Annotated in this window: 117 protein-coding genes, 1 tRNA gene and 1 rRNA gene (1 of these 119 only partly in view); 60 read left to right on the top strand and 59 right to left on the bottom strand. The window is 73.1% G+C overall.

Translation table 11 applies throughout. From position 1 onward, the window contains the following. Window positions 1-193 carry the 5' portion of a diguanylate cyclase CdgB gene (gene cdgB, locus ACFYNX_RS15010; RefSeq protein ID WP_365542747.1) on the bottom strand. 1508 nt of this gene lie to the left of the window's left edge, so only the first 193 of its 1701 coding nucleotides appear in the window; its start codon is at window positions 191-193; its stop codon lies off the left edge, out of view. A 239-nt stretch (window positions 194-432) separates the two neighbouring features. On the opposite strand from cdgB, the gene ACFYNX_RS15005 reads away from it, so the two are divergent. Beyond that, window positions 433-1035 (top strand): flavin reductase family protein, encoded by a 603-nt coding sequence (locus ACFYNX_RS15005; RefSeq protein WP_388662546.1) that lies wholly within the window; start codon window positions 433-435, stop codon window positions 1033-1035. 28 nt (window positions 1036-1063) lie between these two features. Here the strand turns inward: ACFYNX_RS15005 and arfB are convergent, their stop codons facing one another. After that, the gene (gene arfB, locus ACFYNX_RS15000; protein WP_053643594.1) at window positions 1064-1501 is read right to left on the bottom strand and encodes an alternative ribosome rescue aminoacyl-tRNA hydrolase ArfB; all 438 of its coding nucleotides are present in this window, start codon (window positions 1499-1501) and stop codon (window positions 1064-1066) included. Window positions 1502-1617: 116 nt separating this feature from the next. On the opposite strand from arfB, the gene ACFYNX_RS14995 reads away from it, so the two are divergent. Then, window positions 1618-2193, top strand: a complete 576-nt coding sequence (locus ACFYNX_RS14995; protein ID WP_030221799.1) for a TerD family protein — start codon at window positions 1618-1620, stop codon at window positions 2191-2193. A 131-nt stretch (window positions 2194-2324) separates the two neighbouring features. Here ACFYNX_RS14995 and ACFYNX_RS14990 read toward each other — a convergent pair whose 3' ends face one another. Beyond that, a complete protein-coding gene (locus ACFYNX_RS14990; protein WP_388661711.1) occupies window positions 2325-3731 on the bottom strand; it encodes a M1 family metallopeptidase in 1407 nt (468 codons plus the stop codon). A 95-nt stretch (window positions 3732-3826) separates the two neighbouring features. Further along, window positions 3827-4366, bottom strand: a complete 540-nt coding sequence (locus ACFYNX_RS14985; protein WP_388661709.1) for a heme-binding protein — start codon at window positions 4364-4366, stop codon at window positions 3827-3829. 302 nt (window positions 4367-4668) lie between these two features. Between ACFYNX_RS14985 and ACFYNX_RS14980 the strand changes: the two genes are divergently transcribed. The 4 genes from ACFYNX_RS14980 (at window position 4669) to ACFYNX_RS14965 (ending at window position 8439) form a co-directional block, all read left to right on the top strand. Further along, a complete protein-coding gene (locus ACFYNX_RS14980) occupies window positions 4669-5820 on the top strand; it encodes a sensor histidine kinase (protein ID WP_388661707.1) in 1152 nt (383 codons plus the stop codon). Window positions 5821-5875: 55 nt separating this feature from the next. Then, window positions 5876-6499: a response regulator gene (locus tag ACFYNX_RS14975; RefSeq protein WP_388661705.1), complete on the top strand. Its 624-nt coding sequence runs from the start codon at window positions 5876-5878 to the stop codon at window positions 6497-6499. 116 nt (window positions 6500-6615) lie between these two features. Continuing rightward, window positions 6616-7833: an FAD-dependent monooxygenase gene (locus tag ACFYNX_RS14970; protein ID WP_388661703.1), complete on the top strand. Its 1218-nt coding sequence runs from the start codon at window positions 6616-6618 to the stop codon at window positions 7831-7833. 105 nt (window positions 7834-7938) lie between these two features. Next, window positions 7939-8439 carry a hypothetical protein gene (locus ACFYNX_RS14965; RefSeq protein WP_388661701.1) on the top strand — a complete coding sequence of 167 codons (501 nt, stop codon included), beginning with the start codon at window positions 7939-7941 and terminating at the stop codon, window positions 8437-8439. A gap of 55 nt (window positions 8440-8494) precedes the next feature. Here ACFYNX_RS14965 and ACFYNX_RS14960 read toward each other — a convergent pair whose 3' ends face one another. Further along, window positions 8495-9184 carry a pentapeptide repeat-containing protein gene (locus tag ACFYNX_RS14960; protein WP_388661699.1) on the bottom strand — a complete coding sequence of 230 codons (690 nt, stop codon included), beginning with the start codon at window positions 9182-9184 and terminating at the stop codon, window positions 8495-8497. A gap of 112 nt (window positions 9185-9296) precedes the next feature. On the opposite strand from ACFYNX_RS14960, the gene ACFYNX_RS14955 reads away from it, so the two are divergent. Continuing rightward, window positions 9297-10460 (top strand): NAD(P)-binding protein, encoded by a 1164-nt coding sequence (locus tag ACFYNX_RS14955; RefSeq protein ID WP_388661697.1) that lies wholly within the window; start codon window positions 9297-9299, stop codon window positions 10458-10460. A gap of 242 nt (window positions 10461-10702) precedes the next feature. Next, on the top strand, window positions 10703-11713 hold the full coding sequence (locus ACFYNX_RS14950) for a zinc-binding dehydrogenase (RefSeq protein ID WP_388661696.1): 1011 nt from the start codon (window positions 10703-10705) through the stop codon (window positions 11711-11713). A 16-nt stretch (window positions 11714-11729) separates the two neighbouring features. Here the strand turns inward: ACFYNX_RS14950 and ACFYNX_RS14945 are convergent, their stop codons facing one another. The 3 genes from ACFYNX_RS14945 to ACFYNX_RS14935 all read right to left on the bottom strand — a co-directional run bounded on the left by ACFYNX_RS14945 (window position 11730) and on the right by ACFYNX_RS14935 (window position 13645). Then, the gene (locus ACFYNX_RS14945; protein ID WP_388661694.1) at window positions 11730-12179 is read right to left on the bottom strand and encodes a hypothetical protein; all 450 of its coding nucleotides are present in this window, start codon (window positions 12177-12179) and stop codon (window positions 11730-11732) included. A gap of 9 nt (window positions 12180-12188) precedes the next feature. Next, window positions 12189-12671, bottom strand: coding sequence for a GNAT family N-acetyltransferase (locus ACFYNX_RS14940; RefSeq protein ID WP_365542723.1), 483 nt, complete (start codon window positions 12669-12671; stop codon window positions 12189-12191). An 80-nt stretch (window positions 12672-12751) separates the two neighbouring features. Continuing rightward, a complete protein-coding gene (locus ACFYNX_RS14935) occupies window positions 12752-13645 on the bottom strand; it encodes an aminoglycoside phosphotransferase family protein (protein WP_388661691.1) in 894 nt (297 codons plus the stop codon). A gap of 178 nt (window positions 13646-13823) precedes the next feature. Between ACFYNX_RS14935 and ACFYNX_RS14930 the strand changes: the two genes are divergently transcribed. Next, on the top strand, window positions 13824-15212 hold the full coding sequence (locus tag ACFYNX_RS14930) for an NAD(P)/FAD-dependent oxidoreductase (protein WP_388661690.1): 1389 nt from the start codon (window positions 13824-13826) through the stop codon (window positions 15210-15212). Between the two features lie 58 nt (window positions 15213-15270). Here the strand turns inward: ACFYNX_RS14930 and ACFYNX_RS14925 are convergent, their stop codons facing one another. The 3 genes from ACFYNX_RS14925 to ACFYNX_RS14915 all read right to left on the bottom strand — a co-directional run bounded on the left by ACFYNX_RS14925 (window position 15271) and on the right by ACFYNX_RS14915 (window position 18210). Further along, the gene (locus tag ACFYNX_RS14925; RefSeq protein WP_388661688.1) at window positions 15271-16701 is read right to left on the bottom strand and encodes a PA14 domain-containing protein; all 1431 of its coding nucleotides are present in this window, start codon (window positions 16699-16701) and stop codon (window positions 15271-15273) included. A gap of 133 nt (window positions 16702-16834) precedes the next feature. Beyond that, complete coding sequence (locus ACFYNX_RS14920; protein ID WP_388661686.1) at window positions 16835-17059, bottom strand: cold shock domain-containing protein; 225 nt, start codon at window positions 17057-17059, stop codon at window positions 16835-16837. A gap of 110 nt (window positions 17060-17169) precedes the next feature. Then, window positions 17170-18210: a hypothetical protein gene (locus tag ACFYNX_RS14915; RefSeq protein WP_388661684.1), complete on the bottom strand. Its 1041-nt coding sequence runs from the start codon at window positions 18208-18210 to the stop codon at window positions 17170-17172. Window positions 18211-18333: 123 nt separating this feature from the next. On the opposite strand from ACFYNX_RS14915, the gene ACFYNX_RS14910 reads away from it, so the two are divergent. The 3 genes from ACFYNX_RS14910 to ACFYNX_RS14900 all read left to right on the top strand — a co-directional run bounded on the left by ACFYNX_RS14910 (window position 18334) and on the right by ACFYNX_RS14900 (window position 20175). After that, window positions 18334-18570: a hypothetical protein gene (locus tag ACFYNX_RS14910; protein ID WP_388661682.1), complete on the top strand. Its 237-nt coding sequence runs from the start codon at window positions 18334-18336 to the stop codon at window positions 18568-18570. A gap of 214 nt (window positions 18571-18784) precedes the next feature. Beyond that, window positions 18785-19318, top strand: a complete 534-nt coding sequence (locus ACFYNX_RS14905; protein WP_125661182.1) for a hypothetical protein — start codon at window positions 18785-18787, stop codon at window positions 19316-19318. A gap of 317 nt (window positions 19319-19635) precedes the next feature. Then, window positions 19636-20175, top strand: coding sequence for an SMI1/KNR4 family protein (locus tag ACFYNX_RS14900; protein ID WP_388661680.1), 540 nt, complete (start codon window positions 19636-19638; stop codon window positions 20173-20175). A gap of 156 nt (window positions 20176-20331) precedes the next feature. Here ACFYNX_RS14900 and ACFYNX_RS14895 read toward each other — a convergent pair. Then, window positions 20332-20408: transfer RNA gene (locus ACFYNX_RS14895), tRNA-Thr, on the bottom strand. Between the two features lie 182 nt (window positions 20409-20590). Here ACFYNX_RS14895 and ACFYNX_RS14890 point away from each other — a divergent pair. The 3 genes from ACFYNX_RS14890 (at window position 20591) to ACFYNX_RS14880 (ending at window position 23249) form a co-directional block, all read left to right on the top strand. After that, complete coding sequence (locus tag ACFYNX_RS14890) at window positions 20591-21688, top strand: ABC transporter ATP-binding protein (RefSeq protein WP_125661162.1); 1098 nt, start codon at window positions 20591-20593, stop codon at window positions 21686-21688. A 237-nt stretch (window positions 21689-21925) separates the two neighbouring features. Further along, window positions 21926-22336 carry a hypothetical protein gene (locus ACFYNX_RS14885; protein WP_365548864.1) on the top strand — a complete coding sequence of 137 codons (411 nt, stop codon included), beginning with the start codon at window positions 21926-21928 and terminating at the stop codon, window positions 22334-22336. A gap of 196 nt (window positions 22337-22532) precedes the next feature. Beyond that, window positions 22533-23249: a nucleotidyltransferase family protein gene (locus tag ACFYNX_RS14880; protein WP_125661157.1), complete on the top strand. Its 717-nt coding sequence runs from the start codon at window positions 22533-22535 to the stop codon at window positions 23247-23249. Window positions 23250-23378: 129 nt separating this feature from the next. On the opposite strand, the gene ACFYNX_RS14875 is transcribed toward ACFYNX_RS14880, so the two are convergent. From ACFYNX_RS14875 to ACFYNX_RS14850, 6 genes are all read right to left on the bottom strand, one after another. Continuing rightward, window positions 23379-25046: a DoxX family protein gene (locus ACFYNX_RS14875; protein WP_388661678.1), complete on the bottom strand. Its 1668-nt coding sequence runs from the start codon at window positions 25044-25046 to the stop codon at window positions 23379-23381. 117 nt (window positions 25047-25163) lie between these two features. Then, the gene (rlmB, locus tag ACFYNX_RS14870) at window positions 25164-26120 is read right to left on the bottom strand and encodes a 23S rRNA (guanosine(2251)-2'-O)-methyltransferase RlmB (RefSeq protein ID WP_125661152.1); all 957 of its coding nucleotides are present in this window, start codon (window positions 26118-26120) and stop codon (window positions 25164-25166) included. Between the two features lie 76 nt (window positions 26121-26196). Next, window positions 26197-27594 carry a cysteine--tRNA ligase gene (gene cysS / locus ACFYNX_RS14865; protein WP_388661675.1) on the bottom strand — a complete coding sequence of 466 codons (1398 nt, stop codon included), beginning with the start codon at window positions 27592-27594 and terminating at the stop codon, window positions 26197-26199. A 73-nt stretch (window positions 27595-27667) separates the two neighbouring features. Further along, window positions 27668-28198, bottom strand: a complete 531-nt coding sequence (ispF, locus tag ACFYNX_RS14860; RefSeq protein ID WP_388661673.1) for a 2-C-methyl-D-erythritol 2,4-cyclodiphosphate synthase — start codon at window positions 28196-28198, stop codon at window positions 27668-27670. Next, on the bottom strand, window positions 28188-28937 hold the full coding sequence (ispD, locus tag ACFYNX_RS14855) for a 2-C-methyl-D-erythritol 4-phosphate cytidylyltransferase (RefSeq protein WP_365548849.1): 750 nt from the start codon (window positions 28935-28937) through the stop codon (window positions 28188-28190). The genes ispF and ispD overlap by 11 nt, the downstream gene beginning before the upstream one ends. 290 nt (window positions 28938-29227) lie before the next feature. Then, on the bottom strand, window positions 29228-29710 hold the full coding sequence (locus ACFYNX_RS14850; protein ID WP_003953493.1) for a CarD family transcriptional regulator: 483 nt from the start codon (window positions 29708-29710) through the stop codon (window positions 29228-29230). A gap of 651 nt (window positions 29711-30361) precedes the next feature. Between ACFYNX_RS14850 and ACFYNX_RS14845 the strand changes: the two genes are divergently transcribed. Next, complete coding sequence (locus tag ACFYNX_RS14845; RefSeq protein ID WP_365548846.1) at window positions 30362-31006, top strand: DUF461 domain-containing protein; 645 nt, start codon at window positions 30362-30364, stop codon at window positions 31004-31006. A 92-nt stretch (window positions 31007-31098) separates the two neighbouring features. Here the strand turns inward: ACFYNX_RS14845 and ACFYNX_RS14840 are convergent, their stop codons facing one another. Both ACFYNX_RS14840 and ACFYNX_RS14835 read right to left on the bottom strand, forming a co-directional pair. Further along, a complete protein-coding gene (locus ACFYNX_RS14840) occupies window positions 31099-31779 on the bottom strand; it encodes a response regulator transcription factor (RefSeq protein ID WP_017242433.1) in 681 nt (226 codons plus the stop codon). After that, window positions 31776-33002, bottom strand: coding sequence for an ATP-binding protein (locus tag ACFYNX_RS14835; protein WP_365548843.1), 1227 nt, complete (start codon window positions 33000-33002; stop codon window positions 31776-31778). The genes ACFYNX_RS14840 and ACFYNX_RS14835 overlap by 4 nt, the downstream gene beginning before the upstream one ends. 355 nt (window positions 33003-33357) lie before the next feature. On the opposite strand from ACFYNX_RS14835, the gene phoU reads away from it, so the two are divergent. Continuing rightward, window positions 33358-34038 carry a phosphate signaling complex protein PhoU gene (gene phoU / locus ACFYNX_RS14830; protein ID WP_030221245.1) on the top strand — a complete coding sequence of 227 codons (681 nt, stop codon included), beginning with the start codon at window positions 33358-33360 and terminating at the stop codon, window positions 34036-34038. A gap of 167 nt (window positions 34039-34205) precedes the next feature. After that, a complete protein-coding gene (locus tag ACFYNX_RS14825; RefSeq protein WP_202527725.1) occupies window positions 34206-34358 on the top strand; it encodes a hypothetical protein in 153 nt (50 codons plus the stop codon). Between the two features lie 48 nt (window positions 34359-34406). On the opposite strand, the gene ACFYNX_RS14820 is transcribed toward ACFYNX_RS14825, so the two are convergent. After that, a complete protein-coding gene (locus ACFYNX_RS14820) occupies window positions 34407-34931 on the bottom strand; it encodes a GNAT family N-acetyltransferase (protein WP_388661670.1) in 525 nt (174 codons plus the stop codon). Window positions 34932-35098: 167 nt separating this feature from the next. Between ACFYNX_RS14820 and ACFYNX_RS14815 the strand changes: the two genes are divergently transcribed. Beyond that, complete coding sequence (locus ACFYNX_RS14815; RefSeq protein ID WP_388661668.1) at window positions 35099-36241, top strand: endonuclease NucS domain-containing protein; 1143 nt, start codon at window positions 35099-35101, stop codon at window positions 36239-36241. Window positions 36242-36380: 139 nt separating this feature from the next. Here the strand turns inward: ACFYNX_RS14815 and ACFYNX_RS14810 are convergent, their stop codons facing one another. Continuing rightward, window positions 36381-37400 carry a tetratricopeptide repeat protein gene (locus ACFYNX_RS14810; protein ID WP_388661666.1) on the bottom strand — a complete coding sequence of 340 codons (1020 nt, stop codon included), beginning with the start codon at window positions 37398-37400 and terminating at the stop codon, window positions 36381-36383. A 564-nt stretch (window positions 37401-37964) separates the two neighbouring features. Between ACFYNX_RS14810 and ACFYNX_RS14805 the strand changes: the two genes are divergently transcribed. After that, complete coding sequence (locus ACFYNX_RS14805) at window positions 37965-38150, top strand: hypothetical protein (protein ID WP_388661664.1); 186 nt, start codon at window positions 37965-37967, stop codon at window positions 38148-38150. 386 nt (window positions 38151-38536) lie between these two features. Here the strand turns inward: ACFYNX_RS14805 and ACFYNX_RS14800 are convergent, their stop codons facing one another. Further along, window positions 38537-39298: a phosphoglyceromutase gene (locus ACFYNX_RS14800; RefSeq protein ID WP_388661662.1), complete on the bottom strand. Its 762-nt coding sequence runs from the start codon at window positions 39296-39298 to the stop codon at window positions 38537-38539. Window positions 39299-39422: 124 nt separating this feature from the next. Between ACFYNX_RS14800 and ACFYNX_RS14795 the strand changes: the two genes are divergently transcribed. Beyond that, window positions 39423-40772 (top strand): MDR family MFS transporter, encoded by a 1350-nt coding sequence (locus tag ACFYNX_RS14795; RefSeq protein WP_388661660.1) that lies wholly within the window; start codon window positions 39423-39425, stop codon window positions 40770-40772. A 78-nt stretch (window positions 40773-40850) separates the two neighbouring features. Here ACFYNX_RS14795 and ACFYNX_RS14790 read toward each other — a convergent pair whose 3' ends face one another. The 4 genes from ACFYNX_RS14790 to ACFYNX_RS14775 all read right to left on the bottom strand — a co-directional run bounded on the left by ACFYNX_RS14790 (window position 40851) and on the right by ACFYNX_RS14775 (window position 44006). Then, window positions 40851-41771 carry an MBL fold metallo-hydrolase gene (locus ACFYNX_RS14790; RefSeq protein WP_388661658.1) on the bottom strand — a complete coding sequence of 307 codons (921 nt, stop codon included), beginning with the start codon at window positions 41769-41771 and terminating at the stop codon, window positions 40851-40853. Between the two features lie 84 nt (window positions 41772-41855). After that, entirely contained in the window at window positions 41856-42380 is a 525-nt protein-coding gene (locus ACFYNX_RS14785; protein ID WP_365548796.1) for a YbjN domain-containing protein, read from the bottom strand. Beyond that, window positions 42373-43740, bottom strand: coding sequence for a D-inositol-3-phosphate glycosyltransferase (gene mshA, locus ACFYNX_RS14780; RefSeq protein WP_125668452.1), 1368 nt, complete (start codon window positions 43738-43740; stop codon window positions 42373-42375). The genes ACFYNX_RS14785 and mshA overlap by 8 nt, the downstream gene beginning before the upstream one ends. Window positions 43741-43874: 134 nt before the next feature. Further along, window positions 43875-44006, bottom strand: coding sequence for a hypothetical protein (locus ACFYNX_RS14775; RefSeq protein WP_388661656.1), 132 nt, complete (start codon window positions 44004-44006; stop codon window positions 43875-43877). 94 nt (window positions 44007-44100) lie between these two features. Between ACFYNX_RS14775 and ACFYNX_RS14770 the strand changes: the two genes are divergently transcribed. The 3 genes from ACFYNX_RS14770 (at window position 44101) to ACFYNX_RS14760 (ending at window position 47983) form a co-directional block, all read left to right on the top strand. Continuing rightward, window positions 44101-44895 carry a class I SAM-dependent methyltransferase gene (locus tag ACFYNX_RS14770; protein ID WP_388661654.1) on the top strand — a complete coding sequence of 265 codons (795 nt, stop codon included), beginning with the start codon at window positions 44101-44103 and terminating at the stop codon, window positions 44893-44895. A gap of 239 nt (window positions 44896-45134) precedes the next feature. After that, entirely contained in the window at window positions 45135-46205 is a 1071-nt protein-coding gene (locus tag ACFYNX_RS14765) for an NlpC/P60 family protein (protein ID WP_388661652.1), read from the top strand. Between the two features lie 542 nt (window positions 46206-46747). Beyond that, the gene (locus ACFYNX_RS14760; RefSeq protein ID WP_365548786.1) at window positions 46748-47983 is read left to right on the top strand and encodes a fused response regulator/phosphatase; all 1236 of its coding nucleotides are present in this window, start codon (window positions 46748-46750) and stop codon (window positions 47981-47983) included. A 42-nt stretch (window positions 47984-48025) separates the two neighbouring features. Here the strand turns inward: ACFYNX_RS14760 and ACFYNX_RS14755 are convergent, their stop codons facing one another. The 3 genes from ACFYNX_RS14755 to ACFYNX_RS14745 form a co-directional block, all read right to left on the bottom strand. Beyond that, on the bottom strand, window positions 48026-48364 hold the full coding sequence (locus tag ACFYNX_RS14755; protein WP_365548783.1) for a DUF2516 family protein: 339 nt from the start codon (window positions 48362-48364) through the stop codon (window positions 48026-48028). 89 nt (window positions 48365-48453) lie between these two features. Then, a complete protein-coding gene (locus ACFYNX_RS14750; RefSeq protein ID WP_365548780.1) occupies window positions 48454-49068 on the bottom strand; it encodes a hypothetical protein in 615 nt (204 codons plus the stop codon). Window positions 49069-49099: 31 nt separating this feature from the next. Further along, the gene (locus tag ACFYNX_RS14745; RefSeq protein ID WP_125668136.1) at window positions 49100-49513 is read right to left on the bottom strand and encodes a helix-turn-helix domain-containing protein; all 414 of its coding nucleotides are present in this window, start codon (window positions 49511-49513) and stop codon (window positions 49100-49102) included. Window positions 49514-49637: 124 nt separating this feature from the next. Between ACFYNX_RS14745 and ACFYNX_RS14740 the strand changes: the two genes are divergently transcribed. Beyond that, window positions 49638-50576 (top strand): endonuclease/exonuclease/phosphatase family protein, encoded by a 939-nt coding sequence (locus ACFYNX_RS14740; RefSeq protein ID WP_388661649.1) that lies wholly within the window; start codon window positions 49638-49640, stop codon window positions 50574-50576. A gap of 61 nt (window positions 50577-50637) precedes the next feature. Here the strand turns inward: ACFYNX_RS14740 and ACFYNX_RS14735 are convergent, their stop codons facing one another. After that, entirely contained in the window at window positions 50638-51237 is a 600-nt protein-coding gene (locus ACFYNX_RS14735; protein WP_388661647.1) for an HAD domain-containing protein, read from the bottom strand. A gap of 138 nt (window positions 51238-51375) precedes the next feature. On the opposite strand from ACFYNX_RS14735, the gene ACFYNX_RS14730 reads away from it, so the two are divergent. From ACFYNX_RS14730 to ACFYNX_RS14715, 4 genes are all read left to right on the top strand, one after another. Beyond that, window positions 51376-51726, top strand: coding sequence for a helix-turn-helix transcriptional regulator (locus ACFYNX_RS14730; protein WP_388662544.1), 351 nt, complete (start codon window positions 51376-51378; stop codon window positions 51724-51726). A gap of 78 nt (window positions 51727-51804) precedes the next feature. Beyond that, window positions 51805-52224 carry a VOC family protein gene (locus ACFYNX_RS14725; protein ID WP_365548773.1) on the top strand — a complete coding sequence of 140 codons (420 nt, stop codon included), beginning with the start codon at window positions 51805-51807 and terminating at the stop codon, window positions 52222-52224. Window positions 52225-52284: 60 nt separating this feature from the next. Next, window positions 52285-52998, top strand: a complete 714-nt coding sequence (locus ACFYNX_RS14720; RefSeq protein ID WP_388661645.1) for a DUF5710 domain-containing protein — start codon at window positions 52285-52287, stop codon at window positions 52996-52998. A 72-nt stretch (window positions 52999-53070) separates the two neighbouring features. After that, window positions 53071-53556, top strand: a complete 486-nt coding sequence (locus ACFYNX_RS14715; RefSeq protein WP_388661643.1) for a MarR family winged helix-turn-helix transcriptional regulator — start codon at window positions 53071-53073, stop codon at window positions 53554-53556. A 144-nt stretch (window positions 53557-53700) separates the two neighbouring features. Here the strand turns inward: ACFYNX_RS14715 and ACFYNX_RS14710 are convergent, their stop codons facing one another. Genes ACFYNX_RS14710 through ACFYNX_RS14700 form a run of 3 tightly spaced genes read right to left on the bottom strand, consistent with a single transcriptional unit; the run spans window position 53701 to window position 57629 of the window. Then, a complete protein-coding gene (locus tag ACFYNX_RS14710) occupies window positions 53701-55839 on the bottom strand; it encodes a HelD family protein (RefSeq protein ID WP_388661641.1) in 2139 nt (712 codons plus the stop codon). A 48-nt stretch (window positions 55840-55887) separates the two neighbouring features. Continuing rightward, a complete protein-coding gene (locus ACFYNX_RS14705) occupies window positions 55888-56673 on the bottom strand; it encodes a TetR/AcrR family transcriptional regulator (protein ID WP_388661639.1) in 786 nt (261 codons plus the stop codon). After that, entirely contained in the window at window positions 56670-57629 is a 960-nt protein-coding gene (locus ACFYNX_RS14700) for a TetR/AcrR family transcriptional regulator (protein ID WP_388661637.1), read from the bottom strand. The genes ACFYNX_RS14705 and ACFYNX_RS14700 overlap by 4 nt, the downstream gene beginning before the upstream one ends. Before the next feature lie 179 nt (window positions 57630-57808). Here ACFYNX_RS14700 and ACFYNX_RS14695 point away from each other — a divergent pair, with 179 nt between their 5' ends. Further along, on the top strand, window positions 57809-58786 hold the full coding sequence (locus ACFYNX_RS14695; protein WP_388661635.1) for an ATP-binding cassette domain-containing protein: 978 nt from the start codon (window positions 57809-57811) through the stop codon (window positions 58784-58786). Next, complete coding sequence (locus ACFYNX_RS14690; protein ID WP_388661633.1) at window positions 58779-59540, top strand: ABC transporter permease; 762 nt, start codon at window positions 58779-58781, stop codon at window positions 59538-59540. Before ACFYNX_RS14695 ends, ACFYNX_RS14690 begins: the two co-directional genes overlap by 8 nt. Before the next feature lie 33 nt (window positions 59541-59573). Here ACFYNX_RS14690 and ACFYNX_RS14685 read toward each other — a convergent pair whose 3' ends face one another. Together ACFYNX_RS14685 and ACFYNX_RS14680 are read right to left on the bottom strand one after the other, a co-directional pair. Next, window positions 59574-60818, bottom strand: coding sequence for a GNAT family N-acetyltransferase (locus tag ACFYNX_RS14685; protein WP_388661631.1), 1245 nt, complete (start codon window positions 60816-60818; stop codon window positions 59574-59576). A gap of 84 nt (window positions 60819-60902) precedes the next feature. After that, entirely contained in the window at window positions 60903-61502 is a 600-nt protein-coding gene (locus tag ACFYNX_RS14680; RefSeq protein WP_365548749.1) for an ABC transporter substrate-binding protein, read from the bottom strand. 129 nt (window positions 61503-61631) lie between these two features. On the opposite strand from ACFYNX_RS14680, the gene dtd reads away from it, so the two are divergent. Beyond that, the gene (dtd, locus tag ACFYNX_RS14675; RefSeq protein WP_388661629.1) at window positions 61632-62057 is read left to right on the top strand and encodes a D-aminoacyl-tRNA deacylase; all 426 of its coding nucleotides are present in this window, start codon (window positions 61632-61634) and stop codon (window positions 62055-62057) included. Window positions 62058-62061: 4 nt separating this feature from the next. Here the strand turns inward: dtd and ACFYNX_RS14670 are convergent, their stop codons facing one another. The 6 genes from ACFYNX_RS14670 to ACFYNX_RS14645 form a co-directional block, all read right to left on the bottom strand. Then, window positions 62062-63042 carry a YgfZ/GcvT domain-containing protein gene (locus ACFYNX_RS14670; protein WP_388661627.1) on the bottom strand — a complete coding sequence of 327 codons (981 nt, stop codon included), beginning with the start codon at window positions 63040-63042 and terminating at the stop codon, window positions 62062-62064. Window positions 63043-63109: 67 nt separating this feature from the next. Further along, window positions 63110-63556 carry a Fur family transcriptional regulator gene (locus ACFYNX_RS14665; RefSeq protein ID WP_125667067.1) on the bottom strand — a complete coding sequence of 149 codons (447 nt, stop codon included), beginning with the start codon at window positions 63554-63556 and terminating at the stop codon, window positions 63110-63112. A gap of 55 nt (window positions 63557-63611) precedes the next feature. Continuing rightward, the gene (locus ACFYNX_RS14660; RefSeq protein ID WP_365548739.1) at window positions 63612-64184 is read right to left on the bottom strand and encodes an FABP family protein; all 573 of its coding nucleotides are present in this window, start codon (window positions 64182-64184) and stop codon (window positions 63612-63614) included. A gap of 229 nt (window positions 64185-64413) precedes the next feature. Next, window positions 64414-65280, bottom strand: a complete 867-nt coding sequence (locus ACFYNX_RS14655) for a hypothetical protein (RefSeq protein WP_388661625.1) — start codon at window positions 65278-65280, stop codon at window positions 64414-64416. Further along, window positions 65277-66065: a hypothetical protein gene (locus tag ACFYNX_RS14650; protein ID WP_388661623.1), complete on the bottom strand. Its 789-nt coding sequence runs from the start codon at window positions 66063-66065 to the stop codon at window positions 65277-65279. The genes ACFYNX_RS14655 and ACFYNX_RS14650 overlap by 4 nt, the downstream gene beginning before the upstream one ends. Beyond that, a complete protein-coding gene (locus ACFYNX_RS14645) occupies window positions 66062-66859 on the bottom strand; it encodes a hypothetical protein (protein ID WP_388661621.1) in 798 nt (265 codons plus the stop codon). The genes ACFYNX_RS14650 and ACFYNX_RS14645 overlap by 4 nt, the downstream gene beginning before the upstream one ends. A gap of 103 nt (window positions 66860-66962) precedes the next feature. On the opposite strand from ACFYNX_RS14645, the gene ACFYNX_RS14640 reads away from it, so the two are divergent. Next, complete coding sequence (locus ACFYNX_RS14640; RefSeq protein WP_388661619.1) at window positions 66963-67325, top strand: DsrE family protein; 363 nt, start codon at window positions 66963-66965, stop codon at window positions 67323-67325. A gap of 22 nt (window positions 67326-67347) precedes the next feature. On the opposite strand, the gene ACFYNX_RS14635 is transcribed toward ACFYNX_RS14640, so the two are convergent. From ACFYNX_RS14635 to ACFYNX_RS14605, 7 genes are all read right to left on the bottom strand, one after another. Beyond that, entirely contained in the window at window positions 67348-67647 is a 300-nt protein-coding gene (locus ACFYNX_RS14635) for a DUF3099 domain-containing protein (RefSeq protein ID WP_388662542.1), read from the bottom strand. 81 nt (window positions 67648-67728) lie between these two features. Continuing rightward, entirely contained in the window at window positions 67729-68016 is a 288-nt protein-coding gene (locus ACFYNX_RS14630; RefSeq protein WP_030220952.1) for a DUF1416 domain-containing protein, read from the bottom strand. Window positions 68017-68068: 52 nt separating this feature from the next. Then, window positions 68069-68914 (bottom strand): sulfurtransferase, encoded by an 846-nt coding sequence (locus ACFYNX_RS14625; protein ID WP_365548721.1) that lies wholly within the window; start codon window positions 68912-68914, stop codon window positions 68069-68071. A 150-nt stretch (window positions 68915-69064) separates the two neighbouring features. Continuing rightward, window positions 69065-69145: an Ms5788A family Cys-rich leader peptide gene (locus tag ACFYNX_RS14620; RefSeq protein ID WP_351229977.1), complete on the bottom strand. Its 81-nt coding sequence runs from the start codon at window positions 69143-69145 to the stop codon at window positions 69065-69067. A gap of 211 nt (window positions 69146-69356) precedes the next feature. Then, window positions 69357-70043, bottom strand: a complete 687-nt coding sequence (locus tag ACFYNX_RS14615; RefSeq protein WP_365548718.1) for a DUF2993 domain-containing protein — start codon at window positions 70041-70043, stop codon at window positions 69357-69359. 148 nt (window positions 70044-70191) lie between these two features. Further along, complete coding sequence (locus tag ACFYNX_RS14610) at window positions 70192-71442, bottom strand: hypothetical protein (protein ID WP_388661616.1); 1251 nt, start codon at window positions 71440-71442, stop codon at window positions 70192-70194. Between the two features lie 11 nt (window positions 71443-71453). Continuing rightward, window positions 71454-71708, bottom strand: coding sequence for a MoaD/ThiS family protein (locus ACFYNX_RS14605; protein ID WP_365548712.1), 255 nt, complete (start codon window positions 71706-71708; stop codon window positions 71454-71456). A 443-nt stretch (window positions 71709-72151) separates the two neighbouring features. On the opposite strand from ACFYNX_RS14605, the gene ACFYNX_RS14600 reads away from it, so the two are divergent. The 5 genes from ACFYNX_RS14600 to ACFYNX_RS14580 all read left to right on the top strand — a co-directional run bounded on the left by ACFYNX_RS14600 (window position 72152) and on the right by ACFYNX_RS14580 (window position 77517). Next, window positions 72152-72961, top strand: a complete 810-nt coding sequence (locus ACFYNX_RS14600) for a response regulator transcription factor (protein WP_365548709.1) — start codon at window positions 72152-72154, stop codon at window positions 72959-72961. Window positions 72962-72985: 24 nt separating this feature from the next. Next, window positions 72986-74047, top strand: a complete 1062-nt coding sequence (locus tag ACFYNX_RS14595) for a LacI family DNA-binding transcriptional regulator (protein ID WP_365548707.1) — start codon at window positions 72986-72988, stop codon at window positions 74045-74047. A gap of 124 nt (window positions 74048-74171) precedes the next feature. Further along, window positions 74172-75278: a S1C family serine protease gene (locus tag ACFYNX_RS14590; RefSeq protein ID WP_388661614.1), complete on the top strand. Its 1107-nt coding sequence runs from the start codon at window positions 74172-74174 to the stop codon at window positions 75276-75278. Window positions 75279-75298: 20 nt separating this feature from the next. Then, window positions 75299-76021, top strand: a complete 723-nt coding sequence (locus ACFYNX_RS14585; protein ID WP_388661612.1) for a response regulator transcription factor — start codon at window positions 75299-75301, stop codon at window positions 76019-76021. A gap of 80 nt (window positions 76022-76101) precedes the next feature. Further along, entirely contained in the window at window positions 76102-77517 is a 1416-nt protein-coding gene (locus ACFYNX_RS14580) for an ATP-binding protein (RefSeq protein WP_388662540.1), read from the top strand. Here ACFYNX_RS14580 and ACFYNX_RS14575 read toward each other — a convergent pair. After that, window positions 77482-78336, bottom strand: coding sequence for a phosphatidylinositol-specific phospholipase C domain-containing protein (locus ACFYNX_RS14575; RefSeq protein WP_388661610.1), 855 nt, complete (start codon window positions 78334-78336; stop codon window positions 77482-77484). The genes ACFYNX_RS14580 and ACFYNX_RS14575 overlap by 36 nt on opposite strands. A 107-nt stretch (window positions 78337-78443) precedes the next feature. Next, on the bottom strand, window positions 78444-80273 hold the full coding sequence (locus ACFYNX_RS14570; RefSeq protein ID WP_388661608.1) for a bifunctional metallophosphatase/5'-nucleotidase: 1830 nt from the start codon (window positions 80271-80273) through the stop codon (window positions 78444-78446). Window positions 80274-80430: 157 nt separating this feature from the next. Between ACFYNX_RS14570 and mshD the strand changes: the two genes are divergently transcribed. The 11 genes from mshD (at window position 80431) to pstB (ending at window position 92201) form a co-directional block, all read left to right on the top strand. Then, entirely contained in the window at window positions 80431-81357 is a 927-nt protein-coding gene (gene mshD / locus ACFYNX_RS14565; protein ID WP_388661607.1) for a mycothiol synthase, read from the top strand. Window positions 81358-81446: 89 nt separating this feature from the next. Further along, window positions 81447-81845: a GntR family transcriptional regulator gene (locus ACFYNX_RS14560; protein WP_388662538.1), complete on the top strand. Its 399-nt coding sequence runs from the start codon at window positions 81447-81449 to the stop codon at window positions 81843-81845. After that, complete coding sequence (locus ACFYNX_RS14555) at window positions 81842-82681, top strand: ABC transporter ATP-binding protein (RefSeq protein WP_388661605.1); 840 nt, start codon at window positions 81842-81844, stop codon at window positions 82679-82681. Before ACFYNX_RS14560 ends, ACFYNX_RS14555 begins: the two co-directional genes overlap by 4 nt. Further along, window positions 82678-83646: a hypothetical protein gene (locus tag ACFYNX_RS14550; protein ID WP_388661603.1), complete on the top strand. Its 969-nt coding sequence runs from the start codon at window positions 82678-82680 to the stop codon at window positions 83644-83646. The genes ACFYNX_RS14555 and ACFYNX_RS14550 overlap by 4 nt, the downstream gene beginning before the upstream one ends. 208 nt (window positions 83647-83854) lie before the next feature. Then, window positions 83855-86083: an RNA degradosome polyphosphate kinase gene (locus ACFYNX_RS14545; protein ID WP_365548687.1), complete on the top strand. Its 2229-nt coding sequence runs from the start codon at window positions 83855-83857 to the stop codon at window positions 86081-86083. Then, a complete protein-coding gene (locus ACFYNX_RS14540) occupies window positions 86070-87053 on the top strand; it encodes a CHAD domain-containing protein (protein ID WP_365548684.1) in 984 nt (327 codons plus the stop codon). The genes ACFYNX_RS14545 and ACFYNX_RS14540 overlap by 14 nt, the downstream gene beginning before the upstream one ends. Then, window positions 87050-87463 (top strand): NUDIX hydrolase, encoded by a 414-nt coding sequence (locus ACFYNX_RS14535; protein ID WP_365548682.1) that lies wholly within the window; start codon window positions 87050-87052, stop codon window positions 87461-87463. Before ACFYNX_RS14540 ends, ACFYNX_RS14535 begins: the two co-directional genes overlap by 4 nt. A gap of 639 nt (window positions 87464-88102) precedes the next feature. After that, on the top strand, window positions 88103-89245 hold the full coding sequence (gene pstS, locus ACFYNX_RS14530; protein WP_388661600.1) for a phosphate ABC transporter substrate-binding protein PstS: 1143 nt from the start codon (window positions 88103-88105) through the stop codon (window positions 89243-89245). A 110-nt stretch (window positions 89246-89355) separates the two neighbouring features. Next, window positions 89356-90330 (top strand): phosphate ABC transporter permease subunit PstC, encoded by a 975-nt coding sequence (gene pstC / locus ACFYNX_RS14525; protein ID WP_053643406.1) that lies wholly within the window; start codon window positions 89356-89358, stop codon window positions 90328-90330. After that, window positions 90327-91400, top strand: coding sequence for a phosphate ABC transporter permease PstA (gene pstA, locus ACFYNX_RS14520; protein WP_365548676.1), 1074 nt, complete (start codon window positions 90327-90329; stop codon window positions 91398-91400). Before pstC ends, pstA begins: the two co-directional genes overlap by 4 nt. 24 nt (window positions 91401-91424) lie before the next feature. Then, window positions 91425-92201, top strand: coding sequence for a phosphate ABC transporter ATP-binding protein PstB (gene pstB, locus ACFYNX_RS14515; protein ID WP_365548673.1), 777 nt, complete (start codon window positions 91425-91427; stop codon window positions 92199-92201). A gap of 108 nt (window positions 92202-92309) precedes the next feature. Here pstB and ACFYNX_RS14510 read toward each other — a convergent pair whose 3' ends face one another. Next, window positions 92310-93308 carry an inorganic phosphate transporter gene (locus ACFYNX_RS14510; protein WP_365548670.1) on the bottom strand — a complete coding sequence of 333 codons (999 nt, stop codon included), beginning with the start codon at window positions 93306-93308 and terminating at the stop codon, window positions 92310-92312. 6 nt (window positions 93309-93314) lie between these two features. After that, on the bottom strand, window positions 93315-93935 hold the full coding sequence (locus ACFYNX_RS14505) for a DUF47 family protein (protein ID WP_365548667.1): 621 nt from the start codon (window positions 93933-93935) through the stop codon (window positions 93315-93317). A 192-nt stretch (window positions 93936-94127) separates the two neighbouring features. Between ACFYNX_RS14505 and ACFYNX_RS14500 the strand changes: the two genes are divergently transcribed. Continuing rightward, entirely contained in the window at window positions 94128-94562 is a 435-nt protein-coding gene (locus ACFYNX_RS14500; protein WP_388661596.1) for a metal-sensitive transcriptional regulator, read from the top strand. A gap of 29 nt (window positions 94563-94591) precedes the next feature. Here ACFYNX_RS14500 and ACFYNX_RS14495 read toward each other — a convergent pair whose 3' ends face one another. The 4 genes from ACFYNX_RS14495 to ACFYNX_RS14480 all read right to left on the bottom strand — a co-directional run bounded on the left by ACFYNX_RS14495 (window position 94592) and on the right by ACFYNX_RS14480 (window position 98034). After that, window positions 94592-94777 carry a hypothetical protein gene (locus ACFYNX_RS14495; protein ID WP_365548662.1) on the bottom strand — a complete coding sequence of 62 codons (186 nt, stop codon included), beginning with the start codon at window positions 94775-94777 and terminating at the stop codon, window positions 94592-94594. 139 nt (window positions 94778-94916) lie between these two features. Further along, a complete protein-coding gene (locus tag ACFYNX_RS14490; RefSeq protein WP_388661594.1) occupies window positions 94917-95759 on the bottom strand; it encodes a hypothetical protein in 843 nt (280 codons plus the stop codon). Window positions 95760-96136: 377 nt separating this feature from the next. Further along, on the bottom strand, window positions 96137-96868 hold the full coding sequence (locus ACFYNX_RS14485; protein WP_388661592.1) for a phosphatase PAP2 family protein: 732 nt from the start codon (window positions 96866-96868) through the stop codon (window positions 96137-96139). 206 nt (window positions 96869-97074) lie between these two features. Then, window positions 97075-98034: a bifunctional lytic transglycosylase/C40 family peptidase gene (locus tag ACFYNX_RS14480; RefSeq protein ID WP_365548882.1), complete on the bottom strand. Its 960-nt coding sequence runs from the start codon at window positions 98032-98034 to the stop codon at window positions 97075-97077. Between the two features lie 458 nt (window positions 98035-98492). Here ACFYNX_RS14480 and ACFYNX_RS14475 point away from each other — a divergent pair, with 458 nt between their 5' ends. The 6 genes from ACFYNX_RS14475 (at window position 98493) to ACFYNX_RS14450 (ending at window position 105782) form a co-directional block, all read left to right on the top strand. Then, window positions 98493-98801, top strand: a complete 309-nt coding sequence (locus tag ACFYNX_RS14475) for a hypothetical protein (RefSeq protein ID WP_024757447.1) — start codon at window positions 98493-98495, stop codon at window positions 98799-98801. Between the two features lie 116 nt (window positions 98802-98917). After that, window positions 98918-99754, top strand: coding sequence for a hypothetical protein (locus tag ACFYNX_RS14470; protein ID WP_388661590.1), 837 nt, complete (start codon window positions 98918-98920; stop codon window positions 99752-99754). After that, window positions 99744-101072 (top strand): hypothetical protein, encoded by a 1329-nt coding sequence (locus ACFYNX_RS14465; protein WP_388661588.1) that lies wholly within the window; start codon window positions 99744-99746, stop codon window positions 101070-101072. The genes ACFYNX_RS14470 and ACFYNX_RS14465 overlap by 11 nt, the downstream gene beginning before the upstream one ends. Further along, window positions 101069-102622, top strand: a complete 1554-nt coding sequence (locus ACFYNX_RS14460) for an SCO6880 family protein (protein WP_388661586.1) — start codon at window positions 101069-101071, stop codon at window positions 102620-102622. The genes ACFYNX_RS14465 and ACFYNX_RS14460 overlap by 4 nt, the downstream gene beginning before the upstream one ends. 20 nt (window positions 102623-102642) lie before the next feature. Then, window positions 102643-104037, top strand: a complete 1395-nt coding sequence (locus ACFYNX_RS14455) for an ATP-binding protein (RefSeq protein WP_125668401.1) — start codon at window positions 102643-102645, stop codon at window positions 104035-104037. 47 nt (window positions 104038-104084) lie between these two features. Continuing rightward, window positions 104085-105782 (top strand): type VI secretion protein, encoded by a 1698-nt coding sequence (locus tag ACFYNX_RS14450; protein ID WP_388661583.1) that lies wholly within the window; start codon window positions 104085-104087, stop codon window positions 105780-105782. A gap of 7 nt (window positions 105783-105789) precedes the next feature. Here the strand turns inward: ACFYNX_RS14450 and ACFYNX_RS14445 are convergent, their stop codons facing one another. Continuing rightward, entirely contained in the window at window positions 105790-106365 is a 576-nt protein-coding gene (locus ACFYNX_RS14445; RefSeq protein WP_388661581.1) for a GNAT family N-acetyltransferase, read from the bottom strand. A 163-nt stretch (window positions 106366-106528) separates the two neighbouring features. On the opposite strand from ACFYNX_RS14445, the gene ACFYNX_RS14440 reads away from it, so the two are divergent. The 4 genes from ACFYNX_RS14440 to ACFYNX_RS14425 are packed head-to-tail and all read left to right on the top strand — an operon-like array spanning window position 106529 to window position 110199. Further along, the gene (locus tag ACFYNX_RS14440) at window positions 106529-107458 is read left to right on the top strand and encodes an ABC transporter ATP-binding protein (RefSeq protein WP_388661579.1); all 930 of its coding nucleotides are present in this window, start codon (window positions 106529-106531) and stop codon (window positions 107456-107458) included. After that, window positions 107455-108246 carry an ABC transporter permease subunit gene (locus ACFYNX_RS14435; RefSeq protein WP_388661577.1) on the top strand — a complete coding sequence of 264 codons (792 nt, stop codon included), beginning with the start codon at window positions 107455-107457 and terminating at the stop codon, window positions 108244-108246. The genes ACFYNX_RS14440 and ACFYNX_RS14435 overlap by 4 nt, the downstream gene beginning before the upstream one ends. Before the next feature lie 13 nt (window positions 108247-108259). Beyond that, entirely contained in the window at window positions 108260-109534 is a 1275-nt protein-coding gene (locus tag ACFYNX_RS14430) for a sensor histidine kinase (protein ID WP_388661575.1), read from the top strand. After that, entirely contained in the window at window positions 109531-110199 is a 669-nt protein-coding gene (locus ACFYNX_RS14425; RefSeq protein ID WP_388661573.1) for a response regulator, read from the top strand. Before ACFYNX_RS14430 ends, ACFYNX_RS14425 begins: the two co-directional genes overlap by 4 nt. Before the next feature lie 77 nt (window positions 110200-110276). On the opposite strand, the gene rrf is transcribed toward ACFYNX_RS14425, so the two are convergent. Further along, window positions 110277-110393, bottom strand: a 5S ribosomal RNA gene (gene rrf / locus ACFYNX_RS14420). Window positions 110394-110523: the final 130 nt, after the last annotated feature.

Here is a 110523-nt window from a genome sequence, read left to right as displayed (position 1 = left end):
CGGCGACGACGAGGTCACCGTCGGGGCGCACGAGGTTGACGCAGGCGAGTTCGTAGTTGAGACCGGCGACCACGCCGTCCGCGACGGTCTGCAGGGTGTCCGCCAGGCTGCGGGCGGTGTTGAGGTCCGTCACGACCTGGTGCAGTTGCCGCAGGGTCGAGAGACGGACGTAGGGCTCCGACTCGGTCTCCATCGCTCGCTCTCCCCGAGACCTCGACAGCAACTCCAGGGTTCTGATCGGCTTCCTGTTGCACGTTCGCGTGTGACTGTGGACTGTTCTTGCCACTGAATCACAGTGAGCTGCGCACCCGGTACACAGGGTCAGCAAATACTGGCCGCTGTGACTCAAGTCACAGCAGGTCATGGCGGGTCGGCCGGGCTTCCGGCGGGGTCCTAGGACCGGCGGGGGTGGAGGGCTGGTCCCCGCGCCCGATGCGGCCCCCGGGGAGCCGTCCTAGCGTCGGGAGGGTGCTGCAGAAGACCACCTCCCCGCCCCCCGTGACCGACCTGGCGATCCCCCATGCTGAGGGGGTGAGCAACGAAGAGTTCCGGGCGGCGATGTCCCGCCTCGCGTCGGGCGTGGTCCTGGTGACCGCGCACGACCCCGACGACGGCCCGCGCGGCGAGGACGTCGGCATGACGGCCACCGCCTTCGCGTCGGTCTCCCTCGACCCGCCCCTGGTCCTGATCAGCCTCCGCAACGGCTCCCGCATGGACGACCTGCTCGCCGAGGTCCCCGTCTGGGCGGTCTCGATCCTCTCCGAGAACCAGCGGCACGTCGCCGGGCGCTTCTCGATGAAGAACCGCGTCAGCGACCGGCTCCTCTTCGCCGACCTGCCGTACACGCGCGGCGGGGCGAGCGGCGCCCCGCTCGTGGGCGGCGCGCTCTCGGTCCTGGAGTGCCGCACCGAGAACCGCGTCGTGGCCGGCGACCACACGCTCGTGGTGGGGCGGGTCCTGACGGCGGGGGTGTCCCCGGCGGACGGCAGCGGGCCCCTGACGTACTTCCAGGGGAAGTACCGGCACCTGGGCTGACGGCCGGGCACGACCCGTCGGCGGCCGGTCAGCCCCAGTCGCGGGACTGCCGGGTGCGCTTGGTCTCCGAGCGCTGCTTCTTCTCCCGCAGCCGCCGCTCGTTGATGCCGCGCGGGATCTTCGTGGGCCGGCGGGGCTTCGGCGGCGGGGCCGTCGCCTCGGCGAGGAGGGCGGCCAGGCGGACCGCCGCCGTCTCCCGGTTGCGCCACTGCGAGCGGTGCTCCGAGGCCCGTACGGTCACGACGCCGTCGACCAGGCGGGAGGCGAGGCGCTCCAGGGCGCGGGCCTTCCACACCTCGGGGAGCGCGTCGGTGGCCGCGAGGTCGAAGCGGAGCTCGACCCGCGAGTCGCTGGTGTTGACGTGCTGTCCGCCCGGGCCCGACGAACGCGAGAAACGCCACTGGAGCTCGGCCTCGGGGAGCGAGACGGAGCCGCGGATGGGATACGGACCGGACATGCCCCCCATGTTCCCCGTACCGGGCCGTCGGAGTCATCCTCATTTCCGTCCGGACCGGAACGGGAACCGCCGGGGGGCCGCGCGCGTTCCTCCAGACGACGACACCACGATGAAAGGGACTTTCCATGGCTGTGAGCCTGTCCAAGGGCGGCAACGTCTCCCTGACCAAGGAGGCCCCGGGCCTCGCCGCCGTCACCGTGGGCCTCGGCTGGGACGTCCGCACCACCACCGGCACCGACTTCGACCTCGACGCCTCGGCGATCGGCGTGGACGCCGCCGGGAAGGTCGCCTCCGACGCCCACTTCGTCTTCTTCAACAACAAGTCGACGCCGGACCAGACCATCGTCCACACCGGTGACAACCGCACCGGCGAGGGCGGCGGCGACGACGAGCAGATCAACGTCAACCTCGCGGCCCTCCCGCCGAACGTCGACAAGATCGTCTTCCCGGTCTCCATCTACGACGCGGTCTCCCGCTCGCAGAACTTCGGCCAGGTCCGCAACGCGTACATCCGCATCGTGAACCAGGCCGGCGGCGCCGAGCTCGCCCGCTACGACCTCTCCGAGGACGCCGCCACCGAGACCGCCATGGTCTTCGGCGAGCTGTACCGCAACGGCGCGGAGTGGAAGTTCCGCGCCGTCGGCCAGGGCTACGCCTCGGGCCTGGAGGGCATCGCCCGCGACTTCGGCGTCAACCTCTGACGGACGCGGCGGACCGCTGATCCCGAGAGCCCCGGCGGACCCCCGCCGGGGCTCTCCCCTTGCCGCGCGATCGCCGAAGCCCTCGCCCCCGAGGCCCTGGTGGTGCTGCGCAAGGAGCTGACGGACGGGTCCTAAGGGCCGTCGGGCCTCTCGTCGCCGTACAGCCAGACGTCCCACAGGTCGTCGAGGTCCTCCCCCGCCGTCTCCTCCGCGTAGGCGGTGAAGTCGGCGGTGGTGGCGTTGGCGTGGCGGCGCTCCTCGGGCCAGCCGCGCAGGATCTCGTCGAAGGTCTCGTCCCCGACCGTCTCGCGCAGCTTGTGCAGGACCATCGCGCCCCGCTGGTAGACCGGCGGGTCGAAGAGGTTCCCGGCGGCGGGCGGGGCGGCCGGCGGGAAGGCCCAGTTGGCCTTCTCCCGGAAGGCCCGCTCGAAGGCGGTGCGGGCGGGGACGTCCCCGTACTCCTCCGCGTACAGCCACTCCGCGTACGTCGCGAAGCCCTCGTTCAGCCACAGGTCGCGCCAGGTGGCTGGCGTCACCGAGTTGCCGAACCACTGGTGGGCCAGCTCGTGGACGAGGGTCGTCCGGTCGAAGGAGGAGGCCGGGAAGACGGGCCGGGTCTGGGTCTCCAGGGCGTAGCCGAGGGTCCCGTCCTCCGTGACGACCGCCCCGGCCGCCGAGAAGGGGTACGGGCCGAAGCGTCGCACCTGCCGGGCGAGGACCGCCGGGACCTCGGCCCGCAGCGCGGCGCTCTCCGCGGCGACCTCCGGCTCGGCGGCGGTCAGCACGGGCACGGTGCCGAGGGCGGTCGCCGTCCCCGTCTCGTACCGCCCGATCGCGACCGTCGCGAGGTAGCTCGCCATCGGTTCGGACGTGTGCCACACGGTGGTGACGCGGCCGTCCTCCTCCGTCCGCCGCTCGGTCCCGACGCCGTTGGCGAAGGCGTCGGTCCCGGCGGGGACGGTGAGGGCGATGTCGTACGCGGCCTTGTCGGAGGGGTGGTGGTTGCCGGGGAACCAGGTCGTGGAGCCGGCCGGTTCGCCGACCGCGACGACCCCGCCGCCGTCGTCGTCGCGCAGCCAGCCCTCCTCGGAGCCGTCCGCGTCCACGAGCGGCTCGGGCACGCCCGCGTACGTGACGGTGGCGCGGAACTCCGCGCCCTTCCGGATCTCCTCGCGCGGGCGGAGCGTCAGCTCGCCCCCGGCCCGGTTGTACGCGGCGGGGACGCCGTCCACGCTCGCGCCGCCGACCGTGAGCCCCGACAGGTCGAGGTTGAAGGCGCTGAGGTCCTGGGTGGCGCGGGCGGTGATCTCGGCGGTGCCGTCGAGCCGCCCGGTGTCCGGGTCGTACGCCAGGGAGAGGGCGTAGTGCCCCACGTCGTAGCCGCCGTTCCCGAGCTTCGGGAAGTACGGGTCGCGGAGCCCGGCGGCCCCCGGGGTGCCCCGGACCCCGCCGGTGGCGCCGGTGCAGCCGCCCGCGAGCACCACGAGGGCGACGAGGGCGGCGGCGGCTCCGGTCCGGGTCCGGTGAAGGTGTGTCACGCACCGATCGTAAGCAGACGGGAGGGTTCGTACGGAAAAGACGGTGGAGCCCGGCGGGGGTCCGGGCGCCACCGCCGATCGGGGGCGGCGCGGCCTTACCGGCCGAGGGAGGCGACGCCGGCCCGGGCGAACTTCTCGTCGAGGTCGCCGGAGGGGGCGCCGGCGACGCCGATGCCCGCGACGGGGGCGCCCTTGGCGGTGACGGGGGCGCCGCCGGCGAGGAAGAGGGTGTTCGGGATGTCCTTGAGCGTGGGGGCGTTGGTCAGGCGCTTGGCCAGCTCGGAGGTCGGGGCGTTCCAGGAGACGGCGGTGTACGCCTTCTTCACGGCCGACTCGTAGGACTGCGGGCCGGCGCCGTCGCCGCGCAGGGTGACGATCGTGGTGCCGTTGCGGTCGACGACGGCGACCGAGACGCGCTGGTTCTCCTTCTCGGCGGCCTTCAGGGCGGCCTGCGCGGCCTTCGTCGCGGCCTCGACCGTCAGGTGCGTCGACTGCTGGAGGTTGCCGTTCGAGGCGTCGGCGCGGACGGCGGCGGCGGGGGCGGCGGCCGGGGAGGAGGCGTTCGCGGAGACCACGCCGAAGGTGCCGGCGGCGATGACGGCGGCGGCGGTGGCGCCGAAGAGGATCTTCTTCATGGAGAGCTCCGTGGGATGAGTGGTCCGTGGGACGAGGGGGCCGTGGGACGAGTGGTTCGTGGGGTGAGGGGGGCGAGGGAGGGCGCGGGGCCCCGGGCCGGGCGGTCCGTGCGTCCGTCTCGCTCCGTCATCCATCCTGTGGCCGCTCCCGGGGCCTCCCGGTCCACGGTCCGGCTGCCCTCCGGGCGCGGACCGGTGGACGGCCGGGTCAGCCGATCGGCTGATGCCGGACCGGTCCCACCGGGCCAGGATGAAGGGGTGTGCGCAGGTCGGAACAGCGAGCGGACCAGAAGGACCACGACATGGAGCAGGACCCGGACGCCCGCCGGCTGGCGCGGATCATGCACACCACGTTCTTCCTGCTGCTCGGCGCCTCGCTCGCCCGCTTCCTGCTGCGGCACGACTGGGAGGCCCGCAGCCCCTGGATCGTCGCCCTCACCGGCGCCCTCGCCTCCCTCTACCTCCTCGGCCCCGTCATCGGAACCCGCGCCACTCCGCGCCGGATCGCCTGGCTGGGCACGGTCGTCGCCGTCTGGGTGCTCCTCGTCGTCCTCGCGCCCAGCTTCGCCTGGTGCGCGGTGCCGCTCTTCTACACGGGCCTGCGCACCCTCCCGCCGCGCGCCGCGCTCGGCCTGGTCGCCCTGCTCACCGCCTTCGTGGTCTTCGCGCAGGTCCGGCTCGCGCACGGCGGCTGGGACCCGAACCTGATCGTCGCCCCGCCGGCCGTCGCCGCCCTGGCCACCGGGGTGTTCGTGTACGCGGACCGGCAGGCGGCGCGCCAGCGGGCCCTGATCGACGACCTGATCCGCACCCGGCGCGAGCTGGCCGCGACCGAGCGCCGCGAGGGGACGCTCGCCGAGCGGCAGCGGCTCTCCATGGAGATCCACGACACCCTGGCGCAGGGCCTGTCCAGCCAGCGGATGCTGCTCCAGGCGGCGGACCGCACCTGGGACGGCGACCCGGAGACGGCCCGCCGGCACGTCCGTACCGCCGCGTCCATCGCCGAGCGCAACCTCGCGGAGGCCCGCCGCTTCGTCCACGACCTCGCGCCGGCCGATCTGGCGGAGGGCGGCGGCCTGGAGGAGGCCCTGCGGGGGCTCGCCGCCCGGGAGTCGGCGGCGTTCCGGGTCGACGGGGCGCCGGTGGCGCTGCCCGACCGGGCGCAGTCGGCGCTGCTGCGGATCGCGCAGGGCGCCCTGGCGAACATCCGCGAGCACGCGGGCGCGGCCTCGGCCGCCGTGACCCTGACGTACCTCGACGACCAGGTGGTCCTGGACGTCGCCGACGACGGGCGCGGCTTCGACCCGGCGGACCGGCCGGGCGGGGTGCGCGGCCACGGGCTGCCCGCGATGCGGGTGCGGGCCGAGCAGCTCGGTGGCACCCTGGCCGTCGAGTCCGTCCCGGGCGAGGGCACGGTGCTCTCCGCCGCGATCCCGCTGGACCCGGAGCCGTGACGCCCCTGCCGCTCCCCTCCCTGCCCCCGCCCCTCCCGCTCTCCCTGGAGTCGTGATGCCCTCCGTACGGATCCTGCTCTGCGACGACCACGCGGTGGTCCGCGCCGGGCTGCTCGCCCTCCTCGGCAGCACCCCCGACATCGACGTCGTGGGCGAGGCGGGCAGCGGCGAGGAGGCCGTCGCCCTGGCGGCGAAGCTGAGGCCGGACGTCGTCCTCATGGACCTCCAGCTCGGGTCCGGCATCGACGGCGTGGAGGCGACCCGCCGGATCGCGCCCACCGGCGTCCACGTCCTCGTCCTCACCACGTACGACACGGACGCCGACATCACACGGGCGATCGAGGCGGGCGCCACCGGCTACCTCCTGAAGGCCGAGCGGCCGGAGGAGCTGTTCGCGGCCGTCCACGCGGCCGCGCAGGGCCGCACGGCCCTCTCGCCGCCGGTCGCCGGCCGGGTCATGGACCGGATGCGGGGCGCGGCGGCCCCGAGCCTCACCGACCGGGAGCGGGACATCCTCGGGCAGCTCGGGCGCGGCCTCGGCAACCGCGAGATCGCGCGGGCCCTGTTCATCAGCGAGGCGACGGTGAAGACCCACCTGGGCCGGATCTACGCCAAGCTCGGCGTGGACACGCGGGCGGGCGCGGTGGCGGTGGCGAAGGAGCGCAGGCTGCTGCCGTAGGAACTCCCCTTCCGTACGCCTTCGTACGGTCTTTGCCCCCACCCCTCTCCCTCCACTGCTACCGTACGTTACTCCCCCACCGCACGGTGTCACGAACCAGTCCCAGTGGAGCGCACGTGAAGCTCGCGATCGTCGGCGGCGGTCCCGCCGGCCTCTACCTCTCGGTCCTGCTGAAGCGGCGGAACCCGTCGCACGAGATCACGGTGTACGAGCGGAACCCGGAGGGCTCCACGTACGGCTGGGGCGTCACGTACTGGGCCGGGCTGCTCGGCAAGCTGCGCGCGGGCGACCCGGAGTCCGCGCGGGCCGTCGCCGACGCGTCCGTGACCTGGACCGACGGGGTCGCGATCGTCCGCGACGAGCGGACCGTCCACCGGGGCGACGCGGGCTTCGGCATCGGGCGCCGGCGGATGCTGGCGCTGCTCGCGGACCGCGCCCGCGACCTGGGCGTGCGGATCGAGTTCGAGCACGGCGTGAGCGGCCCGGACGCGCCCGAGCTCGCGGACGCGGACCTGGTCGTCGCCGCCGACGGGGTGAACAGCGCGCTGCGCGAGGCGTACGCGGACCACTTCGGCAGCGAGGTCACGAGCGGCCGCAACCGGTACGTCTGGCTCGGCACGACCAAGGTCTTCGACTCGTTCAGCTTCGCCTTCAAGGAGACCGGGCACGGCTGGATCTGGTGCTACGCCTACGGCTTCAGCGGCGAGCGCTCCACCTGCGTCGTCGAGTGCTCCCCGGAGACCTGGACCGGCCTGGGCCTGGACGCGCTCGGCGAGGCCGACAGCCTGAACCTCCTGGAGAAGCTCTTCCACGACCTGCTCGACGGGCACGAGCTGATCGGCCGGGACCGGGCCGGGGAGCCCGCCCAGTGGCTCGCCTTCCGCACCCTCACCAACCGCGTCTGGCACCGGGGCAACCTGGTCCTCCTCGGGGACGCCGCCCACACCACGCACTACTCGATCGGCGCGGGCACCACCCTGGCCCTGGAGGACGCGCTCGCCCTCGCGGACGCCCTGGACGCCCCCGGCTCGCTCCAGGACCTCGACACGGCCCTGACCCTGTACGGGAAGCGGCGCCGCGCCGAACTCGTCGCCGCCCAGAGCGCCGCCCGCTACAGCGCCCGCTGGTACGAGAACCTGCCCCGCTACATGAGCCTGGAGCCGGCCCGCATGTTCGCCCTGCTCGGCCAGCGCCACTCGCCCCTGATGCCCCACGTCCCGCCCCAGCTCTACTACCGCCTCGACCGCGCCGCCGGCTCCCTGGAACCCCTCCGCCGCCTCAAGCGCTGGCTGGGCCCCCGGGTGGCGAGGGCGGTGCACGGACGCGGCCGCTGAGCTCCCCGTACGGACCGGGCCCGGGACCACGAAGTCCGGAGCCGCGAGGCCCGGAGCCGTGAGGCCCGGGACCGCGAGGTCCGGAGCCGTGACACCATCGACCCCGTGCTCGACATCGGCTACTCCCTCTCGCGTCGCTTCCCCGACCCCCCGCAGACCGACTACCGCCGCGCGGACGTCCACGCGCTGCGGCACGACCTGTTCTGCGGGGACGTGTACCTCGCGGACACCGAGTCCGACCGGGAGGTGTCCACGGCCTGGGGGTGGGTGCCGGTGCTCGACTTCGCGTGGGCGCTCTGCGACATCGTCGAGCGGCTCGACCGGGACCCGCGCGGGAGCCGGGCCGCGCAGCCGCAGTACGCGGAGCTCGACTTCACCGAGTCCACGGACCGGATGCTGTTCGAGCGCCGCTTCGGCTGGGTGGACGTCGAGGCCGACTGGATGCCGGGCGACGAGCCGCCGGTGACCTTCGGCCACGCCGAACTGCGCCGCGAGGCCCGCGACTTCCTGCACGACCTGATCGCGGACCTCACCGACATGCACGAGGGCCTCGCCGACAACCCGGCCGTCTGGTCCCTCCAGGCCCGCTTCCCCCGCCTGCCGTGACCGCGGACCAGGGCCACCTGCCCGACCCCGGTCCGGCCCGGTCGACAAGGCATCCCTAGCCCTCCTCCACCCGCACCCCCATCTGCGCCGCGAGCACCGGCGCCAGGTCGAAGAGCTGGGACGTCGAGATCACGGCCCCCGCCAGGGACTCCACCCCGCGCGCGATCTCCAGGCGCTGGACGCCCCTCAGGTCCACGTCCCGCAGTCGCGCCCCCGAGAAGTCGGCCCCGGTCAGGGCGCAGTCCACGAACTCGACCCGTTCGAGGACCGCGCCCCCGAAGTCCGGCTCGCTCAGCACGCACCCCTCGAAGACGACGTCCTTCAGCTTCGCGGACCGCAGGTTCAGGTAGTCGATCTTGCCGCCCCGGACCACGACCCGCTCCAGGACGGCGCCGTGCAGTTGCGTCCCGCCGAGCCGCGCCTCCACGACCTCCACGTCCCGCAGTTGCGCCCCCGCCAGGTCCGTCCCCACCCCCCGCACCCCGCTCAGGACCGAGTCCAGGAACCGCGCGCTCGTCAGCCGCGCCCCGTCGAGGCCGCACTCCCGCAGCGCGCAGTCCAGGAACCGGGCCCCCTCCCCCGACTGCCCGGACAGGTCGAGCCCGGACAGCTCCAGGCCGTCGTAGTCCCCGTCCGCCTCCAGACCGCCCCCGTACGGCTCCAGGGGCGGCAGCCGCACCTCCGGCCGCCGGGCCCCCGGCGCCTTCTTCTTCCGCGTCGCCGCCCTCGCGCCCTGGTTCGCCATCCCCCCATGGTGAGGTACGCCACTGACAACGCCCCCGTGTCACGAACACGGCCCCGCGCCCCGTCCCCCGTACAGGACCCGGGAACGAGCCCGAGAACGTAGGGAGAGCGTCATGCGGAAGCTCACGATCGTCGGCGGCGGCTTCGCCGGACTGACCGCGGCGGTCACCGCCGCCGAGGCCGGCACCGCCGTGACCCTGTACGAGGCCCACCGGGCCCCCGGCGGCCGGGCGCGCACCGCCGAGGGCCCGTACCGCACGAACGACGGCCCGCACGCGCTCTACAGCGGCGGCCCGCACTGGACCTGGCTGAAGCAGCGCGGGCTCCTCGGACCGCTCGCCCCGCTGCCGCCCGCCGAGGGCCTCCGCTTCCGCTTCCACCGCGGCGGCGCCCTCCGCCGCGTCCCGCCGCCCGGCCTGCTCCGCCAGTCCCTCCGCACCGCCCGGAACGCCCCCGTCGACGCCGACTTCCGCACCTGGGCCACCGGGCTCGCGGGCCCGCGGACCGCCCGCGTCGCCGCCGCGTACAGCGGGGTCGCGCTCTTCCACCACGACCCCGGCGCGCTCTCCGCCCGCTTCGTGCAGGAGCGGCTGCACCGGGCCGCCGCCCTGCCGCCCGAGGCGCACTACGTCCGGGGCGGCTGGGGCGCGCTGATCGGGCGGATGGCGGACCGGGCCCGGGAGCTGGGCGTACGGATCGAGACCTCGTCCCGTATCGACGCGCTGCCCGCCGGTGGCGGCCCGGTGATCGTCGCCACCGCCCTGCCCGCCGCCGCCCGGCTCCTCGGCGACCCCTCGCTGACCTGGGAGAGCGGCCGCACGGTCCTGGTCGACCTGGCGCTGCGGACCCGGAAGGGGGACCCGTTCGTCGTCTCCGACCTGGACGCGCCCGGCTGGATCGAGCGGTTCACCGCGCAGGACCCCTCGCTCGCCCCCGCCGGGCAGCAGCTCCTCCAGGCCCAGTTGCCCGTCGGGCCCGACGCGGGCAGGGCGGACGGGGTCGCCCACGCGGAACGGCTCCTCGACCTCGGCTTCCCCGGTTGGCGCGAGCGGACGGTGTGGCGGCGCGATGCGCTCTCCCGGGGGCGTACGGGAGCGGTGGACCGCCCCGGCACCACCTGGCGCGACCGCCCGGCCGTCGACCGGGGCGACGGGGTGTACCTGGTGGGCGACCAGGTCGCGGCGCCGGGCGTCCTGTCGGAGGTGTCGTTCACGAGCGCGGTCGAGGCGGTGTCGCTGGCGCTGCGCGCGGAGCGGCTCGCGTACGGGACGCGCTGATCCCGTACGGAACGTACTGATCCCGTACGGGACGCACTGACCCCCCGAGGGTCACGGGACGCACTGACCCCCGAGGGTCACGGGACGCACTGACCCCCGAGGGTCACGGGACGCGCTGATCCCCCGCGGGTCACGGGACGGCGCACCGATCCCCCGCGGCCTTGACCTCAAGCGCGCTCGAGGTCGGAGGCTTTCCCCGTGGCCGCCCGGACCACGCTCCGTACGACGACAGGGGAACCGTCATGCACGCCGTCCGCCTCCACGCCTTCGGACCCGCCGAGAACCTCGCGTACGAGGAGGTGCCCGACCCCGTCCCGGGCCCCGGGCAGGTCCGCGTCCGGGTCGCGGCGGCCGGGGTGCACCTCCTCGACACCGCGCTCCGGGAGGGCGCCCCGGGCCCCTTCCCGGCCCCCGCCGAACTGCCCACGATCCCCGGCCGCGAGGTCGCCGGCACGGTCGACGCACTCGGGGAGGGCACCGACCCGTCCTGGCTCGGCCGGCGGGTCGTCGCCCACCTCGGCATGGTCCCCGGGGGGTACGCGGAGCTCGCCGTCACCGACGCCGCCCGGCTCCACGCCCTGCCCGGCCTCCTCGGCGAGGCGGAGGCCGTCGCCATGATCGGCACCGGGCGCACGACCCTGGGCATCCTCCAATTCACCGAACTCGGAACCGGCTCGGTCGCGATCGTCCCCGCCGCGGCCGGCGGCATCGGCACCCTGCTCGTCCAGTACGCCAAGAACGCCGGCGCCACCGTCGTCGGCCTCGCGGGCGGGCCCGCGAAGACCGCCCTGGTCCGGGAGAACGGCGCCGACCTGGCCGTCGACTACCTGGAGCCGGACTGGCCGGAGGAGGTCCGCGCCTACCTGGCCGGGCCCCTCGGCGGGCGTGCGGCCACGGTCGTCTTCGACTCGGTCGGCGGCGACACCGGCCGCGCCGCCGTGGACCTCCTCGGCGAGGGCGGGCAGCACCTCGTCTTCGGCTGGTCCGGGGCCGGCCTCCACGACGGCGAGCCGCTCACCTTCACCCCCGAGGAGCTGGCCGAGCGGGGCATCACCTCGGAGTCCGTCCTCGGCCCGGTGATGATCCGGAAGGCGGGCGGCGACGTCCGCCACCTCGAACTCGCCGCCCTCGCGGAGGCGGCCGCCGGCACCCTCCGCCCGGCGGTCCACCGCTTCCCCCTCGCGGAGGCGGCACGGGCCCACCGCGCCCTGGAGAACCGGGGCACGACGGGCAAGGTGGTCCTGGTCCCGTAGGGGCCGCGTACGGGCCTCAGACGGTCCCGACCACGTCCCAGGAGTGCGCCTTGAACTCCTTCAGGAAGTCGGGGTGGTCCTCCCACATCCGGGCGACGGACCGCAGCACGTCCCAGTTGTGTTCGAGGGCCTGGTCCACGACCTGCCGCAGCTCGGGGGCCGTCGCCCGCTTCTCCACGAGGCCGGAGACGGCCGACGCGGCCTGCACGGTGTAGCGGGCGGCCCGCAGCGCGCGGGAGGTGTCGTCCATGCCGAAGCCGTGGTCGCTGCCGTTCGCGGGGTCGAAGAGCGGTGTCAGGCGGTCCTCGATGAAGCCGGTGATCCGCCGGAACCGCTGCTCGATGTCGGTGCGGTCGGTGTTGGTGCCGGTGTCTGTGCCAATGCCGGTGCCGGTGCCGGTGCCGGTGCCGGTGTCTGTGCCAGTGCCGGTGCCGGTGCCGGTGCCGGTGTCCATGGTGTTGTCCATGGCCCTTTCCTACACTCCCGCCGCACCGCCGAGTTCCGCCAGGGCCCCGTCCGTCATCCGGTAGACCGTCCACTCGTCCTGCGGGCGGGCGCCCAGGGACTCGTAGAAGGCGATCGAGGGCTCGTTCCAGTTCAGGACGGACCACTCCAGGCGCTCGTAGCCGCGCGCGACGCAGATCCGGGCCAGCTCGCGCAGCAGGGCCTTGCCGTGGCCGCCGCCGCGCGCCTCCGGACGGACGTACAGGTCCTCCAGGTAGATGCCGTGGACCCCGCGCCAGGTCGAGAAGTTGAGGAACCAGAGCGCGAAGCCGACCGGCTCGCCGGCCGCGTCCTCCGCGATGTGCGCGAAGGCGGCGGGCCGCTCGCCGAAGAGGGCCTCGTGAAGCTGTTCGGGGGTGGCACGGACCTCGTCGAGGGCCTTCTCGTACGCGGCGAGGTCGCGGATCATGGCGTGGACGACGGGGACGTCGGCGGGGGTGGCGGTACGGATCATGGGGCCAGGGTGCCCGGCACGGGGCCCCGTGGCCAGGGGGATCCACGTCCTGGACCCGCGTCCTGGACCCGTCGTCGGCGTCAGGCCCGCCGCTCCCGCAGGATCCGCGCGACCGCGACCTGCTCGGCGTCCAGGGCCGGCTCCCCGTCCTCGACGTCCCACAGGCCGTTCTGGAGGACCCGGCCCAGCGTCCACGCCACCGCGCGCCGCCGGTCCCCGACGACCTCGGCGAGCAGGTCGAACCGCCACAGCACCTCGTCCGGATCCGGGTCGAAGCGGTCCACGAGCGCCGGGAGCAGGTCGAAGCCGGGGTCGCCCGCGAGCGGCTTGGGGTCGATCGCCAGCCAGGGCTCGCGCCCGGCGGCCAGGACGTTCCCGAAGTGCAGGTCCCAGTGGAGCAGCCGGTCGCCCGGCTCGCCCGCCACCTCCCGTACCGCCGCCGCGCAGTCCCGCAGGACCGCCGCGTCCTCCGGGCCCAGCCGGGCGGCGGCCCCGGGCGCCTCCGCGAGCATCCCGGCCGCGACGGCGCCGAGCGTGCGCAGGCCGGGCGGCGCGGGGACGGCCGTGAGCCGGGCGAGGAGGCCGGCGGCGATCCGCACCGCCTCCCGCGCGTCCGCGAGGGAGGACAGCGGCCGGGCCTCGTCGAGGCGCTCCAGGAGCATGGTCCCGGTGGCGGGGTCGTGGTCGAGGAGCCGTACGGCGCCCGCCCCGTCCCAGGCGCGCAGCCCGGCCGGCTCGCCCGCGCTCTCCTCGTCGAGGAGCTGCATCTTCAGCGCGGCGGGCGTCCCGTCCGCGCACCGCTCCACCGGCAGGACCAGCGAGGCCACCCCGTACATCGAGGGTCCGGTGACCCGCAGCCCCCACCGGCCGAGGAACTCCCCGGCCGTCCGGGGCAGCCCGGCGACGAACGCCCGCCCCGCCTCACCGTTGTACTTCGCCTGCGACCGCGCGAGTTCCTCCGGTACGTGAATCACGCCGCCGAGCCTAGGGGACGTCTCGCCGATCACGGCCGGGGCTGCGACCCTGATCCGCCGGACAGGCCCTGGACACAGTGCCGGGCGCGGGACGCGTTCCCCCACCACAACACCCGTATCCACGGGTCGGGGGCGCCGGGTAACGTCCCGCCCACGCATTCCGAATCCAGGGGTAGACATGAGCACGGTCAACGGCGGCATCTCGTTCTGGTACGCGCAGGAGGGCGCCTCCGCCCCCCGCGAACCGCTCCCCGGCGACACGAGCGCCGACGTCTGCGTCGTGGGCGGCGGCTACACCGGCCTGTGGACGGCCTACTACCTGAAGAAGGCCGTGCCCTTCCTCAACATCACCGTCCTGGAGGCGAGGTTCTGCGGGTACGGCGCCTCCGGGCGCAACGGCGGCTGGCTCTACAACGGCATCGCCGGCCGCGACCGCTACGCGAAGCTCCACGGCCACGAGGCGGCCGTCCGCCTCCAGCAGGCCATGAACGCCACCGTCGCCGAGGTCGTCGACGTCTGCGAGCGGGAGGGGATCGACGCCGACGTGCACCGCGGCGGCGTCCTCGAAGTCGCCCTCTCGCCCGCCCAGTTGACCCGCCTCAAGGAGTTCCACGCGGCGGAGCTCGCCTTCGGCGAGACCGACCGCGTGCTGTACGGGGCCCGGGACACCGCCGCGCGCGTCCGCGTCACCGGCGCCGTCGGCTCCTCCTGGACCCCGCACGGCGCCCGCCTGCACCCGGTGAAGCTGGTGAAGGGCCTCGCGGCGGCGGTCGAGGCGCTGGGGGTCACGATCCACGAGTCGACCCCGGTGACGGAGATCAGGCCGAAGCACGCGGTGACCCCGTACGGCACGGTCCGCGCCCCGTACGTCCTGCGCTGCACCGAGGGCTTCACGGCCTCCCTGGCCGGGCAGCGGCGCTCCTGGCTCCCCATGAACTCCTCGATGATCGCCACCGAGCCGCTCACCGACGCGCAGTGGGAGTCCCTCGGCTGGGAGGGCCGCGAGACGCTGGGCGACATGGCGCACGCGTACATGTACGCCCAGCGCACCGCCGACGGCCGGATCGCGCTCGGCGGCCGGGGCGTCCCGTACCGCTTCGGCTCGAAGACCGACAACGACGGGCGCACCCAGCCGCGGACGGTCGAGGACCTGCGCGAGATCCTGGTCCGCTTCTTCCCGCAGCTCGCGGGGGTACGGGTGGACCACGCCTGGTCCGGTGTCCTCGGCGTCCCGCGCGACTGGTGCGCGACGGTCACCCTCGACCGCACCACGGGCCTGGGCTGGGCGGGCGGCTACGTCGGCTCGGGCGTCGCCACCGCCAACCTCGCCGCCCGCACCCTGCGCGACCTGATCAAGGAGGACTCCGGCCAGTCCGGCCCGACCGACCTCACGGCCCTCCCCTGGGTCGACCACAAGGTCCGCAAGTGGGAACCGGAACCGCTGCGCTGGCTCGGCGTCCAGACCATGTACGCGGCGTTCCGCGGCGCGGACCGCCGCGAGGCACGGGGGCGTTCGGCACGGACGGACAGGGTGGCGGTGCTGGCGAACAGGGTGAGCGGGAGGTAGGCCGCCCCGGGCCCGGACGGGCGGGGACGGCCTGGTGTGGGGTCAGCCGGGTACGGGGTCAGCCGATCGGCAGGGTCACGGTCAGGACCTCGCTGGACGGGGAGAGGTTCCCGGCACCGTCGGAGGTGCGGGCCCGGTACTCGTAGGCGCGTCCGTCGGCGGGCTGGGCGGCGCAGACGGTGGCCGTGGCCGGGTCGCGGCGCGGGTCGTAGCCCTGGTCCAGGACGACCGACCAGGCGGCCGTCCCCGCGGCGCGGCGCTCGATCCGGAAGCCGGTGAAGTCCCGGATCGGGGCGGGCGTCCAGTCGGTGGCGGTCGCCCGGACGCCGCCCGCGCACGAGCCGAGCGCCAGGTCGGGGGCGTACGCGGGGGCGATGCCGTCGGGAATCCCGATCCAGAGCTCGTGGGGAGCGGTGGCGTCGAGCGTCGTCGGGTTGTACGTGGTGGTGCCGCCGTCGTTGGTGACGAGGACGCGGTAGTGGTGGAACTCGCCGTCGGGGACGACGGGGGTGGTCCAGGTGTTGCCCTTGGTGGTGCCGAGCGGGACCCAGACGTAGGAGCCCTCCACCAGGTCGTTGCTCAGGACCGTGTAGTGGTCGAAGTGCGGCTCGGTGTTGAGGGGCCACTTCAGGGTGACCTTGCGGGTCGCCTTGTCGTACGTGCCGGTGAGGGAGGGGACGACGGGGAGGGGCCGGACGACGGCGTCGGCGCTGCCGGCCGAGACGTTGCCCGCCCGGTCCTTGGCGCGCACCTCGTAGGAGTACGGGGTGCGGTCGTCGCGGTTCACGAGCGGGTCGGTGAAGGTGCGCGTGGTGGTGGCGGCCGCCACGGTCGTCCAGGTGCCGGAGCCGACGGCCCGCCGGTGGAGGGAGAAGGAGGCGACGTCCATCTCCTTGTTGGCGTCCCAGGAGACGGTGGTCCTGCGGGTGGTGGTGTTGTAGGAGGTCCGCACGCCGGTGGGGGCGAGCGGCTTCACCTTGTCCAGGGCGGCCGTGGTCCTGGGCGCGTAGGCGAACGCGACCTTGGCGGCGCCGGACCAGTTCACGTGGTCGACGCGGAGGGTGTGGCGGCCGGCGGGGACGGTCAGGTTCACGCTCCTGGAGCGGGCGGTGTCCCCGGTGTCGGCCCACAGGTCGATCTTGCGGACGCCGTCCAGGTAGACGCGGACGCCGTCGGTGGCGGAGACGGTGAACGTGAACGGCCCTCCGGAGCCGAAGTCGCGGGACACCCACCAGCGGGTCCCGAAGCCGTTCGCCGGCACTCCGGCGACCGGACTGCCGGCCCAGCTCTCGCCGACGGCGCCGTCGCAGTCGGTCTTCACGGGCGTCCCGGAGAACGAGGTGTTCTTGTAGAACGTCCGCATGAAGACGTTGGTCCCACAGGTGACACCGGCGGCGGAGGCCGGCGGGGCGGCGGCCAGCAGACCCCCGAGGACGACGGCGGACAGGGCACCACCGGTGAGGGCGGCGGCGAGACTCTTGGGGTACACGGGGGCCTTCCGGGCTGTGCGTACGAATCGTTCGGCACCCAGACCGCCGGGAGGCACGGAAGGTTGCACACCCGGGAACGGGCCTCCGTTCCCTACGCCCCGCGTCCCCGCGGTCCGCCCCTCCCCGAGAGGGTCAATCGGCCAGGGGAACGATGCTCAACGCCCGGTAGTCGTAACCGTCCTGCCGGAAGCCCGGGGCCTCCCAGACGAGTTCGACCCGCTGCCCGGCCGACAGCGTGCGGAAGCCCTCCTTCTCGATACTGGTGTAGTGGCCCCAGCATCCCCCGGGGGTCTCGGGGGAGTCGAGGACCCCCCGCCCCTCCTCGTCCCGCCACTCACGAACGACCGCGATCACCATGGGGGAAACCTTACGGGGGCCCGGACCCGGCGGACCGTCCCGTCACGGGTCACGCAGCCAGGCAGACCGTCCCTTCACGGGTCACGCAGCCAGGTACCGGTGACCACTCGTCAGGCGGGCCCGTGCTCCTCCCACTCCCGCACGCGCACCGCTTCCAGCGGCCAACGCCGCTCCTCCCCGCCGCCGGGGCGCCGGGCCGCGACCTCCCGTGCGTACCGCTCGTGCCACCGCACCTGTTCGCGGTGGAGCGCGGGTCGGGACAGCCGGCCCACGGCCGGACGGCAGGCCGCGATCACCCGCGCGAGGACGAGCGCGGTCTCGGCGTCGCACGACGGATCGTCGGGGCGGTCGTGCGGGACGCCGTACCACTCGGCGACCTTCTCCAGGGAGCGGCCGCCCGACCGGAAGGGCTCGGCGTGCCGGTCCAGGACGAGCGGGTCGCAGACCGGCGCCACCCCGCCGACGAGCCGGCCGGACAACGGCGTCAGACCGTGCCGGAGCAGTTCGGTCTCCAACGTGGTCAGCACGAACGGGGCGTGCCAGACCACCAGGGGTTCCCTGGCCGCCATGTGCCCGGCGAGCACGGCCGCCAGTTCCTCCAGCGCCTCGGCGGCGGGCCGTCCCTCGCCACGGGCCCGCTCCACCGAGATGCCGTGTCCCTTCCCGGGCGCGACCGACACCGGCCCGGGGCCGGGATCGACCAGCCAGGACCGCCGCGTCCCGTCACTGGAGCACACGGCCGCGCCGAGGACGCGGTCGACGCCGTAGCGGTTGCCGGTGGTGGCGACGTCCAGGGCCATGAGACGGCGCCGGTGCCGGCCCGCGTGACGGCGGCGGGGCGGCGGGGCGGGCTCCCGGACGTGCTCGCGGTGGTAGACCTCCCGCCCGCCGACGGCCGTGTCCACGAGCACCCCGGCCCCGGCCGGAACGGCCTCTCCGCAGACCTCGCACTCCCCGTCCCACCGGTTGGGTCGCAGCGCGGAGACGTCCGAGGTGGTGCCGTTCGGATCGGGGACGGGCGCGTGGTCCGGGTGGTAGGTCACCCACCGACCCCACGCGCTGCGGAGCAGCACACCGGCCTCGGCCCCGACGTCCCCGCCGCACCGGGCGCAACGCCCCGCGTACGCGTTCGTCCGCACCGTGCTGTTCACCGCACCACCCCGCTCGCACCCGCCCCGGCACCACCCAGAACACACGCCCCTCGACCGGAGCGCCGTCGCGGACAACCGGGCCCGCCCGCACCAACTCATCCCGCAGGGACGATACTTCGCCCCGTGCGCACAGACGGACACTCCCACCTGGCCCTCCGCGCCGGCATCACGATCGGCGCCGTACTCACCGCACCGCTGCTGCTCCTCGCCGGCGGATTCGCGTACGACCGCCTCGTGCGGCACGTGTACCGGGACGGGGGCCCGTACTCCAAAGAAGAGGGCTGGGTGCACCCGGCGTACTTCGTGACGACGAACGCGCTGGTACGGACACTGACTCGGCCGACGCGCCGCACCGGCTGACCCGCCGTCGACGCCTCCGGCCGGACGGAGAGGACGTGGTACGGGGGCGGTCCGGCGCCCGCACCGCCCAGGCGCGGGCCGAGAACGAGAACCAGGCCGAGAACGAGACCGAGACCGAGGCCCGCACGCCCCGATCGCGCGGGAGGAGCGGGAGAAGGCGGGGAGAAGCCAGACGGCACCGGCGTTGTCGGTCCCCGGTGCTAGCTTCGCGACCATGGCAAACCGTTCCTACCTCTACTCCGCCGACTCCCTGCCGAACGAGTCGGAGATCCCCCAGCGGATCCGATGCATATCCGAGCACAACTGGGACGTCCCGCTCGCGCACAAGCTCATGGCGGGGCGCGGAACGACGATCGTCCCCTCCATGATCTGGAACCCCCCGATCGGCATCGCCGCGGACTACGCCGCCGGGGCGGCCCTGCTCCTGGACCTCCTGCGCGCGGTCGGCGAGGGCCTAGAGGACGACGCCGAGTTCGCCGCGTGCGTCGCCGGGACCACGGCCCACCTGGAGAAGCAGCGGGCGGAGTACTTCATCCTCGAAACCGGCGAGATCGTCTCGATGACGGACGACGACCCGGCAGCGAGCGTGCGCCGCCTGGCATCCGACGACATCCCCGACGCCGTCGCCCGCGCCGAGGCGGCGATCGCCGGCCGGGACGACGCCTGGCTGACCTCGCTCCGATCCGACTGGCAGAGCCACTTCGCGTCCTTCTACGGCGAGGCGCTCTACTTCTCCTTCCCCAACTGACGGGACCGGCGGCCCGGCGCGATGCCGGGCGCTCCCCGAGGAGACCGGATGCCGGTGCGGTCGTTGTCGGCCCCGTCGACGATCCGGGAGGACGAAGGCGGCCACGAACCAAACAACAGGCAGGCCCTGAAACGCCCTTCAGCCGCCCTGAACGACATTCCCCCTGCCGACGACACCCGGCCGCCATCGTCCGACAAGGCACACGGCGGTGCGATGCGACGTGCTACGACTCGCTACGAACAGCGGCCCGGAGCCCAGGTGGCTCCCCTCTGTCTCCCACCCGGAGGGTTACGGGCCCTGGAAGGACCCCGAACGTGATGACCGTCGAAGACCTCGTCCCCCGCGTGACGGCGAAGGCCAGGGCGACCTCCACGGCCCTGCCTCCCGTCGCCGGTGCCGAGGAGGTCGCCGAGGCGGAGGCTGCTCTCGGCTTCGCCCTCCCACCCCTGCTGGCGAGCCTGTACCGGGAGGTGGCCAACGGCGGCTACGGACCCGATTACCAGCTCCTCCCCCTGGTCGGGCCAGGACGCACGGTACTGAGCGAGTACCGCTCCGAACGATCCGCCTCGGTCGGGGGAGGGACACCGTACTGGCCGGCGGGCGTGCTGCCGATCCTCGACTGGGGCTGCGCCATGTACGCCGCGGTGGACTGCCTCGACGAGACCGCCACGGTCCTCCTCTTCGAGCCGAACGCCATGACGGACGACGGAGCCGAGGCCTGGTTCGTCGACGCCGGGAGCCTGGCCGAGTGGCTCGAAACCTGGCTCGCGGGAACAGGCTGGTACCGGGAAGACGCCGACGAGGACGTGGCGGAGCCGACCCCGTGGGAGGCGGCCGCCTCCCGAATCGCGGAGTGAACGAACCACGGGACGACCACCGATCTCACCCGGCGGAGCGGCTCCTCACACGACGGCGTCCAGGACTCGGCCGCCCCTGACGGCAGCCCTCGATGTCACCCGCGAATGCCGAAGGCCCCCAACCATGATCGGTCGGGGGCCTTCGCATGTCCCACCTGGAGCCCCCTGTCGGGTTCGAACCGACGACCCCCGCTTTACAAGAGCGGTGCTCTGGCCAACTGAGCTAAGGAGGCAACCCGTGCAGTGTATCCAACGACGCTCCCCCGGTGGTCGGGAATCTCACGGGGCGGGGAGTGCTGACAGATCCCCCCGCGGCAGGTAGCGTCACCCGTGGTTCACCCAGGTGGACTAGACCTCAATCCTTCCTTTACTCGGATCGTCCGGCACGTTCCTGCCGGTGAAGGGACACATCACCATGGCCTCCGTCACGTTCGACAAGGCGACCCGGGTGTACCCCGGTGCCACCAAGCCCTCCGTCGACCAGCTCGACATCGAGATCGCCGACGGCGAGTTCCTCGTCCTCGTCGGGCCCTCCGGCTGCGGCAAGTCGACCTCCCTGCGCATGCTCGCGGGTCTCGAGGACGTCAACGCCGGCTCCATCCGCATCGGTGACCGCGACGTCACGCACCTGCCGCCCAAGGACCGGGACATCGCCATGGTGTTCCAGAACTACGCGCTCTACCCGCACATGACCGTCGCCGACAACATGGGCTTCGCGCTCAAGATCGCCGGCGTCAACAAGGCCGACATCCGCGCCAAGGTCGAAGAGGCCGCCAAGATCCTCGACCTCACCGAGTACCTCGACCGCAAGCCGAAGGCGCTCTCCGGCGGTCAGCGCCAGCGCGTCGCCATGGGCCGCGCCATCGTCCGCGAGCCGCAGGTCTTCCTCATGGACGAGCCTCTGTCGAACCTCGACGCCAAGCTCCGCGTCTCGACCCGCACCCAGATCGCGAGCCTCCAGCGCCGCCTGGGCATCACCACGGTCTACGTCACCCACGACCAGACCGAGGCCCTCACCATGGGCGACCGCGTCGCCGTCCTCAAGGACGGTCTGCTCCAGCAGGTCGACACCCCGCGCAACATGTACGACAAGCCCGCGAACCTCTTCGTCGCCGGCTTCATCGGCTCCCCCGCCATGAACCTCGTCGAGGTCCCGATCACCGACGGCGGCGTGAAGTTCGGCAACAGCGTCGTCCCCGTCTCCCGCGACGCCATCGCCGCCGCCTCCGCCAACGGCGACACCACCGTCACCGTCGGCGTCCGCCCCGAGCACTTCGACGTCTCCGGCCCGACCGGCAAGGACGGCCTCGCCGTCACCGTCAACGTCGTCGAGGAGCTCGGCTCCGACGGCTTCGTCTACGGCTCCACCCGCGTCGGCGGCGAGGACAAGGACCTGGTCGTCCGCGTCGGCGGCCGCGACGTCCCCGCCAAGGGCTCCACGCTCCACGTCGTGCCCCGCGCCGGCGAGCTGCACGTCTTCTCCACCTCCACGGGCGCCCGCCTCAGCGACTGACCCGTAGACGATCAGAAGATCGGACGATCCAGCGGCCCCGCGTCCACCGGACGCGGGGCCGTTCGGCCATTCGGCCCCCATAGAGGGGTTTACGGCGCGAAACCCCGGCATTCCGGGGCCGTACCCGGCCAAAAGCACTCCCCGCGTCAACACGGAATTCGAAAAGCCGCCTCGAACCATCCCCCGCGAGAGTGACTAAATGTCGCCATATCATTACCGCCCGCTACGCTCGCCTGCGTGACCCACTCTGCCCGCCGAATCGGCCGCTCCCTCGCCCTCGTCCTGCCCGTCGTCCTGGTGCTCTCGGGAACGCTCGCGGTGTCCGCCGTTCCGTGGGCCGGCCAGGACTCCTCGACCCAGCTCACGGCCTCCGCCAAGGACGTCTCCGCGCCCGCCAAGTCCCGCGCCCCGCAGGACGTCCTGCGCGACCAGCTCCTCGCCGAGCTCCGGGCGAAGGACCCCGGCACCGCGCTCACCCACCTCCAGCGCGAGGTGGAGAACCGGCCCTCCCTCGCCCGGCACTGCATGTCGATCGCCCGCGACCTCGGCCGCGCCGCCGTCCAGCGCTACGGCCCCGCCCGCGCCCAGTCCTTCTCCCGCCCGGTCTGCGACACCTCGTTCGCGACCGGCGTCATGCGCGCGAGCTGAGCCCCGTCACCACGCGAACCAGGCCCCGCACCGCGCACACCGAGCCCGTCACCGCGCGATCCGGGCGGCCCCCCACCGCGTACGCCGCGCCCGGCGCCGCACACACCGGGCCCCTCGTCACGCACACCGGAACCCGCCCCCCGCGAACCGGTCCCCGTGGCGCGGTGCCGGAGCGCCGGGCGCCTATCGTGCCCGTATGCACTCCACTCCGACGCAGGCCGTGGTCCTGGCGGGCGGCCAGGGCTCGCGGCTGCGCCCCTACACCGACGACCGCCCCAAGCCGATGGTCGAGATCCCGGGCACCGGGACCCCGATCATCGGCCATCAGCTTTCCTGGCTGGCCGCCGAGGGCGTCACCCACGCCGTCGTCTCCTGCGGCCACCTCGCCGAGGTGCTCCAAGAGTGGCTCGAAGGCGCCGACCTGCCCCTGAAGGTGACGACGGTCGTCGAGACCGAGCCCCTGGGCCGCGGCGGCGGCCTCAAGTACGCCGCCGCGCGCCTCCCCTCGCCCGACGAGCCCTGGTACGCCACCAACGGCGACATCTGGACCCGCTTCTCGCTGCGCGAGATGGCCGCCTTCCACGCCGAGCGCGACGCCCTCGCCACCCTCGCCCTGGCCCGCCCCCGCATCCCGTGGGGCGCCGTCGAGACCGACACCTTCGGGCACATCACCGACTTCATCGAGGCGCCGCCGTCGCCGTTCCTCATCAACGCCGGCGTGTACGTCTTCTCCGCCGACTTCACCGAGCTCCTGCCCGACCTCGGCGACCACGAGCGGACCACCTTCCCCCGCCTCGCCCGCGAGCAGCGCCTCGCCGGCTTCCCGCTGCCCCAGGGGGCGTACTGGCGGGCCATCGACACCGCCAAGGACCTCACCGAGGCCGCCAGGGAACTGGCCGCCCAGAGGGCCTGAGACGCCCACGGCCCGGGACACTCACCGGCCCCCGGACGCACCGGCCCGGGACGCACCGGCCCCGGGCGTACGGGAAGGGCGGCACCGCGCGGAAGCGGTGCCGCCCTTTCTCCTTGCTCCGTACGGGACTCAGCCCAGCAGGCCGCCGATCGGGTTCCGGGCGCCGCCGTCCCCGCCGCCGCTCGTCGTCGAGCCGCTCTCCGACGGGGTGCCGGTCGAGCCGGTCGAGCCCGTGGAGCCGCCGCTCGACGTGCCGCCCGTGCCGCTCGGGGTGTCGCTGGTGGACGGCGGGGGCTCCGGGTCCGACCGCGTGGGCGTACGGTCGCCGGAGCCGCCGGTCCCGGTGCCGACGCCCTGCGTGGCGGTCGGGCGCTGCTCCCGGGTCCGGGTGGACTCGCGGGTCGGCTCGGCCGGGGTGTCGTCCGTCGCCTCCCGGGTCGGCTCGCTCTCCGCCGGGGCCTCGGTCGTCTTCTCCGCGGTCGCGGCCGGCTCGGGCGCGGTGGACGCCGGCTTCGAGGGGGCGTCGCCGCGCGGCTCCTGGAGCGGGCGGCCGGGGAGGTGGTTGATCGGGTCGTCGTTGGGGCCCGGGACGGTGACCATCTCGGTGGAGCGGACCGCGCCGCCGAGGACGGAACCGACGAGGAGGGTGAGGCCGACGACGACGGCGGCGAGGAGGGAGCCGCGGCGCAGCACCCGGCGGCGCAGGTCCAGGAGGTCGGCGCGGGGGCCGAGGGTGCGCCAGGCCTCCCCGGCGAGGCGGCCGTCGAGGGAGTAGACGGGGGCGCCCGCCATGATCAGCGGCGTCCAGGCGGCCAGGTAGATGATGTCGGCCGAGTCGTAGACCGGGACGCTCTTCCAACTGACGGTGAGCAGCAGCGCGGCGGAGAGCAGGGCGCCGACGGCGGCGGCGACGCGCTGCCAGAGCCCGAGGATCGTGAGGACGCCGACGACGACCTGGAGGAAGGCGACGGTGAGTCCGGCGCCGACGGGGTGCTGGAGGGCGAAGTCGCGGAGCGGTTCGGCGAGGGCCCAGGGGTGGAGGGAGTTGAGCCACTTCACCATGGAGCCGCGCTCGCCGCCGTCGAAGTAGACGGGGTCGCAGAGCTTGCCCATGCCCGCGTAGACCGAGATGAAGCCGAGGAAGACCCGGAGCGGGAGGAGGACGACGCCGAGGTTCATCCGGCGGCCGGGGTAGTAGGCGTGCCGGACGGAGTCCTGTCCGTGCCGCCGCTCGGCGCGGCCCTGCCGCTCCTCCCCGTCCGCGTACGACTCGTTCCCGTACGACTCGTCTCCGTACGCCTCGTCCCCGTACGGCTCGCCCGGCTCGGGCCGCGGCTCGTACAGGTCGTCGTAGGCTCCCTCGGCGCGCCGCATCGGGGGCAGCAGCGGCGCGGCCCCGGCGGGCACCACGGGGGTGGGCATGGTGTCGCCGATGCCGGGGATCGCCTGGGTGGCGCCCGCGTCCGGGCCGCCGTGACCCCCGCGCCCGCCGAGCGGTTCGAGCGTGGCGACGGAGGACTTGCGCACGGCCTGGAGGAGGCCGGTCGCGCCCGGCGTGGACTTCCCGGTCCACACGACGGGTCGCCGGCGCGGGCCGCCGCCCGCCCGGGCCCCCGCTCCGGACAGGGCCGCGGCACGGGCGCCGGCGGCGAACTTCGGCTGCGGGGCCGGCGCGAGCCGCACACGGAAGCTGGCGTGGTTCACGATCACCTGGGCGGGATCGGAATCCACCTTGACCATGCTCAGCGGGGGCTGATCGTCGAACCCCGGCCGGGGCGTTCTGGTGTCCACACTCATCTAACCGAGTGATCCGGGTTTAGGACACTGCCTTGACGGCTCGCAAATGTCCGAGACCCGTCAAGATCACCGCCGCGGCCGGGGCCGGGGCCGTACGGCCGGGGTACGGGGCCGGGGTCAGCCCCTGCGGCGGCGGGCCGCCTCGTACAGCACGACACCGGCGGCGACACCGGCGTTGAGCGACTCGGCGCCGCCCGGCATCGGGATGCGGACCAGGAAGTCGCAGGTCTCGCCGACGAGCCGGGACAGGCCCTTGCCCTCGGAGCCGACGACGATGACGACCGGGCCGGACAGCGCCTCCAGCTCGTGGACCTCGGTGTCGCCGTCCGCGGACAGGCCGACGACCGTGAGACCGGCCTTCTGGTACTGCTCCAGACAGCGGGTCAGGTTGGTGGCGCGGGCGACCGGGGTGCGGGCGGCGGTGCCGGCCGAGGTCTTCCAGGCGCCGGCGGTCATGCCGGCCGCGCGGCGCTCGGGGACGACGACGCCGTGGCCGCCGAAGGCGGAGACGGAGCGGACGACGGCGCCGAGGTTGCGCGGGTCGGTGACGCCGTCGAGGGCGACGATCAGCGGGTCCTCGTGGTCGTCGAACGCGGCCGCGGCCAGGTCCTCGGGGTGCGCGTACTCGTACGGCGGGACCTGGAGGACGAGGCCCTGGTGGTTCAGGCCGTTCGTCATCCGGTCCAGCTCGGGGCGCGGCGCCTCCATGATGTGGATGTTGCCGCGGCCGGTGGCGAGGTTGAGGGCCTCGCGCACGCGCTCGTCGTTGTCGATGAACTGCTGGACGTACAGGGTCGTGGCGGGCACGCCGTCGCGCAGGGCCTCGAAGACCGGGTTGCGGCCGACGACCATCTCGGACAGGCCCTTGCCGCCGCGGCGGGCGACGGGCTTGCGCTTGGCCGCCTGCCGGGCCATCGCGTTGGAGACGCGGTACGCCTTGTGGCCCTTGCGGTCCTCGGCCCTGGGCGTCGGGCCCTTGCCTTCGAGGCCCTTGCGCCGCTGGCCACCGCTGCCGACCGTCGCACCCTTCTTGTTCGACGTGCGGCGGTTCCTGCGCTGGCTGTTCCCGGCCATGACTACCTGTTTCCTCTGCTGACGTACAAAGTCTGTAACTGAAGTGTGCCGCCCGGAGGTCCGAGCGGCACGTCTTCTAACGGTTGCCCAGCGTCCAGCGGGGGCCGTCGGGGCTGTCCTCGATGGCGAGGCCGGACTGGTTGAGCTGGTCGCGGATCGCGTCCGCGGTCGCCCAGTCCTTCCGCTCGCGCGCCGACTCGCGCTGCTGGAGCACGAGCCGTACGAGGGTGTCGACGACGCCGTGGAGCTCCTCGCCGCCGCCGGACTCCTCGGCCCACCGGGGGTCGAGGGGGTCCAGGCCGAGGACGCCGAGCATGGCGCGGACCTCGGCGAGGCGGGCGATGGCCTCGTCCTTGTCGTCCGCGGCGAGGGCGCTGTTGCCCTGGCGGACGGTGGTGTGGATGATCGCGAGCGCGTGCGGCACGCCCAGGTCGTCGTCCATGGCCTCGGCGAAGGCCGGCGGCACCTCGGCGGCGGGGGCGACGGGCGCCCCGGCCTTCTCGGTGGCGCGCTGGACGAAGCCCTCGATGCGGGCGAACGCCGACTCGGCCTCGCGCAGGGACTCCTCGCTGTACTCGATCATCGAGCGGTAGTGCGGGGTGCCCAGGTAGTAGCGCAGGACGATGGGGCGCCAGTTCTTCACCATCTCGGACACGAGCACGCTGTTGCCGAGCGACTTCGACATCTTCTCGCCGCTCATGGTGACCCAGGCGTTGTGCACCCAGTACCGGGCGAACGCGTCGCCGAAGGCCTTGGCCTGGGCGATCTCGTTCTCGTGGTGCGGGAAGATCAGGTCGAGGCCGCCGCCGTGGACGTCGAAGGCGGGGCCCAGGTACTTGTGGGCCATGGCCGAGCACTCCAGGTGCCAGCCGGGACGGCCGCGGCCCCAGGGGGTCTCCCAGTCGGGCTCGCCCGGCTTGGTCGCCTTCCACATGGCGAAGTCGCGCGGGTCGCGCTTGCCGGAGACGCCCTCGTCGGGCTGGCGCAGGTCGTCGATGTCCTGGTTGGACAGCTCCAGGTAGCCCGGGAAGGAGCGCACGTCGAAGTAGACGCTGCCGTCCGCCTCGTAGGCGTGGCCGCGCTCGATGAGGCCGCGCATCATCTCGATCATCTCGGGGACGTGCCCGGTGGCGCGCGGCTCGTAGGTCGGCGGCAGGCAACCGAGGGCGTCGTAGCCGGAGTTGAACGCGCGCTCGTTCTCGTACCCGATGGACCACCAGGGACGGCCCTGCTCGGCCGCCTTCGCGATGATCTTGTCGTCGATGTCGGTGACGTTGCGGACGAACGTGACGTCGTAGCCGCGGTACTCGAACCAGCGGCGCATGATGTCGAAGTTCAGCCCCGACCGGATGTGGCCGATGTGCGGGGCCGCCTGGACGGTGGCGCCACAGAGGTAGATCGAGACACAGCCCGGTGTGAGCGGGGTGAAGTCACGGATCTGCCGGGCGCTGGTGTCGTACAGGCGAATAGTCACCCCTCCAGGGTAGTGGGCGTGTGGTAGTGCCCCGCGACCTATTCCCGGCCACGGGGCACGTTTTTCGTCGCCCCTACTTCTGTACGGGGTCCTGCGCGGGCTTCCGTACGGGGTACACCAGGGCGGTCGCCAGGGCGGCGAGGCCCTCGGCGCGGCCGGTGAGGCCGAGGCCGTCGGTGGTGGTGCCGGAGACGGAGACCGGCGCGCCGGCCGCCTCGCCCAGCGCCTTCTGCGCCTCGTCGCGCCGCTTGCCGACCTTGGGGCGGACGCCGACGACCTGCACGGCGATGTTGCCGATCTCGTACCCCTCGGCGCGGACGATCCGGGCGGCCTCGGCGAGCAGGGTGGTGCCGGAGGCGCCGGACCACTCGGGGCGCGAGGTGCCGAAGTGGGCGCCGAGGTCGCCGATGCCGGCGGCGGAGAAGAGGGCGTCGCAGGCGGCGTGGGCGGCGACGTCGCCGTCGGAGTGCCCGGCGAGTCCGTACCCGTCGCTCTCGGAGGCCTCCCAGAGGAGGCCCGCGCACCACAGTTCCCGGCCCTTCTCGAAGGCGTGGACGTCGGTGCCGATGCCGGTGCGGGGAAGGTTCATCGGCTCAGAAGCCATCGTTGGCCCTCCTGCGGGCGAGTACGGCCTCGGCGAGGACGAGGTCGAGGGGGCGGGTCACCTTGAAGGCCTCTTCGTGGCCGGGCACGACGACGACGGGCGCGCCGAGCCTCTCGACCATGCCGGCGTCGTCGGTGGCGCCCTCTCCGGTGAGGGCGACGGTGGCGTGGGCGTTCACGAGGGTGTCGCGGTCGAAGCCCTGCGGGGTCTGGACCGCGCGGAGGCGGGCGCGGACCGGGGTGGCGACGACCTGCTCGGGGTCGCCGGGCCTCTCCGCCGGCTCGACCTCCTTGACGGTGTCGGCCACGGGCAGCGCGGGGACGACGGCGACGGCCCCGTCCCGTACGGCCTCGATGACGGCGTCCACGGTGTCGACGGGGACGAGCGGGCGGGCCGCGTCGTGGACGAGGACGGCGGTGACGCCCTCGGGGAGCGCTTCGAGCCCGAGGCGGACGGACTCCTGGCGGGTCTCGCCGCCGGGGACGACCAGGTAGTCGGTCCTCTCGGGGAGGGCGTGGGTGTCGAGGAGGTTCTTGACCTCGGCGGCGCCGTCGGGAGGCGCGACCACGACGACGAGCGAGACCGCGCGGGAGGCGGCCATCGCGCGGACGGCGTGGACGAGCATGGGGGTGCCGCTCAGCGCGCGCAGCGCCTTGGGGGCGCCCGGGCCGAGGCGTACGCCCCGTCCGGCCGCCGGGATCACGACGGCGGTACGGCTGGGACGCGCTTCGTCTGACATCGGTTGCACTCCGGCAGGTTTGTTTCCGCGGCCGACATGGGTATGGCACTCACCGTGCCGGACGCTCCGCCTTGACCGGGCCCTTTCCGTGACGACGGTCGAGGCGTTGCCGCCCAGCACAGGGGGTTCGGACGTATCGGGGGTTCGGACGCGCCCGGAGACGTCGTACGCGAACCGTACGCGAACATGCCGCAGTGCCCGACGACAGCGCTGTGTGGATCACAGCACGCCAGCGGGCACCGCGGCATCGCTTCACTTGAGGAACGCGCTCCGGTGTGGCCGGAACACGCTCAGGACGCGAGGACCTCGTCGAGGAGAGCCTCGGCCTTGTCCTCGTTCGTGTTCTCCGCGAGGGCCAGCTCGCTGACCAGGATCTGCCGGGCCTTGGCGAGCATGCGCTTCTCACCTGCGGAGAGACCCCGCTCGCGCTCGCGCCGCCACAGGTCGCGCACCACTTCGGCGACCTTGATGACGTCGCCGGAGGCGAGCTTCTCGAGGTTTGCCTTGTAGCGACGGGACCAGTTCGTCGGCTCCTCGGCGTACGGCGCGCGCAGCACCTCGAAGACCCGGTCCAGCCCGTCCTGCCCGACCACGTCGCGGACCCCGACGAACTCCGCGTTGTCCGCCGGCACGCGGACCGTCAGGTCACCCTGCGCGACCTTGAGCACCAAGTAGGTCTTGTCCACGCCTTTGATCTGGCGAGTTTCGATGGCCTCGATCAGCGCGGCCCCGTGATGGGGATAGACCACGGTGTCGCCAACCTTGAACGTCATGTGACAGGTACCCCTTCCGTGGCTATCAAGAGTAACACGGATACGGCTTCTTCTGAATGGCGTTTTCGCAGGTCAGGGCATATCTCAGGGCTTGACAACAGCGACGCGGACGTGCTGCGGAGAGCTTCCGGAAGGGGGTATTCGCAGGTCGGAGCGGCTGTGCGGACGGAGAGAAACGCGCACGTTACACCTACTCGGGCCTCCGGGAAGAGGGAGTGATGTCCTGGTTTGTCTGCTTCGGAGTGGCCTTCTTCACGTGCTCCGTTCGAGGATCGGTCACTCGTACGGATGCATCGTGGGGTGATTCCCGAAATTGATCAGCCGAGATCGTCCGAGATCGGTCCGGGATTTCCCGGAGGGGCGGCTCCGGGAATGCGGGGCGGGCCCCGAATTGATCAAGGCGGTTATGTGAACAACAGGTCAATGGGTCGTGATCCGGCCACGCGGAGCGACGGAGGACGGCCACTCCACGCGGCCGGGCGGGGTGTGCGGGCCGGGAGCCCGGCCCCGGGCCCGGGCGGGGTGCGACCGGTTAGGGGCGGGTCGGGTGCGGGACGGAGAGTGCGGCTCGGTAACCTAAGCGCGCTGACACGCCTTCAGTCGGCCCCTGGTCCTCACACCCGTCCGTACGTCCTAGGAGATGCCGCCGCCGTGAGCCGCAGCCTTCGACGCGGCGCCCTCGCCGCCACCGCCATCGTGTTCTCCGTCGCCGCCCTGTCCGCCTGCGGTGCGGGCAACGACGCGCAGACCCTCCAGATCCGTCCGGACAACGCCGCCGTCACCGTGGACGACGTCAAGATCCAGAACGCCCTGGTCATCACGCAGCCCGAGACCGGCGTCAAGGGTCCGGCCGCCGTCTCGGCCACGGTCTTCAACAACGGCTCCCAGTCGCAGACCCTCGACGCGATCACCCTGCCGGGTTCGAGCGCGACCGTGAAGCTGACGCCGGCCGGCGGCACCGGCGCGGTCACCGTCCCGGCCGGCGGCTCCGTCGTCATCGGCGGCGCGGGCAACGCCACCGCCGTGATCGAGAACGGCACCGAGTCCGCCAAGCTCGGCGACGCGCAGGAGATCGTCTTCAAGCTGAGCAAGACCGGCGAGGTGGGCCTGGAGGCCTTCGTCGTCCCCGCGAAGGGCTACTTCACGGAGTTCGGCCCGGAGGTCGTCCCCGCTCCCCCGGCCGCCACGCCGACCGCCTCGGCCACGCCGTCGGGCGAGGCCGAGCACGGCGCCGAGCACGGCGCGGAGGGCTCCGCGACGCCGTCGGGCGAAGCGAGCCACGAGGCCGGCCACTGAGGGCCGTACCCGCCCGTACGTGAAAGGGGCACCCCCTCGGAGGGGGTGCCCCTTTCACGTACTTCACGTATGAACGTGGATACCGGCGCTGTCTACGGCTCGAACTTGTAGCCCAGGCCCCGGACCGTCACCAGATAGCGCGGGGCTCCGGGATCGGGCTCGATCTTGGCGCGCAGGCGCTTGACGTGGACGTCGAGGGTCTTGGTGTCGCCGACGTAGTCCGCGCCCCAGACCCGGTCGATGAGCTGCATGCGGGTGAGCACGCGGCCCGCGTTGCGCAGCAGCATCTCCAGGAGGTCGAACTCCTTCAGGGGCAGGTCGACCTTGCCGCCGGAGACCGTCACCACGTGCCGGTCGACGTCCATGCGGACCGGACCGGCCTCCAGGGCCGCCGGGGTGACCTCCTCCGGCTCGCCGCGGCGGCGGAGCACCGCGCGGATGCGGGCGACCAGCTCCCGCGAGGAGAAGGGCTTGGTCACGTAGTCGTCGGCCCCTATCTCCAGGCCGACGACCTTGTCGATCTCGCTGTCCTTGGCGGTCACCATGATCACCGGGACGTTCGAGCGGCCGCGCAACTGGCGGCACACCTCGGTACCGGGAAGGCCCGGAAGCATCAGGTCGAGGAGGACGAGGTCGGCTCCGTTGCGCTCGAACTCGTCGAGGCCGTCGGGCCCGGTCGCCGCGACGGCGACCTCGAAGCCCTCCTTGCGGAGCATGTACGACAGGGCGTCGCTGAAGGATTCCTCATCCTCGACGACGAGCACTCGGGTCACGGAAGGACCTCCGGGGCGGGAAGCGGTTCGGTCATGAGATCGGGGGTGGGGGAGGCGGGCCGGCGGTCCCGTGCGGAGCCCGCCTCGGGCAGCCGCAGGGTGAAGGTGGAGCCCTGACCCTCGGTGCTCCAGACGGTGACCTCCCCGCCGTGCGAGGCGGCCACGTGCTTCACGATGGCGAGGCCCAGGCCCGTGCCGCCGGTGGCACGGGAGCGGGCGGGGTCGACGCGGTAGAAGCGCTCGAAGACGCGCTCCTTGTCCTTGTCGGGGATGCCGATGCCCTGGTCGGTGACGGCTATCTCGATGAGGTCGCCGCCGGGCGCGGCGACCTTGCGGGCCGCGATGCCGACGCGGGTGTGGGCCGGTGAGTAGTTGACGGCGTTCTCGACGAGGTTGCCGAGGGCGGCGGCGAGCTGGCCGCGGCTCCCCCAGACCCGCAGGTCGGCCGCGCCACCGGAGACCATCGTGATCTGCTTGGTGGTGGCGGTGTGCCGGGAGCGGTCGATCGCCTCGGCGACGAGCTCGTCCACGGAGACCGGCTCGGAGTCCTCCAGCGGGTCGTCGTTCTGCACGCGGGAGAGGTCGATGAGCTCCTGTACGAGGTTGGTGAGGCGGGTCGCCTCGATCTGCATCCGGCCGGCGAAACGGGTGACCGCCTCGGGGTCGTCCGAGGCGTCCATGACGGCCTCGGAGAGCAGCGAGAGCGCGCCCGTGGGGGTCTTCAGCTCGTGGCTGACATTGGCGACGAAGTCGCGCCGCACCGCCTCGATGCGCCGGGCCTCGGTGAGGTCCTCGACCAGGAGCAGTACGAGCCGGGAGCCCAGGGGGGCGACGCGGGCGGAGACGGCGAGGGCCTCGCCGCGTCCGGTGCCGCGCCGGGGCAGGTCCAGTTCGACCTGCCGTATCTCCCCGTCGCGGCGGGTGTCGCGGGCCATGTTGAGCATGGGCTCGACGGCCAGCTTGCCGCCGCGGACCAGACCGAGCGCGTACGCCGCCGAGCTGGCCTTCACCACGGAGTCGCTCTCGTCGAGGACGACCGCGGAGGAGCGCAGTACGGACAGCACGGTGTCGACGCCGGGCGGGAGCACGGCGTCGGTGTGCAGCGAGGTGCGGGTGGGGCGCGTCTGGTCGCGTTCGCTCCAGCGGAACGCCAGCATGGCGATCACGCCGGTGCACACGCCGGCGATCGCTGCCAATGCGGCGACCGCCGCGTTCACGTCCATGCCCCAAGGTTATGCGGGGTGGCGGGCGCTCTCCCAGCCGTCCGAGTGGCTCCTCGAACAGTCGTCGCCCAGAGTTCACCGTGGAGACCCGGCCGGTTCACTTGCCCCGGCGGGCGCGGTGGCGTGCGTCGCCCAGAGTTCACCTGGGAGACGGTGGCGGTTCACACGAGGGGGTGGAACCGGACGCGTAGGGGGCCGAACGTGGGAGCGTGGGGTTCGGACCCCATCCGCATCCCGGAGCCTCAGGAGCCCCCAGGAGCTCCTCGTAACCTCCGGAGCCTCGCGGCCTCGCGGCCTCGGCCTTGCGGCTTTGCCGACCTTGCAGCTTTGCAGTTTTGCGTAGAGAGGGACATCCATGCGCGACGCGTACCACGAGGAACTGGACTCGATCGGGGAGAGCCTGGTCGAGATGGCCCGGCTCGTCGGTTCGGCGATCGGGCGCGCCACGACGGCGATGCTCGACGCGGACCTGAAGCTCGCGGAGAGCGTGATCGCCGCGGACCAGAAGGTCGACGACCTCCAGCACGACCTGGAGGCGCGGGCGATAGCGCTGCTCGCGCGCCAGCAGCCGGTGGCGACGGACCTGCGGATCGTGGTGACCTCGCTGCGGATGAGCGCCGACCTGGAGCGCTCGGGCGACCTGGCGCAGCACGTGGCGAAGCTGGCGCGGCTGCGGTTCCCGGAGTCGGCGGTGCCGCGGGACCTGCACGCGACCATCCTGGAGATGGGGCAGCTCGCGCAGCGCCTGATGGCGAAGGCGGCGGAGGTCATCATCACGAAGGACGTCGACCTGGCGCTCCAGCTCGAGCAGGACGACGACGAGATGGACCTGCTGCACCGGACGCTGTTCCGGCACCTGATGGACGACCGGTGGAAGCACGGCATCGAGACGGCGGTGGACGTGACGCTGCTCGGCCGGTACTACGAGCGGTTCGCGGACCACGCGGTGTCGGTGGCGAAGCGGGTGGTCTACCTGGTGACGGGCGAGCACGCGGACGAGCTCCAGGCGGCGGACGCGCCGGTGGAGGGGGCGTAGCCCCTTGTCGGGGCGGTGGGGGGTCGTGCCCGGGGCGGGCCGGGTCCGCGCTCGGGGTTGTTCGGGGGGCGCGCGGTGGTGCGGGCTCCGGTGCGCCGTTGATGCGCCCGTCCGGGTGGGCATGCAATGGGGGGAGGCGATCCGCGCCTCGAAAGGGAGGGACCCCCATGGCCGATTCCCCGATGACGACCGACTCCGGGCCGGAGCCGCCGCGCGAGGCGGTCCTGTTGCCCGTCCTCGGCGCCTGCGGCTGCGGCTCGGGCTGCGGCTGCGGCTGCCAGTCGGGAGCGCCGTGCCAGTGCGGGGGCTGCTCGGGCTGACGCGCGTACACGGGGCAGGGGTGCGACAAGCCGCGCCCCTGCCCCTTTCTACGGGAGATCGAGCACGCCGACGACCTGCTGTCCGCTCGTCTCCCCGGTGGTGCGGAACCCGAGCCGGCGGTAGAAGGCGCCGGGCCCGTCGTCGCCGGGCTGCCAGGTGACGTACATCTGCCGCGCACCGCGCCGCCGCAGCTCGTCGGCGACGGAGAGGACGGCGAAGCGCCCGTACCCCTTGCCCTGCGCGTCGGCGGAGACGTTGAGCCGCCAGAGCCCACTGCGACGGTCGCCGGGGTCCTCCTCGCTCCACGGGAGGTCGAGGAAGGCCATGAGGAACCCGACGAGCCGCTCCCCGTCGAAGACGAGCCGCGGCCAGGCGGCCTCCCCGAAGGCGTAGGCCTCGGCGAGGGACCGCACGACGGGCGCGACGTTCGCCTCCTGGTGGGGATGGACGCGGAGGTCGAGGGCGGCGTCGACGGTGGCGGGGGTGACCTGCTCCAGGCGGAGTGCCGTACGGGGGGCGTTCTTGGGGCTCGGGGCGTCGGGGGCGTCGGGGGCGTCGGGGGCGTCGCTCATGATCGGGACGCTAGCGGGGGCACCCGCATCCGTCGTGTGATGTACGTACGTACATCGAGATGCGTCCCGGCTGATACGACGTACTCGGCGAGACCTCCGCCGTGCCGTCTGCTTGACTTCGTTCGGCTCCGGCCGTCTTCGTGGCCCGAGCGGAGGGGAGCGCACGCATGCCGCTGGAATTCGGACTGTGGCGGGTGGACGGCAGGCCCGTGCGGGTGGTGACGCGGCCGATGCCGCTGGAGTCCCGGCTCGAAGGGCTGATCGAGGCGGACCCGGGGATCCTGGGGACGCCATTGATGCTGATCGGCCGTCAGGTGCCGACGCGGCACGGGAAGTTCGTGGACCTCCTCGGCATGGACGCCGAGGGCAACCTGCACGTGCTCGAACTCAAGCGGGACCGCACGCCCCGCGACGTGGTCGCGCAGGTCCTCGACTACGGCTCCTGGGTCCAGGAGCTGTCCAACGAACAGGTGCGCGACATCTACGGCACGTACGCGCGCGAGCGGAACCTGCCGGAGGAACTGGACGAGGCCTTCGCGCTGAGGTTCGGCGGCAGCCCGCCGGAGGCCCTGAACTCCACCCACTCCCTGACGATCGTCGCGAGCGAGGTCGACGCGGCGACGGAACGGATCGTCGGCTACCTGGCGTCCGGCTTCCGGGTGCCGGTCAACGTGCTCTTCTTCCGGTACTTCGAGGACGAGGGGCGCTCCTACCTGGCGCGCACCTGGCTGATCGACGACGTCGAGACGGCGGCTCCGGCGACGGGGGCGAAGGCACGCGGAAAGCAGGAACCCTGGAACGGAACGGACTGGTACGTCTCGTTCGGCGACGAGCGCGAGGGCCGGAACTGGGACGACGCGCGCCGCTACGGCTTCGTGTCGGCCGGCGGCGGGGAGTGGTTCTCCCGCACGATGCGCTCCCTGCCGGTCGGGGCGCGCGTGTTCACCCACATCCCCAAGGTGGGGTACGTGGGGGTCGGCACGGTGTCGGGCGAGGCCCGGCCCTTCGAGGACGCCCTCCTGGCCGTGGACGGCGAGCACCGGCCCATGGCCGACCTGCCCCTGGCGGGCACCTACCGCCGGGACGGGGCGGAGGCCGCGCAGGACGGACCGGACGCCCCGCAGAACGGCGAGGACCGTCGCGAGTGGATCGTCCCGGTCACCTGGGAACGCGCCGTCCCCCGCGAACAGGCCCTGTGGCGCCCGGGCTTCTTCGCCAACCAGAACTCCGCCTGTAAACTCCGCGCCCGCTTCACGCTCGACGAGGTCTCCCAGCACTTCGGCATCAGCGAGGGACCTGTCGAGTCCTAAGCAGTCGAAACGACACATGCCGTTAGGCATCGCTCCGTGCGAGCGGGAGATAGATCCACAGTCGGTGGAGCGGCTAGAAAAACCTGCAACAGGTCACCACGATGGCCTCGCGGGGTGGCACGGGGCTCTTGGACGTCTGCTAGATCGTGGTTCGGGCGGCCCGTTCGCGGAGTTCCTGCGCCTCCGGGACGCCGTCGTAGCGGCGCAGGCGGACGCGCATGTCCTGGAGGGCGGCCTGGACCTTGACCGAGCGGATGCCGTCGGCGCAGTCGAGGAAGTCGCGCCAGGTGGACAGGGCGCCGTCGACGTCGCCTTGGCGAAGGCGGACGCCGCCGAGGTCGGCGAGGACGATGGCGCGGGTGCGGCGGCGGTCGAGGCCGTGGATGTCGAGGGCGAGGTGCTCCTCGGCGGCGACGAGGTCTCCGAGCCGGGCGAGGATCATGCCGGATTCGTGGGCCCAGCGACCCGGGGAGTAGTGGGCGGCCCAGGAGTCGCCGTTCGCGGTGGCCGGCTTGCCGATGGCGGTCTCGGACAGGGCGAGGTGCTTGGTGGCCATACGGCGGTCGTCGTCCTGGGCGGCGGCGTTGGCGAGGGTGGCCTCGTAGTAGGCCACGGCTCGCGGATTGTCGAGATTGTGGCCGTACTCCACGCAGGCCTCGCCGAGTTGGACGGCTTCGGCGCGGTAGCCGAGGTCGACGCACTGCACGGCGAGGCCACGGAGGGCCGTCGCCGACAGCTCCGGGTCGCCTGCTTCGGCCGCCAGGCGGAAGGCGTGGGCGTAGTAGCGCTGGGCGAGTCCGCGCAGTTCGGGGGTGTCGCCTTCGTCCTGGGCCATCCAGCCGGCGAGGTGCACGAGCTGGGAGGTCGCGGCGAACAGGTCGCGACCGATGGCTTCGGTGAAGCGGCCCTCCAGCCAGGGGGCTACGTCCTGGGTGAGGTAACGGACGGCCAGATGGCGGGCGTGTCCACCGCCGAGCTCGGAGGCGGAGTCGCCGAGGGCCTTGACCATGTGGCGTACGGCGGCCACTTCGCCCTGGCCGACGCGGACTGCTCCGGGGAGGGCGGCCTTGGTCCGGCGGGTGATGCTGTCCATGTCGGGCAGGCCGAGTGCGGACAGCGCGTATCCGCTGGAGGCGAGGATGAACTCCCGGCGTTCCACGTCGCTCCTTCCCAAGTGCAGGACTGATGCCACGGTATCGGTGTGAGGTGCCGCAGGCATGGGCTCCGGGAGGTTGATCGCCTCCGGGTCCAGTGCCAGCACCCGCGCGATGTAGGGCCACCAGTGGCCGGGGGTCCGTTCGCCCTCGATCCACCGCCGGGCGTGCTGGCGCTGCAGGCGGCGCGGATCACCGCATTCGGCAAGACCGAGTGCGCGTGCCAACTCCGAAGGACCCCAGCCACGTTCCTGGCAAGCCCGTTTGATCAGTTCCGCGACGGCCGGGTTCCTCGGCACCCCGTCATCCTCCCCACCTGGATTACGCGGGATTACGCAGGGCTACATCCTGGGCCCTGTCCCAGGAGCGTGGTCCGCCGTTCACTGAACATCACCCCGCAGAGCTCCGAATGGCTCGAGCAGGCCCCATCCAGGGCCTGTTGGCGCCTGCCCCGACACGTGAGAGGACCCGACGGTGGAGATGCCCACAGACAGCGCACGAACCCGCACGATCCCGCGCCCGCGACGGCTCAGTGCCGCTTGGCACCCTGCCGTACGCGAGGCGACGCGGTGAGCAGTTCCCCGTTGTCCGACCCGCTGGAGACGGTCCTGAGCTGGATCTGGGCCCTTGGCACGGCCGCCGGGCTCGCCACGGTCGGCCTTCTGGCCCACACCGAGCACTCCTCCGCGCCGGCCTCGTCGGGGCAGCCGACGCTCAGCGCCGAGGACGTTCCGCCGGTCGACGGACCCGTATAGACCCTCCGGCCTCGGCCTGTCTTCCCCGGCCGGGGTCGGAGCCCACCTCGTTCGCCGCAGGCCGTCCACGGTGCCTCACCGACGTACCCCTCTCTTTCCGCATCACCCGTGAAGGGAAGCCGATGTCCAGCCCGTACAACAGCGACACGTGTCCCCTGACCTCAAGCCCGAGGAGATCGCCCACGTCCTGCGGGGAGCCATCCGTGCCGGAGGCCTCGGAGCCGGGGCAGCGCTCTGATCCGTCCCCGAACCGGAAGGCCGTCGCCGTCGCGTACGGCGCGGCCCGGTAGCCGGTCCGGCGGCCCACGCACGGCCCACGGAACGAATCAGCCCCCTCCCCGCAGAGAAACCGCAGGCAGGGGGCCCGTTCGTGCGTCAGGGCAGGGCTACTTCTTCTTGCCCTGGTTCTTCACGGCCTCGATCGCCGCCGCCGCCGCCTCCGGGTCGAGGTAGGTGCCGCCCGGGTTGAGGGGCTTGAAGTTCTCGTCGAGTTCGTAGGCGAGGGGGATGCCGGTCGGGATGTTGAGGCCCGCGATGTCCGCGTCCGAGATGCCGTCCAGGTGCTTGACCAGGGCGCGGAGGCTGTTGCCGTGGGCGGCGACCAGGACCGTGCGGCCGGTGAGGAGGTCCGGGACGATGCTGTCGTACCAGTACGGGAGCATCCGCTCGACGACGTCCTTGAGGCACTCCGTGCGCGGGCGCAGCTCCGGCGGGATCGTCTGGTAGCGGGCGTCGTGGGCCTGCGAGTACTCGCTGTCGTCCGACAGGGCCGGCGGCGGGGTGTCGTACGAGCGGCGCCACAGCATGAACTGCTCCTCGCCGAACTCGGCGAGCGTCTGCGCCTTGTCCTTGCCCTGGAGGGCGCCGTAGTGGCGCTCGTTCAGGCGCCAGGAGCGGTTCACCGGGATCCAGTGGCGGTCCGCCGACTCCAGGGCGAGCTGCGCCGTGCGGATGGCGCGCTTCTGGAGGGAGGTGTGCAGCACGTCGGGCAGCAGACCGGCGTCCTTGAGCAGCTCGCCGCCGCGCGTCGCCTCCTTCTCGCCCTTCGCGGTGAGGTTCACGTCCACCCATCCGGTGAACAGATTCTTCTCGTTCCACTCGCTCTCGCCGTGGCGGAGGAGGATCAGCTTGTACGGTGCGTCGGCCATGCGTACGAGCCTAATCGACCTCCGGCGATTGACGCGCGTCGTCAATTGAGTGGTGTCCGGCATGAGAGATGCGTAAGTTACGCACAGCCACATAGGGGCTTACGCACGCCAGGGGGCGCCACACATGTCCATCAGTACGCTCAGACGATCGGCCCGCGAGACGGTCTCCGGTCTTCCGCCCGGCTTCTGGTGGCTCTGGCTCTCCACCCTCGTCAACCGGACCGGCGCCTTCGTCCTCACCTTCCTCTCCCTCTACCTGACCGTCGAACTCGGGCACTCCGCCTGGTTCGCCGGGCTCGTCGTCGCCCTCCACGGCCTGGGCGGCGTCGCCGGATCCCCGCTCGGCGGGATGCTCACCGACCGCTGGGGCCGCCGCCCCACCATGGTCACCATGCACCTCGCGGGCGCCGCCTGCGCCGCCGCCCTCGCCGTCGTCACCAGCGCCTGGGGCATCGCCGCCGTCGTCCTGCTGATGGGCGTCGCCATGCAGGCCGTCCGGCCCTCCATCAACGCCACCATCGCCGACATGGTCCCCGCCCACGACGTGCGCCGGGCCTACGCCCTCAACTACTGGGCCCTCAACCTCGGCTTCGCCGTCGCCTCCCTCGGCGGCGGCGCCGCGGCCTTCCTCGGCTACCGCACCCTCTTCGTCGTCGACGCCCTCGCCACCGTCCTGTGCGCCGTCATCGTCTACCTGCGGCTTCCCGAGACCCGGCCCGAGCGGCGGACCTCCACGGAGGAGAAGTCCGCCGCCGAGCCGAAGGTCAGCATGCTCTCCGTGCTGCGCGACGCGCCCTTCCGCACGCTCGTGCTGCTCAACCTGCTCGTCTGCCTCGTCTTCACCGCTCCCTGGATCGGGCTTCCGCTCACCATGGCCGACCAGGGGCTCTCCGCCTCCTCCTACGGTGCCGTCATCTCCGTCAACGGCGTCGTCATCGTCGGCTTCCAGCTCCTCGTCAACAAGCTCACCGACAAGCGCTCCCCCGTCCTCCTCCTCGTCCTCTCCTCCCTCCTCTTCGCCCTCGGCACCGGCGCCACCGCCCTCGCCGGTTCCTCCGTCGCCTTCGCCGCGACCGTGGTCGTCTGGACCGTCGGCGAGATGATCCACGTGCCCACCAACGCCGCCGCCACCGCCCGCCTCGCCCCCGAGCACGCCCGCGGCCGCTACCAGGGCGTCATGGGCATGTCCTGGGCCGTCGCCGGTTTCGTCGCCCCGATCCTCGCCGGTGCGATCGTCGACGGGTCCGGGCCCGACGTGCTGTGGGCGGCCACGGCCGCGATCGGCGTCCTCGCCGCCGCCGGATACGCCACCAAGCTGCGCAAGGCCCTCGCGGAGGACGAGGAGACGGGGGCCGTCGTCTCCCCGACCGTTCCCGTTCCCGCGCCCGTACCCGGTCCCGTGTCCTCTCCCGCGCCCGCCCCCGTCGTCGTGAAGGGCGAGGACGCCCCCCAGGGCCCTCCCGTCGGCACCTGAACCGTCGGCACCTGAACCATCAGCGCCTGAACCATCGGCACCCGAACCGCCGACACCCGAACCGCCGGCACCCGGGTCTCACCCGTCCGTCCACTCCGCCCATTTCTTCAGGGCGAACCCCCCGCCCTCCCTGCGCACTTCGGCCGCCCCCGCCCCGCCGAAGTGCGCGGGTACGACCAGTTCCCGCCGGTCCGCGGCCCGTTCCAGAATCCGGCGGCGCCCGGCCTCCGCCCCCGCCGGGTCCATGCAGAAGCAACTGTTGTGCGAGGGCTCCAGGAGCTGTACGGGGCTGTGGACGAGGTCCCCGACGAAGACCGCCCGGTCTCCCCCGGACTCCAGGCGCAGCACCGACGACCCGGGGGTGTGGCCGGGCAGGGACTCCAGCGTCAGGTTCCCGTCGATGCGGTGCCGCCCGTCCCACAGCACCGCCAGGCCCTCGCGGTGCACGGGCGCGACGCTGTCCTCGTACACGAGCCGGTCCTGCGCGCGCAGACCGCCGCCGTACGCGTTCCCCGGGCCGAAGTGGGCGTCGTCGGCCGCCGGGAGGAGGTACCGGGCGTTCGGGAAGGCCGGCACCCACTCGCCCGGCGCGTCGCCGGGCCGGGTGTTCCAGCCGACGTGGTCCGCGTGCAGGTGCGTGTTCACGACCACGTCCACGTCCTCGGGCCGTACGCCCGCCCGCTCCAGGCCCCCGAGGAGGTCGTCCCGGCGCCGGTGGAAGAGCGGCGCCGCCGGGCGCTCGCGCCCGTCGCCCACCCCCGTGTCGACCAGGACGGTCCGGCCCCCGCTGCGCAGCACCCAGCTCTGCAGCGCCATCCGCGCGCTGCCGTCCTCCGGGTTCCAGTGGTCCGGCGCCAGCCACTCCTCGTTGTCCGCCCACAGACCGGGGCCGGCCCCCGGCACGAGGTCGCGGGCCGGCCCGAACGGGCCCCGCCACTCCACGACCCGGACGACCTCGACGTCCCCCAGGACCATGCGCTGTGCGTTCTCTTCGCTCATGCCGTCGAGCCTAGGGAGGCGCCGGCGGGCCGCTCGATGCCGTACGACATGCCCGTACGGCACCGGGGAGGCAGGGGCCCGTGGTCACTCCGCCGGCTTCGGCGGGGGCGTCTTCCCCAGCAGGTTCTTGAACGCGTCCAGGTTCCGGGTCGACTCGCCCCGCGACACCCGCCACTCGTACTCGCGCCGGATCGACGTCGCGAAGCCCAGCTCCAGGAGGGTGTTGAAGTCGCCGTCCGCCGCCTCCAGGACCGAGCCGAGCAGCCGGTCCAGCTCCCCGGGCGTGACGGCGGCGAGCGGGAGCTTGCCGGTCAGGTAGACGTCGCCGAGGCCGTCGACGGCGTAACCCACCCCGTACAGCTTGAGGTTGCGCTCCAGGAGCCAGCGGTGGACGCCCGCCTCGTTCTCGTCCGGGTGACGGACGACGAAGGCGTTGAGCGAGAGGGAGTGACGGCCCGCGCGGAGGGAGAGCGTCGTGAAGAGCTTGCGCGTGCCCGGGAGCTTGACGACGTAGGAGCCCGGTTCCGGGGACTCCCACTCCAGTTCCGCGTCGTCGAGCGTGGACTCGATCGTCTGCCGGACGTCCTCGGCGGTCTTGTCCTCAGCCATGGTGGGAGCGTACGCGACGCCGGCCCTCGCGCAGCCGGTGGTCGTGCAGGGCGGCCGTGTAGACGTCCGCCGTGGCCGAGGCCGCCGTGTCCCAGCCGAAGGAGCCCGCGTGCGCCGCCGCCGCCTCGCCCATCCGGTCCGTCAGGGCCGGGTCGTCGACGAAGCGGCCGAGGGCCCGCGCGTAGTCCGCCGGGTCGTGGCCCTGCACGAGGAAGCCGGTCTCGTCGTCCCGTACGGCCACGGGCAGGCCGCCCACCGCCGCCGCGACGACCGGGGTGCCGGCCGCCTGCGCCTCTATGGCGACCAGGCCGAAGGACTCGCTGTACGAGGGCATGACGAGGACGCTGGCCGCGCGGAACCAGTCCGCGAGCCGCTCCTGCCCCACCGGCGGATGGAAGCGCACGATGTCCGCGATGCCGAGCCGGGCGGCGAGCTTCTGGAGCCCCTCCGGCTTGGCCAGGCCGCTGCCGCTCGGGCCGCCGACCACCGGGACGACCATGCGGGAGCGCAGGGACGGGTCCCGGTCCAGGAGCCGGGCGGCCGCCCTGAGCAGGATGTCCGGGGCCTTCAGCGGCTGTATCCGGCCGGCGAAGACCGGCACGAAGGCGTCCTGCGGCAGCCCGAGCCGGGCGCGGGCGGCGGCGCGCCCGTCGGCGGGGCGGAAGCGGTCGAGGTTGACGCCCGGGTGGACGACCGCGATCTTGCCGGGGTCCGCGTCGTAGAAGCGGGCCAGCTCGTCGGCCTCCTCGGCCGTGTTGGCGATCAGCCGGTCGGCGGCGGAGACGATCTGGGTCTCGCCGATCACGCGGGCCGCCGGCTCGGGGGTGTCGCCCTCGGCGAGCGAGGCGTTCTTGACCTTCGCCATGGTGTGCATCGCGTGGACGAGCGGGACGCCCCAGCGCTGGGCGGCGAGCCAGCCGACGTGGCCGGAGAGCCAGTAGTGGGAGTGGACGAGGTCGTAGTGGCCGGGGCGGTGGCCCGCCCACGCCTGCATCACGCCGTGCGTGAAGGCGCAGAGCTGGGCCGGCAGCTCCTCCTTGGCCAGGCCCTCGTACGGGCCGGCGTCCACGTGCCGCACGAGCACGCCCGGGGTCAGCTCGACCACCGGGGGCAGGCCGCCGGTGGTGGACCGGGTGAAGATCTCCACCTCGATGTCGATGGCCGCGAGGCGCTTCGCCAGCTCGACGATGTAGACGTTCATGCCGCCCGCGTCGCCGGTGCCCGGCTGGTGCAGCGGCGAGGTGTGGACGCTGAGCATGGCCACGCGCCGGGGGGTGCGGGGCCGGCCGGGGAGCCGGAGCCGGGCCGGCGCCGGGTGCCGGTGGCGGGTACCGGCGAACCGGGACACGTACTGGCTCACGTCGGCGGTCCTTCCGCTCGGGCGCCGGGACCGGGGCCGGGGGCGGAGTCGGGGTCGCGCACCGGGTCTTCGGTCTTCGGCTTTCGGGCTGAGCTGTTCGGGCGGGTCGAGCTGTTCGAGCGGGCTGAGCTGGGTCAGGCGGGTCGAGCTGAGGCGAGCGGGTTGAGCGGTTCGGGCGGGCCGAGCTGCTCGGTCGTGCGGTCGGGCCGGGCCGTGCGGTCGGGCAGCACGGCCGGAGGGCGCGGTGCGTCCTCCAGCCGCGACAACAGCGGAATGACCCCTTTCCATTCCGGTGACGGGGGCGTTTTGCCAATTCATTGCCGGGGCGGCCCCGCCCTCCGCACCCCTTACGCTCTTCGCATGGCCCCGCGCACCACCCGCCCCGTCGGCACGCCCACCCGCGGGACCACCAACCCCAACCGGCTGCGCCGCATGGACCGCTGGATCGCCGCCGTCCACGGGGCCGCCCTGCGCGGCTCCCCCGAGCCGCCGCTCGCCGTCGACCTCGGGTACGGGGCCGCCCCCTGGACCGCCGTCGAACTGCTCGCCCGGCTGCGCACCGCCGACCCCCGCACCCGGCTGTACGGCATCGAGATCGAGCCCGCCCGGGTCGAGGCCGCCCGGCCGTACGAGCACGAGGGGCTCTCCTTCCTGCACGGCGGCTTCGAGGTGCCGGTCCCCGGCCGGGTCTCCCTGATCCGGGCGGCGAACGTGCTGCGCCAGTACGACGAGGAGCGGGTCGCGGCCGTCTGGGAGCGCCTGTGCGGGCGGCTCGCCCCGGACGGGTTGCTCGTGGAGGGCACCTGCGACGAGATCGGGCGCCGGCACGTGTGGGTGGCGCTCGGCCCGGACGGGCCCCGCACGGTGACCTTCGCGACCCGGCTCGGTTCGCTCGACCGTCCGTCCGACCTGGCGGAACGGCTGCCGAAGGCGCTGATCCACCGGAACGTGCCGGGCGAGCCGGTGCACGCCTTCCTGCGGGACTTCGACCGGGCGTGGGCGGCGGCCGCCCCGTACGCCTCGCTCGGTGCGCGCCAGCGCTGGATCCGCTCCGTGCGCGACCTGGCGGCGGACTGGCCGCTGACGGACGGTCCGCGGCGGTGGCGGCAGGGGGAAGTGTCGGTGCGGTGGGAGGCGCTGGCGCCCCGCGGGTGACCGGGTGGGTGGCGAGGACGGCTCCCGGCCGGGCGGCCGGCCCTTCCCCTTCCCCAACTTCCCCTGAATTCTTTTCCCGTGGGGAACGCCCCTCCCGCCACACACGTCACCCTTGTGGGGAACGCGTCCGACAGGCCCGACTTTCCCTTGTTACTTTCCGGTTTCGCATGGCACTATCGCCAAGGCCAGCGCCGGGTTACTGACGGTAAATCAGTTGTGGGTCATCCGAGGGGGAGTTCGTGAACCGACGCCGCCGTGCCGCCGCGATCACGGTGATGTGCGCCTTGGCCGTGCTGGCCTCCCCCGCGCTGACCCTCCAGGCGTCCGCCGCGCCGCTTCCCCCTCCGCCGCCGAAGAAGAGCCTGGAGGAGGTGCGCAAGGAGATCGACGACCTGTACCGGCAGGCCGCCGTCGCCACCGACGCGTACAACCTCGCCGAGGAGAAGTCCAAGGAGCAGTCCGCCGAGATCGTCCGGGTCAACCGGCTGCTCACGGAGGGGCGCGAGAAGATCGACGGCCTCAAGGCCAAGGCCGGCGCCGCCGCCCGCTCCCAGTACCGCAACGGCGGGCTCCCCGAGGGCGCGCAGCTCATCCTCACCAACGATCCGCAGCTCTTCCTCGACGCGGCGGGACGCATCAAGGACGGCGCGAAGGCCACCAAGGACCTCCTCGCCGAGATGACCCGCACCCAGGCCTCGCTGGACGTCTACGCCAAGGAGGCGAGCGACCACTGGACCAGGCTGGAGGCCAACCGCGTCCGCCAGGCCAAGGCGAGGAAGGAGATCAACGGCAAGATCGACGCGGCCGAGAAGCTGGAGTCCGAGCTCGCCGCCGAGGAGCGGGAGCGGCTGCGCCGCCTGGAGGAGCTGGCGCAGAAGGAGGCCCAGAAGAACTGGCTCCGGGCCGGCGCCCTCGCCGGACCGAAGGCGGAGGCGACCGGGGAGGGCCTGAGGGCGGTCGAGTTCGCGACGGCCCAGATCGGCAAGCCGTACGGGTGGGGCGACGAGGGCCCCGACGCGTTCGACTGCTCCGGCCTGACCCAGAGCGCCTGGGCCGCGGCGGGCCGCGGGATCCCGCGCACCTCGCAGGAACAGTGGCGGCTGCTGCCCCGCGTGGACGTCAAGGACATGCGGCCGGGCGACCTGATCGTCTACTTCAAGGACGCGAGCCACATCGGGATGTACGTCGGGAACGGGATGATCGTCCACGCGCCGCGCCCGGGACGGAGCATCACCCTCGCGGGCGCGGGCTCGATGGAGATCCTGGGGGTCGTCCGCCCGACGGACCCGGTGGGACCTACCGGACGATGATGCCGGCGGGGCCGACCGGACCGTGAGACCGGCGGGACCAACCGGGCCGTGACGCCGACGGAACCGGTCGCCCGGTGCGACCGGAGCAGTCGGTGTGACCGTCGCGGACGGCACGGACGCCGCACCCGGGGCGGATGCCGCACCCCCGCACCCCGCACCTCCCCCGGGCCCCGCCCCGCCCCCGTACCCCCGACGTGACGGAGAAAAGCCCGGCTCACCAGGGCCCCGTCTCTTCCCGCGTGACCTTTCTCATTGCCTCCGGCCCCTCCCCGCGGGCCGCGCGGGGGCGAGTACCTCCCCTTCCGCGGCATATGCCAACCGTGACGCGCGCACTCACAGCCGATCTCCATTCCGCTGCGCACCGCCCTACCGCTATGGTCCGGGACGGGCGGAGTGCCACCCGGCGCCCCGCCCGCCTCCGGGGGGAGGGAAGGAAAACCGGACCGATGCCCGTATCCGTACCGCGTCAGAGAAACGTCTCTGCCGCCTCGGGCCCCGGCGACGCCATCGATACGGACGCCACCGATACGGACGCCAGCGCCATGGACGCCACCGCTATGACAGGCACAGTCACCGGCACCGACCGCACCGATCTGACCCTCCTGGTCGTCGAGGACGACCCGGCGGGCGCCCTCGCCGTACCCGAACTCCTCGACGCGGCGGACGCCGCCGGCACCCGGGTCCGCATCCGTACCGCCCGCAACCTCACCGAGGCCGAACGGCTCCTCACCGACGACGTCCACTGCGTCCTCGTCGACCTCTCGCTGCCCGGCCCCCGCGCCGCCGCGGGCGACGACCCGCTCGCCCCGCTCCGGCACATCCTGCGCCTCGCCCCGCGCCACGCCGTCCTCGCGCTCGCGACCTCCGCCGACGCGGAGCTGGCGGCCGAGGCGGTACGGGTCGGGGCCCAGGACCACCTCTTCCGCGAGGAGCTCGACGGGCGGCTGCTCAGCCGGGCCATCCGGTACGCGGTCGAGCGCAAGCGGGCCGACGCCGTGCAGGTGAAGCTGGCCGAGTCCCGGCTGCGGGCCCAGGAGAACGCCCGCCTGGAGCGCGGGCTGCTCCCGACGCCGCTCCTGGAGGGCTCCGACCTGCGGTTCGCGGCCCACTACCGGCCCGGCCGGTCGCGCGCGCTGCTCGGCGGCGACTTCTACGACGTGGTCCGCACCCCGGACGGCACCGTCCACGCCATGATCGGCGACGTCTGCGGGCACGGCCCGGACGAGGCGGCGCTCGGGGTCGAGCTGCGGATCGCCTGGCGGGCCCTGACCTTCGCGGGCCTGTGCGGGGACGAGCTGCTCTCGACGATGCAGCAGGTCCTGGAGCACGAGCGGGAGAGCGAGGAGATCTTCGCGACGCTCTGCACGGTGGACATCGCGCCCGACGGACGCCGGGCGGGCCTGTGCCTGGCGGGGCACCCGTCGCCCCTGATCGCCCGGCAGGGACGGGCGGCCCGGCTCCTCCCGTACGAGGACGGCGGCCCGGCCCTGGGGCTGCTGCCGCGCGCCCGCTGGCCGCGCCGCCAGGTGGAGCTGGGCGGGGCGTGGAGCCTGCTCATGTACACGGACGGGCTGATCGAGGGCCGCTCGGCCGGGCCCGGTTCGCCGCGCCTCGGCCAGGAGGGGATGGTCGCGATGATGAACCGGCAGTTGGCCGAGGGCCTGCGGGGCGAGGAGCTCCTGGAGGCGGCCGTGACGGAGGTCCGGGCCCTGAACGGCGGCGAGCTGACGGACGACGTGGCCGTCCTGGCCCTGGAAAGGGACAGGACCCGGGGATAGCCCCGGGCCCTGTCGCCCACTCGTTCTCGTTCTCCGGTGCCGCTACCGGCCGCCGTTGTAGGGGCCGTACGGTCCGTCGCTGCTGGAACCGCCGCCGCGGCGGCCGCCGCCCGAGACCTGCGCGAGCGCGGGGCGCACGTCCACCATGAAGACGATGGCGGCGATCACGCCGGCGATCTGCAGGAACAGCATCGGCAGGAGCAGGTTCAGGACGAGGTTGACGCCCAGGAGGATCAGCCAGAACTTCTTCGTCTGCTTCTCCGCGGCGCGGTAGGCGTCCTCGCGCGCCATGGCGGCGAAGACGAGCGCGGTGACGGCGAAGCCGGTGAAGACCAGGAACATCACCAGGTTAAGGAGGGAATCGAATCCCGCGCGCAACATGCTGAGCACCGCCTAGTGGGGATGGGGGAGAGCGCCTCACGGTCAAGGTACCCGGTACGGCGCTCCGTGTACCCGTACGGGGCCCGCCCCTACTCCTTCTCGGCGGCGACCGACACCTTCTTGGCGGGCGCCTTGCGGGTGGAGGCCTTCTTGGCGGGCGCCTTCCCGGTCTCGGCTCCGGCCTGGGCCTCGGCCTCGGCCCGGATCGTCCCGACGGTCTTCGCCCCGGCGGCGGGCTCGGCGGTCGCACCGGCGGGCTTCGGCTCCGAACCGGGCTCGACGGCGATGGCGATCTCGGTGATCTCCTCGGCGGCCTCGCCGCGCCAGGTGCGGACGGTCTCCTCGCCGTGGGCGGCGACCTCCTCGTACTTCTCGCGCGCCTTGACCGCGTACTCGGCGGCGACGCCGACCCCGCGCAGGGCGAGGTCCTGGGCGGTCTCGCCGAGCTTCTTGAGGTCGGTGTCGAGGACCTCGACGACCTCGGCGAACTTCGTCCGGGCGGTGGCCTGGGCCTCCTTGGCCCGGTCGGTCACCTTCTCCTGCACGACCTTCGGGTCGGTCTTCCGCACGGCCTCGATGCGCGCGGGCGCCTCGGCGGCGATCTGCTCGATCAGGCCGGGAACCTTCCGGGCCTGCCGCACGGCGAGGTCGGCGGTGCCGGCGGCGAAGTAGAGGGGGGTGCGCAGTTCGTCGATGATGGCCATGCTGGTGGTCCTCCCGGATGTGGCGTACGGACTAGCTCGAAGGCGGTTCGTCGGCATCGGGTGCGGGCGCGGTGGCGGGCGTGCCGGCGGAGGCGGCCTCGGCGGCGTTCTCCTTGCGGAACGAGTCGTAGATCTGGAGCAGCACCTGCTTCTGCCGCTCGTTGATCGAGGGATCGGCCAGGATGACGGCCCGCGTCTCCAGCTCCTCCCGCTCCTTCTCGTCGAGGATCCCGGCCCGCACGTAGAGCGTCTCGGCGGAGATCCGCAGCGCCTTCGCGACCTGTTGCAGCACCTCGGCGCTGGGCTTGCGCAGCCCCCGCTCGATCTGGCTCAGGTACGGGTTCGACACCCCGGCGGCCTCGGCGAGCTGCCGCAGCGAGAGCTGCGCGCTCCTCCGCTGCTCGCGGAGGTAGTCACCGAGATTGCCGACGTTGAGCGATGCCATGCTCCGACCATGCCAGCCCGTGCTAACTTTTGCAAGCGACTGCTTGCAAAAGTCGCTCTCGTGTCAAGCGCGACCGCAGCGAGCGCGACCGCGGGCCCGGAGAAGGGCGAGGGTGGGAAGCAGGATGCGGTGGAAGGGTGCGGTCCGGCGGCGGGGGTGGGTGATCGCCGGGTTCGCCGTGGTGACGGCGGGTCTTCTGCTGTTCCACCGGGGCGTGCCCGGTTCCGTGGGAAGCCTGCTGGAGTCGTTCCTGCCCTGGCTCGGCCCGGTGGTCGTGGTGCTGCTCGGGCTCGCGCTGCTGCGCCGTTCCGGCGTCGCGCTGGCGGCGCTCGTCCTGCCGGTGGCGGCCTGGGCGTACGCGTGCGGCGGGCCGCTGCTGCCCGGGGAGGGGACGGGACCCGGGGCGTACGGGCTCGTCGTCGTGCAGCACAACGTGAGCGACGAGAACCCCGACCCGGCGGGCACCGCCCGCGCGCTGGCCGGGACCGGGGCCGATCTCGTCGCCCTGGAGGAGCTGGTGCCGCCGGCGCTGTCCGTCTACGAGGAGACCATCGCGTCCGCTTATCCGTACCACGCCGTCCACGGCACGGTCGGGCTCTGGTCGAAGCACCCGCTCGCGGGGGCGCGGCCGGTGGACCTCAAGCCCCGGGGGATCACCGAGCCCTGGGAGCGCGGGCTGCGGGCCGTGGCCCGGACGCCGGGCGGCGACGTCGCGGTGTACGTGGCCCACCTGCCCTCCGTACGCGTCCGGGCGAGCGGCCTCGCGTCCTCCTGGCGCGACGAGAGCGCCGGGCGGCTCGGGGACGCCGTCGCCGCGGAGGGGGCGGGGCCGGTGATCCTGCTCGGCGACCTCAACGGCACCGTCGACGACCGCGGCCTCGACCCGCTGACCTCGCGGATGGACGTGGCCCGGCGCGGCCTCGCCTTCAGCTTCCCCGCCGCCTTCCCGGTGGCCCGCATCGACCAGGTCATGGCCCGTTCGGCGACCGTCGGCCGGATCCGCACCCTGCCCGCCACCGGCAGCGACCACCTGCCGGTCCTCGCCCGGGTCACGCCGGGTTGAGAACTAGGGCCTGTCCGGCGGATCAGGGTCGCGGCCCCGGCCATGATCCGCCGGACGGGCCCTAGGGGGTGTCAGGCCATGATCCGCCGGACAGGCCCTGGCCCGCCAGGCCGTCCAGCCACTCCGCCAGGGCCTCGAAGTCCGTGTCCGTGAGGCCGTCGCGGGGGTCGACGCGGTGGAGGAGGGCCCGGCCCGAGTGGTGGACGGCCACCCAGGCCCGGTCGGCACCGGTGATCTCGTCGTCCACCCAGACGAAGGGCCGGCCCGCGGCCCGGGCCACGAGGGGGCGGGTCTTCCAGTGGCGGCCCGTGCGCATGCGCTCGGCCATGTCCTCGTCGGTCTCGTCCGGCCAGAACACCACCGGCAGCTCCGGCAGGCCGAGCCAGGGCGCGACGTACGCGTTCGCGTCGTCCATCCACGTCGTCGCCCACACCAGCTCGCACCCCGTCGCCGCCAGGCGCGGCCCGAGCCCGGGGTCTACCCGCGCGAGCAGCGGGTTCATGCCCTCGTCCGGCCGGCCGGCGGGCGGGAGGTACGTCGGGTAGCCCTCCGGGTGCCGCGCCGACGGCCCTCCGAAGGGGATGAGAGGGCCGTCGACGTCCAGGAAGAGGAGGGGGAGGGGCGAAGGGTTGCGTCGCCGGCTCCGTCGTTCCGCGGTCACGTGCGCACCGTACGCGGAAGGGGCGTCCACCGGATCCCCGAAGGCCCTGATCGGGCGTCCGCGCCGTGCCATCCTGGGAGGGTGAGCGGGAAGGCGAACCTGGAGGACCTCGTACGGCTGCGGCGCGCACGCGACACGATGGACCGCGATTACGCGTCGCCCCTCGACGTCCCCGCCCTGGCGCGGGTCGCCCTGATGTCGACGGGGCACTTCGCGCGGAGCTTCCGCGCCGCCTTCGGCGAGACGCCGTACGGCTACCTGATGACCCGCCGCGTCGAGCGGGCCAAGGCCCTGCTGCGGCGGGGAGACCTGAGCGTCACCGAGGTCTGCTTCGCGGTGGGGTGCACCTCGCTCGGGTCGTTCAGCTCGCGCTTCACCGAGCTGGTCGGGGAGACGCCGAGCGCCTACCGGGCCCGTGACCACGAGGAGGGGGCCGAGATCCCCGCGTGCGTCGCGAAGGTGCTCACCCGGCCCGTCAGGAACAGGTAGCCGACGGGGAGCCGCCGGTTCCCGAACGGTCAGGATCGGAGAAGCGGGGCCCCGGTCCGCCGCCGTAGCGTCGACGGCATGGACATCACCCTCTCCCAGTGCTTCATCGCCGTCGACGACCACGACGAGGCGCTCGCCTTCTACCGCGACGCCCTCGGCCTCGACGTCCGCAACGACGTCGGTTTCGAGGGGATGCGCTGGGTGACCCTCGGGTCGCCCGCGCAGCCCGGCGTGGAGATCGTCCTCGAACCGCCGCTCGCCGACCCGGGCGCCTCCCCCGCCGACCGGCAGGCCGCCGCGGAGCTGCTCGCCAAGGGGCTGCTGCGCGGCGTGATCTTCTCCACCGACGACGTCGACGCCACCTTCGAACGGATCCGGCAGTCCGGCGCCGAGGTCCTCCAGGAGCCGTTCGACCAGCCGTACGGCGTCCGCGACTGCGCCTTCCGCGACCCGGCCGGGAACATGATCCGCTTCGCCCGGCGCCGTACCGCCGGCTGACCCCGCAGCACCGCCTCCCGCCGTGGCAGCATGGGCCGGGGGCGACAGGGAGGGCGGGGCATGGCGGTCGAGCGCGTCTGGCTGGACGTTCCGTACGCCGAGAAGGACGAGGCGAAGCGCGGCGGCGCCCGCTGGGATCCGGCGGCCAAGCGGTGGTACGCGCCCCGGCCGGGGATCGCCGCGCTCGCCCGGTGGACCGCCGCCGCCGACGTGCCCGAGCTGCTGCCCGGGGAGGACCGGAGCCTCGGCAGCGGCCTCTTCGTCGACCTCGTGCCCCGGACCTGCTGGTTCACCCACGTACGTTCCTGCGTCGCTCCGGCCGACTGGGAGCGGCTGCGCCGGATGATCACCCGCCGGGCCGGGCAGCGCTGCGAGGCCTGCGGGGCGGGCGAGGACCGTGCGGCCCGGCGGTGGCTGGAGGCCCACGAGCGCTGGACCTTCGACGAGGCCGCCCGCGTGCAGGCCCTCAAGCGGCTCATCTGCCTGTGCACCGACTGCCACACCGTCACGCACTTCGGCCTCGCCCAGGTGCGCGGCCTCCAGGACCGGGCCCTCGCCCACCTGCGGGAGGTCACCGGGATGAGCGAGGCGCGGGCGCGCGAGCACGTGGAGGTCGCCTTCGAGGTCTGGGACCACCGCTCCCGGTACGACTGGGAGCTCGACCTCGGCATCCTCACCGGCGCGGGCGTCACCCTCGCCGCGCCCCCGAACGCCGACGCGCGCGCCCGGGCCGCGGTGGAGACGCTGAACGGGCCGGGCGGCGGCACGCCGTAGCCCGGGTACGGGAGCCCACTTCCTCCGCTTCACGACGATCCGCCACGGAACGTTCCTCGCTACCCTGGCCGCATGACCTCCATGGCCCCCGCCCGCACCGAGCCCGACCTCTCCTACCTCCTCGACCACACCAGCCACGTGCTGCGGACCCGGATGTCGGCCGCCCTCGGGGAGATCGGGCTCACCGCCCGCATGCACTGCGTCCTGGTCCACGCCCTGGAGGGGGAGCGCACGCAGGCGCAGCTCGCCGAGATCGGGGACATGGACAAGACGACCATGGTGGTGACCGTCGACGCCCTGGAGAAGGCCGGTTTCGCCGAGCGGCGGCCGTCCGGCACGGACCGGCGGGCGCGGATCATCGCCGTGACCGAGGCGGGAGCGGAGGTCGCGGCGAAGAGCCAGCAGATCGTCGACGGAGTGCACGAGGAGGCCCTCTCCCCGCTCCCCGACGACGAGCGCGCGGTGCTGCTCCGCGCCCTGGACCGCCTGGCCACCGGCCCTCTGGAGACCCCCGTCGAGAGCCCGAGGCCCGCCCGCCGGGCCCGTCAGCGCGGGTGAGCGGTCCCGGGACTCGGTTCCGTAAAAACAGTCCGCAACAAAGCCTTCCGCTGACGCCTCTTCTGTCGCCCCCTCCGGCGGGAGAGTCCTCATGCGCACGCCCGCATCCGCCTCCCGCCGCCTCGCTCCTCGCGGGCGCCGAACTCACCTCCCCGCACGGGGAGTCGGTACCCGCAAGTACTCCGGAAGCTCCTGCGCGTGGACGAGCGCCAGGCGCGACACGGCTCGGGTGAGCGCCACGTACAGCCGGTTCGCGCCGCGCTCCTCGGCCGCCGCGATCGCGGCCGGTTCGACCACCACGACGTGGTCGAACTCCAGGCCCTTGGCGAGGGCGGCGGGCAGGACGGTCACCCGCTCCGGCGCGCCGTGCGCACCCGCCACCGCCTCCGCCACCGGGCCCGCGAGGGCGTCGGGCGCGATCACGCCCACCGAGCCCTCCGCCGTGAGCGCCGCCCGTACCGCCTCCCGGGCGCCGGCGAGGAGGTCCGCCGTCCGGTGGACGGTCACCTCGCCGTCCGTGCGCGCCGAACGGCCCGGCGGGACGTCCGCGCCCAGGTGCGGCAGGAGCCGGTTGGCGAGGTCCACGATCGCCGCCGGGACCCGGTGGCCGAGCGTCAGGGGCACCACCCGCGCCTCCGGCTTCCCCAGGTGGGCCAGTTGCCCGCGCCAGTCGCGGGCGGCCCACGGGGTGGTGCCCTGGGCCAGGTCCCCGAGGACGGTGAGCGAGCCGAAGGCGGTGCGGCGGGCGACGGCCCGGCACTGCATGGGCGAGAGGTCCTGGGCCTCGTCCACGACGACGTGGCCGTAGCCCCCGGGGCGTTCGATCAGGCCCGCGAGCTCGTCGAGGAGGACGAGGTCGGCGGCGGACCAGCGGGCCGTGCGGTACGAGCGCGGGGGCCGGGTCCAGCGGATCGCGTCCCGCTCGGCGGCGGTCAGGTCCGTGACGCCGCCCGGGGCCGGGTCGGCACCGCTCGGGTCCGTGCCGCCTCCCGGATCCGTACCGCTCGGGTCCGTACCGCCTCCCGGATCCGTACCGCTCGGGTCCGTACCGTCGCCCGGATCCGCCCCTCCCGGGTCCGCGAGCAGCTCCGTCAGGACCTCCTCCGGGGTCGTCTTCGGCCAGCACGCGTCCAGGAACGCCGTCACCGGGCGCGACCGTTCGATCCGGCGCGTCCAGGCCGTGCCCCGGGGCCCCGACCGGCGTTCGGCGAGCGACCGGAGGGCCCGGACGACCCGGGCGCGGACCCGCTCGCGTCCCGTGGCGTAGGGCGGCGCCTCCTCCCGTACCGCCGTGACGATCGCGGCGAGTCCGGCGGCCGGGAGCCGCCAGTGGTAGGCGCCGTCGGGGACGGTCAGGTCGTCCGCCGGGGACGGGTCGACGCGGGCGTACAGCGCGCGGCGCAGCACCTCCGCCATCCGGGCGTCGTGCTTGACCCGGGCCGCCGCGTCGCCGTCCTCGGCGCGTACCGGATGGCGGGCGATCTCCTCGTCCAGGGTGGTCTGGCGGATCCCGGTCTCGCCGAGCGCGGGCAGCACCTCCGCGATGTACGCGAGGAAGGTCCGGTGCGGACCGAGGACGAGGAGGCCGGAGCGGCGGATCCGCTGCGGGTGGGTGTAGAGCAGGTACGCGGCCCGGTGCAGGCCCACGGCGGTCTTGCCGGTGCCGGGCGCGCCCTGCACGCACAGGGAGGCGGCCGGGTCGGAGCGCACGAGGTCGTCCTGGTCGGGCCGGATGGTGGCGGCGATGTCCCGCATGGGGCCGGTCCGGGGGCGCTCGATCTCCCGGGCGAGCAGGATCCCGGCCGCCCCTTCCCCGCCGTCCGCGAGGTACTCGTCCTCCAGGGCCGTCAGGTCCTCCGGGGCGCCGGAGCCGTTCGGGGCCCAGCCGAAGCGGCGGCGGCGCAGGACGCCCTGGGGGTCGTGGGCGCCGGCCTGGTAGTAGGCGCGGGAGACGGGGGCGCGCCAGTCGACGACGAGCGGCGGGGCGGCCGGGTCCTCCGCGATCCGGCGGCGGCCGATGTGGTGGGTCTGGCCGTCCTCGCGGTCGAGACGGCCGAAGAACAGCGGCCCCGGCGGCTGCTCCCCCATCTCCTTGGCCCGGCCGCGCAGATGGCGGCCGAGGGCCTCGGCGTCGGCGCCGGAGGCGGCCGTGTCCTCGCCGGTGACGACCTGCCCGGCCGCGTCCTCGGTCATGCGGGCCAGGGCGGCGCGGCAGGCGTCGTGGTGGGAGCGCTCGCGGGCGAGCTCGGAATCCGGGTGGGCGGCGGGGTCCAGTGACGTCATTCCGACGAGCCTAACGTAAAACGTTACTGGGTTACATTTTTTACTCGGTCAGGCCACTGCTCCGTACGGAAGCCCCTCCCGCAGCGTCCCGAACGCCTTCCCCGCCGCCGCCACCGCGTCCGTCGCGACCGCGTCCGCCGTCTCGCCGCCCGCGATCCGGGCCGCGTTCCCGTCCGCGAGGATCCGGAGCACGGCCACGATCTGCCCGGCGGCGAGCCGCGCCACCAGGGGGTCGCCGCCGAGCGCGCCCGCTAGGGCCGCCTCCGCACCGGCCTGGTACGCGTGGAGGCGGGCGAGCAGCGCCGGGGTGCCGTAGAGGAGGCGGTGGTACGCCAGGACCTCGGGCGCGTCGCAGAGTCCGGTGACCGGATCGCGCCGCCCCAGGCCGTCGAGCAGGTGCGCGTACAGGGCGTCGAGCGGGGGCGTACCGGCGGCGCGCCCCGCCTCCACCACGCGGGCCGGCTCGTCCTGGTGGTCCGCGAACCGGTGCAGGGCCAGGTCCTCCTTGGCCGGGAAGTACCGGAAGAGGGTCGGCTTCGAGACCTCGGCGGCGGCGGCCACCTCCGCGACGGAGACGCCGTCGAACCCGCGCTCCAGGAAGAGCGCGATCGCCGCGTCCGACAGGGCCTGCCGGGTGCGGGCCTTCTTGCGCTCACGGAGACCGGGCTCGCGGGAGCCGGGCTCGCGGGAGCCGACCGCACGGGCGGCGGGCTCGCGGGCGCCGACCGCACGGGCGGCGGGTTCGCGGGCGCCGACCGCACGGGCGCCGGGCTCGCGGACAGTGGGCCCACGGGCGCCGGATTCCCGGGCGCCGCCCCCCGACGCGCCCGTCACGACCGGGTCCCCTTCCCCGCCACCAGGACCGCGACCCCGTCCAGGATCCGGTCCAGGCCGAAGCGGAACTCGCCCTCCGGGGCGTCGGCGACGTCCAGGACGCCCGAGCCCAGGACCCGCGTCACCGCCGGGTACGCCTCCGGGTCCGCGAGCCGCCGCAGCGTGCGGGCGTACCGGGCCATGACCTCCTCCGGCGGGTCGTCGCCCGCGGCGACCACGGCGGCGAGGTCGGCCGTCATCGCGGCCTCGTTCTTCACGTAACCGGCCACGAGCATGGTCACCGAGAGCACGGAGCCCTCGTCCAGGCCCGTCCCCTCCAGGGCGACGAGGGCCCTCTCCCACCAGGCGACCATGTTCGGGGTCGCGGGCGGCCCGGCGACGGGGACCCGCAGCAGCCAGAGGTTGCGGTGGTAGACCTCGCGCATCGCCCAGGCCCAGGCCGCCATCGCCTCGCGCCAGTCGGTGCCGGGCGGGGGAAGCTCCGGCGGGGCGCCCGTCGCGGCCTCCTGCATCAGGACGTACAGCTCGCTCTTGGCGGAGACGTACCGGTAGAGGGACATGGTCGAGACGCCCAGCTCCTTGGCGACCCGGCCCATGGAGACGGCGTCGAGGCCCTCGGCCGAGGCGAGGGCGACGGCCGCGCCGACGATCCGGTCCAGGGTCAGACCGGGCTTGGGGCCCTTGGCGGGACGCTCCCGCACCCCCCAGGCGGCCTCGATCGCGGGCGGCAGGAAGGACCCGCCACCGACCGCCCCGACCGCCGGGCCGCCGGTACGGTCACCCGACCGCCCGCCCGCCGAACCACCGACGCGCTCCCCCGACCGCCCATCCGCCGAGCCGCCCGCGCGACCGCCCGGCCCCCCGCCCGGCGGGGCGGCCCCCCGCTCGCCCTCCCGGCCGCTCTCGCCGTCCGCCATGACCTTCCGCCTCCGCACCTCGTCCACCTCACGGGCCACGCGCGGACCGTACGAACCGGACCCGCACGCCTCGCACGAGCGCCCGCACGAGCACCCGCACGGGCACCACGCTTGACGCCCATCCTAGTAATGCGTAACCCTTACACAGTAACGCGTAAGGCATACGCAGTACCGGCGCGGCATTCCGTCGTGCCCTCCACGAGCCCAGGGAGCACGCCATGCCTCCGGCCATCGAAGCCACCGGCCTGTCCAAGAGCCACGGCACCGTCCGCGTCCTCGACGCCCTCGACCTGCGGGTCGCCGAGGGCACCGTCTTCGCCCTGCTCGGCCCCAACGGCGCCGGGAAGACCACCACCGTCCGGATCCTCGCCACCCTCACCGCCCCCGACGCCGGCCACGCGCGCGTGGCGGGGCACGACGTCGTCACCGAGCGCTCCCGGGTCCGCCGCGCGATCAGCCTCACCGGCCAGTCCGCCGCCGTCGACGAGACCCAGACCGGCGCCGAGAACCTGCGGACCGTCGCCCGGCTCTCCGGGCTCTCCCGCCGCGCCGCCGCCCGCCGCGCCGCCGAACTCCTCGAACGCTTCGGCCTCACCGGGGCGGGCGACCGCCTCACCGGCACCTACTCGGGCGGCATGCGCCGCCGCCTCGACCTCGCCGCGGGCCTGGTCCGCGACCCCGGCACCATCCGGGTGATGTTCCTCGACGAACCCACCACCGGGCTCGACCCGCGCAGCCGCCAGGAGCTGTGGGACGCGGTCCGCGAACTCTCCGCCGCCGGCACGACCGTCTTCCTCACCACCCAGTACCTGGAGGAGGCCGACCGGCTCGCCGACCGGATCAGCGTCCTCGGCGAGGGCCGCACCCTCGCCGCCGGCACCCCCGCCGCGCTCAAGTCGCGGTACGCGGGCCACCGGCTCGACCTCGTCGCCCGGGACCGGGAGGGCTATCTGCGCCTCACGTCCGCCGCCGCCGGCCGTACGGCCACCGCCGCGCCCGAGACCCTGGCCCTCGGCGTCCCCACCGACGGCAGCGCCGCCCACGTCCGGGACCTGCTCGACGTCCTCGACCCGGAGCGCCGGGACATCGCCCGCTTCACCCTCCACACGGCCACGCTCGACGACGTCTTCCTCGCCCTCACCGAAGCCGGCGACACCGGCCGCATCGACCACGACAAGGAGCCCAGCCGTGTCTGACGCCCTCTCCGCCGCGAGCGTCCTCGCCGGCCGCGGCATCCGGATCAGCCGCCGCAACCTCGACGCCGTCCTCACCTCGATGCTGCTGCCGGTCATGCTGATGCTGGTCTTCGTCTACTTCTTCGGCGGAGCCATCGACACCGGCACCGGCACCCGGTACGTCACCTACGTCGTTCCCGGCGTCCTCGTCCTCTGCGCCGGGTTCGGCGCGGCGGGCACCGCCGTCTCCGTCAGCGAGGACATGCGGCGCGGGGTGGTGGACCGTTTCCGCACCCTCGACGTCGGCGGCACGCCGTTCCTGGCCGGACACGTCGCCGCGTCCCTCGCCCGCAACCTGCTCTCCACCGCGCTCGTCCTCGGCGTCGCCTTCCTCATCGGCTTCCGCCCCGCCGCCTCCCCCGGCGGCTGGCTCGCGGCCGTCGGCCTGCTGCTCGCCTTCATCACCGCCGTCTCCTGGCTGTCGGCGGCGGCCGGTCTCGTCGCCAGGACGCCGGAGGCGGCCGGCGCGGTCACCTTCCTCATGATGTTCCTGCCGTACCCCAGCAGCGCGTTCGTCCCGATCGACAGCATGCCGGGCTGGCTGCACGGCTTCGCCGGACACCAGCCGGTGACCCCGCTGATCGAGTCGATGCGGGGACTGCTGCTCGGCCTGCCGGTCGGGAACGCGCCCTGGATCGCGCTCGCCTGGTGCGCGGGCCTGTGCGCCCTCGCGCTCGCCGCCGCCGGCGTCCTCTTCCGCCGCCGCACCCGCTGAGCCGCCCGGGGCACGGCGGGGCCGGGGGACGGCTCAGAAGATGTCCGGCGAGAACGGCCGCAGCGGGGTGCGGAAGAGCAGGTCGGCGCGGGCCGCCGCGCCGGGCGTGGCCTCCTCGACGCGCCCGAGCCGGGCGAGCCGTACCGCCGAGCGGTCGCCGAACGCCAGCGTCCCCAGCTCGGCGACGTCGAGGACGAGGTCGGCGGACGCGTCCGTACGGGCGCAGGAGGCGCCCTCCGGCGAGGCGTCGAGGCGGAAGCGCCCGCCCGCGAGGCCGTCCGCGTCCCGCACCTCCAGGACGAGGGCGTCCGCCACCGGGTACGTACGCCCCTCCAGGAGCCGGGGCACGTCCAGGACCCGGACCCACAGCATGTCCGCGTGGGACACCGTCCTCGCCGCGCGCGGGTCCGGAAGCAGCTCCGGCAGCGGGTCGTCGGGCGCGCGGTAGCCGGAGCGGACGGTGGTCACCCAGTCCAGCGAGCAGAGGTAGAGCCACAGGGCGCGCTCGGCGGCCGGGGTGACGGCGATCAGGTCGCGCACGGTCGCGGTGTTCACCGGCTGCTTGCTGTCGTCCCACTTGTCGTCCGAGCGGTACGACACGAACCCCTCGGGCTCGCCGGACTCCGACCGGTACACCGCGTAGTACGGCTCCGTCCACGGGTCGATCTGGAAGCCGAGGCCGGTGCCCTGGGCCCAGGTGCGCTCGGTCCGGTCGGTGACGCCGGCCCGGACCCCGGCGAGCCGGCGGTGCAGCGCGGGCCCGGTCTTGCGGATCTCGTCGCCGTCGGACAGGTCGACGCGGCCGCCGTCCTCGGGGCGGCCCGAGCGGCGCGGGTCGAGCCCGGCCCGCCGCAGGTCCACGCTCCACTCGGTGGTCCAGCTCGCCGGACCGAAGCCGAACCGGCCGTAGATCGGGTACTCGGCGGCGATCAGGGTCGCGAGCGCGTCGCCCCGCTCCTTCGCGACGGCCAGGTCGGCGGCCATCATGCGGCTCAGCAGGCCCTGGCGCCGGTGCGTCGGCGAGACGGTCACCTGGGTGATCGCGTCGGCGGTGAGGCCGCCCCCGCCGACCGTGCTGACCTCCTGCCGGAACGAGCGGAAGGTGGCGACGACCCGGTCCCGGTCGAACGCCCCGAGGGTCCGCGCCAGGTCCACGTGCGGCAGCCGGTCGGCCACGTCCCCGTCGGGCACGTCGGGCGGACGGAGGAAACCGGTGCGCAGACCCCGCAGCCAGTCGGGGAACTCGGACTCCGTCACCGGACGTATGTCGACAGTCATCCTTCGACCCTACGCAGGCCCCGGACGGCCCCGCACCGGATTTTCGACCGCCCGGAAGCGGGGCGGAAGCACCCCCGGAAAGCCTCAGGCCAGCAGGTCGTCGACCTGGGCCTCGCCCTCCCGGTACCGGCGGGCGATCTCCGCCCCGCAGTCGTCGGCCGTCCGCTGGAGCTCCTGCCGGCGCCGGGAGACCTGCTGCTCGTACCCCGCGAGCCGCCCCATCGCCGCGTGCAGCTCGTCGTCCGTGCGGGCCGTCAGGTCCGACAGCTCGACCTCGGACAGCATCTCGTTCGCGAGCCGCCGGTACTCCTCCCCGCGCGGCGTCGACAGCGTCACGTGCCGGGCCGACGTGCGGTGCCGGGAGGGCACGTCCGCGAGGATCTCCGGGAGCCGGTCGAGGACCGGCGCCTCCGGATCGGTCCGGCGCGCCAGCTCGGCCCGCAGGATGTCGATCCGGCCCTGGAGCATCCGCCGCACGTAGCTCAGGTCGGCCTCGTCGCTCCGGGCGTCCCGGCGCAGCGCGCGCAGCTCGGGCAGCCCCAGCGTGCCGAGGTCCCACTGCGCCCGCTCCGGCAGGGCGGGCTCGGAGGTCCGCTGCGCGGGCGGCCGCGTCACGGAGGAACCGCCCGCCCGCGTCAGCGGTACGGGACCGGACGGCGTGGGCCCGGTGCCAGGTGCACTCATGAGTTTCGTCCCCTCGACCGGTGCGGAGCCGCACCGCCTGACACGCATGGTGCCACTCCCACCCGTGCGCGTGCAGGCGCTCTGCACCCGTTCGGCCCCTCCCGCGTTCGGGTGGGTAGGTTGGGGCGCATGCGAGCAGTGGTGCAGAGGGTCGACGGCGCGAGCGTCGTCGTCGCAGGGGAGACCGTCGGTGGGATCGAGGGCGAGGGGCTGTGCGTCCTGGTCGGGGTGACCCATGACGACACCCCGGAGAAGGCCGCCCGATTGGCCAGAAAACTCTGGTCCGTCCGGGTGCTGGCCGACGAGAAGTCGTGCTCCGACGTGAACGCGCCGCTGCTCGTGATCTCCCAGTTCACCCTCTACGGAGACGCCCGCAAGGGCCGCCGCCCCACCTGGAACGCGGCCGCGCCCTGCCCGGTCGCCGAGCCCCTCGTGGACGAGGTCGTGCACCAACTGCGCGAGCTGGGCGCGCACGTGGAGACGGGCCGCTTCGGAGCGGACATGCGCGTCTCGCTCACGAACCACGGCCCGTTCACGGTGCTGATCGAGGTCTGACGGCCTACGGCTCGACGACGACCTCCTGCGCGGCCGCCGTCGTCCCGGCGACCAGCGGGGCGTCCACGGGAACGTTCCGCTTCACCAGGGCCAGGGCGATCGGACCCAGCTCGTGGTGGCGGACGGCGGTGGTCACGAAGCCGAGCTGGCGCCCGTCCTCGCCGTCGGACGCGAGCCGGACCGGGGTCCCGTGGCCCGGCAGGAGCACCTCGCTGCCGTCCAGGTGCAGGAAGACCAGGCGGCGCGGGGGCTTGCCCAGGTTCTGCACGCGGGCGACGGTCTCCTGCCCCCGGTAACAGCCCTTCTGGAGGTGGACGGCGCCGCCGATGAGGCCGATCTCGTGCGGAATGGTCCGGTGGTCGGTCTCGAAGCCGAGCCGCGGCCGGTACGCCTCGACCCGCAGCGCCTCGTACGCGAGGATCCCGGCCGCCGGGCCGTGCGAGGCGGCGAAGGGCTCCAGGTCGGCGCGGGGCAGGAACAGGTCGCGCCCGTGCGGGGTCTCCCGTACGACGACGCCCTCGGGTACCCCGGCGATGGAGCCGGCCGGGAGGTGGACGACCGCGGTGTCCTCCGTGCGGTCGGCGACCTCGACCCGGTAGAAGAACTTCATCGACTCCAGGTAGGCGATCAGCTCGCCCTGCGTGCCCGGCTCGACGTGCGCCCACACCGTCTCGCCGTCGTCGACGAGGTAGAGGGCGTGCTCGATGTGCCCGTTGGCGGAGAGGACCAGCGCCTCGGTGGCCCGCCCGGGCGGCAGGTCGGTCATGTACTGGGTGAGCAGCAGGTGCAGCCAGCTCAGCCGGTCGTCGCCGGAGACGGCGACGACGCCGCGGTGCGAGAGGTCGACGAAGCCCTCGCCCTCCGAGAGGGCGCGCTGCTCGCGGAACAGGTCGCCGTAGTGCGCGGCGACGCCCTCGTCGCGCCCTTCGGCGGCGACGGCGCCGGGCAGGGACAGCAGGGGGCTGGTCGTGGAAGGTCGCTGCATGGGGAAAGCCTACGACTCCGTGTCCAGGCCCTGCCGGGCCGCCGGGTCCGGGGACGCGCGAGGAGGGCTACTCGCCCGCCGGGGCCTCCCCGCGCTTCTTCGCGGCGCAGTCCCCGCACCGCCCGAAGATCGCGAAGTGCTTCATGTCCGTCTCGAAGCCGAAGGTCTCGCGGAGCTTCCCGGTGAACTCGGCGGCCACCTCGACGTCCGCCTCGATCACCCCGGAGCAGTCCCGGCAGACCAGGTGGAGGTGGTGGTGCCGGTCGGCGAGGTGGTACGTCGGGGCCCCGTGCCCCAGGTGCGCGTGGCTGACGAGCCCGAGCTCCTCCAGGAGCTCCAGGGTCCGGTACACGGTGGAGATGTTCACCCCGGAGGCCGTCTTGCGGACCTCGCAGAGGATGTCGTCGGGCGTCGCGTGCTCCAGCGCGTCGACGGCCTCCAGGACAAGCTGGCGCTGCGGCGTCAGCCGGTAGCCGCGCTGCCGCAGGTCGCTCTTCCAGTCGGTGCTCACCACGCCCCCCAGTGTAGGAGGGCGCGGCGCACGACCCCAGGGCTTCCCGGAACGGCTTCTAGCGGAAGAAGGCGATGCCGTCGTCCGGCATGTCGGGCAGGTTGCGGGCCATCTCCGCGACCTCCTCCGGCGTGACGACCTTCTTCAGGTGCGCCGACATGTACGGACGGAGCGGGACCTCGGGGGTCGCCTTCTCGCCCACCCACATCAGGTCGCTCTTGACGTAGCCGTACAGGCGCTTGCCCCCGCTGTACGGGCCCGAGGCGGCCGTGCGGGCGACGGCGTCCGTCGCCAGGTCGATCTGCGGCTTCTGGTCGGCGAGCTCGCCGTACCAGATCTCCACGATGCCCTGGTCGCGGACCATGACGATCTCGACCTTGCGGTCCTTGTCGATCCGCCAGTACCCGCTCTCGCTCTCCAGCGGGCGGACCTTCTCGCCCTTCTCGTCCAGGACCCAGGAGTGCGAGTGGTACTCCAGGAAGTCCCGGCCGTCGTGGCTGAACGTCACGGACTGGCCGAAGTTGCACTTCTCGGCGCCGGGGAAGTCGGAGACGCCCGCGCCCTCCCACGTGCCGAGCAGGAACGCGAGGGGGACGAGGTCCGGGTTGAGGTCGGACGGGATCTCGATCATGAGCAGCTCTGGCGTTCTCTAGAGGGGGATTACCGCTGGCCCTGGTACAGCTTCTTCACGGTCAGACCCGCGAAGGCGAGCACGCCGACGCAGACCAGGACCAGCAGAGCTTCGAAGAAAATGATCACGGGGTGCTCCTCGACTGAGGTGTGAAGGCGGAACGGGCCGGACCCCAGCTTAGTGGCCCGGGGTCCGGCCCACTCGGTGAGGTGGGTCTCGGGGCGGGCGGTCAGCCGAGCAGTTGGTTCTGCAGGGTGACCGTCTGCTGGAACGGCACGAGGAGCGCCTCGCCCGGACGCGTCTGGGTGACCACCGCGAGGACGTCACCGGCCTGGATGTAGGCCCAGCGGGTCTGCTCGGGACCGTAGGGCTTCTTCTCCCGGAAGGCGTACAGGCTCGTGTCCGGCACCTCGACGTCGTCCGCGAAGCTCTCCATGACGAGGCCCTCCACCCCCTCCGGCAGGGCCTTCGGGCCGTCCGCGGCGTCCGCTTGGACCGCCACGTCCTTGTACGCCTCGGCGTGGCCCACCGAGCCGAACCGGAGCAGGTGGACGCTGGTGCGGGTGCCGTCCGGCATCGTCCACGCCCGGGCGGCGACGTGCCGCAGGGTGGAGTCCGCCAGCGTCCGCTCCAGTTCCCCGCGGAACTCCTTCCCGTAGAGCGAGAGGTACGCGCCGGTGGACGTGAACCCGCCGTCCAGCGTCGGGTCGGGCGTCGCTCCGGCCGGCGCGGGCAGCAGCAGCTCGCGCAGGTCGGCGTGGTGGACCTCGCCCTCGTTGCCCTCGGTGAAGGGGCGGGGCCGGTCCACCGGGAGCGCCGGGAGGCGGAGCACCGGGTACTCCCAGCGCCCGTCGCCCTCGGTCGCGAGACCGGGCACGTCGTCCCGGTCGAGCGCGGTGATCCCCGCGGCGGTGCCGGCCCCCACGCCGCCGCACACGACGACGGCGGCCGTCCAGCGGGCGACGGCCCACAGGACGCGGCGGGCGCGGCGGGGGGAGGCGGGAGCCGCCGTCCCGTCGGCGGGCACCGGCGCCGGCTGCTCGGCCGACTGCCCGGCCGGCCGCTCGGTCCCCTGCTCGGCCAACTGCTCGGTCATACGTACTCCCCCGGGGACTCGATGTGGCGGAGCTGCTTCTCGACGAGATCGGCCACGGCCTTCTGGTCGAAGGGCGGAGCCCCGAACGCCACGACGGTGACCATGACCTCGCCGTCGTACGCCGTGCAGCTCATGTCCTGGAGGTCGGGGGTCCGCTCCCGCCCCTCCCGCTGCTCGGGCTTCCGGGGCTTCGGCCCCAGGTAGCAGGCGGCGTTCGTCGCGTGCTCCTTGATCTTCGGGCCCTTGCGGAGCTCCAGGAGCTCGGACAGGTCCTTCCGGAGCTCGAAGAACTCGCGGACCGTCTTCTTGTCCTTCATCCGCAGGATGAGGACCTCGGCCTGGAGGGTGCTGTCCTCGCTGGCGTACGAGCGCATCGCGATGCCCTGGACGCCGAGCCGGTCGACCTCCTTCTCGTAGGCGCGGCGCTCCTTGCCGTAGAAGCCGCGGCCCGTCTGCTTGAGGAGGGCCGCGGCCTCCGCCGCCGGCAGCTCGTCGTCGTTGCCGTACCCCTGGACGTCCGCACCGAGCACGTACCCCTCCGGCACCGGCAGGAGGAGCCCGCTCATCGGGGTGGACGCCCGGCCCCGGTGGACGCCGGCGGCCGGGTCCCCGGCGGTCGCGGTCGCGGTGGGGTCCGCCCACGCCACCGTGGGGGCGGAGCGGTCGGCCCGGTCGACCGTGACGACGGTGTACGCGGCGCCGCCGCCGACGGCACCGAGCACGAGCACGGAGGCCAGTGCGTTCTTCAGGATCCGGCGTGCGCGGGTCCCCGACTTCTCGCTCACAGGCGCCCCAGTTGCCGCTCGGCCAGAGAACGGATCTCGCTCTCGGCTATCTCGTGTGTGTCGTACATGAGGATCGTGATCGCGATGTCGCCGCGCTGGATGAAGGCGCGGGCCTCGTAGGCGTCCAGGTAGCCCGCCTCGCGGCGCACCGGATAGACGAAGTAGCGGCCCTCCGAGGAGCCCTTCACGGCGGTCCCGAGGGTGCCGGCCCCGCTCTCGCCGATGGCGATCCGCTGCTGCTGCATCACGTGCTCCCGGGCGCCCTGCGCGGAGGTGGGGCGGTACTGCACGAGGTCGATCTCGACGCTCTTGTGCTCGCCCGTGCGCCACGCGCGCGTGGCGATCCGCCGGATGCCCAGGTCGAGCTGGGTCTCCAGCGCCGCTTCGGGCCGGGTGAAGCCGTCGACGTAATCGGCGAACGACTGCCAGCCGTCCGGCTGGTCCTCGTCGGCCCGGGCCGACGCCGGCCTCGGCAGCAGCAGCTTCCGCAGGTCGCCCTGTGTCTTCGCCCCGCGGTCCTCCGCCGCGGACAGCGGCTCCGGCTCCCGGTCCTTCGGGAGCGGCTTCGCCGGGTACGCGAGGCCCGGCTGGTTGAGGGCGGGCAGCGGGACCGGTGCGCGTCCGGCCTGGATGCCGTAGCCGACGGCGGTGCCGCCGACGAGCCCGACGACGGCGGCGACGGCGAGCAGCCCGACCGTACGGAGCCCCCGGCGGCGGGGCCGCGCAGAGGGCGCGGGCACCGTGTCGTCCGGTGTCGTTTCCCCCTGGTCGGGGCTGTTTTCCTCGTCGTTCAAGAGTCCCCCCACGAGACCTGAAGCGCGGATTCCGTAACCCGTGCACCCCCCTGACACGTGAGGGGTGCATGAGGTTGTGGTGCCGCGCATTACAGTTCGGGACATGGCGAAGAAGCTCGTGATCAAGGTGACCGCGGGGGCCGATGCCCCCGAACGCTGCTCGCAGGCCTTCACGGTGGCCGCCGTGGCCGTCGCCAGCGGGGTCGAGGTCTCGCTCTGGCTGACCGGCGAGTCCTCCTGGTTCGCCCTCCCGGGCCGGGCCGCCGAGTTCGAGCTCCCGCACGCCGCGCCGCTGCCGGACCTGCTCGACTCGATCCTGGCGGGCGGGCGCGTGACGCTCTGCACCCAGTGCGCGGCCCGCCGCGAGATCACGGAGAAGGACGTCCTGGCCGGCGTCCGCATCGCCGGCGCGCAGGTCTTCGTCCAGGAGGCGACGGCGGACGAGACGCAGGCCCTCGTCTACTGAGACGCCCACCGGGACGCGGCCCCTACCGCTCCCGCCGCTTCTTCCCGTCCAGCTCGTCCCACCAATCGTCCGACTGCGGGTCGCCCGAGGGATCGTCCCACCAGCGGTCCTCCGGGCCCCGGCGGTTGGCGACCATCGCGGCGGCCGGGGGGATGACCATGGCGACGACGCACATGGCGACGGCGGCCGGGGTCGAGAAGAGGCGTACGACGGCCCAGGCGCCCACGAAGAGGAACAGGCAGGCGCCCATCATCCAGAAGTAGACGTGGCGGCGGCGTGCGTACACCCCTTCAGCGTACGTCCGCCGGGCGCGCGCGGGCAGACCGAAGGGCCGTGCCCCAAGTCCCGGAATGGCGTCCAACCCCCAGGAGGCACGGCCCTTCGGCCGGTAAGGCGTCGCGGATCAGACCGCGATGGCGACCTCCGCGAGACCGCCCTTCTGCGCCACGACCTTGCGGTCGGCGGTGCCGCCCGGCACCAGCGCGCGGACGGTCCAGGTGCCCTCGGCCGCGTAGAAGCGGAACTGTCCGGTGGCGGAGGTCGGAACCTCGGCCGTGAACTCGCCGGTCGAGTCCAGGAGGCGGACGTAACCGGTGACCGGCTCGCCGTCCTTGGTCACGAAGCCCTGGATGGTGGTCTCACCGGGCTTGATCGTCGAGGCGTCGGGGCCGCCGGGCTGCGCTCCACACATGCTGTTCTTTCCTTACGGTCGAGGGGTCCGGAAGAAGGGGAGGTCCGGAGGGTTACTTGGCGGCGCCGAGCTCGATCGGCACGCCGACGAGGGAGCCGTACTCGGTCCACGAGCCGTCGTAGTTCTTGACGTTCGGGACCTCGAGCAGCTCGTGCAGGACGAACCACGTGAGCGCGGAGCGCTCACCGATGCGGCAGTAGGCGATGGTGTCCTTCGCCAGGTCGACCTGCTCGGCCTCGTAGAGGGCCTTGAGCTCGTCGTCCGACTTGAAGGTGCCGTCGTCGTTGGCGTTCTTCGACCACGGGATGTTGCGGGCGCTCGGCACGTGGCCCGGGCGCTGCGACTGCTCCTGCGGGAGGTGCGCCGGGGCGAGCAGCTTGCCGGAGAACTCGTCGGGCGAGCGCACGTCGACCAGGTTCTGGGCGCCGATCGCGGCCACGACGTCGTCGCGGAAGGCACGGATCGAGGCGTCCTGGGCCTTGGCCTTGTACTCCGTGGCCGGGCGGTTCGGGACCTCGGAGCCGTCGACCAGGTCGCGGGAGTCGAGCTCCCACTTCTTGCGGCCGCCGTCGAGGAGCTTCACGTCCTGGTGGCCGTAGAGCTTGAAGTACCAGTAGGCGTAGGAGGCGAACCAGTTGTTGTTGCCGCCGTAGAGCACGACCGTGGTGTCGTTCGCGATGCCCTTGGCCGAGAGGAGCTTCTCGAAGCCCTCCTGGTCGACGAAGTCGCGGCGGACCGGGTCCTGGAGGTCCTTGGTCCAGTCGATGCGGATGGCGTTGCGGATGTGGTTCTTCTCGTAGGCCGAAGTGTCCTCGTCGACCTCGACGACGGCCACCTGCGGGTTGTCGAGGTTGGCCTCGACCCAGTCCGCGTCGACCAGGACGTCGCTGCGAGCCATGCTGTTCTCCTCCGGGGCAGTGTGCGGCGGTGCGGTGCGGGGTGGTGCGGGTACGCGTCGGAAACGTGCGTACGACGGCGTACGGCTGCGCGGGATGTGGCCCCGACTTCGGTCGACGGGCCGTGAGGAAAGCGGGGTCGGACGTCCCGCTCAGACGGGGCGACAGAGCATGGCGGCGACGCGGCACAGGTCTACTGCCCGCCGCTTCGTGAGATCCGCCTGTCGCTTCATGGTCCCGATCGTAGGGACGGACAGGCGGCCGTGTCACCGGCGTGTCATATTTCGAGACGCGATCGTCCGGTATGCGAGACGTGATCACGGCGCGGGGCGGCTCCGGGCGCCTCCGCACCGAGGTGTCCGGTTCTCTTTCTGCGGATCGGACGGCGCCGTCTCAACATGTGACCAGCCGGTAGGGGCAGGGGCCGCGCGGCCCCGGACGGGCTCAGCCCGCCAGGGCTATGTCCTTGCCCGAGACCGTGACCGCCAGGCCCTCCGGGCGCGGCTCGACCTTCTCCACCTTCATGCCGGCGAGCACGTGGAGCGGGCGCTCGAAGTCGGTGCGGGCGCGGACCAGGTCCTCCACGCCCGGGATGCCCTCGCCGGGCACCTCGTCGGCGCGGACCTTGATCGTGTCGCCGTTCACCACGGTCACGGTCGAGAGGACCGAGCGGGTCAGGGTGCGGCCCATGACCTCGACGCTGCCGGTGACCTTCACCTTGCCGTCCCCGCCGTAGGCGAGGGTGGCCTCGTGCTCGGAGGCGGCGGTGAGGTCCGCGTACGAGATGAGGGCGGTGCCGGTCGCGGTGCCGGCCTTCGCGCCCGAGAAGTCGCCGGTCACGGTCACGTCCCGCAGGACGACGTCCAGCTCGCCGACCCGTATCTTCCGGTCGCCCGCCTGCGCCTGGATGCCGGCCGCCCGCACGTCGACCCGGTCGAGGTGCTTGGCCGCCGCCTGGGTCAGGAAGGGGAAGCCCTTGATGTCGACCTCGATCGAGTCGCTCCGCGCGCCGGAGAGCTTCATCCGGCCCGCCGCCTCCGACTCCGCGTAGGCCACGGCGAGGCGGTCGATCCCGACGAAGATCCCGCCGAGGACGACGGCCAGGATGAGCAGAATCCGCAGTGCTCGCATGGAATGTGCGTCCCCCCGTGAAAGTTTTCGACCCCCGACACGAAGATCGACGTGCCGGAGGTCCGGTTGGTTCCCGAGTCCGGACGGTCTCGGGGACGGGCCCGGGTCGCCCCTACGGGACGCCCGGGCGGTGCCCGGAGCCCAGCCGTCAGGCCAGGGCGCGGCCCAGCAGGTACACGGCGGGCGCGGCGGCGGTCAGCGGCAGCGCGATGCCCGCGGTCATGTGGACGAACCGCGACGGGTAGTCGTAGCTGGCCGCCCGCAGGCCGACGAGGGCGCAGACCCCGGCGCCGAGGCCGAGCAGCGCGCCGGACGCGCCCAGGTCCGTGAGCCCGCCGGCCGCGATCCCCGCGCCCGCCGAGGCGAGCAGCGCGGCGACGACCGGGACCGGGCCCGGCAGCGGGAGCGCCTTGGCGAGGACGGCGGCGGCGACCGCGATCCCGCCCACGACCACTGCGTCGGGGGCCGCGCCGAGGTGCCCGGTGGCGATCACGGTCAGGGCCGCCGAGGCCACCGTGGCCATCAGGCCGTACATCCGCTCGTCCGGGTCCGCGTGGCTGCGGAGCTGGAGGACGAGGCAGAGCAGCACCCAGGCGCCGAGCGTGCCCAGGATCGCGGGGGCGGCGTTCTCCCGGCCGACGGCGAGCAGGGCGCCGTCGGCGACGAGGCCGCCCGCGAAGGCGAGGGCGATGCCCTGCCGGGCCGGCCACATGCCGTTGAGCCGGAACCAGCCGGCCGCGGTGAGCGCCTGGAGCAGGACGAGCGGGAGGAGCAGGCCGTACGGGCCGAGGGCGGCGCCGCCGGCGAGCAGCAGGCCGAGGACCGCCGTCAGGGCGGCGGGCTGCATGCCGGGCTCGATGATCGGCGAGCGCCCCTCGGCACGGGCCCGCTGGGCGTCGGTGATCCGGGTGTTCCCGGAGGTGGTGGGCGAGGAGTAGGCGGGCCCGTCGCCGCCCACGGGGGCGGGGGCCGGGGCGGGCGCGGGTGCCGGTGCCGGAGCCGGGGCGGCGGTCTGCTGCGGCTGGTACGCGCCCGCGTACGGCTGCGGCTGCCCGTATGCCTGCGGCTGCGGCTCACGGGGCTGCTGTCCGTACGCCTGCGACTGCGGCTGCGCCTGCTGCTCGTACGCCTGGGGCTGCGCCTGCTGCCCGTACGCCTGCGGCGCATACCGCTGCTCCCCGTACTCCCCGTACTCCCCGTACGGCTGCGGCTGCTCGTACGGGCCCGGGGCCTGCGGCCGGGGCTGGACGGCCGGCTGGTACTGGGTGTCCCAGGTCTGGCCCTCCCACGTCTGCGTGACGTCGGGGTCCTGCTGCCCGCCCGCGTACGGGTCGTACGGCCGCTGCCCGTCCGCGTACGGGTCCGGCTGCTGTCCGCCGTAGTACTGGTCGTTGCTCATTGCTCTGGGGTTCACCCTCCTGCGAACGGGGGGAGCACCTCGACCGTGCCGCCCTCGGCAAGCCGTACGGTCTCATGGCTCCGGATGCCGACGGGGTCGCCGTCGACCAGGAACGAGCACCGCCGGAGGACCCGGACGAGCTCGCCCGGGTGCTTCGCGCGGGCCGCGTCGAGGGCCTCGGCCAGGTGCTCGGCGGCGTACGGCTCCTCGGCGACACCGGCGGCCGCCTTGGCCGCGGCCCAGTAGCGGATGGTTCCCGCTGCCATAGCGGCGCTCCCTTCGTTCGTGTGCGCGCCGCTCCCATGATGGGCCATGCGCGCGTGGGCCGGACCGGTGACCGCCGTACCGGTGATCCTCGCGGGAGGGCGTGCGCGAACCGCCGCGACACGGACCGCTCGTCCCTGCGCAACATGGCGTTCCGGGTGCCGGGAGTGAGCGAAGAGACATCCACGATGTGAAATCCGCCCTCTCCACCGGAAGGCATCTGGGTTATTCTGCTGGGCAGAGGATCCGGGCGACGCAGCCACCGGGTCCTTTTGCGTTTTCCGGCCGTTGTTACGGACGGATGAACAAAAGCTCTCAGGGCGCGAGAGCCGGCAGAGCCGTACGAAGCAGTGCACGTCCTCGCAGGGACCGAGGAAGGAACCGACCTTATGGGCGAGCGAACCGAGCACGATCGCATGACCACGACCGGGGCAGGTGGTGGGCGATGAGTTCACTGCTCCTCCTGACCAACGCCCTCCAGCCGTCGACCGAGGTGCTGCCCGCCCTCGGCCTGCTGCTGCACAACGTCCGGGTGGCCCCGGCCGAGGGCCCGGCCCTCGTGGACACCCCCGGCGCGGACGTGATCCTCGTCGACGGCCGGCGCGACCTCCCGCAGGTGCGCTCGCTCTGCCAGCTCCTGCGCTCCACCGGGCCCGGCTGTCCGCTGGTCCTCGTCGTCACGGAGGGCGGCCTCGCGGCCGTCACCGCCGACTGGGGCATCGACGACGTCCTCCTCGACACGGCCGGACCGGCCGAGGTCGAGGCGCGGCTGCGGCTCGCGACGGGCCGCCAGCAGATCGTCTCCGACGACTCCCCGATGGAGATCCGCAACGGCGACCTGTCGGTCGACGAGGCGACGTACAGCGCGAAGCTCAAGGGCCGCGTCCTGGACCTCACCTTCAAGGAGTTCGAGCTCCTGAAGTACCTCGCCCAGCACCCGGGCCGGGTCTTCACGCGCGCGCAGCTCCTCCAGGAGGTGTGGGGGTACGACTACTTCGGCGGCACCCGTACGGTCGACGTCCACGTACGGCGGCTGCGGGCCAAGCTCGGTCCCGAGCACGAGTCCCTCATCGGCACCGTCCGCAACGTCGGCTACCGCTTCGTCACCCCCGAGAAGGTGGAGCGGGCGGCCGAGGAGGCCCGGGCCAAGGAGGAGGCGCGCGCGAGCGCCCGCGTCAAGGGCGCCACGGAGGACGTCACCCCCGCGGAGGACAGGAACGTGGCGGACGCCACAGTGCGGCCTGCCGGCAGGTAGGTCCCCCCGCGTAGACTGCCGCGCGTGGCCAAGGTGACGCGGGATGACGTAGCGCGACTGGCGGGTACTTCGACCGCGGTCGTGAGCTACGTCATCAACAACGGACCCAGGCCGGTCGCCCCGGCCACGCGCGAGCGTGTCCTCGCCGCCATCAAGGAGCTGGGCTACCGCCCCGACCGGGTGGCCCAGGCGATGGCGTCCCGGCGCACCGACCTCATAGGCATGATCGTCCCGGACGCGCGCCAGCCCTTCTTCGCGGAGATGGCGCACGCGGTCGAGCAGGCCGCCGCCGAGCGCGGCAAGATGGTCCTCGTCGGGAACTCCGACTACCGGACCGAGCGCGAGATCCACTACCTGCGCGCCTTCCTCGGGATGCGGGTCTCCGGTCTGATCCTGGTCAGCCAGGGCATGAGCGAGCAGGCCGCGAGCGAGATCGAGGCCTGGGACGCGCGCGTGGTGCTGCTGCACGAGCGGCCCGAGGCGATCGACGACGTGGCCGTCGTCACCGACGACATCGGCGGCGCCCAGCTCGTCACCCGCCACCTCCTGGAGCACGGCCACCCGTACGTGGCGTGCCTCGGCGGCGTCCCGAACACCCCGGCCGTCGGCGACCCGGTCGCCGACCACGTCGAGGGCTGGCGGCGCGCCATGGTCGAGGCGGGCCGCTCCACCGAGGGCCGGCTCTTCGAGGCGCCGTACAACCGCTACGACGCCTACCAGGTGGCCCTCAAGCTGCTCGCGGGCCCGGACAGGCCGCCGGCCATCTTCTGCTCCACCGACGACCAGGCCTTCGGCGTGCTGCGGGCGGCGCGCGAGCTGCGGATCGAGGTGCCGACCGAGCTGGCGGTCGCGGGCTTCGACGACGTGAAGGAGGCGGCGCTCACCGACCCGCCGCTGACCACGGTCTACTCGGACCGTCCGGCGATGGCCCGGGCGGCCGTCGACCTGGTCCTCGACGACTCGCTGCGGGTGGCGGGCTCGCGCCGCGAGCGCGTGAAGCTCTTCCCGTCGGCCCTGATCGTGCGCCGCTCCTGCGGCTGCGACGGCGGCGGACCGGACCTGGCGCGGCTCTCGACCCCGCGCTGAGGCCGGGTCCCGGGGCTTCCGTCCCTCGGCCCCCGTACGGGCTTCATATCGGGCATACGGGCTTCTGTCGGGCTTCTCAGCCGCTCCTCAGACGGCTCTCATGTACGGATCCGACAGTCTTCCCATGACGGATCACCAGGAGCAGCCGCAGCAGCCGTACTACCCGCCGAGGCCGCCGTACGAGCCGGGGCGGGCCCCGTACGCGCCGTTCACCACCGACCACGGCACCACGATCCGGCCGTCCGGCGGGCACGGCGGTCACGTCCCGCCGCCGACGGGCCCGGTGCCCGCCGCCACCGCCTCCCCCGCCCCCGCCCCGGGTCCCCGCCGCCGTGCGAAGCGCGGGGTCGGGCTCATGGCGGCCGTGGCCATCGCGGCCGCCGCGATCGGCGGCGGCACGGCCACGCTGGTCCAGCGGCTCGCCGCCGACGGCACGGCGACCGCCTCCGCCTCCGCCCCCGTGGCCGGCACGAACGTGGCCGCGCGCGGCACCGGCACGGTCGCCGGGGTCGCCGCGGCCGTCTCCCCCTCCATCGTGGAGATCTCCGCCGCCTCGAACTCCGGCAAGTCCACCGGCTCGGGCGTGATCATCACCTCCGACGGCGAGATCGTCACCAACAACCACGTGGTCTCCGGCGCCTCCGAGATCACCGTGCGGACGAACGACGGCAAGACCTACCCGGCCGAGGTCGTCGGCACGGACCCCGACAAGGACCTGGCGCTCATCAAGCTGAAGGGCGCCTCCGGCCTCAAGGCCGCCTCGCTCGGGAACTCGAAGGACGTGAAGGTCGGCGACGGGGTCGTGGCGATCGGCTCCCCCGAGGGACTCACCGGGACCGTCACCAGCGGCATCGTCTCCGCCCTCGACCGGGACGTGACCGTCGCCAAGGACGAGGACCAGGGGCAGGACCAGAGCCAGGGTCAGGGCCGGCAGCAGTACGACCCCCGGCAGGGCTGGCCGTTCGAATTCGGCGGGCAGCAGTTCAACGGCGACACGGGCTCGTCGAAGACCACGTACAAGGCGCTCCAGACCGACGCCTCGCTCAATCCGGGGAATTCCGGCGGCGCGCTGATCAATATGAACGGCGAGATCATCGGAATCAATTCGGCCATGTACTCGCCCAGTTCCTCGAACGGATCCACGGCCGGAAGCGTCGGCCTCGGATTCGCGATCCCGATCGACACCGTGAAGGCCGACCTGGACGGACTCCGCTCGGGCGGCGACAACTGAACACGTGGGACGCTGCCCCCATGACGGGACAGCAGAACGAAGCCGAGCGGATCCTCATCGTCGACGACGAGCCCGCCGTCCGGGAGGCCCTGCGCCGCAGCCTCGCCTTCGAGGGGTACGGGACGCGGGACGCCGTCGACGGTCTGGACGCGCTCGCCGCCATGGAGGCGTACGCCCCCGACCTCGTCGTCCTGGACGTGCAGATGCCCCGCATGGACGGCCTGACGGCGGCCCGCCGCATCCGGGCGTCCGGCTCGACCGTGCCGATCCTGATGCTCACCGCCCGCGACACCGTCGGCGACCGGGTCACCGGGCTCGACGCGGGCGCGGACGACTACCTGGTGAAGCCCTTCGAGCTGGACGAGCTGTTCGCCCGCATCCGGGCCCTGCTGCGCCGCAGCTCGTACGCGGCGGCGGACGCCGCCCCGGCCGACGACGTCCTCTCCTTCGAGGACCTGCGGATGAACCTGGCCACCCGCGAGGTGACCCGGGGCGGCCGGACCGTGGAGCTGACGCGGACCGAGTTCACGCTCCTGGAGATGTTCCTGGCGCACCCGCGCCAGGTGCTGACCCGCGAGCAGATCCTCAAGGCCGTGTGGGGCTTCGACTTCGAGCCGAGCTCGAACTCGCTCGACGTGTACGTGATGTACCTGCGGCGCAAGACGGAGGCGGGCGGCGAGCCGCGCCTGGTCCACACGGTGCGGGGCGTGGGGTACGCGCTGCGCGGAGGGGGCGGGGAGTGACGGCGCCCCCGTTCCCGCCCGCGCCTTCCGGTGGGCCCGCCTCCCCGTCCACCGTCCCGCCCGGTCCCCGTTTCCGTCCCCTGGCCTGGTTCCGCTCCCGGCCGCTGCGCTCCCGGCTCGCCCTGCTCACCGCCGTCGCGGTGGCGGTGGCGGTGGCGGCGGTGTCGCTGGCGTGCTGGTTCGTGACGCGGGAACAGTTGGAGGCCGAGCTGGACTCCTCGCTGAGTTCCACCCGGCTCGATCCGGGCGGGGCGCAGAACATCCTGTCGTTCTGCCGCCAGGGCACCACGCCGCCGTCGGTGGCGGGCTCGTACACGGTGCAGGTGATCCTCGCCGACGGGAGCGTGTGCACCTCGGGGGAGGCGCCGATCCCCGTCGGCAGCGGCGACCTCGCGGTGGCGCAGGGGCGCCTGGAGGACGTCCTGCACACGGTGAAGGACGCCAACGGGCGCGAGATGCGCGTCTACACCTATCCGCAGGAGAGGACGCCCGGCGTCGCGGTCTCCCTCGCCCGGCCGCTCGCCGAGATCGACAACTCGATGTCCACGCTGCGCTGGGTGCTGCTCCTGGTCTCCGGGATCGGGGTCGTCGGCGCGGGCGCGGCCGGCCTGTGGGTGGCGCGGACCGGTCTGGAGCCGGTGAACCGGCTGACGGGGGCGGTCGAGCACGTGGCGGCGACCGAGGACCTGACGGTCCGCATCCCGGTGGAGGGCGAGGACGAGATCGCCCGGCTCTCGCGCTCGTTCAACGCGATGACGGCGGCGCTCGCGACCTCCCGGGACCTCCAGGCGCGGCTGATCGCGGACGCGGGGCACGAGCTGCGGACGCCGCTGACCTCGCTCCGCACGAACGTCGAGCTCCTCGCGCGGAGCGAGGAGACGGGCCGGGCGATCCCGCCGGAGGACCGGCGGGCCCTGATGGCCTCGGTGAAGGCGCAGATGACGGAGCTGGCGTCGCTGATCGGGGACCTCCAGGAGCTGGCCCGGCCGGACGCGGGGCGGTCGGCGCCGCTGGAGGTGGTGCCGCTGCACACGGTGCTGCGGGCGGCCCTGGACCGGGCGCGGCTGCGCGGCCCGGAGCTGACCTTCGTGACGGACCTGGCGCCCTGGTACGTACGGGCGGAGCCGGCGGCGCTCGAACGGGCCCTGGTGAACGTCCTGGACAACGCGGTGAAGTTCTCGCCGCCCCGGGGCACGGTCGAGGTGACCCTCATGCGGGGCGAACTGACGGTCCGCGACCACGGTCCGGGCATCCCGGCGGACGAGCTGCCGCGCGTCTTCGACCGCTTCTGGCGCTCGCCGTCGGCCCGCAGCCTGCCGGGCTCGGGCCTGGGCCTGTCGATCGTGGCCCGTACGGTCCGGCAGGCGGGCGGCACGGTCGCGCTGGCCCCGGCGGAGGGCGGCGGGACGGTGGCGACGGTCCGGCTGCCGGGGGCGCCGACGCCGCCGCCGGGCGGGGCCTCAGTTGTGCCGGAGGAGGGCCTCGACCAGGCCTGACCGGGTGTTCGGGAAGTCCAGGGGGACGATCCCGAGCCCGGTCCGGCCGGCCAGCTCGGCGCCGTCGAGGAAGCCGTGGACGCGGGGGTTGAGCCGGTCGGAGTTCCAGCGGGGCGGGAGGTACGCGGAGGTGCTGACGAAGTTGACGTAGAGCCGCCCCGGCTGGGCGACGGCGGCCCGGAAGTGGGCCTGGACCTTGGGGAACTTGGCGTCGGGGAGCGCGTTCCAGTCGTCCTGGAGGGCGATCTGCGAGCCGTCCCACCACTTCAGGCCGGGCAGTCCGCCGTTGTCGGCGATGAGGACGACCTTCCCGCGGGCCTCGCCGAGGAGCGGCAGCCGGTCGCCGATGCGGAAGAGGGGGCGCCAGCCGCGGCGGTCGAGGTAGTCGTCGAAGACGGCCCGGAAGGCGGCGTCGGACTCCTCGGAGTACTCCTGCTTGACCCGCATGAGGACGGTCTCGGAGGGGTGCGCGGCGAGGAAGTCCCGGCAGGCGACGAGCACGTCGCCGAACATCGCGTTCTGGTACGAGGCCCCGTGGTGGATCGCGAACGACCCGCCGGTCACCCGGCACCGCACGTCCAGGAAGCGGATGCCGCTGTCCAGTTGCCGGGCGACCGTGGTGTTCTGGCACTCGCTCCAGGGCCCGCCGAACCGGGCGCCGGAGTCGTGCGTGCCGGGGACGGTGAGCCGGGTCAGCTCGGTCCCGTCCCCGTGCGCGCCCATCCACGCCCGTACGTCCACGGCGGAGGCGGCGGGCGCCCCGAGCATCACTCCGGCCCCGGCGGCCAGGGCTCCCACGAGGAATCGTCGTCGGTCCATGGCACCGCACTATGACAGGTTCACTTCAAATCCTGCCAGGGTGCGGAGGGAGGAAAGGAGAAGGGGCGGCGGCCCGCCGAAACGGTCCGCCGCCCCTCCCGTGAGGCTTACTTGACGACGGTGATGCGGTCCGCGGCCGGGACGGCCAGCGGGGACGTCGCCGAGGAGTGGGCCGCCAGGTAGGCGTTGAAGACGTCCAGGTCCGAGGGGCCGACCAGCTTGTTGGTGCCGGTGGCCAGGGCCGGGAAGCCGTCGCCGCCGCCCGCGAGGAACTCGTTCATCGCGACGCGGTAGGTCTTCGCCGGGTCGATCGCCTCACCGTTCAGCTTGATCGAACCGTCGACGACGCGGTCCGCGCCCGTCTTGGTCGTGTCGAGCGTGTACGTGAAGCCCTTCGAGACCTGGAGGATCTTGACCGAGTTCAGGTTGGCGCCGCTGACCTGCTGCTTCAGGGCGGCGATCAGGTTCGCGCCGGTCAGGTCGACCACGTTCATCATGTTGGTGAACGGCTGCACGGTGAAGGACTCGCCGTACGTCACCACGCCGTCGCCCTCGGCGCCGGACGCCTTGTGCACCAGGTCGGACCGGATGCCGCCCGGGTTCATCAGGGCGAGCTGCGCACCGCCCTTGTCCGCCGGGGCCAGGCCCTCCCACTGCGCGTCGGCGATCACGTCGCCGAGCGGCTTCTCGTACGCCGTGGAGCCGCGGCCGTTGATGTCGGCGGCGATCCAGCCCTGCGGGCGGTTGGCGATCGGGGCCGCGAGCGCCGTCCAGTCCTGGATCAGCTTCGTCATGTCCGCGGCCTTCGGCACGTCGCGCGAGACGACGTGGTTGGCCGAGGCTACCGCCGTGCGCACGATGTCCTTGGTGCGCCGGTCGTAGGTCAGCGTGGTGTCCGTGTAGAGCTTGCCGTACGAGGACGCCGAGGTGACCAGGCGCGGCTTGCCCGCCGGGTCGGGGACGGTGCACACGTACGCCTGGTGCGTGTGGCCGGTGACGAGCGCGTCGACCTGCGGCGAGACCTTCTTGGCGATCTCGGTGATCGGGCCGGAGATGCCGTCGCCCGGACCGGGGCTGTCGCAGTCGTAGTCGTACGCGTCGGAGGCCGGGGCCCCGCCCTCGTGGACCAGGGCGACGATGGACTTGACGCCCTTGCGCTCCAGGATCTTGGCGTACTTGTTGATGGTCTCGACCTCGTCGCCGAACTTCAGGCCCTTGACGCCCTCGGCGGTGACGATGTTCGGGGTGCCCTCCAGGGTCACGCCGATGAAGCCGATCCGGACGCCGTCCTTCTCCCAGACGAAGTACGGGTCGAGCAGCGGCTTCCCGGTCTTCTCCTTCGTCACGTTGGCCGCGAGGTAGGGGAAGTCGGCGCCCTTGAACTTCTTGCCCTTGACGAAACAGCCGGCGGTCGGGTGACAGCCGCCGTTCTGCATGCGGGCCAGCTCGACGGCGCCCTCGTCGAACTCGTGGTTGCCCACGGAGGTGACGTCGAGGTCCAGCTTGTTCAGGGCCCCGACGGTCGGCTCGTCGTGGAAGAGCCCGGACAGCAGCGGCGAGGCGCCGATGAGGTCGCCGGCCGCCGCGGTGACGGAGTAACGATTCCCCTTGCGGGCCTGGCGCAGGTGCGTGGCCAGGTACTCGACGCCGCCCGCGTCGACCTTCTCGGTGGTGCCGTCCGCCTTGAAGCGGGTGACCTGGCCGGAGGAACCGGCCGGCGGCTCCAGGTTGCCGTGCAGGTCGTTGAAGGAGAGGAGCTGGACGTCGACCAGGCGGCCCTTCCCCTTGTCGTGCCCGTGGCCGTGTCCGCCGCCGAACCGGTCACCGGCCGCGCCGGCCGACGGCATCGCGGCGACGAGCGCCCCGACCGTCACGAGCCCGGCCCCCGCGGCGAGGAGCCGCCGCGCCGTCCTGTTCTTCCTCGGTGTCGCTGCCATCTGCCCTCTGTTCCCTTTTTCGCCTCTACGGGACGCACTTCCCGTATGCCGGTGCAGCCTAGGGTCAACGCGCGTAGCGCAACAGGGGGGTGTGGATTACAAGACGGTTGCCGCCCGCTTTCCACCGGGCGGCGACGGGCCGCCGTAGGCTCGTGCCATGACTTCCGACGCGGCGCCGGCCCTCGAACCCGGACGGCAGATCCACACGTACGACGAGCTCACGCCCGAGCAGGTCCGGGACGTATCGGAGCTCCTGGAGGCCGCGGAGCGGGCCGACGGGATGCACGCCGTGTCCGAGCAGGGGCGGCTCTACCTGCGCAACGGCCGGCGCGAGGGCGTGCGGCACCTCCTGCTGACCGTCGGCCCCCGGCTCTACGGCTACGCCCAACTGGAGGAGACCGACCCGATCGAGGCCCCGGCCGCCGAGCTGGTCGTCCACCCGGACCGGCGCGGGCGCGGGCACGGCCGGGCGCTCGGCACCGCCCTGCTCGACGCCTCCGGCAAGCGGCTGCGCGTCTGGGCGCACGGCGGCAAGCCGGCCGCCCGGCACCTGGCCCAGGTCCTCGGCCTGACCCTCTTCCGCGAACTGCGCCAGCTCCGGCGGTCCCTGGTGCCGCTCGACCTCCCCGAGCCGGTGCTGCCCGAGGGCGTCACCGTCCGCACCTTCGTCCCCGGGCAGGACGACGCGGCCTGGCTCGCCGTCAACGCCGCCGCCTTCGCCCACCACCCCGAGCAGGGCTCGCTCACCCAGCGGGACCTGGACGACCGGACCGCCGAGCCGTGGTTCGACCCGAAGGGCTTCTTCCTCGCGGAGGAGGGCGGGCGGCTCGTCGGCTTCCACTGGACGAAGACGCACGCGGAGGAGCAGCTCGGCGAGGTGTACGTGGTCGGCATCCTGCCCGAGGCGCAGGGCGGCGGCCTCGGCAAGGCGCTCACCGCGATCGGCCTGCGGCACCTGGCGGCGCAGGGGCTGCCGACGGCGATGCTGTACGTGGACGGGGACAACTCGGCGGCGGTGCGGGTGTACGAGGGGCTCGGCTTCGCCACGCACGAGGTGGACCTGATGTACCGCACGGAGTCGTAAGTCCTTCCCGGCAGGGGGCGGTTGACACCGCCCCCTTCTTTCCACCACCCTTTCACTACTTGATTAGTGAAAGGGTGGTGGAAGGGATCGTGGTCGAGTACCGCATCGACCGGCGCAGTGGCGTCGCCACCTACCTCCAGATCGTCCAGCAGACGAAACAGGCCCTCCGCATGGGCCTCCTGGAGCCGGGCGACCGACTGCCCACCGCACGCGAGGTCGTCGAGGCGACGGCCATCAACCCCAACACGGTCCTCAAGGCCTACCGCGAGCTCGAACGCGAAGGCCTCGTCGAGGCCCGCCGCGGCCTCGGCACCTTCGTCCGCGCCACCCTCGGCACCCACCCGGCCGACTCGCCTCTGCGCGGCGAACTCACCGACTGGGCACGGCGGGCACGGGCGGCGGGGCTCGAACGGGAGGACGTGGCCGCGCTCTTCACCTCCGTACTGGACCAGCACTTCACGGACGCACCATCCAAGGGGGAGGAATGACCGATCCGGTCATCGAGGCCGAAGGCCTCGGCCTGCACTACCGTCGGCGCGACAGGAGCTGGGCCTTGAGGGACTGCACCTTCGCCCTGCCCGCCGGCCGGGTCGCCGCCGTCGTCGGGCCCAACGGAGCGGGCAAGTCGTCCCTCCTCGCGCTGGCCGCCGGCCTGCTGCGCCCCTCGAAGGGACGGATCGAGGCACCTTCGCGGGACCGCCTCGCGTACGTGGCCCAGGACAAGCCCCTGTACGGCCAGTTCACCGTCGCGGAAACACTGCGAATGGGCCGTGAGCTCAATCCGGGCCGCTGGGACGCGGCCGTCGCCGAGAACATCGTCGCCGCGGCTCCCTTGCCGTCGAAGGCGCGGGTCCGCTCCCTCTCCGGCGGCCAGCGCACCCGTCTCGCGCTCGCCCTCGCACTCGGCAAGCGTCCCGAAGTCCTCCTCCTCGACGAGCCGATGGCCGATCTCGACCCGCTCGCCCGTCACGAACTCATGGGCGCCCTCATGGCCGACGCCGCCGAACGCGGCACCACCGTCGTCATGTCGTCCCACATCCTCACCGAGCTGGAGGACGCCTGCGACCACCTGCTCCTCGTCCAGGACGGCCGGATCCGCCTCGACGGTGCGATCGACGAACTGCTCGCCGCGCACACCCTGCTCACCGGCCCGCTCGCCGACCTCGCCCCGCACACGGTGGTCGACTCCCGCACCACCGGCCGCCAGCTCATCGCCCTGATCCGCCGCGAGGGTCCGGTCGAGGGCCCCTGGGAGACCTCCGAACCCTCCCTGGAAGAACTCCTCCTCGCCCACCTCCGCACCCCCGAGGGAGCCCCCGCATGACCGCCCTCGCCCTCAAGGGCCCTTACTGGGTGACGTCCCGGCAACACCGATGGGCGCTGTGGACCGCCCTCGCCCTGGCCGGAGCGGCAGTGGCGGTCCTGATCACCTCACGGCTGTGGTCCGACAGCGCGGCGGAAACGCTGCGCGCGACGGGATGCGCCTACGACAGCCTGGACCCGTCCTGCTTCCAGCACGCCCGCGACTACGCCGACGACCAGTGGCTCGCCCGCCACCTCGTCGAGTACGCCGCCCTGGGCATGCTCCTCCTGCCCATGCTCTTCGGGGCGTTCGTCGCGGGCCCGGTGCTCGCCCGCGAGCTGGAGACCGGGACGTACAGGCTGGCGTGGACGCAGTCCGTCAGTCCGGCGCGCTGGCTCGCGGCGAAGATCGCGGTGCCCGCCGCCCTCGCCCTCACGGCGGTCCCGCTGCTGAGCCTGGCCTTCTACTGGTCGTGGTCGACCGGCCCCAGCCACACCTTCCCCACCCACTGGCACGAACCGACCATGTTCGTCTCGTTCGGCATCGTGCCGACGGCCCACGCCCTGTTGGGTCTCGGTCTGGGAACGGCCGTCGGGGTCCTCGTCCGGCGCACCGTCATCGCCATGGGCGTCACCGTCCTGTTCACCGGCGCGGCCGTGGCCCTCCTCTCCCGCCTGCGCGACGGCCTCTGGCCCCTCAGAACCCTGACCGGCTCCGGTCTCTCCCCCGACGGGGAGGTGTGGCGCCTGGACAGCGGCATGCTCACTTCGTCCGGCGAGCGTCTCCTCTGGGAGGACTGCCAGGTGGCACGGCCGGAAAACGTCCGGCAGTGCATGACCGACCGCGGCGGGGTCACCGAGTTCATGGACATCCACCCCGCCTCGCACTACTGGCCGCTCCAGCTCGTCGAGTCCGGCATCTGCCTCGCCCTCGCCGCCCTCGCGGCCCTCGCGGCCTTCCGCGTCCTGCGCGCCCGCCACCCGTAACCCTCCGCAAGAAGAATCGGGCGCGGGACCCGCACACGGCCCCGCCCCCGATTCCCGTACGTCATGTCGTCGTTACCGGCCATTCAGAAGCGCTTGCGACGCTCACGCAATGAAGCGCTCCGTGTCCGGCCTCCCCAAAGGGAGGCTTCCCTCCCCCGCGGCCCGCTCCGACGCGCCCGAGCAGCCCCCCGCGCGGAAGAATGGGGTCATGAGCCAGCAGCCCGCCGAGGTCCCGGTCCAGTCCTCCGCCACGCCGACGTCCTCCGCCCCCCTCGGTTCCATAGCCGCGCACCCCCCGCAGACGGCCACCGACCTCGACTCCGGTCTGGACACCGATCCCGACGCGTACGAGAGCGACGGCGCGCTCGGCGACGAACTGCCGCAGGGGCGGTTCCTCGACCGGGAGCGGAGCTGGCTCGCGTTCAACGAGCGCGTCCTCGAACTCGCCGAGGACCCCACGACCCCCCTCCTCGAACGGGCGAACTTCCTCGCGATCTTCGCCTCGAACCTCGACGAGTTCTTCATGGTCCGGGTCGCCGGCCTCAAGCGCCGCATCGCCACCGGCGTCGCCACCCGCTCCGCCTCCGGCCTCCAGCCCCGCGAGGTCCTCGACCTGATCTGGACCCGCTCGCGCGAACTCATGGCCCGGCACGCCGCCTGCTACCAGCAGGACGTGGCCCCGGCCCTGGCCGACGAGGGCATCCACCTGATCCGCTGGCCCGAGCTCACGGAGAAGGAGCAGGCCCGGCTCTTCACCCTCTTCCGCCAGCAGGTCTTCCCCGTCCTCACCCCGCTCGCCGTCGACCCGGCCCACCCCTTCCCGTACATCTCGGGGCTCTCGCTCAACCTCGCCGTCGTCGTGCGCAATCCGGTCAGCGGCCACCGCCACTTCGCGCGCGTGAAGGTGCCCCCGCTGCTCTCCCGCTTCCTGGAGGCCTCCCCGCAGCGGTACGTCCCCCTGGAGGACGTCATCGCCGCGCACCTGGAGGAGCTGTTCCCCGGCATGGAGGTGCTCGCGCACCACATGTTCCGGGTCACCAGGAACGAGGACCTGGAGGTCGAGGAGGACGACGCCGAGAACCTGCTCCAGGCCCTGGAGAAGGAGCTCATGCGGCGCCGCTTCGGCCCGCCGGTCCGCCTGGAGGTCGAGGAGTCCATCGACCCGTACGTCCTCGACCTGCTCGTGCGCGAGCTGAAGGTCTCCGACGCCGAGGTCTACCCGCTGCCCGGCCCGCTCGACCTCACCGGCCTCTTCGGGATCGCCGGGCAGGACCGGCCCGAGCTGAAGTACCCGACGTTCGTCGCCGGCACCCACCGGGACCTCGCCGAGGTCGAGTCCGCGTCCGCGCCGGACGTCTTCGCCGCGCTGCGCGAGCGGGACGTGCTCCTGCACCACCCGTACGACTCGTTCTCCACCTCCGTCCAGGCCTTCCTGGAGCAGGCGGCGGCCGACCCGGACGTCCTCGCGATCAAGCAGACGCTGTACCGGACCTCCGGCGACTCCCCGATAGTGGACGCCCTCATCGACGCCGCCGAGTCCGGCAAGCAGGTCCTCGTCCTCGTCGAGATCAAGGCCCGCTTCGACGAGCAGGCCAACATCAAGTGGGCCCGCAAGCTGGAGGAGGCCGGCTGCCACGTCGTCTACGGCCTCGTCGGCCTCAAGACCCACTGCAAGCTGTCGCTCGTCGTACGGCAGGAGGGCGAGCTCCTGCGCCGGTACTCGCACGTCGGCACCGGCAACTACCACCCCAAGACCGCCCGGCTCTACGAGGACCTCGGCCTGCTCACCGCCGACCCGCAGGTCGGCGCGGACCTCTCCGACCTGTTCAACCGGCTCTCCGGCTACTCGCGGCGCGAGACCTACCGGCGCCTGCTGACCGCCCCGAAGTCGCTCCGCGACGGCCTGGTCTCCCGGATCACCAAGGAGATCGCCCACCACCGCGCCGGGCGGCCCGCGTACGTGCGGATCAAGGTCAACTCGATGGTCGACGAGGCCGTCATCGACGCCTGCTACCAGGCCTCGCGGGCCGGCGTCCCCGTCGACATCTGGGTCCGCGGCATCTGCGCCGTACGGCCCGGGGTCGCCGGCCTCTCCGAGAACATCCGGGTCCGCTCGATCCTCGGCCGCTTCCTGGAGCACTCCCGGATCTTCGCCTTCTGCAACGGCGGCGAGCCCGAGGTGTGGTTCGGCAGCGCCGACATGATGCACCGCAACCTGGACCGCCGGATCGAGGCCCTCGTACGGGTCTCCGACCCGGGGCACCGGGCGGCCCTCACCCGGCTCCTGGAGACCGGGATGTCCGACACCACCTCCTCCTGGCACCTCGGCCCGGACGGGAACTGGACGCGGCACGCGACCGACCCCGAGGGGCGGCCCCTGCGGCACGTCCAGGAGATGCTCATCGACGCGCGGAGGCGCAGGCGTGCACAACCCTGACCAGTCGCAGGACGTCACGGCGGGCGAGGTCCTGGCCCCGTACCTCCATGCCCGGGCCGCGGACTTCCTCCGCGGCCTGCGCCTACACGGCGAGAGCGGCTCCGACACCGCCGGGGCGGAGGAGGCGGCCCGTACGCTGCGGGCCGCCGCCCGCCGGATCGGCGGCACCCTCCACACCTTCCGGCCGCTGCTCGACGCCGCCTGGGCCGACGAGCTGCGCACCGAGCTGGCCTGGCTCTCGGGCACCCTGGCCGTGGAGCAGGCCTGCACCTCCCGGCTGGTCCGCCTGGTGGACGCGCTGTCCCGCCTGTCGAACGGCGGCGGGCCCGTCCCCGCCGCCCGCGGCAGCGAGTCCGCCGGACTCTCGGTCGGCGCGGCCCGGGCCGGCGCCCTCCTGGAGCGCCAGCTCACCCTGGCCCGTACGCGCGCCCACTCGGCGGCCCTCCAGGCGCTCGGCTCCTCCCGCTTCCACGCGGTCGCGGACGCCGTCGCCCTCCTGGCCTCGGAGGTCCCGCTCGGACCCGCCTCCGCCGCGCCCGCCGCCGAGGTCCTGGACGCCTCCGCCGGAGTGGCCGAAAGACGCTTCCTGGACGCGGTCGCCACCCTCCCGCTGACCCGGGCGGCCCACCCGTACAACGCCGACGCCCTCGCCCTCGCCGCCGGCGAGACCCAGGACGCGCCCTGGCACCAGACCCGGCTGCTGCTCCGCCTGCACCGGTACGCCACCGAGGCCCTGCACGCCGGGGGCGAACCGGACCCCGTCCTGTACGAGGCGGCCCGCGCCCTGGACCGGCACCGCGACGCCGCCGAGGCCGCGGCGGCCGCGTCCGCCGCCGCCCGCACCCCGCGCATCGCCCCGGCGACCGCCTACGCCCTCGGCGTCCTCCACGCCGACCAGCGCCACGAGGTCGAGGCCGCCCGCTTCGCCTTCCAGCGCGCCTGGCGCAGAACGACGGCCCCGGTCCCGTGACCGCCCCGACCCCGGTCCTGGCGGCGGGCTGCGTCCTGTGGCGCCCGTCGCCCTCGGGCGGCGGCATCGAGATCGCGCTGGTCCACCGCCCCAAGTACGACGACTGGTCGCACCCGAAGGGGAAGCTGAAGCGCGGCGAGACGGCGGAGGAGTGCGCGCTGCGCGAGGTCCTGGAGGAGACGGGCCGGCGCTGCGCACTCGGCCCCCGCCTCTCGACGGTCCGCTACGCGGTGGCGGGCCGCCCCAAGGAGGTCGCCTACTGGTCGGCCCGCGCCCTCGACGGCGCCTTCACCCCGACCCGGGAGGTCGACACCCTCCTCTGGCTCCCCCCACCCCTGGCCCACCCCCACCTCACCCAACCGAGGGACCGCACCCTCCTGGCCGAGGCCCTGACGACGACCCACTTCTGAAACGCCCCACCACACGGCGAGCCCACCCCCGAGACGCCCCCCCACGCGGCCGCCCCACCACCGGGGCACCCCTCGTCACGGCCGACCCACCCCCGAGACGCCCCTGCCCCACGACCGGCCCACCCCCGAGACGGCCCCACCCCACGACCGGTCCACCCCGAGGCGACCTCGCCCCGCAACCGGCCCACCTCCGAGACGGCCCCACCCCGCAACCGATCCACCCCCGAGACGGTCCCACCCCACGACCGGTCCACCCCGGGGTGACACCCCCACGCAACCGTCCCGCCGCCGACGGCGAGCACCGCCCACGGGAAGACCCGCACCTCTGCCCTCCCACCCGCACGGGCGGTGCGGGTGGGAAAACCCTCCCGGCCGGAGGCCGGAAACACCCCGACCGCGGTCAGCCACCCCGCACCTCCACCCCGCCGCCGCCCGCCCAAGGGCCCCGCACCGGGGCTTCCGGCACGGTTCACTTCCCGTTCACCCTCCCCCGTCGACCGCTTCACCTGTTCTGCCTAATTTCGGCCTTACGAGGTGCTCGGAGCACAGCAAAGCACCCGCCAAACCGACACACGCCGCCGTAGAACGTTCAGGACACTCGGTCCGCGACAGGGCGGCTTCTGGAAGGAACACCCGAAAGTGAAGCTTTCGCGCAAGAACGGGCTTCGCGCCTCCGCGATCGGTGCCCTCGTCGTCTCCGGCGCCCTGGTCCTCTCGGCGTGTGGCTCGGACAACAACACGGAGACCCCGGCCAAGGACGGCGACACCAAGTCCTCGGCCGCCGCCTCGAGCATCGCCTGCGAAGGCGCCAAGGGTCAGCTTCTCGCCGCCGGCTCCAGCGCGCAGAAGAACGCGATGGACCTGTGGGTCAAGAACTTCCAGGCCGCCTGCTCCGGCGTCGAGATCAACTACCAGGCCATCGGTTCCGGCGGCGGCATCACCAAGTTCAACCAGGGCCAGGTCGCCTTCGCGGGCTCCGACTCCGCCCTGAAGGACGAAGAGGTCGCCGAGTCCCAGAAGATCTGCAAGGGCGGCAAGGGCGTCAACCTGCCCATGGTCGGCGGCCCCATCGCCATCGGCTACAAGCTGGAGGGCGTGGACAACCTGGTCCTGGACGCCTCCGCCATCGCCAAGATCTTCGACAACAAGATCACCAAGTGGAACGACCCGGCGATCGCCAAGCTGAACCCGGGCGCCAAGCTCCCCGCCTCCACCATCCAGGCCTTCCACCGCTCCGACGAGTCGGGCACCACCCAGAACCTGGGCAAGTACCTCTCGACCGCCGCCGCGGCCGACTGGAAGCACGACCCGAAGTCGAAGTCGTGGCCCGCCCAGGGCGGCCAGGCCGCCAACGGCTCCTCCGGCGTCGCCACCGCGGTCAAGGACGCCGAGGGCTCCATCGGCTACTTCGAGCTCTCGTACGCCACCGCGAACAGGATCTCCACGGTCGCCATCAACACCGGCGCCGCCGCCCCGGTCGCCGCCTCCTCGGAGAACGCCTCCAAGGCCATCGCCGCCGCCAAGGTCAAGGGCACCGGCAGCGACCTGGCCCTCTCCCTCGACTACGCCACCAAGGCCGAGGGCGCCTACCCGATCGTCCTCGTGACGTACGAGATCGCCTGCGACAAGGGCAACAAGGCGGAGACCCTGCCGACCCTGAAGGCCTTCCTCAACTACACCGTGAGCGAGGAGGGCCAGAAGGTCCTCGCCGACGCCGGCTACGCCCCGCTCCCGGCCGAGATCGCCGCCAAGGTCCGCACGATCGTCCCCACCCTGTCCTGACCCCCGGCCGGGCCGGCCCCTGACCTCCCGCAGAGGGGCCGGCCCGGCATCCGGTGCACCGCCGCCAGGAGCCGTACGACCCGTACCGGCCCCGCAGACCGGAGAAGCAGATGGCCACCACCACACCAGAGCTCAAGAGGAGCCGGAGCGCCAAGAGCGCCTCCCGCCCCGGAGACCGCGTCTTCAGCGGCCTCTCCCGGGGTTCCGGCATCACCCTCCTCGTCATCATGGCCGCGATCGCGGTCTTCCTCAGCTACCGCGCGGTCCTCGCCATCTCGAAGGACAGCACGAACTTCTTCACCACCTTCGAGTGGAACCCGGCCGGTGACCCGCCGGTCTTCGGCATCGCCGTCCTCGCCTTCGGCACCGTCGTCTCGTCGGTCGTCGCGATGGTCATCGCCGTGCCGGTCGCGATCGGCATCGCCCTCTTCATCTCGCACTACGCCCCGCGCCGGCTCGCCAAGCCGCTCGCGTACGTCGTCGACCTGCTCGCCGCCGTGCCCAGCATCATCTACGGCCTCTGGGGCGCGATCTTCCTCGTCCCCTACCTGGCCGGCCTGAACGAGTGGCTCGACCAGTACCTCGGCTGGACCTACGTCTTCGACAAGTCGCAGGACGGCGTCGCCCGCAACCTCTTCACCGTGGGCATCCTCCTGGCGATCATGATCCTCCCGATCATCACCAACGTGACCCGCGAGGTCTTCCTCCAGGTCCCGAAGATGCACGAGGAGGCCGCCCTCGCCCTCGGCGCCACGCGCTGGGAGGTCATCCGCATGTCGGTGCTGCCCTTCGGCCGCTCCGGCATCATCTCCGCCTCCATGCTGGGCCTCGGCCGCGCGCTCGGCGAGACCATGGCCGTCGCCGTGGTCCTCTCCCCCAGCTTCCTCATCTCGGGCCACCTGCTCGACCCGGGCGGCGGCACCTTCGCCCAGAACATCGCCGCCAAGTTCAACGAGGCCAACGAGTTCGGCCGGGACGCCCTCATCGCGTCCGGCCTCGTCCTCTTCGCCATCACCCTGCTGGTCAACGGCGCGGCCCGCTGGATCATCGGCCGCCGCAAGGAGTACTCGGGGGCAGCGGCATGAGCCACGCCATTCAGGACCGTCCGCTCTCGGTGGCCCCGCGCGGCGGGTCCCTCTCCCACGCCCGCCTCCCCCGCTGGACCCCGGCGGCCGTCGCCGTCGGCTCCGTCCTCGCGGGCGTCGGCATCGGCCTCGCCGCCGGCTGGCACAGCAAGGTCCAGTGGGGCCTGGTCTCCGCCCTGCTCTTCGTCCTCGTCACGTACGCCCTGACCACCAAGGTCGAGGGCAGCCGCCAGGCCAAGGACCGCGTCGCCACCAGCCTCGTCTGGGTCTGCTTCGTCCTCGCCGTCGTCCCGCTGCTCTCCCTCGGCTGGGTCACGGTCAGCAAGGGCGCGGCCGTCCTCGACGGCTACTTCCTGACCCACTCGATGAACGGCGTCCTCGACGCCGAGGCCGGCGGCGGCGTCTACCACGCGCTGCTCGGCACCATCGAGCAGGTCGGCATCGCGACCCTGATCGCCGCCCCGATCGGCCTGCTGACCGCGGTCTACCTCGTCGAGTACGGCGGCGGGAGGCTCGCCCAGGCCGTCACCTTCTTCGTCGACGTCATGACGGGCATCCCGTCCATCGTCGCCGGCCTCTTCGTCCTCGCCACCTGGAACCTGATCCTGGGCTTCGGGCCCTCCGGTTTCGCCGGCGCGATGGCCCTCGCCATCCTGATGATGCCGGTCGTGGTCCGCTCCACCGAGGAGATGCTCAAGCTCGTCCCGAACGAGCTCCGCGAGGCCTCCCTCGCCCTCGGCATCCCCAAGTGGCGCACCATCCTGAAGGTGGTCCTGCCCACCGCGATCGGCGGCATCACCACGGGCGTCATGCTCGCGGTCGCCCGCATCACCGGCGAGACGGCCCCCGTCCTGCTCCTCGTGTTCGGTACGAAGCTCATCAACCCGAACCCCTTCGAAGGCGCCCAGTCCTCCCTGCCGCTCTACGTGTACGAGCAGTACGCGGTCGGCACCGACGCCGCCGTGGCCCGCGCCTGGGCCGCCGCGCTCGTCCTGATCGCCTTCGTCATGATCCTCAACCTGGTGGCCCGCGGCATCGCCCGCTGGAAGGCCCCGAAGACCGGCCGCTGACCGCGGCAATTGGAAGTGATCCCCATGGCCAAGCGAATCGACGTCAGCGGCCTCTCCGCCTACTACGGCGCCCACAAGGCGATCGACGACATCTCGATGACCGTCGAGCCCCGCTCCGTGACGGCCTTCATCGGCCCCTCCGGCTGCGGCAAGTCCACCTTCCTGCGCACCCTGAACCGCATGCACGAGGTCACCCCCGGCGGCCGCGTCGAGGGCAAGGTGATGCTGGACGACGAGAACCTGTACGGCACGAACGTCGACCCGGTCGCCGTGCGCCGCACGGTCGGCATGGTCTTCCAGCGCCCGAACCCCTTCCCCACCATGTCGATCTTCGACAACGTGGCGGCGGGCCTGCGCCTGAACGGCACCTACAAGAAGGCGCAGCTCGCCGACATCGTCGAGAAGTCCCTCAAGGGCGCCAACCTCTGGAACGAGGTCAAGGACCGCCTCAACAAGCCGGGCTCCGGCCTCTCCGGCGGCCAGCAGCAGCGCCTGTGCATCGCCCGCGCCATCGCGGTCGAGCCCGACGTCCTGCTGATGGACGAGCCCTGCTCGGCCCTCGACCCGATCTCCACCCTCGCCATCGAGGACCTGATCGGCGAGCTGAAGGAGCGCTTCACGATCGTCATCGTGACGCACAACATGCAGCAGGCCGCCCGCGTCTCCGACCGCACCGCCTTCTTCAACCTGGCGGCCGTCGGCCAGCCCGGCAAGCTGATCGAGCTGGACGACACGGAGCGCATCTTCTCCAACCCGAGCGTCCAGGCGACCGAGGACTACATCTCCGGCCGCTTCGGATAACCCCCGAGACCCGTCCTGCGGTGCTGCATGGCGGTGCCACCGCACGGACGAAGGGCCCGGCTCCCCCTGGCGGGGAGACCGGGCCCGTTTCCGTACGGAAGCGTCCGGCTAACCGAAGCAGAGCTTCACCACGTAGTAGCTCAGCGCCGCGACCACCGCGGCCGCCGGCATCGTGATGAACCAGCCCAGGATGATGTTCTTGGCGACGCCCCAGCGGACCGCGTTGACGCGCTTCGTCGCGCCCACGCCCATGATCGCGGAGGTGATGACGTGCGTGGTCGAGATCGGCGCGTGGAAGAGGAACGCCGAGCCGAACATGATCGACGCGCCCGTGGTCTCCGCCGCGAAGCCCTGCGGCGGGTCCAGCTCGATGATCTTGCGGCCGAGCGTCCGCATGATGCGCCAGCCGCCCGCGTACGTACCGAGCGACAGCATCACCGCACAGGCGATCTTCACCCACACCGGGATGTCGTCGCCCGCCTCCTGCACGTCCGCGATGACCAGGGCCATCACCACGATGCCCATCGTCTTCTGGGCGTCCTGGAGGCCGTGGCCGAGCGCCATGCCGGCCGCCGACACCGTCTGCGCGATGCGGAAGCCGCGCTTCGCCTTGTGCGGGTTGGCCTTGCGGAAGATCCACATGATCGCGCACATCACCAGGTAACCGGCCACGAGGCCGACCACCGGCGAGACGAACATCGGGATGACGACCTTGTCGAGCACCCCGCCCCAGATCACCTCGGTGCCGCCGGCGAGCGCCGCGCCCACCATGCCGCCGAACAGGGCGTGCGAGGAGGAGGACGGCAGGCCGAAGTACCAGGTGACCAGGTTCCAGATGATCGCGCCCACGAGCGCGGCGAAGAGGATGCCCATCCCCTTGTCGCCGGTGGGGGTCGCGATGAGCCCCTCACTGACGGTCTTGGCGACCCCCTGGCCCATGAAGGCACCCGCGAGGTTCATCACCGCCGCCATCGCCAGGGCCGCCCGGGGCGTCAGCGCCCGGGTCGACACCGAGGTGGCGATGGCGTTGGCGGAGTCGTGGAATCCGTTCGTATACGTGAAGCCGAGCGCGACGCCGATGGTCACGATCAGGGCGAAGGTGTCCACGAAGCCTCAGGACTCCTTGACCGCGATGGTCTCCACCGTGTTGGCCACGTGCTCGAACGCGTCGGCCGCCTCTTCGAGGACGTCCACGATCTGCTTGAGCTTCAGCACCTCGATGGCGTCGTACTTGCCGTTGAAGAGCTGGGCGAGCAGCTTGCGGTGGATCTGGTCGGCCTGGTTCTCGAGCCGGTTGACCTCGATCCAGTACTCGGTGAGGTTGGACATCGTCCGCAGGTTCGGCATGGCCTCGGCGGTCAGCTCCGCCGCCCGGGCCAGGACCTCGATCTGCTGCTCGACGCCCTTGGGGAGCTCTTCGACGTTGTAGAGGACGACCAGGTCGACGGCCTCCTCCATGAAGTCCATGATGTCGTCGAGGGACGAGGCCAGGGAGTAGATGTCCTCGCGGTCGAACGGCGTGATGAAGGAGGAGTTGAGCTGGTGGAAGATCGCGTGGGTGGCGTCGTCGCCGGCGTGTTCCGCTGCCCGCATCCGCTCCGCGATCTCGGCCCGGGCGGAAGGCTCCGCTCCGAGCAGTTCCATCAGGAGCTTCGAGCCCGTGACGATGTTGTCCGCGGACGCGGCGAACATGTCGTAGAAGCTCGTCTCCCTGGGGGTCAGACGAAATCGCACGTGAGGTCCTCGGGGTGCTGGGTTGGGTCAGGCTGATGCTAGGCGCATCATCCGGCCACGGCTAACCGGCGTCCTCTCAGTGTCGCCCATCAGGCACAGTGATCTGCACGGGCCCCCGCCCGGTTCGGCGGGGATCGGTACCATATACCCACGAGGGGTATACACCCCCTTTCTGGACAACGGGAGGACGCGATGACGACCACCGAGGCCGACCAGGTCACCCCCGAGGCCGTCGAGCCCGTCGGCCCTGTCGAGAGCACCGGAACGACTGCCGGAACGTCTGCCGAAACGACGGCCGGAACGACCACGGGAACGACCTCGGGGACGACCGCCCACGAGCGCGGCGTGCACGGCTACCACCAGCAGAAGAGCGAGCACCTCAAGCGCCTGCGCCGGATCGAGGGCCAGATCAGGGGCCTCCAGCGGATGGTCGACGAGGACGTCTACTGCATCGACATACTCACGCAGGTCTCCGCCTCCACGAAGGCGCTCCAGTCCTTCGCGCTCCAGCTCCTGGAGGAGCACCTGCGGCACTGCGTCGCGGACGCGGCGGCCAAGGGCGGGGACGACGTCGACGCCAAGGTCGAGGAGGCCACGAAGGCCATCGCCCGCATGATGCGCACCTGAGGCACGGGGCCGGGGCGGGCCCGGCGGGGTCAGCGGCCGCGTGCGGTCCGTTCCGCCGCCACTCTCAGGACCTCGTCTATCCGGTCGGCGCTGAGCCGCTCCCCGTCGGCGGCGGAGGCGGCGATGATCAGCTCGCCGCACAGTTCTATCTCGGCGAGGGCGACGCACTCCTGGTCTGCGGGCACGGTCGCGGTACCGGGCGGGGCCACGCGCATCCACCTCTTCCTGCCGGCGTCGGTCTCCCAGCGGTCTCCCAGCGTAGGGACGGAGCCACGCACCGCGCATGACACGTCCGGACCATTTGCCGATGGCCCGCGCCACCGTCGCCCGAGGTGGGGCCGGGGCGCGGGCGGATCAGGTCTCGACCTTCCCGTCGTAGAGGTCCCGGCGGTCCGGCAGCACGACCCGGACGGGAACCCCGAAGCCGTAGAGCAGCGTGGTCGAGGAGACGACGACCGTGCGGCCCTGGTTGCTGAAGTTGAACCGGTGGCGGACCTTCCGCAGCCGCCCCTCCCCGTCCAGGTACGCGTCGAACGGCACCGCGTCGTCGGAGAACCCTTTCGCCGCCGCGGCGAGCACCCCGCGCACCTGCGGCGACGCGGCCCGGGCCGCGCGCGCGATGTCGGCGACCCCCCGGTAGTGGCCGACCCGCTCCCCCGCGAGGTCGGTCTCGCCGAGGTACGCGACCTCCCGGGCGCCCCGCAGCAGTTCGGCCGCGGCGGCCGGGTCGGTGGCGCCGCCCGTGACGAGGTTCCCGTCGTCGAGGGCGGTGGTGTCGACGCGGACCCACTTGTCGGCGGGCACCCCGGCCCCGCGGTTCTTCATGTAGAGGACGCCGGGGGTGAGGAGTTCGGTGATCGGCCGGTGTCCGCTCGTACCGGTCGGGTCCCGGGGCAACACCACCTGGAGGTGGCCGGCCCGGCGCCGGAAGTCGTAGCCGCCCTCACCCCGGATGGTGACCCGGGTCCCGCCCGAGGCCATCTCCATGGCGGTGCTGGCCTTGGCGGTGCCGGCCCGCGCCAGCGCGTCGGCGGCGCCCCGCACGGCGAGCGCGGGATCGACCGCGGACTTCGGGTCCTGGGGCGCGGCGCAACCGGAGACGGCGGCGGACCCGACGAGGGAGCCGACCAGGACGACGGTGGCGGCGAACGCCCCGCTCCCCCGGCCGTGCGGACGCCCGTACTCCTGCACCGTCATCGTCTGCCGACCCCCCACGCCTCTCCGCCGTCCGCCCGGGGCCCCTTCGCCCCGCCCGGGGACGGGGGACACCCGATCCGGATAACGACGGTCCGGACGAGCCGTCACGCGCAGTACGGTGGACGCGTGTACGCGCAGGCTTCCTCCCACACGACCACGACGACGGAACGCGGTTCGTTCGCGCTGGCACGCTGCAGTTGCGGCTGGACGGGACCGGCCCGCAGATCGAGGGACCGGGCGCGCACGGACGCGGCGGACCACACCCGTACGGCGACGGGCCGGGAGACTCCCTAGGGTCCGCCCGGCGGATCAGGGTCGCGGCCCCGGCCGTGATCCGCCAGACAGGTCCTGGACGCCCGGGGCCTCCCCACGGGCCGTCAGGCGGCCAGGTCCTTCCGGTCCTTGCGGCCGGTTCCGGCGGCCGGTCCGCCGACGCGGGACTCGGGGATCTCGACCGTCTCCGGGAACCGCGCCGCCTCGGCCCGCCGGGAGCGGACGAGCCGGGAGCCGCGGCCCGAGCGGGCGACGGCGGAGACGACGGGGGTCAGCAGCGCGAGCGCGAGCGGGGCGAGGAGCAGCGCCACCGCCGTGCCGAGGGCGAGGCCGCCGATGACGTCGGTCGGGTAGTGGACGCCCAGGTAGACCCGCGCGAAGCCCTCGGCGAGGGCGAGGCCGATCGCGGCGAGGCCGAAGCCGCGGTGGGCGACGAAGAGACCGACGCCGAGGGCCATCGCCAGGGTGGCGTGGTCGCTGACGAAGGAGAAGTCGGTCTTCCCGCCGACGAGGACCTCCAGGCCCCGGTGGTCCACGAAGGGGCGGGGACGCTCGACGAAGCCCCGGATGGGGATGTTGACCAGGAGGGCGGTCCCGGCGGCCAGCGGGGCCCAGACGAGACCGGCGACGGCCGAGACGGAGTCGGCGGGGGTGCCGCGCCGGCGGACGCTCCACCAGCAGCCGAGCACGGTGAGCACGATCGCGAGGACGATCCCGTACTCGCCGGCGTACGCCATGACGCGGTCGAACCACGGCGGGGCCGACTTCGCCAGCCCGTTGATGTCGTAGAGCAGGCTGACATCGGGGTTCGAACCGTCCGATGCGAGTACAGCCATCTGCTGCGGCCCCTTGCTCTCGTGATCTGTGGTTTCCAACCCCCGTGTTCAGAGCGGTCGGATCAGGGAACGAACCGCCTGAGGCGTACGTTCCGCTCTCTCCGGTGGATCATGCCGACGTTATCGAAGAGTGACGGCCCGCCGCAGCTCAGGGCCTGTGCATGACGGAGAGTTCCGGCCATGTCCCGTACGCCCCGAACGCCTCCCTACGTCTGCGGCAGGTGCGTGGGCAGGGCGGCGGCGCCCTCCGGGGTGACCCGGGTGGCGCCGAAGTAGTCCGGGGTGTCGATCCGGTCGAAGCGGATCACCGCCCCGGTCCGCGGCGCGTTGATCATGTACCCGCCGCCCACGTAGACGCCGACGTGCCGGATGGCCCGCGAGTTGGTCAGGTCGTCCGAGAAGAACACCAGGTCGCCGGGGAGCAGCTCCTCGCGCGAGGGGTGCGGTCCGGCGTTGTACTGGTCGTTGGCGACGCGCGGCAGTTGGATGCCGACGCTGTCGTACGCGGCCTGGGTGAGCCCGGAGCAGTCGAACCGGCCGTTCTGCGCGGCCGTGCCCGTACCGCCCCAGAGGTAGGGGGTGCCGAGCTTCTGCTGCGCGTAGTGGATGGCGCCCGCGGCCTGCTGCGACGGGTCGACGCGGCCGACGGGCCGGGCGAAGCTCTCCTCCAGGGACTTGATGATGCGGACGTAGTTCCGGGTCTCGCTGATGGGCGGGACCCCGCCGTGCCGGATCACCCGGTACGCGCCCGCGTTGTACGCGGCCAGCATGTTGCTCGCCGGGTCCCCGGGGACGTCCTTCACGTACTTGGCGAGCTCGCAGTCGTACGAGGCGGCCGACGGGATCGCGTCCTTCGGGTCCCAGATGTCCCGGTCCCCGTCCCCGTCCCCGTCGATGCCGTGGCCGGCCCAGGTCCCGGGGATGAACTGGGCGATGCCCCGGGCGTCGGCCGGGGAGACGGCCCGCGGGTTCCAGCCGCTCTCCTGGTAGAGCTGCGCGGCGAGCAGGGCCGGGTTGATGGCGGGGCAGAGGTTCCCCCACCGCTGCACGAGGCCCTGGTAGAGGGCCGGGACGGCGCCCTTGGCGAGCGCCACCGTACCGTTCCTGCCGCTGCCGGCGCCGGCGGCGAGACCCGAGGCCGCGGAGTACGTGCCGACGACGAGCATGGCCACGAAGGCGAGACAGACCCCGAAGGCCCCGCCCGCCACCAGCCACGCCCTGCCCGCCCCGCGACCCGCCCTACGCACCGTCAACCACCCCTCGGCCCATGGCAGCACGTCCGGGGAGCCAGTCTAGGCGGCGGAGCCGTTCCTGGGGACGGTGCGCGACGGACTCGTCACACACGCCGCCCGTACGCCGCCCGTACGCCGCCCCAAGAGTGGAACAACGACGATCATTGCCCGGAGTCACCCTCCGTGATACACAGAGTGACCATACGCTTCTTCACACGGAAACCGGCCACACCACCGCAGGTCAAGACGGTCAGACCGGTCAAGTGTGCGGGGATCGGGTAAAGAGAGCCGTCAAGCAGTCACACGCGAGCGGTTTCATCAGCGAAGATAGAGCGATGACCCGTGCCGCCCGGGAGGGGCGGCCAACAACCCATACAGGGGCGGTGAGTTACATGTACCTGGCGGCTGAAAAGGGCGACATCACCACCATCATCGGTGGAATCGCCCCGAACTGGGGGCCCTTCGGGAGCCTGGGCAACGAGGCCAAGGTGATGATCGAGGTGGTGATGGCCGTGGCCATCCTGCTCTGCCTGGGCATCGCCATCTGGGGCGCGGCCAAGCAGCGCATCGGCGCGACCGCCCTCCGCGACACGTTCAGCGCGGAGCAGGGCAAGGGCCTGATCGTCGCCGGCCTGACCGGCGTCTTCATCATCGGCTCCCTGGGCACGCTCTTCACCATCGTGTACGGGATGGCCGTCTGACGTCCCGTCGGCCCGACCGCCCCGCGACCGCCCACCCGGATTGCCCACCTGAACCTGATGCCCAGTCCTGTTGAAGCACGGCCGTACCCGCGAACGAGTGAGGGGGCGTACCCGGCATGAGTCCCGGCGACGAGCACGACAGCTTCGGCGGCGTGGGCGGCTCGGGCCAGACCCGGACCCGCCTGCCCGAGGGCAACAGCGGCGACGTGTACGGCGCCGGGCGCCGCCCCGTCCGCAGCTCCCGCTCCCTCGTCACGGTCGTGGGCGTGGTGGTCCTCCTCGTCGGCGCCATCGCCCTCGCCAACCGCGGCGGGGGCGACCCGTCGGACCCGTCCGCCCCCCGCTCCGGCACCCCGGGCAAGGCGGCCTCGACGGCGGCCACGGGCGTCCCCCCAGTCACCGGCAGGAACGGCCCGATCCCCACGGGCCACGCCCGCGACGAACAGGGCGCCCAGAGCGCGGCGACGAACTACGCGGTGGCGCTGGGGTCGGCGGCGATGTTCCAGCAGGCGTCCCGCCACGACATCGTGCGGGCCGTCTACGCCCCGGCGGTCGTGGACGGCGTCCTGAAGAAACTGGACGACACCTACTCGGCCGCCCTCGTGAAGAGCGCCGGACTCGACGCGAACGGCGTCGCCCCCACCGGCACGACCCTGGTGTCCCGCACGGTGCCGGTCGGCGCCAAGGTCAAGGAGTACGCCGAGAACTCGGCGACGGTCGAGGTGTGGTGCACCAACCTGGGCGGCCTCGTCGGCGCGGACTCCACCAGGCCCGTCACCTCCACCTGGTTCACCATCACGGAGAAGCTCACCTGGGTCGAGGGGGACTGGCGCCTGGAGTCCTCCAGCCAGAGCGACGGTCCCACTCCGGTCAACGGTGACGACCGCGCCTCCACCGCCGACGAGATCGCCGAAGCGGTCGAGGGATACGGAGGGTTCACCTATGCCCGCTAGTCGAAGCCTGGCGGGCCGCGCGACGGCCGCGCTCGCCGTCGCCTTCCTCGGGGCGCCGTTCCTGTTCGCGTCCCGCGCCCAGGCGGCCCCCACCCCGACCCCGGTGACACCCACGCCGTCTCCCAGCACGAGCGACAACCCGTGCGCCCTCATCGTGGGCGAGGCCAGGGACCTGTGCGAGAAGGGCCAGTCCGGCGGGGCCGACAAGGCCCCGCTCACCGACCCCACCGCCTCCCTCGACCCCCTCACCTCCCTCTCCCGCGGCTTCGCCGACGCCGCCGTCACCACCCTCGACTACCTCTCCAAAGCCGTCAAAGAGACCGCCGACGTGGACTTCACCAACATGGAGTTCCTCGGCCGCTACGCCGTCGTCTTCGCCGCCTCCACCGTCCTCACCCTCCTCCTCTGGCTCCTCGCCGTCGCCAAGCGCGCCATCCGCGGCGTCCCCCTCACCACCGCCCTCTCCGAAGCCATCGGCTTCCTCTGGCTGACGGTCCTCGCCTCCGCCTTCACCCCCCTGATCCTCTACACCGTCGTCAACGCCACCGACGCCGTCACCGAGGTCATCGCCTCCGGCACCGGACAGCAGACCGACGTCTTCTTCGGCAGCTTCAAGCAGGCCCTCCAGAAGGGCGACAGCATCGGCGGCGGCCCGATCATGCTGATCATCGTGTCCCTGGTGACCGTGATCGCCGCCGGCGTCCTCTACCTGGAGCTGTTCCTCCGCGCCGTCATGCTCTACGTCGGCGCCCTCCTCGGCGTCGTCGTCTACTCCGGCCTCGTCGACAAGAACATGTGGGGCCACGTCCGCCGCTGGGCCGGCATCATGATCGCGATCATCATGGTCAAGCCGGTCATCGTCATCGTCCTCGGCCTCGCCGGCGCCCTCTCCTCCGGCACCGGCCCGGACTCCTTCTCCGCCGTCGTCTCCGGCCTCGCGATCATCCTGCTCGCCATCTTCGCCTCCGCGATGATCTACCGCTTCGTCCCCGGCTTCGGCGACGAGATCGCCGCCTCCCGCAACAACCGCCTCCACCGCGCCGGCGAGAACACCGCGGCCGCCGTCATCTCCTCCCCCGCCTCCCTCGTCTCCCAGGGCATCAAAACCCACAGCAGCCGCGGCGACGGCGGCGGTGGCGGCCAGGCCTCCGCGGCCCCCCGCCCCGCCAACCAGCTCTCCGGCGGCATGGCCGCCCACAGCGGCCGCGGCGGCGCCGGAGGCGGCGGCGCGACACCGCCCCCCGCACCCCGCAGCAGCAGCCCCACCGCGGGCACCCCGCACAGCAACCGCAAGAACTCTGGAGGTGGAGGGCGTTGACGACCCAGTCCCAGCCGGTCGCGCCCCGCCGCACGTATCTCATCGGCCGCGCCCGGCCGAACGCGATCGTCGGCAAGAACCGCGAGACCGGCGAGATCGCCCTGATCATCGCCGGCGCCTTCCTCGGCATGATGAGCGGACTCCTCGTCCCCTCCCTCCCCCTGCGGATCGCCCTCCTCGCGGGCCTGCCCATGCTCGCGATCGCCGCCGTCTACCTCCCGTACAAGGGCCGCACCTTCTACAAGTGGTTCGAGATCAACCGCAGCTACAAGCGCATGCTCAAGCGCGGCACCGCCTACCGCTCCTCCGTCGTCGAGGCCGGCACCCGCCTCGACGGCCGCGAGGTCGAGATCGGCCCGCCCCCCGGCATCGGCCGCGTCGGCTGGCTCTCCGCCCCCTTCGGCCCCGACGAGATCGCCGTCCTCCTCCACGCCGACCGCCGCACCGTCACCGCCGCCATCGAGATCGAGGGCCCCGGCGTCGGCCTGCGCGACAGCGAGGACCAGGAGGCCCTCGTCGACCGCTTCGGCACCCTCCTCAAGCACGTCGCCAACGGCGACGGCTTCGTCACCCGCCTCCAGATGCTCGCCCGCACCCTCCCCGCCGACCCCGACGCGCACGCCAAGGACGTCGGCCAGCGCGGCGACCCGCACACGCCCGCGTGGCTCCAGGAGTCCTACGACCAGCTCCAGTCCATGGTCTCCACCTCCAGCGAGCAGCACCGCGCCTACCTCGTCGCCTGCATGCACTACACCCGCGAACTCGCCGCCGAGGCCAACGCCATGGCCCGCGCCGCCCGCCACGCCTCCGGCGCCCGCCGCCTCGACCGCGACGCCGGCCTCGCCGTCGTCATGGCCCGCGAGCTCACCGACATCTGCGCCCGCCTCGCCGAGGCGGACATCCGCGTCCGCCAGCCCCTCGGCCAGTCCCGGCTCGCGTCCCTCGTGCACTCCATGTACGACCCGGACCACCCCATCGACCACATCCAGGCCATGACGAAACGAAACACCTGGCCGGCCGAGCTGGACGCGATGGAACCGACGTACCTCCAGGCCAAGACCCGCGAGTCCTCCACCCGCGCCCCCTGGTGCCACGCCACCGCCTGGGTCAAGGAGTGGCCGATGACCCCCGTCGGCGTCAACTTCCTCGCCCCGCTCCTCGTCCACACCCCCGACGTCATCCGCACGGTCGCCGTCACCATGGACCTGGAACCCACCGAGGTCGCCATCGAGCGCATGCTCACCGAGAAGACCAACGACGAGGCCGACGCCAGCCGCGCCGCCAAGATGAACCGCACGGTCGACCCGCGCGACATCGCCGCCCACGGCCGGCTCGACCAGCGGGGTGAAGATCTCGCCAGCGGCGCTGCCGGGGTCAACCTCGTCGGGTACATCACGGTGTCGTCGCGTTCGCCCGAGGCCCTCGCCCGGGACAAGCGCACGATCAGGGCCTCGGCCGGCAAGTCGTACCTGAAGCTGGAGTGGTGCGACCGCGAGCACCACCGGGCCTTTGTGAACACCTTGCCGTTCGCGACCGGCATCCGCCGCTAGGGCCGAAGGGGCACAGACCCATGCGAGATCCGCTGTCCGTCCTCACCGACGCCTTCACCTCCTTCCTCTTCGGGAAGGTGGAGACGACCCGCCTGCCCGTCCGCACCTCCACCGGACAGGCCCAGGCCGTCTACCTGCCGACCGCGGCCCCCGGCCTCGGCGACTCCGGCGTCATCATCGGCCGCGAGGTCTACAGCGGCAAGGGCTACATCTACGACCCCTTCCAGTTGTACGGGCAGCAGCTCCCCGCCCCCCACTGGCTGGTCCTCGGCGAGTCCGGCAACGGCAAGTCGGCCCTGGAGAAGACGTACGTGCTCCGCCAGCTCCGCTTCCGCGACCGGCAGGTCGTCGTCCTCGACGCCCAGGGCGAGGACGGCGTCGGCGAGTGGAACCTCATCGCCCAGGAGCTGGGGATAACCCCCATCCGCCTGGACCCGATGGTCGCCAACGACGCCGGGATCCGCCTCAACCCGCTCGACCCGTCGATCACCACCACGGGCCAGCTCGCGCTGCTCCGCACCATCATCGAGGTGGCGATGGGCCACGGCCTCGACGAGCGCTCCGGCTTCGCGCTCAAGGTCGCCCACGCGTACGTGAACAACCACGTCACCGACCGCCAGCCGATCCTCACCGACATCGTCGAGCAACTGCGCCACCCCAAGGCCGAGTCCGCCGAGGCGATGAACGTCGCCATAGACGACGTACGGGCCTGGGGCCTGGACGTCGCCCTCGTCCTGGACCGCCTGGTCGACGGCGACCTGCGCGGCATGTTCGACGGCCCGACGACCGTCGGCATCGACCTCGACGCGCCCCTGATCGTCTTCGACCTCTCCCACATCGACCGCAACTCCATCGCCATGCCGATCCTCATGGCGATCGTCGGCGTCTGGCTGGAGCACACCTGGATCCGCCCCGACCGGAAGAAGCGCATCTTCCTGGTCGAGGAGGCCTGGCACATCATCAACAGCCCCTTCGTGGCCCAGTTGTTCCAGCGCCTGCTCAAGTTCGGCCGCCGCCTCGGCCTGTCCTTCGTCGCCGTCGTCCACCACCTCTCCGACGTCGTCGACGGAGCGGCGGCGAAGGAGGCAGCGGCGATCCTCAAGATGGCCTCGACCCGGACCGTCTACGCCCAGAAGGCCGACGAGGCGCGCAACACCGGCCGGGTCCTCGGCCTGCCCCGCTGGGCGGTCGAGATCATCCCGACCCTCACCCCCGGCATCGCGGTCTGGGACGTCAACGGCAACGTGCAGGTGGTCAAACACCTCATCACCGAGAAGGAACGCCCGCTCGTCTACACCGACCGCGCCATGACCGAATCCTCGGTCACCGACCCGGAACTGGAGTGGGAGACGGAGCAGCGGGCCATGCTCATCGAGCAGCAGATGAACGGCTCCTCGCAGTCCACGGTGGCGTAGGCGGGGCGCGCGAGGCCCGGCGAGGCGGAGCAAGGCAGGTGGGGCGGATGGGACAGACGGACACGGCACGGAAGGGAGGGGGAGGCGTCTCGGACGGGCTGCTGCTCAGCCTGTTCGGCCTCCTCCTCTGCCTCACGGTCCTGGTGTGGACGGCGACCGGCCTGGCGGGCCTGTTCGCCCACGGGGCCTGGCCGGACGGCGTCGGCTTCACCGGTGCGCCCCCGGCCCTGCGCTCCCTGGTGACGGCCCCGACGGGCCTCGCGGCCGCCTGGCCGGCCACCCCGCCCGCCCAGCTCTCCGGGTACGGCCTCTTCTGGGGCCTCCTGATCGGCGAGGCGATGATCCTGCTGGTCCTCGCGGTCTTCGTCCTGGGCACGGTGGCCCGCTGGCGCGCGGTCCGCGCCCACCGCAGGGCGGGCACGTACGCGACCCCCGTACGGGAACCGGCCCCGAACCTCCGGAAGCGGGGACGGGGGAACCCCGAGGCGGTACGGGAGGGCCCCGAGGCCGTACGACGCGACCACACGGCCCCCCACCCGGCAAGCACCTCCTCAGCCCCGACCACGACCACGGCGTCCACCGACCCGTCCGCCGCCGACCCGGCCCTCCGACCCCTCGCCACCACCACCCCGACCCCGACTCCGGTGCCGGTCCCGGCGACTCCGGCCACCCCGTCCGAGCACACCAGGGACCCCGCCCTCACCCCCCTGAGCCCCGTACGGGAGACCCCGAGACCACCCCTCTCCCCGGCCGAGCCGCAGATCCCCCCGCAGCCCCGCCCCGCACCCGGGCCCGCTTACGCACCCGCCCCCGCAGGGGACGGCACCCTCTTCGGCCCGCCCGACGTCCGCCGCCCCCTCGCCGTCCAGGCGGTGCGGGACGCCGAAGGGCCGGTCCTCGTCGTCACCTCCGACCCCACCGTCTGGTCGGACACCAAGGACGCGCGCGGCAAGCTCGGCCCGGTCCTCGTCTACGACCCCGGGCACCTCTGCGACACCCCGGGCCGGCTCCACTGGTCCCCCGCCGAGGGCTGCGGCGACCCGGAGACCGCGCAGGCCAGGGCCGCCGCCCTGCTCGCCCCGGTCCGCCCGCACTCCCGGCTGGACGCGGCGACCGCCGACACCGCGGAAACGCTCCTGCGCTGCTGGCTGCACGCGGCGGCCGTCGACGGCCGCCCCTTCCGGCAGGTGCACCGCTGGGCCCAGGGATCCGACGCCCACGAGCCGGTACGGATCCTCCGCAGCCACCCCAGGGCGGTGTCCGGCCTGGCCGGGCTCCTCGAGTCCGCCCTGACCGCGCACCCCGAAAGCCGCCGCCTGGCACAGGAGCTGACGGCCCGTGCGTTCTCCGCGTTCTCCACGGTCCACATCAGGGAGGCGTGCACCCCGAATCGAACGGATTCGCTGGCGCTGGCATCTTTCCTCTCCGAAGGGGGCACCCTCTACGTGGTGGGTGAATCGATCGAGGACCCCCGCACCCACCCCGGCGCGATGCCTCTCCTGACGGCGCTCGCCGCAAGCGTGGTCGAGCACGGCCGCCGCATGGCCGCACGGTCATCCGACGGTCGGCTCGACCCACCACTCACCCTGGTGCTCGACGACGTCGCCGCCGTCGCCCCCTTCCCCGCGCTCCCGGCCCTCATGGCCGAGGGCAGGACCCGGGGCCTGCCCACCCTGGCCCTGATGCGCTCCCGCGAACAGGCGAGGACCCGCTGGCCGAACGACGAACCGGTTCCGAGGGCCTGACGCGCCCTCAGCGAGGACGCGATCCCGCCGGCCGCCGCAGCTCGTACTCCACCTCCTCCGCCGACGCGCTCCCCGGCACCGCCACCCGCGCGCCCGTCGCCGTGAACCCGAACCGCCGGTAGAAGGCCGCCGCCCGCGCGTTCTCCTCGTGCACGTACAGCCGCACCCGCCCGACCACCGGCTCCGCCAGCGACCAGGACCACTCCACGCCCGCCCGGAACAGCGCGTCGATCACGCCCGTCCCGCGCGCCCCGGGGCGTACGTACACCCCCACGACGTGCGTCTGCTCCACCTTCGCCGCCGCGCCGAACCGCACCTCGTCCGAGGGCCGCTCCACGAGCAGCGTGATCGTGCCCGCCCAGGTGCCGTCCGGCCCCTCGGCCACGAACTGCCGCACCGCCCCGTCGCCGTCCCCCGACGAGGCCTCCGCCCGCTCCCGCCAGAACGCGTCGGGCCGCCCGGCGGCCGCCTCGTACGTGTCGAGGAACGCCAGGTGCGCGACCGGGTCCCGGAGGGCGGCGAGACGGATCTCGCGGGCCTTCTCCCACTCGTCGGCGCGGATGACACGTATCAGATGGTCCATGGACCCGATCCTGACGACGAGCACACGCTCCTGACAAGGCATTTCCCGAGCCGCCGCCCCCGCCCCCGCCGTCCCGCCCGTCGTACCCCGGTACTACGCCCGGCCCCCCGCACACCACCCCGGTCCGACGCCCCGCCCCCGCCCGCCTCCTAGCGTCGGAGGCATGATCCGAGCAGAGAACCTCACCAAGCGGTACGGGGACAGGACCGTCGTCCGGGACCTCAGTTTCACCGTCCACCCGGGCACCGTCACCGGCTTCCTCGGCCCCAACGGCGCCGGGAAGTCCACCACCCTCCGCATGATCCTCGGCCTCGACGCCCCGACCCGCGGCCGCGCCACCGTCGACGGGCGCCCCTACGCCCACCACCGTGCCCCGCTCGCCCGCGTCGGCGCCCTCCTCGAAGCCCGCTCCGCGCACCCGGGCCGGTCCGCCCACCACCACCTCATGGCCCTCGCCCACACCCACGGCATCCCCCGCGCGCGCGTGGAGCGGGTCCTCGCCCTCACCGGCCTCACCCACGTCGCCCGCAAGCGCGTGAAGGGCTTCTCCCTCGGCATGGGCCAGCGCCTCGGCATCGCCACTGCCCTCCTCGGCGACCCGGCCGTGGTCGTCCTCGACGAACCGGTCAACGGCCTCGACCCCGAGGGCGTCCTCTGGATCCGCACCCTCCTCAAGTCCCTGGCCGCCGAGGGCCGCACCGTCCTCTTCTCCTCCCACCTCATGAGCGAGACGGCCCTCACCGCCGACCACCTGATCGTCATCGGCAAGGGCCGGCTCCTCGCCGACACCACGGTCGACGCGCTCGTACGGTCCTCCGGCGGCGCCTCCGTCAAGGTCGTCACCCCCGAGGCGGACCGACTGCGGGCCCTGCTCCCGCCCGGCGCCCGGGTCACCGCCGAAGCCCCGGACACCCTGCTCGTCACCGGCCTCGACGCACCCGGGATCGGCCGCGCGGCCGCCGCCCACGCCCTGCCCCTCCACGAACTCACCCCGCAGGCACCCTCCCTGGAGCAGGCCTTCATGGACCTCACCCGCGACGCCGTCGAGTACCGGACAGAGCACCGACCCGAGCACCAGGGAGCCGCCGCGTGACCACCACGACCACCCGGACCCCCGTCTCCGGAATCACCCCCGCCCGGGTCCTCCGCTCGGAGTGGCACAAGCTGTGGACGGTCCGCTCCACCTGGATCACCGTCCTCACCGCCGTCGCGTGCCTCCTGGGCGTCGGCGTCCTCATGGGCGCCACCTACACCTCCGACGGCGGCGACTCCGACGTCGACACCGTCGTCCTCACCCTCTACGGCTCGCAGCTCGGCGGCATCGCCCTCGCCGTCCTCGGCATCCTCGTCACCGCCGGCGAGTACGCGACGGGCACGGTCCGCGCCTCCCTGACCGCCGTCCCCCGCCGCCTCCCCGTCCTGTGGGCGAAGGCCGCCGTCCACACCGCCGTGGTCTTCGCCGTCTCCCTGACGACGGCCCTCCTGACCTTCCTCACCGCCCAGGTCTTCCTCGGCGACACCGACCAGGCCGCCTCCCTCACCGACGACGGCGTTCTCGCCGCCGTCGCGGGCAACGCCGCCGGCGTCACCCTCCTCGGCGTGATCGCCCTCGGCCTCGGCGCCGCCCTCCGCTCGGTGCCGGGCGCGATCGGCGCCTTCGTCGGCGGGGTCCTGATCGTCCCCGAGGTCCTCGGCATGCTCCCGTACGAGGCGGTGGACACGGCCCTCCGGTACTTCCCCACCCAGACCGCCGGCGTCCTCGGCTCCTCGACCGCGCTCCCGGGCGCCGCCTCCCCCGGAGCGGCCCTCCTGGCCCTGCTCCTGTGGGCGGCCGCGGCCCTGGCCGTCCCCGCCCTGTTGCTCAAGCGCCGGGACGTATGAGGAAGATGACGGCGTGACGACGGAGACGGAAGCACACTGGAGCACGGGCGGGCGTACGGACACGGGGACGGGCCTCAGCCGCCACGTCGACCGCCTCCTCACGCGCGTGCGTGCCTTCGACGCCCGCCACCCCCGCCCCTGGGACACGGCGGTGGCGTCCTGCTGGACCGTGGCGGCGCTCGTGGACGCGGCGGGCGGCTGGCGGAACACCGCCCCGGACCCCACCCTGCCGGCCTGGCTCGTGACCGTCCTCAGCCTGGCCCTGACCGTGCCGTTGTACTGGCGCCGCCGCCACCCCACGACCGCCCTGGCCGTGATGGCGGGCGCGGCGCTCGTCAGCGACGCCTCGGGCGCTTTCCTTCAGGCCTCGTACCTCCAACTGCTCCCGGTCTTCCACATCGCGCTGCTCCGCCCGCCCCGCGCCCTCCTGCGGGCCCTCGCCCTGCTCCTGCCGCCGCTGGTGACCGGGGCCGTCCGCTTCGCCCCGGGGAGCTGGGACCAGCGGGTCGTCCCCACCCTGTGGGCGTACGCGCTCGTCGCCCTCCTCGGCATCACGGTCCGTTCCCGCAAGGAGCACACGGCGGGCCTCGTGGACCGGGCCCGCCGCCTGGAGATCGAACGCGACCAGGAGGTCCGGCTCGCCGCGGCGGCCGAACGGACCCGCATTGCCCGCGAGATGCACGACATCATCGGCCACAACCTCTCGGTCATCACCGGCCTGGCGGACGGCGGCCGGTACGCGGCGGCCAAGAGCCCCGAGCGCGCCGTCCAGGCCCTCGACGCCATCGGCACGACGAGCCGCGAGGCCCTCGCCGACCTCCGCCGCCTCCTGGGCGTCCTGCGCGACGACGAGCAGGAGGCCGTACGGGACCCCCAGCCGACCCTCGCGGACCTGGACGCCCTGCTCACCGGCGTACGCGAGGCAGGCCTGCCGGTACGGCTCCGCACCCACGGCGAACCCCCGTCCCCGCCCCTGTCCCCCGGCGCCCAGTTGACGGTCTACCGGGTGGTGCAGGAAGCCCTGACGAACACCCTCAAACACGCGGGCCCCACCGCGAGCGCGACCGTGCTCCTGACGTACGCCCCCGGGGAGGTACGGGCGGAGGTCACGGACACGGGAACGGGCGCCGCCCACGTCCCCCGGGGGCAGGGCCAGGGCCTCACCGGAATGCGCGAGCGCGCGGCCCTCTACGACGGCACACTCGACTGCGGCCCGTCGGCGGCCGGCGGCTGGGCCGTCCGGCTCCGCATCCCCCTGCGAACCCCCCGGGAGGTCTCCCCCTCGTGACGACCGTTCTCATCGCGGACGACCAGCCGATGCAGCGCTTCGGCTTCCGCATCCTGCTGGAGAGCCAGGACGACATGACCGTCGTCGGCGAGGCGTCGAACGGCGCCGAGGCGGTCCGCCTGGTCGACGGCCTGCGCCCCGACGTCGTCCTGATGGACATCCGGATGCCGGGCCTCGACGGCATCGAGGCGACCCGCCGCATCATCGCGACGGGCGCCCGCACCCGCGTCCTGATCGTCACCACCTTCGACCTGGACGAGTACGCGTACGACGGCCTGCGCGCCGGCGCCAGCGGCTTCCTGGTGAAGGACGCCCAGCCGGAGGAGCTCCTCGCGGGCGTCCGCGCGGTGGCCGCCGGCGACGCGGTCGTGGCCCCGAGCCTCACCCGTCGCCTCCTGGACACCTACGTCCACCACCTGCCGGTGTCCCCCACGCACGGGCCCCGCCCGGAGGATCCGCGCCTCGCCGCCCTGACGGACCGGGAACGCGAGATCCTCACGGTCATCGGCCAGGGCTGGACGAACACCGAGATCGCCACCCGCCTCCACCTCGCGGAATCCACGGTGAAGACCCACGTGGGCCGCGTCCTCGCGAAGACGGGCGCCCGCGACCGCGTCCAGGCGGTCATCCTGGCGTACGACGCCCAACTCGTCACGCCGACCTGAAAGGGCGGTGGGGAAAAGGGGTCGTGAACGCAGGAAAGCCCCGCACCATAAAGGTGCGGGGCTTTCCCACAATGATTGTTCGGCAGTGTCCTACTCTCCCACAGGGTCCCCCCTGCAGTACCATCGGCGCTGAAAGGCTTAGCTTCCGGGTTCGGAATGTAACCGGGCGTTTCCCTAACGCTATGACCACCGAAACTCTATGAAGTTAACGAACTCAACCGGCACGGGAGTTCGTTGCTTCAGAACTAACACAGTGGACGCGAGCAACTGAGGACAAGCCCTCGGCCTATTAGTACCGGTCAGCTCCACCCCTTACGGGGCTTC

It is taken from the genome of Streptomyces sp. NPDC007872 (assembly GCF_042868165.1).
GTDB lineage: Bacteria > Actinomycetota > Actinomycetes > Streptomycetales > Streptomycetaceae > Streptomyces.
This window is presented reverse-complemented; position numbering and strand designations above follow the sequence as displayed.

Coding starts and splice junctions, on each gene's coding strand:
- ACFYNX_RS15005 (WP_388662546.1), top strand. CDS start 433: ATGCGGCCCCCGGGGAGCCGTCCTAGCGTCGGGAGGGTGCTGCAGAAG.
- arfB (WP_053643594.1), bottom strand. CDS start 1,501: ATGGGGGGCATGTCCGGTCCGTATCCCATCCGCGGCTCCGTCTCGCTC.
- ACFYNX_RS14995 (WP_030221799.1), top strand. CDS start 1,618: ATGGCTGTGAGCCTGTCCAAGGGCGGCAACGTCTCCCTGACCAAGGAG.
- ACFYNX_RS14985 (WP_388661709.1), bottom strand. CDS start 4,366: ATGAAGAAGATCCTCTTCGGCGCCACCGCCGCCGCCGTCATCGCCGCC.
- ACFYNX_RS14980 (WP_388661707.1), top strand. CDS start 4,669: ATGGAGCAGGACCCGGACGCCCGCCGGCTGGCGCGGATCATGCACACC.
- ACFYNX_RS14975 (WP_388661705.1), top strand. CDS start 5,876: ATGCCCTCCGTACGGATCCTGCTCTGCGACGACCACGCGGTGGTCCGC.
- ACFYNX_RS14960 (WP_388661699.1), bottom strand. CDS start 9,184: ATGGCGAACCAGGGCGCGAGGGCGGCGACGCGGAAGAAGAAGGCGCCG.
- ACFYNX_RS14955 (WP_388661697.1), top strand. CDS start 9,297: ATGCGGAAGCTCACGATCGTCGGCGGCGGCTTCGCCGGACTGACCGCG.
- ACFYNX_RS14950 (WP_388661696.1), top strand. CDS start 10,703: ATGCACGCCGTCCGCCTCCACGCCTTCGGACCCGCCGAGAACCTCGCG.
- ACFYNX_RS14945 (WP_388661694.1), bottom strand. CDS start 12,179: ATGGACAACACCATGGACACCGGCACCGGCACCGGCACCGGCACTGGC.
- ACFYNX_RS14940 (WP_365542723.1), bottom strand. CDS start 12,671: ATGATCCGTACCGCCACCCCCGCCGACGTCCCCGTCGTCCACGCCATG.
- ACFYNX_RS14930 (WP_388661690.1), top strand. CDS start 13,824: ATGAGCACGGTCAACGGCGGCATCTCGTTCTGGTACGCGCAGGAGGGC.
- ACFYNX_RS14920 (WP_388661686.1), bottom strand. CDS start 17,059: ATGGTGATCGCGGTCGTTCGTGAGTGGCGGGACGAGGAGGGGCGGGGG.
- ACFYNX_RS14905 (WP_125661182.1), top strand. CDS start 18,785: ATGGCAAACCGTTCCTACCTCTACTCCGCCGACTCCCTGCCGAACGAG.
- ACFYNX_RS14900 (WP_388661680.1), top strand. CDS start 19,636: ATGACCGTCGAAGACCTCGTCCCCCGCGTGACGGCGAAGGCCAGGGCG.
- ACFYNX_RS14890 (WP_125661162.1), top strand. CDS start 20,591: ATGGCCTCCGTCACGTTCGACAAGGCGACCCGGGTGTACCCCGGTGCC.
- ACFYNX_RS14880 (WP_125661157.1), top strand. CDS start 22,533: ATGCACTCCACTCCGACGCAGGCCGTGGTCCTGGCGGGCGGCCAGGGC.
- ACFYNX_RS14875 (WP_388661678.1), bottom strand. CDS start 25,046: ATGAGTGTGGACACCAGAACGCCCCGGCCGGGGTTCGACGATCAGCCC.
- rlmB (WP_125661152.1), bottom strand. CDS start 26,120: ATGGCCGGGAACAGCCAGCGCAGGAACCGCCGCACGTCGAACAAGAAG.
- ispF (WP_388661673.1), bottom strand. CDS start 28,198: ATGGCTTCTGAGCCGATGAACCTTCCCCGCACCGGCATCGGCACCGAC.
- ispD (WP_365548849.1), bottom strand. CDS start 28,937: ATGTCAGACGAAGCGCGTCCCAGCCGTACCGCCGTCGTGATCCCGGCG.
- ACFYNX_RS14850 (WP_003953493.1), bottom strand. CDS start 29,710: ATGACGTTCAAGGTTGGCGACACCGTGGTCTATCCCCATCACGGGGCC.
- ACFYNX_RS14835 (WP_365548843.1), bottom strand. CDS start 33,002: ATGGACGTGAACGCGGCGGTCGCCGCATTGGCAGCGATCGCCGGCGTG.
- phoU (WP_030221245.1), top strand. CDS start 33,358: ATGCGCGACGCGTACCACGAGGAACTGGACTCGATCGGGGAGAGCCTG.
- ACFYNX_RS14825 (WP_202527725.1), top strand. CDS start 34,206: ATGGCCGATTCCCCGATGACGACCGACTCCGGGCCGGAGCCGCCGCGC.
- ACFYNX_RS14820 (WP_388661670.1), bottom strand. CDS start 34,931: ATGAGCGACGCCCCCGACGCCCCCGACGCCCCCGACGCCCCGAGCCCC.
- ACFYNX_RS14815 (WP_388661668.1), top strand. CDS start 35,099: ATGCCGCTGGAATTCGGACTGTGGCGGGTGGACGGCAGGCCCGTGCGG.
- ACFYNX_RS14800 (WP_388661662.1), bottom strand. CDS start 39,298: ATGGCCGACGCACCGTACAAGCTGATCCTCCTCCGCCACGGCGAGAGC.
- ACFYNX_RS14795 (WP_388661660.1), top strand. CDS start 39,423: ATGTCCATCAGTACGCTCAGACGATCGGCCCGCGAGACGGTCTCCGGT.
- ACFYNX_RS14790 (WP_388661658.1), bottom strand. CDS start 41,771: ATGAGCGAAGAGAACGCACAGCGCATGGTCCTGGGGGACGTCGAGGTC.
- ACFYNX_RS14785 (WP_365548796.1), bottom strand. CDS start 42,380: ATGGCTGAGGACAAGACCGCCGAGGACGTCCGGCAGACGATCGAGTCC.
- ACFYNX_RS14770 (WP_388661654.1), top strand. CDS start 44,101: ATGGCCCCGCGCACCACCCGCCCCGTCGGCACGCCCACCCGCGGGACC.
- ACFYNX_RS14760 (WP_365548786.1), top strand. CDS start 46,748: ATGGACGCCACCGCTATGACAGGCACAGTCACCGGCACCGACCGCACC.
- ACFYNX_RS14755 (WP_365548783.1), bottom strand. CDS start 48,364: ATGTTGCGCGCGGGATTCGATTCCCTCCTTAACCTGGTGATGTTCCTG.
- ACFYNX_RS14750 (WP_365548780.1), bottom strand. CDS start 49,068: ATGGCCATCATCGACGAACTGCGCACCCCCCTCTACTTCGCCGCCGGC.
- ACFYNX_RS14745 (WP_125668136.1), bottom strand. CDS start 49,513: ATGGCATCGCTCAACGTCGGCAATCTCGGTGACTACCTCCGCGAGCAG.
- ACFYNX_RS14740 (WP_388661649.1), top strand. CDS start 49,638: ATGCGGTGGAAGGGTGCGGTCCGGCGGCGGGGGTGGGTGATCGCCGGG.
- ACFYNX_RS14730 (WP_388662544.1), top strand. CDS start 51,376: ATGGACCGCGATTACGCGTCGCCCCTCGACGTCCCCGCCCTGGCGCGG.
- ACFYNX_RS14725 (WP_365548773.1), top strand. CDS start 51,805: ATGGACATCACCCTCTCCCAGTGCTTCATCGCCGTCGACGACCACGAC.
- ACFYNX_RS14720 (WP_388661645.1), top strand. CDS start 52,285: ATGGCGGTCGAGCGCGTCTGGCTGGACGTTCCGTACGCCGAGAAGGAC.
- ACFYNX_RS14715 (WP_388661643.1), top strand. CDS start 53,071: ATGACCTCCATGGCCCCCGCCCGCACCGAGCCCGACCTCTCCTACCTC.
- ACFYNX_RS14710 (WP_388661641.1), bottom strand. CDS start 55,839: ATGACGTCACTGGACCCCGCCGCCCACCCGGATTCCGAGCTCGCCCGC.
- ACFYNX_RS14695 (WP_388661635.1), top strand. CDS start 57,809: ATGCCTCCGGCCATCGAAGCCACCGGCCTGTCCAAGAGCCACGGCACC.
- ACFYNX_RS14685 (WP_388661631.1), bottom strand. CDS start 60,818: ATGACTGTCGACATACGTCCGGTGACGGAGTCCGAGTTCCCCGACTGG.
- ACFYNX_RS14680 (WP_365548749.1), bottom strand. CDS start 61,502: ATGAGTGCACCTGGCACCGGGCCCACGCCGTCCGGTCCCGTACCGCTG.
- dtd (WP_388661629.1), top strand. CDS start 61,632: ATGCGAGCAGTGGTGCAGAGGGTCGACGGCGCGAGCGTCGTCGTCGCA.
- ACFYNX_RS14670 (WP_388661627.1), bottom strand. CDS start 63,042: ATGCAGCGACCTTCCACGACCAGCCCCCTGCTGTCCCTGCCCGGCGCC.
- ACFYNX_RS14660 (WP_365548739.1), bottom strand. CDS start 64,184: ATGATCGAGATCCCGTCCGACCTCAACCCGGACCTCGTCCCCCTCGCG.
- ACFYNX_RS14655 (WP_388661625.1), bottom strand. CDS start 65,280: ATGACCGAGCAGTTGGCCGAGCAGGGGACCGAGCGGCCGGCCGGGCAG.
- ACFYNX_RS14640 (WP_388661619.1), top strand. CDS start 66,963: ATGGCGAAGAAGCTCGTGATCAAGGTGACCGCGGGGGCCGATGCCCCC.
- ACFYNX_RS14630 (WP_030220952.1), bottom strand. CDS start 68,016: ATGTGTGGAGCGCAGCCCGGCGGCCCCGACGCCTCGACGATCAAGCCC.
- ACFYNX_RS14625 (WP_365548721.1), bottom strand. CDS start 68,914: ATGGCTCGCAGCGACGTCCTGGTCGACGCGGACTGGGTCGAGGCCAAC.
- ACFYNX_RS14620 (WP_351229977.1), bottom strand. CDS start 69,145: ATGAAGCGACAGGCGGATCTCACGAAGCGGCGGGCAGTAGACCTGTGC.
- ACFYNX_RS14615 (WP_365548718.1), bottom strand. CDS start 70,043: ATGCGAGCACTGCGGATTCTGCTCATCCTGGCCGTCGTCCTCGGCGGG.
- ACFYNX_RS14610 (WP_388661616.1), bottom strand. CDS start 71,442: ATGAGCAACGACCAGTACTACGGCGGACAGCAGCCGGACCCGTACGCG.
- ACFYNX_RS14605 (WP_365548712.1), bottom strand. CDS start 71,708: ATGGCAGCGGGAACCATCCGCTACTGGGCCGCGGCCAAGGCGGCCGCC.
- ACFYNX_RS14600 (WP_365548709.1), top strand. CDS start 72,152: ATGAGTTCACTGCTCCTCCTGACCAACGCCCTCCAGCCGTCGACCGAG.
- ACFYNX_RS14590 (WP_388661614.1), top strand. CDS start 74,172: ATGACGGATCACCAGGAGCAGCCGCAGCAGCCGTACTACCCGCCGAGG.
- ACFYNX_RS14585 (WP_388661612.1), top strand. CDS start 75,299: ATGACGGGACAGCAGAACGAAGCCGAGCGGATCCTCATCGTCGACGAC.
- ACFYNX_RS14575 (WP_388661610.1), bottom strand. CDS start 78,336: ATGGACCGACGACGATTCCTCGTGGGAGCCCTGGCCGCCGGGGCCGGA.
- ACFYNX_RS14570 (WP_388661608.1), bottom strand. CDS start 80,273: ATGGCAGCGACACCGAGGAAGAACAGGACGGCGCGGCGGCTCCTCGCC.
- mshD (WP_388661607.1), top strand. CDS start 80,431: ATGACTTCCGACGCGGCGCCGGCCCTCGAACCCGGACGGCAGATCCAC.
- ACFYNX_RS14555 (WP_388661605.1), top strand. CDS start 81,842: ATGACCGATCCGGTCATCGAGGCCGAAGGCCTCGGCCTGCACTACCGT.
- ACFYNX_RS14550 (WP_388661603.1), top strand. CDS start 82,678: ATGACCGCCCTCGCCCTCAAGGGCCCTTACTGGGTGACGTCCCGGCAA.
- ACFYNX_RS14545 (WP_365548687.1), top strand. CDS start 83,855: ATGAGCCAGCAGCCCGCCGAGGTCCCGGTCCAGTCCTCCGCCACGCCG.
- pstC (WP_053643406.1), top strand. CDS start 89,356: ATGGCCACCACCACACCAGAGCTCAAGAGGAGCCGGAGCGCCAAGAGC.
- pstA (WP_365548676.1), top strand. CDS start 90,327: ATGAGCCACGCCATTCAGGACCGTCCGCTCTCGGTGGCCCCGCGCGGC.
- pstB (WP_365548673.1), top strand. CDS start 91,425: ATGGCCAAGCGAATCGACGTCAGCGGCCTCTCCGCCTACTACGGCGCC.
- ACFYNX_RS14500 (WP_388661596.1), top strand. CDS start 94,128: ATGACGACCACCGAGGCCGACCAGGTCACCCCCGAGGCCGTCGAGCCC.
- ACFYNX_RS14495 (WP_365548662.1), bottom strand. CDS start 94,777: ATGCGCGTGGCCCCGCCCGGTACCGCGACCGTGCCCGCAGACCAGGAG.
- ACFYNX_RS14490 (WP_388661594.1), bottom strand. CDS start 95,759: ATGACGGTGCAGGAGTACGGGCGTCCGCACGGCCGGGGGAGCGGGGCG.
- ACFYNX_RS14485 (WP_388661592.1), bottom strand. CDS start 96,868: ATGGCTGTACTCGCATCGGACGGTTCGAACCCCGATGTCAGCCTGCTC.
- ACFYNX_RS14480 (WP_365548882.1), bottom strand. CDS start 98,034: ATGCTCGTCGTCGGCACGTACTCCGCGGCCTCGGGTCTCGCCGCCGGC.
- ACFYNX_RS14475 (WP_024757447.1), top strand. CDS start 98,493: ATGTACCTGGCGGCTGAAAAGGGCGACATCACCACCATCATCGGTGGA.
- ACFYNX_RS14470 (WP_388661590.1), top strand. CDS start 98,918: ATGAGTCCCGGCGACGAGCACGACAGCTTCGGCGGCGTGGGCGGCTCG.
- ACFYNX_RS14465 (WP_388661588.1), top strand. CDS start 99,744: ATGCCCGCTAGTCGAAGCCTGGCGGGCCGCGCGACGGCCGCGCTCGCC.
- ACFYNX_RS14455 (WP_125668401.1), top strand. CDS start 102,643: ATGCGAGATCCGCTGTCCGTCCTCACCGACGCCTTCACCTCCTTCCTC.
- ACFYNX_RS14450 (WP_388661583.1), top strand. CDS start 104,085: ATGGGACAGACGGACACGGCACGGAAGGGAGGGGGAGGCGTCTCGGAC.
- ACFYNX_RS14445 (WP_388661581.1), bottom strand. CDS start 106,365: ATGGACCATCTGATACGTGTCATCCGCGCCGACGAGTGGGAGAAGGCC.
- ACFYNX_RS14440 (WP_388661579.1), top strand. CDS start 106,529: ATGATCCGAGCAGAGAACCTCACCAAGCGGTACGGGGACAGGACCGTC.